Origin of the sequence: Novosphingobium sp. PC22D, assembly GCF_002556635.1 — a bacterium.
In the GTDB taxonomy this organism is placed as follows: Bacteria; Pseudomonadota; Alphaproteobacteria; order Sphingomonadales; family Sphingomonadaceae; genus Novosphingobium.
In genome coordinates, this window is the sequence record NZ_MWMO01000007.1 from 1 (window position 1) to 114957 (window position 114957).

Here is a 114957-nt window from a genome sequence, read left to right on the forward strand (position 1 = left end):
ATCAGCGCTGATCGTGATCGGCGCAACGAGACCTTCTGGCCGTTTTCCGCCGCTGCTTCCCGACCTAGGACGTTGTCCGAGCGGATGTGATCGGGCGGACCGTGCCGCTGGAACAGCTCAGTGAGCACCGCCAGCACGTCATCGCTCTTCAACTTGCGTTGGACATGGATCGCCAGGCACTGCCTCGTGTGCTCATCGATCACCGTCAGCATGCGGAACACCTTTCCGTCACGCGTGCGATCCATGACGAAGTCATAGCTCCAGACGTGACCAGGATCCTTCGCGAGCCGGCCCGTAAGTCTGCGGATCTATCCCGACCGTATTGTCATCGCCGCCGAAGGGCAGGTGCTATGCGAACATCGGCGGCTTATCACGCGGGCGCATCATCTGCGGGGCCAGACAGTCTATACTGGCGGCATTATCTCGCAGTAATCCAGCGCAAGCCCGGAGCCCTGCGCGACGGCGCCCCCTTTACCGGGATGCCCGATGCCTTCCGCCAGTTGCAGTCACACCTTCTCAGCACCCCGGCGGCGACAGGGAGATGGTCGATATCCTCTCGCTGTTTCTGCATCCCGATGAGCAGGCGGTGCTATGTGCGGTCGAGCTGGCGCTGGAAGCCGACGTTCCCACCAAGACCATATCGTCAACCTGCTGCATCGGCTGATCGATGATAAGCCGAGCAGTGTCGAGGTGATCGATGCCCCGCAGGCGCTCAGCCTGAACCGCGAGCCAAAGGCCAATGTGGCACGATACGATACCCTGCGCGGAAAGGATCTTCGCCTTGCGTCATGATCCTGCCAGCGCGGCTGTGGTGGTCATGCTGCGTGGCCTGAAGATGTACGGCATGGCGCAGGCTGCCGACGACCTGATCGAGCAGGGAGCCCCAGCCTTCGGTACGGCGGTTCCGATCCTTTCCCAGCTGCTCAAGGCCGAGGTAGCCGAACGCGAGGTTCGCTCGATCGCCTACCAGATGAAGGCCGCCCGCTTCCCGGCCTACGTGGATCTGGCCACCTTCGATTTTGCGTCCAGCGAAGCGAACGAGGCCATGATCCGCCAGCTCCATCGCGGCGAGTTTATCGATGGCGCCCACAACGTCGTTCTGATCGGTGGCCCGAGCACCGGCAAGACCCATATCGCCACTGCGCTGGGAGATTAGGCAGTCGAGCACCACCGCAAAAAGGTGCGCTTCTCTTCCACGGTCGATCTGGTAAACGCGCTGGAGCAGGAAAAAGTGATGAACAAGGCTGGCCAGCTTGCCGAGCGGCTTCTGCGGCTCGACCTCGTGATCCTCGACGAGCTTGGATATCTGCCGTTCAGCCCGTCAGGCGGGCATTGCTGTTCCACCTGCTCAGCAAACTCTACGAGCGCACCAGCGTCGTCATCACGACCAACCTGAGCTTCTCGGAATGGGCCAGCGTGTTCGGCGATGCCAAGATGACCACTGCATTGCTCGACCGACTGACCCCATCACTGCCACATCTTCGAAACCGGCAATAACAGCTTCCGCTTCAAGGCATCCGCTGTCAAGAGCAAACAGAAAAAGGAGACCACACAACACTAGACCAAATCCGAAGCCGGGAGAAAATAACCCTCCCGCAACCCGGGTCACATCTCAGCGAAAATCAACAGGCGCAGATCGAGGCCTTCGTTGAGCATTACAATCACCAGCGCTACCATGAGAGCCTGAGCAACGTGACGCCCGCAGGCGCCTACTTCGGCAGAGCTCCAGCCATCATCCAACAACGAGAAAGGATCAAACGCAAGACCATCGCACATCGGCGCTTGCAGCACCGCAAGCTTGCCGCCTAACATCAACCCCAGACAAGGCCGACGCTTCGCTAATTTACGCCGCGAATTGTGCCAGATGTTCTGACGACTGACTTGGTTGGGGTGTTTTGTTCACGCGAACCTCTGGGCGCAGCCGTAGATTTATGGCTGATTGAGCTTGCCTGATGGTATCATGAGTGCATTGCCGGTATGACATCCTTGCAATATCCCGCCTCTATCTCGCGAGCAATGGCGGTTTCCTGCTCCGCTCTGTTCGTCCGTTTCCGTGTCAAGACTGAAAAGACCACTAAATGATGCATCACCTAGACCAAAAAGCGATACGAAAGGCCGATAATGGCACGTCAAAATCTCGCCTGTGATAGTGAGCCCAACCTCCGCCGTGAACAGCTCTTACAGGCGGCGGCGCTGCTCTTCCAGAAAAATGGATATCAGGGCGCTACAGTGAGACAGATTGCAGATGCTACGGGCCTGACCTCCGGCAGCATCTTTTACTACTTTAAAAGTAAAGAAGACTTGCTCGAAGAAATAATTTCGCAGGCGATGAAGTCTGGACTGCAAATTGTTCACGAACATCTTTCAACCGCAACGGGCCCCTTGTCTAGATTCCAGGCTCTCGCCCTTGCGCACCTTACGGCTATAATGGGACCGTTGGGTTCAGCTCATGAGGTCTCCTTTCGAGATTGGAAATTGCTTTCTCCCGATGCAAGGGACCGATTGCGCACAGTCAACCAACAGTATCGCGAGGTGTGGATGCAGGTTCTGAACGAACTCAAATCAAATCAGTACCTGCTCAGCGATCCAGAGCGTTGTCGGCTTTACATGCTTGCTGCACTGAATTGGGGCCCCGCCCGAAAAAACCTCACAGAATCTTCTCAACTTGCAAGTGCCGCCAACCTCTTCTGTTCAATTGCGCTCAATCTAGATGAAGAAGAGTTTCATAAACTTTGTGCTGCGGAGAAGAGCGGCGACAAGCCGAAAGACGTAGATTGATGTAGAAATAAGAGGGTCTTACTGTTTTTGCGCTACAGATCTAGCGCGGACCCATGCATCCTTCAGCGAGGCTGACATGATCCGCAATTTTTCCAATCTGCATCCTTGCACAAGAGAATGACCCTGCCTGGAACCGGGCCCCACGCTCAAGCGCTGGTAGAGGGTCCAGGACCGGGCTGGCGCATTCATTCCATCTTGACCGTCGACGATTGAAGCCATCGCTTTCTATCCCGATCCGCGCTCAACAAGACGCTCGCCAATTTCTCACGCAAGAAATTCAAGAAAAGGGTGACAAGGCCTTCGCCTTCTCGCGAAGTTCGTATTTCTGGATCTTTCCTGTGGCTGTCTTGGGAAGCTCTTGAAGAGTGACGCGGGTCGGGCATTTGAAATGAGCGAGATGGTCTCGACAAAAGGCAATAATCTCGTCGGGGTCAGCGCTTTTGTTTGCGACAGTTTCGATGAAAGCGTGTGGCGTTTCCCCCCACTTTTCATGGGGGGCGGCCACTACCGCTGCTGCGGAAACAGCGGGATGTTTATATAGAACTTCTTCTATCTCAATGCTGGAGATATTCTCTCCGCCGGATATAATGATATCTTTGGAACGATCTTTGATCTCTACGTAGCCGCCGGGGTACCAGACGGCCAGATCGCCGCTGTGGAAATAGCCGCCAGAGAGCGCTTCCCGTGTTGCTTCGGGGTTTTTATAGTAACCAGTCATTACCACGTTACCTCGGAACATGACTTCCCCGATCGTCACGCCATCTTGTGGAACCGGCAGCATTGTCTCGGGATTTATTACAGCTATCTCTTCCACAACTGGGTAGCCGACGCCTTGACGCGCCATCAGCGTGGCCTGCTCGTCTTGAGATAACGCATCCCACTCCGGGTGCCATTCACAGACAGCACAGGGTCCGTAGACTTCAGTCAACCCGTATGTATGTGTGATATCGAAGCCGGTCGCACTGGCCTTGGCCAACAAGGACGAGGGGGGCGCAGCACCCGCCGTCATAATGGAGAGGGGTGCCCGCTCAGTGGTGATTGCGTTGGCGGCATCGACCAGCATTCTCACTACGATCGGCGCCCCGCACAAATGTGTAACCTTGTGCTTCTCAATCAAATCGAGAAGCGCGTTGGGATCGACCCCGCGAACGCAAACATTCACTCCCGCCTGCAATGCGATTGTCCAGGGAAAGCACCAGCCATTGCAATGAAACAGGGGAAGGGACCAGAGGTAAACGCAGAACCGTGGCAACCCCCACGAAAGCGAGTTGCCTATTGCGTTCAGATAAGCCCCGCGATGATGAAGTAAAACGCCTTTGGGATCACCGGTTGTGCCAGAGGTATAGTTAAGAGCGATCGGATCAAGTTCGTTCAGATTGGGCGCTGGAAGATCGGTGATCGCCTCGCTCAGGAATTCCTCGTAGGATAATTGCGCAAAAGTAGGTTTGCTGCCGCTCGCCGCGTCCTCAATGTCGATCACCAGAAGGTTGCGTGTGCAATTGGAAATCGCTTCACCGGCAACCTTTGCATAGTGCCGGTCGACGAGGAAGACTCGCGTTTCTGCATGCTCAAGAATGAAAGCAATTGCATCGGGGTCAAGACGCGTGTTGATCGCATTGATGACACCCCCCGCCATAGGAATTCCGAAACTGGCCTCCAGCGCAGCGGGAATATTATCTGCCAAAATCGAAACTTTCTCGCCGCTTTTAACGCCTCTTCCGGCCAGAGCTCCAGCCAGATTGTAGCAGCGGTTTGCGAATTGCGCCCAGGTCCAGCTACGCTCCTCAAAGATCACAGCCACATGATGACCAAAGACTTGTGCGGTGCGCTGTAGAAAGCTCAACGGCGTCAACGGTGAATAATTGGCCTGGTGACCGATATTCTCTGGATTCCCGCTACCCTTCGTCATTCCGATCTCCCTAAAAATCGAATATAGTGATATTTTTCGCAAAAATTGCCGATCTGAATATACAGATATATTCACTAATGGCTTCAGCCACGGTTGCTCTCTTTCCCTCGCTTATCTCCGACAAGTGACGGGCGGAGGCCCCTTGACGAGCTGTTAGGTGCGACCTAGCTTCTAATCAAGCGCTCGATTAGCGATTCGACATCCATCAGGCGGCGTGCAACAAAGGACAGGAGGCTCAAAGTGCTAGATAATTCCAGGCCATCCGAAGGAATTCGCTTCGAAGAACTGATTCTCGACGACCGCGTACATTCTACTCTCTACACCGACAGCGAGGTATTCGAGGCCGAGATGGACTCCATTTTTCGCAATGGATGGGTCTTCATTTGTCACGATTCGGAAATTCCCAAGGCGGGCGATTTCGTAAGGCGTAATGTGGGGCGCGACCCGGTTTTTGCCGTCCGCGGTCGTGATGGCGAGATCTCCGTCATCGTCAATCGCTGTGCGCATCGCGGCAATATCATCTGCCAAGAGGAACGTGGCAATGCCAAGGCGTTTGTCTGCCAGTATCATGGTTGGGCTTACGACACGAAGGGTGGACTTGTTGATGTGCCGTATCCAGCCGGTTTCAAGGGCGATTTTTCTTGTCACGGTCTGGAGCGTCTCGCGAAAGTGGACAGCTATCAGGGTTTCGTGTTCGCAAGCTTTAACCCCACTGTGCCATCGTTGGGCGACCATCTGGGTCGCGCGACAGAATTGATCGATCGTGCGGTCGAGATGTCGCCGGTAGGGAGGATCAATTTATCAGGCGGTTGGGTTCGCCATCAATTGAACTGCAATTGGAAGATGCTTCCAGAGAATGACACCGATGGCTACCATGTGAACTTCGTCCACCCTTCCTTCGCGCAGGCTATCAGATCCAATTATGACGAAGCGGTGCTGCAGGATGAGGAAAGTCTGAAATCCGAGGCAAAGGACTGGGGAAATGGTCACACTGAGCTGAACTTTTCGCCGTCATATTCCCGCCCGCTCGAATGGTTTGGCTGTGCAGAGGATAGGTATCCTTCTTATTCAAAAGCCCTCAGGGAAGCGTACGGTCAGGAAAAGGGTGATAAGATATTGCTCGATGGGCCGCCGCATGCGGTAATTTTCCCCAACCTGTTCCTCGGGGAAATGAACATCGTTCGGTTTGAGCCCGTCGCGCCGGGCGTATGCCTCCACATCCACACGCCGATGTATCTCGAAGGCGTGGATGACGATGTAAATCAGCGGATCTTGCGTCAATCAGAAGGGGCGTTGGGTCCGACGGCATTTTTGCTCGCTGATGACAGCGTGATCGCGGAGCGGACGCAGCTCGCCTTGGCCGGAAAGGGTGGCTGGCTTGATCTCAGCCGTGGCGCCGAAAGAGAGGTAACTGACGATAATGGTGTCGTAGTGGGCCATTTGACCGATGAGACATCCAATCGAGGGTTTTGGCGACACTACAAGCAAGTGATGCAGGGTCCAGATCAAAGTTCTCCGACCGCTGCTGCTGCCGCCGCTTGATATCGAAGCCTCAGGATTCTCTAGCGACTATTCAGGTCGACCTTGATTCCCAAAGTAAAAAGATTGCGAAAAATGGTTACAATAGAAGAGCGCCTGCGGGTTGAAGAATTCTTGTTCAAGGAGGCGCGTCTCGCAGACGAATCGCGCTATTCGGAATGGGAGGCTCTGGCAGAGGATGACATGCATTACTGGGTTCCTGCCGAGGCGGGACAGGATCCGGATGATGGTCGGATTTCTATCCTCAACGACAACCGCACCAGGCTGGCCACGCGTATCCGCCAGTTGAACACCGGTGTGCGGCATGCGCAGGTTCCACCTTCTCGTATGTGCAGGATCATATCGAACGTCGAAATCGAAACAATTGCTGATGGTGAGTATTTCGTTCGTTCGAATGTGGTTCTCTACGAATATCGCATTCAGGCAGACAAAAAGATGGAAGTTTGGCCTGCGCGTGTCGAGCATAAACTTCGAATGCGAGATGGCGAGATGAAAATGTTCAGCAAGCACATCCACCTGCTCAATTCTGAAGGACCGGTGCGGGGTCTTTCATTCATCATCTAGGGTCCGTCGACTAGTTTTTATGGAGCTTGGTTTGGGAAAAGTGAAGGCAGTCAGAAAATTCGTAGCGAAGGCCGCGATTACCGGGCTGGGGCAAAGCACTTTTTCCCGCGAACCGGGCTCTTCGCCTAGGGCGCTTGCTGCGCAAGCCTGTCTCGCAGCGCTTGCTGACAGGTCAGCGGGAGTGGACATAATTGATGGGCTGCTGTTGAACAGAAGCCCGATCGAGCCAAGTGAGGTTCTACCACTGCATCTTAAGCGCGATCTGGGTCTTGGCGATCTGTCATTGCTGGCGAGCATTGAGGCAGAAGGCAGTTCGGCAATACAGATGATCCAGTATGCGGCGCTCGCTATCGAAGCTGGTGGCGCAAGCAACGTCTTGTGCGTTTTCGCAGATGCTCCTGTCCGAAGCGCCGGGGCGGCCAAAACCTATTCTGGCTCGATGGATCTGACTGGCCTTCCTGGTTGGGATGCGAGCAGCGGTTTGCATGGCGCGGTCGGCGCATTCGCGATTTCTGCGCAGCGGTATTTTCATGTTTATGGAGCTGATGTCCGGGCTCTTTATGCTGCGGCCTCCGCCGACAGGGCGTGGGCATCGCTTAACCCGCAGGCGTTTATTAGAGGGCCATTGGGGGAGGATGATTACTTCAACTCTCGCTGGATTGTGGAGCCGCTAAGGCTCTTCGACTGTGCCTTTCCGGTCAACGGCGCGGTTGCCGTAATCGTCAGTTCGCTGGACGAAGCGGACAATTGCCCTAAGCAGCCAGCCTACCTCCATGCGTTCGGACAAGGTCATTCTGGAGCGCGCAACCTTGCCGGCAATAGTCCTGAGACGCAGACCGGTGCCGAAATTGCTTCAGCTAAATTGCTTGAGACACTTGGTGCGACACCGGCACTCTACGATTATTGTGAACTGTATAGCCCATTTACAATCACCTCGATACTTGCACTCGAAGGGTATGGCCTGTGCCAGCCTGGCGAAGCACCAGACCTTATTGCCAGCGGCACGACAAAACCGGGCGGGAAGCTTCCAGTAAATACCGGAGGAGGCCATCTTTCCTCCTACTATCTGCAAGGCATGACTCCGGTTCATGAGGCCGTGGTTCAAGCCCGTGGCGATGGCGGGGAGCGTCAGGTGCCCAAGAACGATATCGGACTTGTGACCGGCTTTGGCGGAAGGATGGAATATCATTCGGCGATGACCATCAGTCCGCACAGGGAGCTATAAAGATGTCGGGCGGCGGTAGCAGTATCCCGAATGCAGTCGACGATCCGTTCTCGGGCAAGATCCGCCAGCTTGCGGAGGCGGGGCGATTATGTTGCCTGCAATGCGCGGACGGTTGCGGCGTGGTCGATTATGCCGCGCGGATATGCCCGAAATGTGCCGGTCCACTTGAGGTCTCGGAAACAAAGGGCTTCGGGGAGATATATTCTTTCGTCATATATCACACAAAATACGATCCGGAACTCGATCCTCCCTATACTACCATTCTCGTCGAGCTTGATGAGGGGTGCAGGCTCACCGCGTTACTCGAAGATGACGGTTCGGGTGCGCCTACGATTGGGGATCCAGTAAGTTTCAAAGAGATTCAGAACGGCAGGGTTTGGTTCCAATCACGCCGATCAAATAACTAATAGAGCAAGTAGGTTGTTCACCAAAATTAAAACACGAGGTTGTCATGGGAAGAGTTTCAGAGGCAAGAGATCAGTTCCCCATGGACGTTGGATGCGATCGGGCGGAGCAAAATGCCACCGAAGACGTGAATGTCCAGATGTTGCCGCGTGAATTGATACGTCGAACCGGAAGCAATAATCCGAAAAAGGTCGCCTATGTCTGCGGGGACCATGAAGTGACATGGGGTCAAATGGATGCTCGCTCGGATCGCATTGCGGCCGTCCTGCTTTCGATGGGATGCCGTGTCGGAGACGCGGCTGCCATCATCGCTCCTGAATGCATTGAGGTTTATGAACATTTCTTCGCCTGCATGAAGGCGGGCGCAATCCGGGTGGGAATAAATCGCAGATTTACTCCTGCTGAAATGATTCATGTGCTTAGAGATTCCAACGCAAGGTATCTCTTTGTTCACGCGTCTTGTACTGATCAAATTGAAATTATCAGAGACGTTCTCGATGAGCTCGATATTGGGGTCATCGGTTTCGGCGGTGCTCATAATTTCGCGAGCGACCTTGATGCATTGACGGATGCCGTAGCCTCAGTGCCGGATATGCCCTCGCTCTCATCCGAAGATCCGTTGTTCTACAGCTATACTTCGGGAACTACCGGTGTGCCAAAGGGCGCTGTTTTAACCCACGGTGCGGTGACTGTCACAATACTTCATGCGCTGGCGGAATTCGGCTTCGTTCGCGATGATCGATTCTTCCTTCCAACCGGAAATGCCTGGGTTGCTGTGGTTCTCGCGTTTCTCGGTCTTGGCAATGGAATGACGCACATTATTGCTGATGGCGACTATGATCGGGGCACCTTCTTCGATACCGTGAAAGAGAAATCGGTCACGGCATTTCTTCTCGCTCCGACAATGCTCAAATGGGCACTTGAGGACAACAAGGCGACGCCGTTCGATCTCTCCTCCGTCCGCTTGATTGTCTATGGCTCCTCCCCCGCTTCTCCGCACCTCATCAGGAGCGTGCATGAGACTTTCGGTAAAGACATGATCAATGTCTATGCGCTCACCGAGACGACTTGGGGCGGGGTCTCCTTCCTCTCGCCGGAAGACCATCGGCGTGGTCTGAGCACAAAACCGAAGCTGCTTTCTTCAGTCGGGCGAGTTGCGTCTCATTTTGAAATTTCAATCCGAAGCGAAGACGGGCAACCAGTGGCCGTTGGGGAGCCCGGTGAAGTCTGGCTTCGCGGGCCCACGGTTATGGCCGAATACCTGAATCTGCCGGAGCAAACGCAAGAAGTGCAGAGTGAGGGTTGGCTCCGCACGAATGATATCGGCTCGCTAGATGAGGAAGGCTACCTATATCTTCTGGATCGACAGAAGTTTCTCATAATTTCCGGGGGAGTTAATGTTTATCCCGCTTCCGTCGAGGAAGTGATCGTTAAGCATCCGGGTGTCGCGGATATTTGCGTTGTGGGACTGCCTCACCCGGAATGGGGTGAAGCTGTTGTAGCGGTTGTTCATCGCGCTGATTCCCATCCCGAGCTGAGCCACACTGAATTGATCGAGTTCTGCAGGGACAAGCTCAACCGTCCCTCGGTTCCAAAGCACATTGTCTTCACACAAGAAGACTTTCCGCTGACGACAAACTTCAAAGTGCGAAAAAATGATGTTCGCAATCTGCTGATGTCGAGGCCGCAGGACATACCTTGGGATCTCGAAGGGTGAAATAGATCGGCAATCCGAAGGTTGGTGTTGTTGCCTTCCTGAACGGCTTGCACTGTCAGTAATAGAAAAGGATTGGCTTAAAATCATGGTAGATGCGAACCAAGAAGCCGCGCGCGCAGAAGTTGGCCAATCATTAGACGTTGGAGGATCCTCGACGAATTATCACGATGTCGGTGAAGGCCCGCCGGTTCTCCTTGTTCACGGTTCTGGCCCAGGGGTCACCGCCTGGGCAAACTGGCGTCTGAATATTCCGGTCCTTGCCGAGAGTTTTCGCGTCATCGCGCCCGACATGTTTGGTTTTGGCTATTCTGACAGCAAAGGCCGAATTCAGGACAAGCAGGTCTGGGTCGATCAATTGGCCTCCCTTCTCGATGCGTTGGGTATCGACAAGATTTCGATGGTTGGAAATTCGTTCGGTGGGGGGGTCACACTCGCTTTCATGATTGCGCATCCTGATCGGGTCGATCGTGCAGTTCTCATGGGGCCAGCAGGTCTGAATTTCCCCATCACCCCGGCGCTGGACAAGGTCTGGGGATACGAGCCATCGATTGAAGCGATGAGAGAGTCTCTCAAATATCTCGCCTGGGACCATTCTCGCCTGACGGACGATCTCATTCAATCACGTTACGAGGCCAGCATCCGTCCCGGAATGCTGGAACCCTATCGCGAAACCTTTGGTGGCGAAGATCGCCAGAGCAATGTCGCCATGCTTGCCAGTCGCGAAGAGGACATCGGCAATATCGAGCACGAGACGCTAATTCTTCATGGAATTGCCGATCAGGTAATACCGCTGGACTCAACCGTGCGTCTGGCCGGCCTGATGAAGCGAGCAGATCTTCATCTGTTCTCCGAATGTGGTCACTGGGTCCAGATTGAACGCCTGGCGAGCTTCAATCGGATGGTGACGGAATTCTTCAAACACGGCCTCAAGGCTTAATTAGAGAGGAGATCGATCATGGCAGTTACCGGAGTTATTCGTCCCGGATACGTACAGTTGAGGGTTCTGGATCTTGAGGAGGCGATTGAGCATTATCGCGATCGTATCGGCCTTAATCTCGTCTCACGCGAGGGCGACCGTGCGTTCTTCCAGGCTTTTGATGAATTCGACAGGCACAGCATCATCCTGCGCGAAGCCGACCATCCGGGCATGGACGTGATGGGTTTCAAGGTCGCTAAGGATACAGATCTCGATCATTTTGCCGAGCGTTTGCTCGATATGGGCGTTCATGTGGATGTGCTTCCGGAAGGTGAAGATCCTGGTGTTGGCCGCAAGATCCGGTTCAAACTTCCAACGCAACATGTTTTCGAACTCTATTCCGAGATGGAACTGTCGCAGACCGGCCCAGCAATCAGCGACCCGGATGTCTGGGTGGTTGAACCGCGAGGCATGCGTGTGACCCGGTTCGATCACTGCGCACTCAACGGGGTAGATATCGCTGCTTCAGCCAAGATCCTGGTCGATGCTCTCGATTTCTCGATCACTGAGGAACTGGTCGATGAGGCGAGCGGGGGACGCATGGCAATCTTCCTCAGCTGTAGCAACAAGGCGCACGATGTCGCGTTCCTCGGCGCTCCGGAAGACGGCAAGATACATCATACGTCTTTTAACCTGGAATCGTGGCACGATGTGGGCCACGCTGCGGACATCATCAGCCGCTACGATATTTCGCTAGATATCGGCCCGACGCGCCACGGCATCACCCGCGGTCAGACAATTTACTTCTTCGACCCGTCAGGCAATCGCAACGAAACCTTCAGTGGCGGGTACTTCTATTATCCCGACAACCCTCGACGCACGTGGAAGGCCGAAAATGCCGGTAAAGCGGTCTTTTACTACGAAAAGGCACTCAATGATCGCTTCATGACGGTCAATACCTGATCATGGAGGGTGTTATTTCGATCCAGACGGTCAGTCATGAACTGGCACTCACGGCCGTAGCAGCGGCTGTTGCCAGGGGGGCAGACATGGACTGTCCGGTGGCTGCAGCCGTCGTCGGTGCGGGAGGAGATCTGCTCGCTTTTCTGCGTGCCAACGGTTCGCCTGCACCCTCAAACAAGATCGCCCAGGACAAGGCCTGCACCGCAGCCAGCTTTCGGGTTCCTACGCCGGACTTTTACGTGATGGTCTCGGGCAATCCAGCGCTGCGAGACGGGATTGGAAGGCAGCCCGGGATTGCTATGTTTGCCGGTGGATTGCCGATCGAAATCAACGGAGAGTGTGTCGGCGCAATCGGGGTCTCGGGCGGATCAGAAGAACAGGATGTAGAATGCGCCAATGCTGGCCTCGCCGCGGTTGACGCCCGACAGTTTTAACAATCAGTCCGAATTGCAATTCTAGGATATTCCGTAGCAATGACATCCTATGCTTCCCCTGCAGTGACAGACACTGTTCTCAACTTTATCGACGGTACCTATCGCGAGGGAAGCGAGGGCAAGTCGTTCCCCAATTTTAATCCAGCCACTGGGGAGCAGATAGGTCTCGTTCAGGAGGCAAGCGCCGACGATGTCGCGGACGCGGTTGCCGCTGCGAGGAATGCGCTCAATGGGCGCTGGGGCAGCATGACTACTTCTGAGCGTGTCAAGCTGATCACCGCCGTGGCGGCAGAGATTGAGCGCCGATCCGACGATTTTCTGGCGGCGGAAGTGGCCGATACTGGCAAACCTCGCGCTGTCGCCGCCCATATCGACATACCTCGCGGCGCAGCGAATTTCAGGATGTTCGCCGATGTAATTTCGACCATGCCCGGCGAGAGCTTCATCACAGACACGCCCGATGGAGGGCAGGCCAACAATTACACGGTTCGCAAGCCAAAAGGGGTAATTGCGGTAATCTGCCCCTGGAACTTCCCGCTATTGCTGATGACTTGGAAGGTCGGCCCGGCACTGGCTTGTGGTAATACCGTAGTCGTCAAACCTTCGGAAGAAACACCCCGGACGGCCGCTTTGCTTGGTGAGGTGATGAACGCAGTCGGAATGCCAGATGGCGTCTATAATGTCGTTCATGGCTTCGGGCCTGGTTCGGCGGGTGAGTTTCTTACGTCAAATAGCGACGTCGACGCGATCACTTTCACCGGAGAGACCGGCACCGGCGAAGCTATTATGCAAAAGGCAGCAGTCGGCGTGCGGGACGTATCGTTCGAACTGGGAGGAAAAAACCCAGGAATTGTTTTCGCGGACGCTGATTTGAATAAGGCCGTAGAAGGGCTGTCGCGCGCGATTTTCATGAATACAGGACAAGTGTGTCTGGGGACGGAGCGTGTCTATGTTGAACGTCCTGTCTACGAGGAGTTCGTCGCGCGAATGAAGGAGGCCGCGGAAGGATTCAAGCCAGGTGCGATCGACGATCCCGCTTACCTTGGTCCGCTGATAAGCGCTGAGCACCGCGATAAAGTTCTGGGTTACTATCGCCGCGCCGTTGAAGAAGGCGCGACCGTGGTGACCGGCGGTGGCACTCCTGAGCTTTCCGGGCCAGAATGGGCAGGCTTTTTTGTTCAGCCCACCGTTTGGACCGGACTTTCACACGACAGCACAGTGATGCGCGAGGAGATCTTTGGTCCTTGCTGCGGGGTAATTCCCTTCGACGAGGAGGACGAAGTCATCGCGCTGGCGAATGATTCGCCCTACGGCCTATGTGCCTCAATCTGGACTGAGAACATGTCTCGCGGACACCGCGTCGCGGCAGCGATGGATGTCGGTGTCTGCTGGGTGAATTCCTGGTTCTTGCGGGATCTTCGCACGGCCTTTGGTGGCTCTGGCCATTCGGGAATTGGTCGCGAAGGTGGGGTGCACAGCCTCGAATTCTATACCGAACTTAACAACATTTGCGTGAAGCTGTAAGATCATGACTACCAACACGACTATTGACCCAGCCATCATTGATCGGGCCGCTTGTGCTTTGCGCGAGGCGGCTAAGAGCGGCAAGGAAATCGACCCTGTCAGGGATATGATCAGCGCAGGCGGTTTGGACGCGGCCTATGCTGTGCAAGAGAGCAATACCAGACATTATTTGGCCAAGGGGCGGCGTCTGGTTGGGCGCAAGATCGGCCTGACGTCGCTGGCTGTCCAGAATCAGCTCGGGGTAGACCAGCCCGATTACGGCATGCTGTTCGCAGATATGGACGTGGCAGAAGGCATGCCTGTTTCACTCGATCGGGTTATCCAGCCCAAGGTCGAGGCAGAAATCGCAATAGTCGTTGGCCGCGATCTTCCGCACCCTGACCTGACGACTGCTGAGCTGATCCGGGCAATCGAATACGTCGTGCCTGCGATCGAAATCGTCGATAGCCGGATTGCGAACTGGGACATCAAGATTTGGGATACGATTGCCGACAATGCTTCAAGCGGCCTGTTCGTCCTGGGCGCGGTACCGCGCAAGCTCGAAGGGATCGACCTGCGCAGCTGCGGCATGGTTATGGAATCAAAAGGCGAACCGATTTCGGTGGGTGCCGGAATTGCGTGCCTGCATAGCCCGATTACCGCTTCCTTGTGGCTGGCCCAAGTGATGGCCAAGGCCGGGCGCCCTTTGATGGAAGGTGACATCATTCTGTCAGGAGCGCTTGGGCCGATGGCCGGGGTTTCGCCAGGCGATATCGTAGAAGCGCGGATCAACGGCCTTGGAATAGTCCGGGCAGTATTTGCTGCAGACGCAAACTAAAACATGAAGTGGAGACTGGTCACATGACCAAAATGAAATGCGCGATTATCGGGTCTGGAAATATCGGAACTGATCTTATGATCAAGCTGCTCAAGGGTTCAGACACACTGGAATTGTCTGCGGTGGTAGGCATCGATGCGGCATCTGAAGGTCTGGCTATGGCACAAGAGCGAGGCGTTAAGACCACGCATGAGGGGATCGAGGGCCTGATGCGTATGCCGGAATATGCGGAAATCGGCATCGCCTTCGATGCTACTTCAGCCTATGCGCACAAGGCGCACGATGAAGCTTTCGCTCGCGAAGGAAAGCTAATGGTTGATCTTACGCCGGCGGCAATTGGACCAGCCACCATCCCTCCGGTCAACCCGGCAATCGACCCTTCAGTGCGAAACATCAACATGGTGACCTGCGGCGGCCAAGCAACGATCCCGATCGTGGCGGCGGTATCCCAGGTCGCGACGGTGCACTATGCCGAAATTGTGGCGTCGGTTTCTTCGCGTTCTGCTGGGCCAGGAACTCGCGCAAATATTGACGAATTCACTCGCACAACCGCCAGAGCGATCGAAACGGTAGGTGGCGCGGGCAAAGGCAGAGCGGTGATCATACTCAATCCCGCCGAACCGCCGATGATTATGCGCGATACCATATTCACGCTGTCCGAGATGGTCGATGAGGGCAAGGTCCGCGATTCTGTTCATGCGATGATTGCCAGGGTTCAGTCATATGTGCCGGGGTACCGACTCAAACAGGACGTCCAGTTTGAACGTTTCGGCTCGAACCGACCGCTCAAGATTCCGGGCTACGGTGAATTCGAAGGTCTCAAGACCAGCGTGTTTCTCGAAGTCGAGGGAGCAGGGGACTACCTCCCTAACTATTCGGGCAACCTCGACATCATGACAGCGGCTGCAAAGGCCGCGGGAGAAAGTCTGGCCAAAGCACACATGGAAAAGAGTGCAGCATGACGTTCAACCCCGAATCCGACCGCCTTTACATTCAAGATGTGACCTTGCGCGACGGGATGCACGCCATCCTTCACATGTATGGAACGGACAGCGTTCGGACGATTGCCAAAGCGCTGGATGATGCGGGAGTCGATGCGATCGAGGTATCGCACGGCGATGGCCTGAACGGATCGACCTTCAATTATGGCTTCGGTGCACATACCGACTGGGACTGGATAGAGGCGGCAGCCGAGGTTATCCAAAACGCTGTCCTGACAACGCTTCTTGTTCCTGGTATCGGCACGGTCGAGGAACTCAAACAGGCCTATTCGATGGGGGTTCGCTCGGTGCGTGTTGCGACGCATTGTACCGAGGCTGACGTTTCCAAACAGCACATTGGTATTGCCCGCGATTTGGGCATGGATGTCTCTGGCTTCCTGATGATGAGCCATATGATCGATGCAGAGGCATTGGCCCAACAAGCGCAACTGATGGAAAGTTATGGCGCGCAATGTGTCTATGTCACGGATAGTGGTGGCGCGCTTGATATGGATGGCGTTTCGGAGCGGCTTCAGGCTTATGAGCGGGTACTCAAGCCCGAAACCGAACGCGGTATTCACGCGCATCATAACCTGTCGCTCGGCGTGGCGAATTCGATCGTCGCGGCTCAGGCGGGGGCGGTGCGGATCGATGCGAGTCTTGCCGGAATGGGGGCGGGAGCAGGGAATGCGCCACTCGAAGTTTTCATCGCGGCCGCGAACCGCAAGGGTTGGAAGCATGGATGCGATGTAATGGCATTGATGGACGCTGCGGACGACCTGATCCGACCCCTGCAGGATCGACCGGTTCGAGTTGATCGGGAAACGCTTAGCCTTGGCTATGCTGGTGTCTATTCCAGTTTTCTGCGCCACGCGGAGAAGGCCTCAGAGCAATATGGAATCGATACTCGTGAGATCCTCGTCGAACTTGGCAACCGTCGCATGGTTGGTGGCCAGGAGGATATGATCACCGATGTTGCGCTTGATTTGATCAAGGCGAAGGCTAGCTGAAATGGATAGGCTCTTACGCTACGCCGAAACGCTCGACACAGCTGCACGAGAGGCGAAGGCGACTGCACAGGTAAAGCCTCAAGACCACGCTTTCACCGTAGCCGAAGCATATCAGGTCCAGAAATTATCTGTAGATCGCCGTTTGTCGCGCGGAGAGAAACGCATTGGTGTAAAAATGGGGCTGACCAGTCGGGCCAAGATGCAGCAAGTCGGGGTTGAAGAGGTCGCCTGGGGGCGCTTGACCGATGCCATGCTTGTAGAGGAAGGCTCAGCACTGTCGCGCAAACGCTTTGTCCATCCCCGCGTCGAACCGGAGATTGCCTTTCTGATGAAGGCACCTCTAGCCGGTGATGTGACGCCAGCAGCAGCAATGGCAGCGGTTGAAGCGATTGCTCCGGCAATGGAGATTATCGACAGCCGGTACGAGAACTTCAAATTTACGTTGGAGGATGTGATCGCCGATAATACCTCTTCGTCGGGCCTGGTCATCGGCTCATGGGGCGATCCTCGAATCGATTTTTCGAACCTCGGCGTCATTCTCGAGATTGATGGCAAAGTGGTCGAAGTGGGTTCAAGCGCAGCGATCCTGGGGAATCCAGTACGTTCGTTAGTCGCGGCGGCGCGGCTGGTCGCTGAAGCAGGCGAACGAATTGAAGCCGGCGATCTGGTGATGGCCGGAGGAATTACCGCTGCGCCTAACCTGGCACCAGGCCAGACTGTGCGAAGCACAGTGCAAAATCTTGGCGCGGTCATGTTCCAAGTGGAAGCGTGATATGCCGATAATTGAAGTCAATCTGCTCGAAGGACGTCCGCCTGAAGCCAAGGAACGCTTGATAAAGGCCCTGACCGAAGCGGCCATCCAGTCGCTCGGCGCTCCGCGCGAATCAGTTCGCATCATTCTGCGGGAGATGCCGCCCGCGCATTTCGCAGTCGGTGGGCAGAGCGTGGCGGCCAAAGCGGCCGAAAATATGAAGAAATGAGCGCTAAGCTTTATCAAATAGAGATCGTCGGCGGCAGCCAGTTCGCGTGCTCCGAAGAGGAACGCGTACTGTTCGCAATGGAACGCAGAGGGTTATCCGATATCGGCGTGGGTTGCCGCGGAGGAGGATGTGGGTTCTGTCGCGTTCGGGTGGTCGAAGGCGAATACAAGACGGGCAAGATGAGTGTCTCGAAAATATCTCCCGAGGACCAGGCCAAAGGTTTTGTGCTAGCTTGCAGGCTCTATCCGTTGGAAGACCTGAAGCTCGAAGTCGAGCAGAATTGAAAACGTGTTGTTTCGGATGTGTATTCGGAGAGCGTCGGCAACTGATGGATCAACCGATGCTGCAAGACTGCGGATAAATGCTCACTGACCGGGCTTTACGAAATCAGTTCGGATACGGGATCGCAGGCGGCAAGTGGATCCGGAGATGTTTTTCAGGAAACATGCTTGGATCCTCATTAGCCTTTTTCAGCTCTTGCACAGCGCTCATAAATACTGATGGCGACCGAGCAAAGTGGTCGTCGCACAAACACTTAAGAGGCAAGAGCAATCAATTTGCCCCAAGGAAGGATAGAAAATGGGTATCCGCTCGATTGCTGTCATCGGAGCAAATCTCGCCGGAGGCCGTGCCGTGGAGGCGTTACGGCAGTCTGGGTTCGATGGCCAGATCGTATTGATTGGTGAAGAACCGTGGAGGCCCTACGAAAGGCCGCCATTATCAAAGGAGATGCTTTGGGATCCTTCGAACACAGCAGACAATTTTTTTCTGCAAGATGACTCATGGTACGCTGACAACAAGATTGATCTGCATCTGGGAATGCGCGCCGAAGCGCTTGACCTGGCTTCCGGCGAGGTCAGCTTGTCGGATGGCAGGCTGATCCCGGCTGATCGGATCTTGCTGGCCACAGGTGGTTCAGCTCGCAAGCTGAACATCCGGGGAGCTGATGCTGCAAATGTACATTATCTCCGCACGCGCGATGACGCAGTCCGCATGGCGGCTGATTTGGTGGACGGAGCGCGAATAGTGGTCGTCGGAATGGGTGTAATCGGGGCGGAGGTGGCGGCGAGCGCAACAAAGCTCGGTTGCAAGGTGACTGCCATCGAGCCCTTGGCGGGACCGATGATTCGATCCCTTGGGCCGCAATTCAGCCAATGGTTGGGCGAGGAACATCGCAATCGCGGTGTCGACACCCGATTCGGCCGAGGTGTGAGTGGAATGAGGGTGGTTGACGGCCGGGTGAGTGAGGTCGAGCTAGACGATGGATCGCTTGTGGCTTGCGATGCTGTGGTGGTCGGCGTGGGCATCGCTCCGGAAGTTGGCTTGGCAAAAGGGGCGGGGATTGCAACCGATAATGGTATCGTCGTTAACCGTGAGTGCCGTACCAGTCACCCGAACGTCTTCGCGGCGGGTGATGTGGCTCAGCAAGAAAGTTTCTTTGGCGGCCGAATTCGTCACGAAACCTACCAGAACGCGGCAGAACAGGCGGATGCGGCCGCCTTGGCGATGCTTGGTCACGAAAGTGATTATTGCCGCCCCGCATGGTTCTGGAGCGACCAGTTCGATCTCAACATCCAGTTTTGCGGTCACATTCCGGTCGATGCGGAAGTAACCGTGCGAGGTCAAATCGAAAGCAACGCCTTCGCCGCTTTCTTCCGCTTCGATGACGTCATCGTAGGAGCGTTGACGGTCAACCGTCCGGCCGAGATGAGCATCGGTAAACGCCTGGTCGAACGCCGACACCACGCCTCGGCAGATCAACTTGGTGATCCAGATTTTTCTCTTCGCGAGCTGCTCAAACCGGCTCGATGAACGCAAATGGCTGTGCCCGGCCAGAGAAGGTGCCCTAGATCTGTCCCCCGTCAGCACCCATGGCACAGGTTTGAGGTTGTGATTTAAGGGGGGTTTGGGTCTCGTCGTAGTGACGAAGGAACGAATCTATGGACGCCTCCCGCGCAAGGTGGATTTTTGATCGTGCTGCGGCATTGGATGCGTGAATCTATCCGGCCTATCGATCGAAGCAAACTTGCTTCTGGCCATGATGCGAATCCGCGCGGTTCAGTGCCTTCTAAGATGAGCGGCCTCGAAGGCCATCGTTCCTCACAGGCTGTGAAGCGGCGGTCCGTGCCGTTACACCATCAAGTCTTCACCTCGCATTTAAAGCCATTCGTGATCCCGCTCAGCGCTGAGCCATGGTCACGCGACCTTGTAGCTCTCTCCGCTGCGCAATATCGCCCATGCCATGCGAGCCGTCTTATTCGCCATGGCGACGAGCGTCTTGTTGTGCCCAGCTCGGGTTAGCAGGTCCTGCGCCCATTTTGATCGCGGGTCTTCGTGCTTGCTGATCCTTAGCAATGCTGATCGAGCCCCGTGAATAAGTTGCCGTCTGAGATAATGGTTGGCCCTGCTTCCGATGCCGCCCAGCCTTGGTTTGTCGCCGGTCGTGTAATGTCGCGGTACCAGACCTATCCAGGCAGAGAGGGCTCCGGCTTGATTTGAAGTGTCGGCCATCGTCAATCGCGGCCACCAAGGAGGTCGCGACGATCGGTCCTACGCCAGGTAGCGTGGTCAGACGTTTGCAACGTTCGTCGGTGCGGCAGATCTTGACCAGCATGTCATCAAGAGCCGACACTCTGGCATCAAGGTCGCGATACTCCTCAACGAGTTGTCGAAACAGGGGCTCGGCCAAGTCCGAGAGTTCGGCGGTCTCAATGATTCTCTCGATCTGCAAGCGGAACCGGGACGCACCAGCGGGCATGACTATGCCATACTCAGCCAAAAGCCCACGCGTGTGGTTGATCAAAGCGGTCCGCTGGACGACCAGCCTGTCGCGCGTTCGATGCAGTGACTGAAGATCCTGCTGCTCGACACTCTTCAGTGGCACGAACCGCATGGTTGGTCTGGCAGCTGCTTCGAAAATGGCTTCGGCATCGACTGCGTCGTTCTTCGATCCCTTCACGAACGGCTTTGCAAAACGCGGATGGATGAGACGCACACCGTGCCCCAAAGACTCGAAGGTGCGACCCCAATGGTGCGAGCTAGCGCAAGCTTCCATCGCGACCAATTGTGGTCGTAATCTGGTCACCGCGTCGACAAGCTTGGCCCGCCCAACCTTGCGCGAAACCACTTCGCCATCGTCAGTTAGCCCATAGATGTGGAAGGACTGCTTGCCCAAATCGATCGCCAGCATGTGCATGTGACGAACTCCTCTGCCCAATTGTTGCTGCAATCTTCTTGGCCCGATTGCGGGAGGCGTCCATCCCATAAGATGAGACCCAAACCCTCCAATACAAAATCGCGCGCCAAGGCTCCTGCGGAAGCGGTGGTGAAGGACATCCGCCGTGCCACTCGGCGCCATTTCTCGGCCGAGGACAAGATCCGGATCGTGCTGGATGGGCTGCGCGGTGAAGACAGCATCGCCGAGTTGTGCCGCGAGGAAGGCATTGCCGAGAGCCTATATTACATCTGGTCGAAGAAGTTCATGGAAGCTGGCAAGCGCCGCCTGGCTGGCGACACTTCCCGTGCGGCGACGACAGACGAGATGAAGGATTTGCGCCGTGAGTCCCGCGATCTGAAGGAATGCGTCGCCGACCTGACGCTCGAGAACCGTCTGCTCAAAAAAAGCATGCTGGCGGATGGGGGAGGCCAAGAATGAGGTATCCCGCAACCGAAAAGCTCGAGATCACCAAGCTGGTCGAGCAATCGCACCTGCCAGCAAAGCGCACGCTGGATCAGCTCGGCATCCCGCGGCGGACCTTCTACCGCTGGAATGACCGATAACGGACAAGCGGGCCGGAAGGGCTTGCCGATCGGCCATCGGCGCCGAGCCGGGTGTGTAACCGTATCCCGTCCGGGATCCAGGGCCAGATCGTCGAACTGACGCTGGAGCAGTCGGAGCTGAGCCCCCGCGAACTGGCGGTGCGCTTCACCGACGAGCAGCGCTACTTCGTGTCGGAGGCCACGGTTTACCGGCTATTGAAGGCCCACGACCTGATAACCAGCCCGGCCTATGTGGTGATCAAGGCGGCCGATCGCTTCCAGACCACCCGGCCCAATGAGATGTGGCAGACCGACTTCGACTACTTCAAGATCATCGGCTGGGGCTGAATGTATCTGTCGACGGTGCTCGACGATTACTCGCGCTACATCATCGCCTGGCGACTGTGCAGCACGATGCGGGCCGAGGACGTCACCGACACGCTGGATATGGCTCTGGCCGCCTCGGCTGCGATAACGCGCATGTTCAGTACAGGCCGAGGCTGCTCTCGGACAATAGTCCGAGCTACATCGCGTGCGAACTGGCAGAATACATCGAAGCGCAAGCCATGAGCCACGTGCGCGGCGCTCCGTTCCATCCCCAGACTCAGGGCAAGATCGAGCGCTGGCACCAGACCCTGAAAAACCGCGTGCTGCTGGAGAACTACTTCCTACCTGGCGATCTGGAGGCGCAGATCGAGGCCTTCGTTGAGCATTACAATCACCAGCGCTACCATGAGAGCCTGAGCAACGTGACGCCCGCAGACGCGTACTTCGGCAGAGCTCCAGCCATCATCCAACAACGAGAAAGGATCAAACGCAAGACCATCGCACATCGGCGCTTGCAGCACCGCAAGCTTGCCGCCCAACATCAACCCCAAGATAAGGCCGACGCTGCTTCGCTAATTTACGCCGCGAGTGGTGCCAAATGTTCTGACGACTGACACCCAAGACCGGGATATGGTGGCGCGGACCAGCTAAAAGGTAGGAACCTTCGGCTCTCACGGATTACTCAATATCCAGGCCGTCAATACAGGCCATTGCTCCGATGAAGATGTTCGATCGAGCTAAGAGGTGAGCGAAATGACGGTCTTGCTTGATCGTGAATGGCCTCGTCCGCAATCGAATCACACCCCTCCCCAAAGAAATATGGATCGAATTCAAGGCGGTCTGATTGCATCATGACCAACGTCTTGCTGCCAAGAAACTCCACCTGCGATCCACCCTAGGACCTCGGTGCGACATCTCATGATGCATCGCGTGTATGCGACGAACGGGAATCTTGACATATCGCGAAGCCCGGCTAATTAAGCGCTTGCTTAGCAGAAATGCGCCTGATTGTTTTGGTCAGTCACACGGAGCACCGGGAGGGAAAATATGATAAAGAAACAGCCTGCGAAAAAGGTAATTGGACGCTACTGGTTGCTGGCGGCCTGCGCGCCACTCGCAATGTTTCCGGCAACTGTCTTTGCCCAAGATGATGGGACAACCGAGACGGACGCCCTGGAGGCCGAGGATTCGACAGGTCTCGGTGTAATCGTCGTGACTGCCCAGAAAAGGGAGGAGTCGCTCCAGAGCATCCCAGTGGCCATATCCGCTGTCGCGGGCGAAGCGCTGGAAGCCGGGAGCATTACCAGCGTGACCGATCTCGCTCAGATAACACCCGGTCTAGCATTCAACACTTTCCAGCCTGGCCAGCCGGAGATTTCAATCCGTGGAATCGGAACGAAGGAAGATGGTGCAGGCGCATCGGATTCCACTCTGGTGATGGTTGATGGTGTTTATTTCGCTGCACGTAGCGCATCGAATGTCGATATATTCGATCTGGAGCGGGTAGAGATTCTACGTGGTCCGCAGGGTACTCTCTTCGGCAAGAATTCGATTGGCGGCGTTATCAATTACGTCACGCGCAAGCCTGATAGCACTTTCCGGGCGCGCCTGCGGCAGACCATCGGCAATTACGGCCAGTTTGACACTGCCGGACTTATCAATGTTCCGCTGGCGGATAATCTATTCACCAAATTTTCCTTCAGTCGCCGAACGTTCGATGGATATGACGATTGGATCATTCCCGAACAGGTGGTGGAGCAGTCAAGGGTGCCGGGGACGGTTGAGAGAATAGGTGGGAACAACCAGTTTTCTTGGCGCTGGCAGACCCGCTGGGAGTCGTCTGATACACTGGATGTCCTGCTATCGCTGGACGGCGTGGACGAAGAGCTTGGCAACATCAACCGACAGCCGGTCGGTTCTGCAGGACCGCTCCATGACTGTGGGTGCGCGTCAGATCCTGTTGCCGTGGATATTGCGCTGGGAGGAGCGGACTCCGTTCGCACATATCTCGGTGAGGATGACAATGGCGGGAGCCGCGAGGCTTTCGGTGCGATGATTGAGGTCAACAAGCAGCTTTCCATCGGCACCTTGACCTTCAATGGAGCCTACCGGGAATCCGATTATTTCTTCGAGCACGACGATACTGGTCTGCCTCCTTCTCCGGTCGTAGACCTCACCGGCTCCAATGGAAATCCGAACGATCTCCTGCTTGGCGATCCTTCGATTGGATTCACATTCGACAATACGGATATCATTTGGGAAGATTCCCAACAGTTTACCGGTGAACTGCGCCTTGCGTCGAACGACGGGCCCTTCAACTGGGTAGTCGGTGTCTTTGCTACGTCCGAAGAAATAAACCGTGCAGAAGGAATTCTGTTTACAGCGCTTGCGGATGCATCGCTTGAACCGAATTATGCAATTGCAAACATGCTTTTCGATGGTTGGGCAGTCGCGGGCTTTGCGCAGGGTAGTTACGAGATTACGCCTCGTTTAACTCTAACGGCCGGGGGGCGGTTCTCCTACGAAGAAAAGGAGATTGTAGCGTTTAATGACATGCCGCAGTCCCCATCACTGCAACTTGTCCTCTCCCAGTTCGATCCGGCGAGTGCCAGCGACAATTGGGATAACTTCTCTTGGAAGCTCGCTGTCGATTACGACGTTGCAGACGACGTGATGCTGTATGGTACGGTGTCGACCGGTTTCAAGAGCGGTGGATATACTGGCTCTGCCACTACTGCCGCCGGGGCGACTACGCCGTTTGAGCCCGAAGAGGCCACAAATTATGAGATTGGTCTCAAGGGTGATTTCTTCGATAGGCATCTGCGCATCAATCTCTCCGGCTTTTATGTCGATTACAAGGACTTGCAGGTTACGCGCTTCTTTCAGCCTCCCACATCGGGCGCAGGCGAATTCATTACGGAAAACGCAGCTAATGCTGAAATCCTTGGCCTGGAGGCGGAGTTCACCGCATTGCCAGCTGATGGCTTGCAGATCGGCGGATTCTATTCTTACCTTGATGCTACATTCCAGGACTTCTTCGGAACCCCCGATATTTCCGGAGGAGGCGATTTCTCAGGGAATGTCCTGCGTCAGGCTCCTGAACATAGTGCGGGCGGGCACATTCAGTATGAATTCGATCTGGGAGGCAACAGCGGTTATCTCCTCGCAAACGCGAGTGCGCGATACCAGAGCATTTCTTATACGAACGTCGACAATAACCCGCTGGACGTGATTCCCGAGCACACTGTAGCAGATGCCTGGCTCGCCTGGCATTCCTCAGACGATAGGTGGATGGTTCAGGCATGGGTCAAGAATCTCACTGACGAGGTCTATCGCACGCATGTTTTCACGCAACGTGGTAATCGGATAGCCTTCGGCACTTTCGCGCCGCCACGGACTTATGGTTTGACGGTTCAATTCGACTACTAAGTTGAGAATTAGGATTGACTGGAGACTTGAAGAACAGGTTTCGCCGATAGGGGGGGCACCTTGTCCCCCCCGGCCTTTAGATCGAGGTCGGATCCCATAGTTTGTTCAGCTTCGTGTTGAAATGAGACCATGCGGCTTCCACTAGCAATGCGCTCACCGAGTTAAGATAAGGAAAAAACGTGTACGTTGACGTATGCAGAAGTGACGACTTAGCGGATGGCGAGGTTCTGCGCTTCGAGCCTGACGGTTTAGACGAAGCCCTGGCAGTCTGTAAGTCCGATGGTGAATTTTTCGCGGTTTCAGATAAATGCTCTCACGGAAACTGGAGTTTGTCGGAAGGTTTTCTGGAGAACTGTCATATTGAATGTGTGCTGCATGGTTCAGCATTCGATCTCAAAACTGGTTGGCCGGATAAGCTACCGGCGACAAAGCCGGTGAAAGTGTTCGACACTAGGGTCAGAGACGGCGTGGTATCGGTCGATATTTCCTCGGGCAAGGTACGGGAGAAACCAGGCTCCTGAGCAAAATTCCTTGCTCGCTGTCACATGATTTAGATATGCCGAGCTGGGCACTGGTAGAGTGCTCAATCTGATCATGCTTAATGATCGGCTGTCGGCAGCAGCATTGTGGAGATTTACAGCGCTACTCTGTCAATTCCGAAACGAACCTCGCAAGCTATTCGTTCATCAATGCCATGTCAGTCGTGACGTGCTCCCCTGAAATGTGACCGCAAATTGGTAGAGTCCGACGCGAAGGAGTCGGACGCAAATGAAGCGAAGCAGGTTTAGCGGAGAGCAGATCATCGCGGTTTTGAAGGAGCAGGAGGCGGGGATGCCGACGGCGGAGGTATGCCGCCGCCATGGGATCAGTTCGGCCACGTTCTACAAGTGGAAGTCTCATCCACTTACATTTGACCTAGGAACTCTGCCCACACAACCATCAAGTCGCGCCGCTTGTCGAAGAAGTCGGTGCGGCGATAGGCGGCTTCAACCTGGTTGCTAAGCTTGTGCGCCAGTGCCTTGTCCGCGACCTCCTTCGGGAAGTCGGTCTTCTCTGCTGCCCAATCGGTGAACGCGGAACGGAAGCCGTGGACGGTTGCACCCTTGATCCCGGCATCGCGCAGTAGCTTGGTCATTGTCATGTCGCTGATGGGTTTCTCGCCATTATTCGAGAACACGAGGCCAGCGTCGCTCGTCCGCAGTTTCCAGCGCCGACGCAGAATCGAAACCGCTGCCTTAGAGAGCGGCACGACATGCGTTTCCTTTGCCTTCATGCGCTCGCCGGGGATAGTCCAGGTTGCCTTGTCGAAATCGATCTCGGTCCAGACGGCCTTGCGCGTCTCGCTCGACCGCACGGCGTTGTAGATCGTGAAACGCAGGGCATCGCGGCCCGTGGTGGGTGATGCGGCCGCCAACTCCTTCATGAACGCTGGAATGTCGGCATAGGGCATGGCCTTGAAGTGCTCGACCTTGTCGGTCTGGCGCGGTAATCCTTTGCGGACTGAGCGCAGCGCAGCCTCTTCTTCACGCCATCCCTTGATATGCGCGAAGTCGAGCACGGCACCGATGCGCTGCAAGATCTTGCGAGCAGTATCGGGGATTTCGAGCCAGATCGGCGTGAGCACCTCGACGACGTGGGTGCTGTCCACCTGATCGACGGGCTTCCTGCCGATCAGCGGGAAGACGTGGTTTTCCATGCTGGAAATCCAGTTGCGGTAGTTCTGGTTCTTCCAGCCGTCCTTCAACGCCTCGTAGCATTCGCGCGCTGCGGTTTCGAAGCTCGGCACCACTTTGCGCGACTTGCGTCGCTCGGCAACCGGATCGATCCCAGAGCGAACCTGGCGGCGCAATGCGGCTGCGGCGTCCCGCGCCTCGGTCAGCGTCACATCGAGCGCCGATCCCAATCCGTAATCGCGCCGCCTGCCGTTATGCTGCATCCGCAAGACCCAACTGCGGGAGCCGCTTTCCTTCACGAAAAGACACAAGCCACGGCCATCAACGTAGCGACCGGGCTTGGCGTTCTTCACCTTCAATGCTGTCAGTGCCATAGGTTATACACACCATAAAAATTGTTCCAACTTTCGACCCCACATGATGATCGAAATGCAGGCAATCGGGGGCGATCAACCGTGAACACGGTAGAAGACAAATCCCTGATTTTACAGAGTAGTTATGGACGTCCCGACACTGTCTGCGACAGAAGTTTTAGCAATGTCGGGTGCGCCAATTTTCCGGCATTAGGTAGCAACGGCAGAAGGAAAGTCGGGCGCGGATTCCGGGGAGTTCCGGTAGTCTGCCGGGATGGGATCAACCAACCTTCGCCACGCTCTCGGCAAGAAATATTCCGCGCTCACCGGCGAACTGGCGCGGGTGCGGACCAGCATTGATCACATCCACCGCGAGCCACCCGCAGCGCAGCCGCGCAGGCTTTCTGCGCCTGCTACCTAATGCCGCAGTTTTTCGGCGATGAGAGCGGTTTAGGGGAAGGCGTTCTCCTATCATTGCCGATGACGCGGCGGGCTGGTGTGAGCGCGGAGCCGCATTTCGTCCGTTGCAGCAGGCGCATGCTGACCGTGCCTGCATCGCCATTGACCCGGGTCGCCAAGACTGGAATGGTTTGGAAATGAACCTGCCATCATTTCGGGCGATCGCCACGGCTCTTCTCGGCGTCTCCCTTCTCCATGCGGCAGCCGGCCGGGCCGAGCCTCCTGTCCAACAAGCCATCTATTCCAACGCCACGGTCATCGACGGAACGGGCGCGGCGGCGCGGCATCACCAGGATATCGTCGTCGCGGACGAGCGCATCGTCGCGATCGTTCCGCACGGCTCGTCGGCTGCGCAAGACGACGTTCGCACGCGGCACATCGATCTTTCGGGCCGCTTCGTCATTCCCGGACTGATCGACAGCCACGTCCACATGGCCACGCCGCCCGACCCGGCGAAGGCGCGCGCGCAGCTTCGGCGCGACCTCTACGGCGGCGTGACCGCGGTGCGCGACATGGCCGACGACACGCGCTTTGTCGCAGAACTGGCGCGCGAAGCCCGCTACGCGGAAATCCCCGCGCCCGATATCGCCCTTGTCGCGCTGTTCGCGGGACGGCCCTTCTTCGCCGATCCCCGCGTCGGGGCGGCAAGCAAGGGATATGCGCCCGGAACGGCGCCATGGATGCAGGCCATCGACGCGCAGACCGATCTGTCCGAGGCCGTCACGCTCGCGCGCGGCACGGGAGCCACGGCGATAAAGATCTATGCCGACCTGCCCCGCGATCTCATCGCGGCGATCACGCGCGAAGCGCACCGCCAGCACATGCTGGTATGGGCCCACAGCGCGGTGTTCCCCACCCGTCCGGCCGACGTGATCGACGCAGGCGTCGATACCGTGAGCCATGTCTGCTATCTCGCCTACCAGGTCGAGCCGGTCATGCTGTCCTCGTACGAGGATCACACGCCCGTCCATGAAGACCTGCTCGAGCAACCCGAAGACCCGGTCATGGCGGGGCTGTTCGCCGATATGGTGCGCCGAGGAACCATCCTCGATGCGACCGGCAGCCTGTTCGTGCGCCGGGATGCCGAGCGTGCCGCCCATCCCGAACGCAAACCGCTGCGGTGCACCGGGCCGGCGACGACCCGCCTGACGCGGCAGGCGTGGCGCGCCGGGGTGCCGATTTCCACCGGCACCGATTCCGTCGCCGGGGCGGAGAGCCAGTGGCCCGATGTCTTCGCCGAGATCGAGTTCCTCGTGCGCGAGGTCGGCATGCCGCCGCTTGCCGCGATCCATTCCGCCACCGAGGTCGGCGCGCGTGCGATGGGGCGGGAAAGCGACATGGGCACTCTCGAGCCCGCCAAGCTCGCGAACTTCGTCGTGCTCTCGGCCGATCCCGTCGCGGATATCGGCCATATCCGCAGCGTGGAGCTGACGGTGAAGCGCGGACACGAATATCGCCGCGCCGACTATCGCCCGGTCACCGCAGAAGAAATGGGTGGCGACGATGAAGACTGACCGGCGAGCCTTTCTCGGTGCCGCCACGGGCGCCACGGCGGCGGCCGCGCTCGGGTTTTCCGCCGAGGTCGAAGCGAGCGACGGACGCGGGATGATCGTCGTCAACGCGCTGGGCGGGCTGGGAGATCCGAACGATCCGCGCGACGGCCTCGTCCCCAACCTCTCTCCGCGCGTGCTGGCAGAAGCGCACGCATCGGGCGTGACCGCGATCAACGTCACGCTCGGCTACGTTTCAGGCGAGGCCGATCCCTTCGAATCTTCCGTGCGCGACATCGCGGCCAGCGATGCGCTGGTGCGCGAGCACGCGCGCGACGTGCTGAAGGTCTTTGCTGCCGCCGATATCCGCCGCGCCCGCCAGGAAGGCCGCATCGGGCTGATCTACGGCTTCCAGAACGGCGCGATGATGGGCGAAGACCCGTCGCGCGTGGACATTTTCGCGGGGCTCGGCGTGCGTGTGTTCCAACTCACCTACAATCCGGCCAACCTGCTGGGTGACGGCTCCATGGCGCCCGGCAACCGCGGGATTACGCCACTCGGCCGCGACGTCATCGCGCGCTGCAACGCGAACCGGGTCATGGTCGACCTGTCGCACAGCGGCGAACAGACCTGCCTCGAGGCGGCCCGCGCCTCCGCGCAGCCGATCTCCGTCAATCACACCGGCTGCCGCGCGCTGACCGACCTGCCGCGCAACAAGACCGACGAAGAGCTTCGCCTCGTGGCCGAGCGCGGCGGTTTCGTCGGCATATACTTCATGCCGTTCCTCAATCCCACGGGACACGCCCGCGCGGCCGATGTCGTCGCCCACCTCGAACACGCGGTCAATGTCTGCGGCGAAGACCACGTGGGTATCGGCACGGACGGATCGGTGACGCAGATCGACGATCTGGACGCCTATCGGGCCGTGCTCGCCAAGGAGATCGCGGACCGGCGCGCCGCCGGCATCAGCGCCGCCGGAGAGCGGCCCGACACCTTTCCGTTCGTCGCCGACCTGCGCGGGCCCGACCAGTTCCACAAGCTTGCCGCGCTGCTCAAGGGCAGGGGCTGGAGCGAAGCGCGGATCGCAAAGGTCATGGGGCTGAATTTCCTGCGCTATGCCGAAGCCGTATGGGGCGCATGACCCGATGATCGTGATCGACCGGGAAGAAGTCGTGCGGCGGCTCGACCATGCCACGTGCATCGGGCTTGTCCGCGAGGCGATGATCGCGCTCGCCGAAGGGCGAACGCAGCAGCTCCTGCGCGGAATCATCGACCTGGGCGGCGGCGACCTTTTCGGCGTAATGCCCGGCGCGATCGACGGCGCAGGCTTCGGCGTGAAGGTCGTGAGCGTGTTTCCCGGCGCCCCCGGCGGCCGCTCGCATCAGGGTGTGATCGTGGTGTTCAATCGCGAAACCGGCGCTCCGGCGGCCGTGATCGAAGGCGGTGAAGTGACCGCCATCCGCACCGGCTGCGCATCGGCCGTCGCGACCGGCGTCCTGGCGAACGAGGACGCGCACCGGCTGGCCGTGCTCGGAACCGGCGAGCAGGCATGGCAGCATATCGCCGCGATCCGCCATGTTCGCGCGCTTTCGCAAGTGACGGTCTGGGGGCGCGACACGGCCAAGGCGGCGGCGCTCGCCGGCCGTGTGGAACGCGAACTGCAACTGGCGGCGAGAACTTCGCCGGACGTACCGGGCGCGGTCGCCGAGGCCGACATCATCTGCACGGTCACGGCGGCCGACAAGCCCGTCCTGTTCTCGCGCGACGTTCCTGATGGCGCGCATGTCAACGTGGTGGGCTCCAGCCGCCCCGGCCCGGCCGAGATCGATACCGCGCTGGTCGCCCGCGCGCGGTTCTTCCCCGATCACCGCGAAGGCGTGCTGGCGCAGGGCGCCGAATTCCTGAAAGCCCGCGAAGCCGGCCTGGTGACGGACGATCACGTCCTGCCGGAACTCGGGCATGTTCTCAACGGCGGCACGCCCGGCCGCCTCAGCCGAACCGATGTCACGATCTATAAATCGCTCGGCTCGATCGTGCAGGACCTTGCCTGCGCCGCCTATCTCGCCGGCGTATGAGCATCGGCACGATAGAGGCGGAGAATCAATAGAGATCCTCGATCATGCCTTTGGCGTAAGCCTGATCCAGCTCCTGCGCCGGCACCTCGTCGAGCTCGGCCAGGGCTTTCATGACCTGACCGACAGATGGCACCGATTGCCGGTCTATGTGCGATTCGGGCTTCCAAAGTGCGGCGCGGTTGATCGCGCGGCCGCAATGAAACAAGATCTCACTGATCGAAACGACGACGGCGAGCTTGGGAATGCGGGCGCCTTCTTTCAGAAGTTCGAGCACTTCGCTGTCGGCCGTCAGTCCCGCGCGTCCGTTTATCCGCATGAACACGTCGAGCCCGGGAAACAGGAACAGCATACCGACATCGGGATGTTGCACGATATTGCGCAAGGATTCGATCTTGTTGTTTCCCGGCCAATCGGCGAAGCACACCGTCTTGTCGTCGATGACCTGCACGACCCCCGGCGAGCCGCCGCGGGGAGAGGCGTCGAGGCCCGTCTCGCTGCCGCTCGCCAGTACGAAGAACGAGGCCTGCTCGAGATAGGCGAGATGATACTCGGTCAGATGCGTCTTGATCGCACGCATGACCTGGCTTCCCGGCGGGCTGTACATCCGGTCCAGATCATCATTGGTCAGGAAGGTAATTTCCTTCGTCATATCGGATCTCCACTCTGGCGCGCCCACGGCCCTCGGCTCCGGCGTCCGGCAAGCCGGCGAAGATCGCCAGGCGCTCCTGCGAACCGCGTTTTCCGGGCATAGGCCTAGGGCGATCCCCGGAAGTCATCAACGCGCGCACGCCGCCTGCGGGTCGCGTCGCGCGGTCCCCGTGGCGTAGCAGGCTTCGACATTTTGATTAATAACAACGGCTTGCTGCTCCCGGCGTGCATCGCATTTTGCTGATGCGCGCATCCCGCCACCCAAATAAGTCGGTCTCGCCACCCTTCGCCGCGATGGAGGGCGCGCAAGCATGTCGTCACAACCGGTCCGGTTAAGGGTGCGCAGCCAAGACAGGGGAATGCGATGAACAGCTTCAAGGTGACGCTATCGATCGGCACGGCGATCGCCGCCTTATCGTCCATGGCGGGATCGGCGCAGGCGCAAGTCGGGGCGGCGCCCGCGACCGCCAGCGACGTCGGACCGGGCGAGATCATCGTCACCGCGCAGCGGCGCGAAGAGCGCCTGCAGGACATCCCGATCCAGATCGACGCCTTCGGCACCGAAGCGATCGAGGATGCAGGCATCAAGTCGACCGCCGACGTCGTCGCGCAGATCCCCAACATGACCTTCGACCGGGGCGATACCTACCGTTCCAACTTCATCACCATGCGCGGCCTCACGCAGATCAACAATGCCGATCCGCCGATCGCCTTCGTGCTCGACGGCGTTCCGCAGACCAACCAGCAGCAGCTCAGCGCGACTCTGTTCGATCTCGAGCGTGTCGAAGTGGTCAAGGGGCCGCAGGGCGCGCTCTACGGGCGCAACGCCGTGGGCGGCGCGATCAACGTCATCACCACGCCGCCGACCAACGACTTCCAGGGCGTGGCGTCGGTGAGCTACGGCCGCGGCGATACGCTCGACCTCGCCGGGGGCGTTTCCGGGCCGATCGTCCGGGATGTTCTGATGGTCCGCCTCTCGGCCACGCACAAGGAGTCCGACGGGCTCATCAAGAACGACTTCCGCGGCGACAAGGTCGACTTCGTGGACCATGACGACGCCGTGCGCGGACGCCTGCTGTTCACGCCGAACGAGGCCCTGACCGTCGACCTGCGCGGCGAATATGCCGACTTCAAGGGCGGCTCGAACAGCTATGCGGCCGTGTTCTCGGGCGATCCGAACGACTTCGTGAACCCGCAGTTCAACTTCCCGGCCTTCGCCGAGGGGCGCAACTACGGCGGCACGCTGAAGATCGACTACGACTTCGGCGGCGCGACGCTGACCTCGATCACCGACGTGGCCGACTACCGGCAGACTAACCGCGCCGATCTCGACTTCCGCAACCCGGTGGACTCGCCCTCGGGCATCTTCGGACAGGGGTTCCAGGCCGGGCAGGGTCAGAACCAGACCATCGAGACGTTCAGCCAGGAAGTGCGCCTCGTTTCCGACGGCAACCAGCCGCTGCGCTGGCTCGTGGGTGTCAACTACCTGTCCACGAACCGCAATCTGCGGACGCGGGCCTTCGTCGACGTCACCAGCACCCCCGACCAGATCGACAACCCCGCGTTGATCTTCGCCGACAACTGGGAAGACAACAACAACGACGCCTACGGCGTCTTCGCCCAGGTCGACTACGATCTGGGTCCGAGCCTGACGCTGACCGGCGGCATCCGCTACGACAAGGACAAGCGCAAGCAGGAAGACGTCAACTCGGGCGCGGTGCGCAAGACCTCGTTCGACCGCGTGCAGCCCAAGGCGACGCTGACCTGGAAGCCCACGGACGATGCCCTCGTCTACGCGACGTTCAGCACCGGCTTCCGTTCGGGCGGATACAACGCGCCGCAAGTCGGCGTGCCGGTGTTCAAGGCCGAGACGCTTGAAAACTACGAGATCGGGTTCAAGTCGGCCTGGGCCGACGACCGGATCACGCTCAACGGCGCGATTTTCCAGATGAACGTGAAGAACTACCAGTTCTTCTATGTCGAGGCGGCGACGGCCTCGCAGATCATCGACAATATCGACAAGGTCCGCATTCGCGGCGCCGAACTGGAACTTCAGGCGCGGCCCGCCGAGGGGCTCGACGTTTCGGCCGCGATCGGTCTGATCGACAGCAATATCCGCAACAGCCTGCAGTTCCCGTCCGACGAGGGCAACAAGGCGCCGCGCACCGTCCCGTTCTCGTCGACCGTCTCCGCGCAGTATCGCAAGCCGCTGATGGACGGGATCGGCCTGTTCATGCGCGCCGAATGGCAGCACTTCGGCAAGAAGTACTGGAACACCGACAATGTCGCGGTGCAGGACCCCTACAACCTCGTCAACGTGCGCCTCGGCGTGGAATACGACGACATGGGCGTCTATTTCTTCGGGCGGAACATCTTCGGCGACGAGTATTACTCGGAATTCTTCCAACCGGCCTATTCCGGCCTCGACGTGGCCATCGGCTACCCCTCGCAGCCTTCATCCTATGGCATCGAAGCACGCATCAAGTTCTAGAAATGAAGGCGGGCCGGGGGCGTGCGCCGTTCCGGCCGCCCCCATCGCCGCAAGGGTGGTTTGAATTATGACGGGATACAGGATCGGCATCGATGTCGGCGGCACCAATACCGACGCAGTGCTGATGCGGGGCAACGATGTCGTGGCTGCGGTCAAGCGCTTCACGACCCAGGACGTCGGCTCGGGCGTGGTCGATGCGGTCACGGGGCTGCTTGACGAGGCCGGTGATCTCGATGCCCCGGTGCGCGCGGTAATGATCGGCACGACGCAGTTCGTGAACGCCTTCGTCCAGCGCCGCAATCTGGAGCGCGTGGCGATCATCCGCGTCGCCCTGCCCAAGGGCGACGGCGTTCCGCCGCTGGCCGGCTGGCCGGACGACATCGCCGATGGCTACGGCTCGCGCATCTACATGGTCGGCGGCGGCGCATTCTATGACGGCCGCGACTATGCGCCGCTCGACGAGGAGGCGATCGCCGAGGCGGCGCGCGACGCCAAGGCGGCGGGAATCGAGGCGTTTGTCATCTCCGCCAATTTCGCGCCGATCCGCCCCGATCTCGAGCAGCGCGCCGAAGAGATCGTCAAGGCCATCGTGCCGGGTGCGCGGATCACCCTGTCCGGCGAGGTCGGAGGGCTGGGCCTGATCGACCGCGAGAACGCCGCCATCATCAACGCCATGCTCTCGGGCTTTGCGATCGACGTCGTACGCTCGATGGCAGCGGCCATCGCGCACCTGGGGATCGAGGCGCCGCTCTACATCAGCCAGAACGACGGCACGCTCATCACGACCGAGGTCGCCGCGGCCTATCCGATCTTCACCTGCGCGGCCGGCCCCACCAACAGCCTGCGTGGCGCCGCGTTCCTGACCGGCGTGCGGGACGCGATCGTCGCCGATATCGGCGGCACCACGACCGATGTCGGCTTCCTTGCGAAGGGCTTCCCGCGTGAAACCGCCACGGCCAACATGATCGGCGGGGTGCGCACGAACTTCCGCATTCCCGACACCTTGTCCATCGGCGTCGGCGGGGGCAGCCTCGTGCGGCAAGCGCAGGACGGCCGCTGGACCGTCGGCCCCCGGTCGGTGGGCTTTCGCCTGCGCGAGGAGGGCATGGTCTTCGGCGGAACGATCCTGACGGCGACGGACATCGCCGTCGCTGCCGGTCACGCCGATATCGGCGATGCCTCGCGGCTTGCCGATCTGGCCGAAGCCACCGTGTCTTCGGCGCTTGATTCCATTCACGGGCAGATCGCGGATGCCATCGACCAGATGAAGACCAGCGCCGCGCCGATGCCGCTCATCCTGGTCGGCGGCGGCCATGTCCTGGTCGGCGGCTCGCTTCCCGGCGTTCGCGAGATCCTGCGGCCCGAACATGCCGATGTCGCCAATGCCGTGGGCGCGGCGATCGCGCTCGTCAGCGGGCGGGTCGACGCGATGTTCGACACCACCGAGCACGGGCGCGAGAGCGCCCTAGCGCAGGCCAAGCAGCAGGCGATCGATGCCGCCGTCGCGCAGGGGGCGCACGCCGCCGAGGTGGAAATCGTCGAGATCGTCGAATTGCCGATGACGCACATGAAGACCGGCGCGACCCAGATAAAGGTCAGAGCCGTGGGGCCGATTGCAGAGCTCGCATAGAGGAGAGATTTTCCGTGTATCGTGTCGAAACCATGGAAGATATCCGCGACATGTCGCGCGGAGCGGTGCTCCTGGGCACCGGAGGCGGGGGCGATCCCTACATCGGCGAACTGTTCGTGCGCGCGCAGATCCGCAAGGGCCGCTACCCCACCATCATCGGCTGCGACGAGATTGCGGACGACGCATTCGTGGTATCGATCGCCGGCGTCGGCGCGCCGAGCGTCATCGTCGAGCATCTCGTGTCCGAAAACACGCTGCATCGGCTGCTCGCCCGCGCCGAGAGCTTTTACGGCAGGCGGATCGACGCGCTCATCTCGGCCGAGATCGGCGGCGCGAATTCGATGTTTCCTCTCGCGCTCTCGTCGATAAGCGGGTTGCCGGTGCTCGACGCCGACGGCATCGGCCGCGCCGTGCCGCAGATCGAGATGACGGCTTTCAGCATCTTCGGGGTTCGTGCTACCCCGGCGCTGGTGATGGACGACAGCGGCAACATCGTGACCTTCGACGCGGTGAGCGATCGCATGGCCGAAGACCTGATCCGGGTCGTCACAGGCGCGATGGGCGCCATGGCGTTCGGCGCCTTCTATCCCATGACCGGCAAGCAGGCGCGCGAGACGGCGATCCAGAACACGCTCACCCAGACACTCGAGATCGGCAGGACGATCCGGCAGGCGCGGTTGAGCGGAACCGATATTTTCGCGGACCTGCTCGCCTATTTCGCCGGTTGGGAGGGGCGTGCCGCGCGCGTCCTGTTCGATGGCAAGATCGTGGATGTGCGCCACGAGACGCGCGACGGCTGGCACTGGGGAGAGGCGGTGATCGCGGCGCTAGACGATCCGGAGGACCAGTGCACGGTCGAGATCCGCAACGAGTTCCTGGTCGCGCGGCGGAACGGCAGGACCCTGGCGATCGTTCCCGACCTCATCACGATCATGGACCGCGAGACGGGCGAGCCGCTGACGGGCGAAATGCTCAGTTACGGCCAGCGCGTGAAGGTCCTCGGGCTGAGCGCGGACCCGGCGTTGCGCAAGCCGGAAAGCATGGAAGTCCTGGCTCCGCGTCTTTTCGGCCTGGACGAGGATTTCGTGCCGCTCGAAGGGCTGATGGCTGCCGCGACGCCGTGAGCCGTCGTCCGCTCCTTGCCCGGCAACGCCCCTTGCGCGCGAGGAGAGCCGCGAGAGCGTGAGCCATGCGAAGATGATGGGGCCTTCCGAAAGCACATCGTCGCGCATGCGGGCGGCCCGGCGCCGCCTTCAGCCGCCCCGACCGCCGGCGGACACCGAAAACCAGGCTTCCGTCCTGCGCTCGCTGAACGCCGCCCGGCATACCCCGCTGACGCTCGTCATCGCTCCGGCCGGGTTCGGCAAGACCACGGCGCTGGCGCATTGGTGCGAGGCGCTCGCCGGGCAGAATGTCGCCACCGCCTGGTACAGCGTGGCGACGCCCGAGCAGGACCCCGTCGCCTTTCTGGCCATGGTGTCGCGTTCGCTCGCCAGGGCCGGGCTCGATTGCCCGGCCGAGACCGACGTATTGGGCGGCATGTCGGCACCGGCCCTGCTGGACGCGGTCATTCTCGCGCTCGATCGCTGGCGCAAGCCGCTCGTGCTCATCATCGACGAGTACGAGCGCGTCGATTGCGCGCCGGTCGCCGAACTCGTCGAGACGATCGTCGAGAACCTCCCGCCCGATCTGCACATCCTCATTTCGGGACGCACCAAGCCGAGACTGCCGTTCGCGACCTGGCGACTGCAGGGATTGACGCGCATCATCGAGGCCGCCGATCTCGCCCTGTCGCAGGAGGATGTCGCGCGCGCGCTGAGCATCGAGGCCGATCCGGCCGAGGTGGAGCGGCTCTACACGCTGACCCGAGGCTGGCCGGTCGCCGTCCAGCTCTACAAGCTGTGGCGCGCGCAGGTCGGCCTGGAGGCGAATACGCGCAACTTCACCGGCAAGGTGGAAGAGGTCGCGAACTACTTCGCGCAGCGCGTGTTCGATACGCTCTCCGAGGAATGCCGCGGCCTGCTGATCGAACTCGCGATTCTCGAAGAGATCGAAGTGGCCGCGGCGGACCAGGTCCGCGCGAAGACCGACAGCGCCCCGCTGCTGGCCGAGATCGAAAGACATCTCGGGCCCCTGCTGTCGCGCACGGACGCGGCCGACGTGGTCGCCTACAGGCTGCATCCGCTGCTGCGATCCTATGCCCATGCGGAGCTGGAGAAGCAGCCGACCCTGTTCTCGGCCGTACGCCTGGCCGCGGCCGAGTGGCTCTGGGAAAACCAGCACTATCCCGAATCCGTGCGGCTCTATGTGCAGGCGGGCGCGCAGGACCGTTTCCTGGCGCGCCTCACCGGTCTCCAATTGATCAAGCTCTTCCTCAACTACGGCAATGCCGAACTCCGGCTCATCGTTCGCGAGGTTCCGCAGGCGGTGATCGACCGCTCGCCCCGCCTGCGGATGATGCTCTGCCTCATCCATTTCAAGGAAGGCCTTTTCGCCGAATCGCGCCGCCTGCTTGCGGCGCTGAGGGCCGAAACGGAGGATTACCGCCGCGATCCGGACGGCGATGCGCGAAGTCTTGAGATCGAGGGAAACGCGCTCGAACTGCTGTTCGACACCTATATGCGAGGCATGCCCGAGCAGCCGGAGGCGACCTGCGAGCGGACCATGGAGCTGGCGCGAGACGTTCCCCTGGTCTGGGCATGGTGCCACAACGTGATGCTCGTGGTCTTTCAGTTCAGGGGAGAGATGGATGCCGCCGAGCAGGAACTGAACGCCGCTGCCGCCGTCTACGAATCGATCAGCATGACGAGCTTCGCCAGCCAGCATCTGGAAATGCACCGCATCCTGATCGCGCTGGCGAAAGGCGTCCTGCATCAGGCGGCAAGGATCGCCGGCGGGCTCGTCCGGCATCCGCACCAGATCCCCGCCGGGGTCAAGGACCCGGGGCTTCAGACCATGGGGCGCCTGACCCTGGCGATTGTCGACTATTACCAGAACCACCGTCTCGGCGCGGCCGACATGGTGGCTTTCGCGATCAAGCAGTTCGGCGTTGGCGAGGCATGGTCCGATCACCGTGCCTTTGCCTGGCCCGTCATGCTCGACGGCGCCTGGCGGCGTCATGGCCTGGACGAAGTGATCGACCAGATCGAAAGTCATCGCGCCCAGATGCGCCAGCGCGACGTTACGGCCTCCACCGCGCTGCTCGATGCCCTGGAGGTCGGATACCTGGCGCGTTCGGGGAAACTGGATCGCGCGAAGGCGCGGATCGTCGAAGCGGGGCTCGAGCAGATCGCCAAGGGCGAGGTGCCGGCGGCGGGATGGCACGCGTGCGAGCAGTCGCGACTGGCGCTTGGGCGGGTCGCGCTGATCGAGGAGAACTGGCCCCGGCTCCGCGAGATCGGCGAGACGATGGTCGCGACCGGCGCGAACCTTGGGCGCGTGGCCGGCGAGATTCACGGTCATCTGCTGCTGGCGCTGGGCCATGACCGGCAAGGTGACGGGCCAAGCGCGTCGGTCAGCCTGCGTTCCGCGCTGCGGCTGGCCTTGCCCGAGCAGTGGCTGATGCCCTTCGCCCAATACGGCGAGGCGCTCAAGCCGCTCCTGTTGCGCGTGCCGTCAACCGGCCTCGGCGGCGCCGAGCAGGTGCTCGTCGAGCGGATCGTCGGTGCCTTGCAGGAGGAGCAGAAATCCGCCGATCCCAATGCGCTCAGCGAGCGCGAGGCGGAAATCGTCGCGCACATCGCGGAAGGCGCCTCCAACAAGCTGGTGGCGCGCCGCCTGGGCATCAGCGACAATACGGTGAAGTTCCATCTGAAGAAGATCTACGCCAAGCTGGGCGTCTCGAGCCGCCAGGCCGCTGTGGCCCGAGTGATGGAACAGCATCTCTTGTGAATTCCGGTTCCTGGGCCGGTCCCGGCGCCCGCGGACGTGCCCGGCCCGAACCCTGGTTCCGGGCCCCACATCCTTCCGCTGTCGGGCGGCGCGGGCTCAGGCGACGACTTTGATCTCCTCGTTCGAACACTCCCAGAACGGTTTGCGACCCGGCAGGGGCTCTTCGGAAATGATCCATTTCACGATGCGGCGCATCGGCTCGATCCCGTCCTGCGGACCGACGAGGCCGGGGCCGTTGAAGGCGTAGCCCAGCGAGACGAAGCGCTGTCCGCCGTGCAGCGCGCCCTTGTGGCGCACGATCTCGCGCAGGCTTTCGGGGTAGACGCCGACCGTCTGCGTATAGGCGTCGACGACGTCGAGAACCTCGTCGATCGTGTCGACAGGGATGAGATTGACGGTGCGGTCGGCCAGGTACTCCCAGAACTCGACCCGGTCGGGCGTGTGCGAGACCAGCACCGCTCCCTCGCCGTCCTCGCCGCCGATCACGGTGTAGAAATCGTCCGATAGCCGCAGCATGTCGACTTGCGACTTGAGCTCGGGATCGTAGCGCTTGGGCTTGGTGGTCAGCGCCTCGGGCAGCCGCATCATCGCGTCGTAGGTCTTCTGGCCGAGCTGCCTGAGTTTCGCGACGCCCTCGTCGTCGGTCCCGCAGGTGACGTAGACCATGCGGCAGGCCGCGCAGGCGGTCTGGTTGCCGGTGGCGACGTCGGTCGCGATGCGGTTCGCAGCTTCGTTCATCATCGCGTCGTCGTCGAGCGCCTCGCCGCCCACGATCGAGGCAGAGCGCTTGGGATCGAGGCTGATCAGCTCGATGCCGGGCTGGATGTACTTGGTGACATGCTTGACCGAGGCGAAGCCGCCCCAGGCGCAGATCTTCTCGATGTTGTGCGGCTGGTAGAGGCGGCTTTCGAGCGCTTCGTCGCCGCCGCGCCAGTAGGCGACCGCAAGGTGTTTGGTGACCGGATGATCGGGCGCCATGTCGACCATGGTGCGCGCGATCGCACCCGTGGTGAAGGGATCGTTCGAAGGCACCTTGATGATCGTGTCGCCGCGCGTGACCGCGCCGCGGATCACCGTGAGTGCGCCGAGCACCGGCCCGTTGCCCGCGACGATGTGCAGCGTGCGCGCGCCGTAGGCGCGGATTCCCACGCGCGACCCGTTGATGTCGGTGGTCTTCCAGCCTTCGAGGTAGTCGATGCCGATGTTGAAATCGACCATGCCGCGAATGCGGTCCTTGTCGAACATGAACGGCATGTCGTGGAAGAAGCCGTCCATGATCGGCTTGGTCGTGGGCGCGGTGGCGTAGGAGTATTCGAGCGCTTCCTGCAGATAGGGATTGTCCTTCAGGTGGAGGCGCTCGCCCAGTTCCGCCAGATAGTCGAGAATGTCCTCGAGGCTGATCTCGTAGAGGTCCTCCATCAGCCTCGGGCTGGCGATGGGGATCTGGTCGGCGATCGCGTGCGGATCGGGTGCGAGGAACGTGATGTCCCCGCCGCGCCCGCCGAATTCGACGAGGTCGGTCTCGATCACCTTGCCGCGCAGCACGGCGTAGGAAATGGGTCGCTTGGCCATCATCGCATCAGCCTCCGAAGTTGGTGAGGAAATCCATTGCGTCGGCCTGGGCCTGCGGCGTGGCGGCGCACGAGATCTTGTCGTCGCCGCCCTGGATCTCGCTGACGCGGTTGATCTGCTTTTCCATCGCGTAAGAGGTGCGCCCGCATTCGCACGGCGTGTCCCAGTCGATGGTGACAACGTCGCCGGTGACAAGCCCGCCCCAGCACGATTCGGCGGTCATGTCGAAGAAGGCGGCGCGCCCGGTCTGCTTGCCGGCGCGCGGCAGCGGCTGGCCGCTGTCGAGATCGAGCAGGTAGGGGGTGACCCAGGGCAGCATGTGATAGCGGTCGTGCTCGCACAGCACCGAGAAGCTGTTCATTTCGGTCATGCCGTAGGCGCTGATCATGCGCGGCGTGTTGAAGAAGGTCTGGATCACGTCCTCGAGATCGTCGGGCAGCGGCACCCCCTTGGCGCCGCCCCCGCCCATGAACACCGAATCGGGCGCGAAGACGCCCGAGACGCCTTCCTCGAGCCCGCGCTTGGCGACCTGGTAGAGCAGGTTCGACGTGCTCATCACGAAGACGCGTTCGCCCGCCAGTTCCTTGACCATGCGGTTGACGAAAGCGAGCTGCTGGGCGGGCATGTCCTTCTGCTGCTGCTCCCACTCCGCCTTGCGCGCGAGCAGCGCGGGCGGCACGTCGACCTTGCCGACGTCGCCCTTGGCCTGCGCGGCGCGCAGCCGGGCGGCGAGCCACATGAGGTCGCTCGAAAGCTTGAAGTCGAAGCAGTAGTGCCAGTAGTCGGGGTCGCCCTTGGCGAAGACCTCGCACGAATACTTCCCGAAGGCGCCCATCGAGGCGTGCCCGTCCTTGTAGAGTGGGATGATCGCGTGGATCTTGTCCTCGATGTCGCCGGGCCTGGGGTCCTCGCCGAAGGTCTGCGCAAGCTGGACGCGCATTCCGGTCATCGAGATGCGGTAGTCGCGCTTGGACTTGGGATAGAACGATGCCGTTCCCGACGAACCCGACGAGGCGCCGACGTCGAGCGGGGTCTCCTCACGCAGCCTGGTCAGCCAGGAATCGATCGAATCGCAGTCCGAAACGTCGACCTCCTCGGGGTGATGGCGCGTCAGCTTGGAAAGCCAGGTGTTGAGCTTGCCGTACTGCTGCTTCGCCAGCAGCGAGACCGGATAGGACTTGTAGATATCGTGCGGCAGCAGCAGCGGGGCGAGCGCCACGAGGCTGTCGACCTGCTCGATCCCCTGCGCGTCGGCGAGCTTGCCCAGCATCGCCACCTGCTCGCGCCGCTCGGCCAGCCGCATGTTCATCGCGGCGAGCTGCACCGCCTCGACATGCTCGCGCTCGAGCGAGTGGATCCTGGTGTTGTGATACCCGAAGTGCTCGTAGGGATCGTTGGCCCAGGCTTGCGCCTCGCGCTCGATCGTCAGGTCCTTGGGCGCTGCTGCGGTCGCCATCGGCTCTCTCCCATGCCGCACCGGCCTTGATTCGCCGGTCATCGATTCGCAGCCTGCGCCTCCGATCGCGCAAAATCAACCAAGTGGTTGGTTGTTTCCTTGCCGGGCAAGAGCTAGACGCTTTCAGGCAACCGATGCGAAGGAGCGGCGATTGGCGAGCAGATCGGACGACAAGGCGGCGCGGGGCGCCGAACCGGGCGCACCGCAGCGGCGCAAACGCGCCTATCTGCCCGCGGCAGAGCGGCGCCGGCAGATCATCGCCGCCGCCCAGCAGGTCTTCGCCCGCAGCAATCTCAAGGGCGCGCGCACGCGCGACATCGCGGCGGCCGCCGCCGTCAACCAGGCCACGATCTTCGAGCACTTCGCGAGCAAGGAGGCCTTGTTCGAGGCCGCGGTGATCGAACCGCTGGTCGAGGCGATGCAGGGCATGCACGCGCGGCGTCGACGCTATGAGGATGCGTCCGGGCCCGAGGAACTCGCCGAACTCGCGGCCGAATCGGCACGGCGCCATGTCGAGGACACGGTCGAGGTGTTCCCGCTGCTGGTCGCCGCGCTGTTCAGCGACCCGGACATGGGCCGCGCCTTCTACCGCGAGCACCTCGATCCGCTGATCCGCGCGCGCGGCGAGATTCTGGAAGGTCTCGAACGCGACGGGCTCGATCCCGAATTCGTCGGGCTGGCGATCTTCGGTATGCAGATCGCCATCGGGCTCGACCGCCATTTCGAGGGCGGCATCACCGGCGGCCGCGGCGAGGACATGTCCCGCGCCGCGAGCCAGTTCGTGCGCATGGCCACCGGCGGCTTCGCTCGCAGCAGGCAGGCCCGCCCCAAGCGAAATTAAAGCGGCCAGCGACGTGATGGCCTCGTTTTGCGTCGGGGGAGGAGCGCCTGAACCCGAAATCGCGGGGAATTGCGGGCCGTGTCTATGCGTATTCGATCCTAAAGCCGGCGCTAGTCATGCCGGGTGTATCGCTGCGCCCCTAGAGTTCTTCCAAGGGACAACCGACCAGCATGTCTGCAAACCAGAGCCAAACCCAGATCGACCGCGTCGAACGCCTTCGCCATTTCGGCCTTGAGGACAGCGACATCGCCCGGCTGCCGCGCATTGCTGCGGCGATGCGGCGTTTCGCGCCCGCCGCGCTCGACCGCCTCTACGCCAAGGTCGAGCGCAACCCGCGGCTGTTCAAGCTGTTCGGCAACAACCGGTCGCAGATGACCCATGCCCGCGAGGCGCAGATCGCGCACTGGCAGTCGATGTTCGCGGGCGAGCCGGGCGAAGCCTACCTCGGCAATGCCGAGAAGATCGGGCGCACCCACGCCCGAGTCGGGCTCGATACCACCTGGTACATCGGCGGCTATGCCACCGTGCTCGACGAGATGATCGTGCGGATGCTGCGCAACGCTCCGCCGAGCCGGCTCGACGGCGGTCGCACCGCGAAGTCGGTGGCTACTCTCGTCAAGATGGCGTTGCTCGACATGGACCTGGCTGTCCTCGCCTATTTCGCGGCCGAAGAGGAAAAGCGGGCCGAGATCATCGATCGCCTCAACGACACGCTTGCGCAAGTCGAGGCCGATCGCGTTGCGCGCGAAGACGCGGTGCACCGCATAGGCGAGGCGCTCGCCTCGCTCGCCGCCAACGACTTCACCGCCCGACTCGAAGAGCTGCCCGGCGACTTCGCGAAGCTTGGCACCGACTTCGAGGAAATGCGCGCCAACGTCAGCAAGGCGCTGACCGCCGTTGCCCAGTCGGTGAGCGGCATCAATACCGGCTCGTCCGAGATCCGCGCGGCGGCGGACGACCTGGCGATGCGCACCCAGCAGCAGGCCGCCTCGCTCGAGGAGACCGCGGCGACGATGGAACAGCTCACCGCCGGTATCGCGGCGGCGGCGACCGGCGCCGAGGAAGTCAACGTCAAGGTCGTCGAGGCCAACGAGGAAGCCCGGACCGGCGAGGAAGTCGCGCGCCAGGCGGTATCGGCGATGGAGACGATCCAGCGCTCGGCGCACGAGATCAGAAAGATCATCGAAATGATCGACGGCATCGCCTTCCAGACCAACCTCGTCGCGCTCAACGCGGGCGTCGAGGCGGTTCGGGCGGGCGAGGCGGGCAAGGGCTTCGCGGTCGTCGCCAACGAAGTGCGCGCGCTGGCGCAGCGCTCGGCCGAGGCGGCGCGCGAGATCAAGGAACTCGTCACCGGCAGCGTCAACCAGGTCGAGAAGGGTGTCGAACTCGTGCGTCATTCGGGCGACGCCTTCACCCGCATTACCGGGCGCGTCGGCGAGATCGCCGAGCGGGTGAGCCACATGAGCGAAAACTCGCGGGAGCAGTCGACCAGCCTGCAGCACGTCAACGTGGCGGTGCGCGAGATGGACCAGATGACGCAGCAGAACGCGGCCATGGTCGAGCAGACGACCGCCGCCTCGCGCAGTCTCGCGGGCGAGGCGCAGGATCTCGACGCGATGGTCTCGCGCTTCCGGCTGTCGAACGACGAGGGCGTGGTGCAGCTTCCCTCGTTCCGGCCCAAGAAGATCTCGCGTCCGCCTGCGGCAGCGGCCCCGGCCCCTGCGCCGCGCCGGATCGCGGCCGCGGGCGGCGGTGCGCAGGCGGCCGTGTCGACCAAGGCCGAGGACTGGAGCGAGTTCTAGGCGCGCCTCGCGCTCAGGCGCCGAGCCAGGTTCTCAGGACCCAGGCAACGGCGCCGAGCGCGAGGACGCTCGCCGCCCAGATCGCGGCCATCCAGCCCAGCCGCTTCCACAAGGGCGCCGCATCGGCCTCGACCGGCTTGCCGCGCATCAGTGGTAGCCTTCGGCGCCGACCTTGCCGCGAAACACCCAGTAGGCCCAGCCGGTATAGGCGATGATCAGCGGCATCGTGATCGCGACGCCCACCAGCATGAACACCTGGCTGCGCTCGGGCGCGGCGGCGTCCCAGATCGTGAGCGCGTCGGGAACGACGTAGGGCCACATGCTCACGCCGAGCCCGGCCATGCCAAGCAGGAACAGCCCGAGCGCGAGCCAGAAGGGCGCGACGTCCCTGCGCTTCGCTAGGCTGCGGAACAGCAGCACGGCGATGATCAGCGTCAGGAGCGGCACCTGGCTTGCGAAGTAGATCCCGGGGGCCTCGAACCAGCGCCGCCAGTACGTCTCGTCGAGCAGCGGGGTGTAGAGGCTCACCGCGCCGAGCATCGCCAGCGTCGCCACGGCGGCGCGTTTCGCCACCTTGAAGGCATGGTCCTGCGCGCTGCCGTCGAGCTTCCACACCAGCCAGCAGGCGCCGAGCAGGGCGTAGCCGGCGACCACGCCGAGGCCGGTCAGCAGGGTATAGGGCGTGAGCCAGTCCCACCACGAGCCGGCATAGGCGCGGTCGGCGACCTCGATCCCCTGAAGAATCGCGCCGAGCGTCATGCCCTGCGCCAGCGCCGCGACCAGCGAGCCGGCGAAGAAGGCGAAGTCCCAGTACTTGCGGTGCGCCGGATCGCGCCAGCGGAACTCGAAGGCGACGCCGCGAAACACGAGGCCGAGCAGCATCGCGATGATCAGCGGATAGGTCGCGGGCAGGATCACCGCGTAAGCGAGCGGGAAGGCGGCGAAGAGGCCGCCGCCGCCGAGCACCAGCCAGGTCTCGTTGCCGTCCCACACCGGCGCGATCGCGTTCATCGCGCGGTTGCGCCCTTCGCCGACGCGGAAGGTGGGAAACAGGATGCCGATGCCGAGATCGAAGCCGTCCATCACGACGTAGGCGAAGACGCCGAAGGCGATGATGAAGGCCCAGATCGTCGTGAGGTCGAAATTGACGGTCATGGCCGGTCGGTCCCTTCGCCGCGCCGGGCCTCGTGCCGCGCAGGGCCGGGCGTCACGCCGGCCGTGCGCACCGGGCCGCTCTCGGACTGCTCGACGCCGCCTTCATGCGGTTGCGGCGCCTTCTTCATCAGGCGCAGGATGTACCAGGTGCCGATCGAGAAACAGACGAAGTAGACGATCACGAAGCCGAGCAGCGAGGCGCCGACCGCCGGCGCGGCGAGCGGGCTCGCGGCATCGGCGGTGCGCAGCAGGCCGTAGACCGCCCATGGCTGGCGGCCGACCTCGGTCGTCACCCATCCGGCGATCACCGCGACGAAGCCCGAGGGCGCCATGACCAGCGCGGCGCGATGCAGCCAGGGCCAGGCGTAGAGCTTGCCGCGCGCCCGCGCGAGCAGGCTCCACAGCCCGATTCCCAGCATCCCGAAGCCGAGCGCGACCATGATGCGGAAGGCCCAGAACACGATCCCGACCGGCGGCTGGTCGGCGGGCGCGATGGTGTCGAGCCCGGCGAGCGGCGCATCGAGCGCGTGCTTGAGGATCAGCGAGGACAGCTTGGGAACCTCGATCGCGAGATGGACCTTCTGCGCCTCCTGATCGGGAATGCCGAACAGGATCAGCGGTGCGCCGTCGGGGTGGCTCTGGAAATGGCCCTCCATCGCCATGACCTTTGCGGGCTGGTGCTCGAGCGTGTTGAGCCCGTGCGCGTCGCCCATGAAGATCTGCACCGGCGCGACGAGCGCGGCCATCCACATCGCCATCGAGAACATCTTGCGCGCGTGAAGGTTGCCGCGGTCGCGCAGCAGGTGCCACGCGCCGACGCCGCCCACCGCGAAGGCCGTCGTCAGGTAGGCGGCGATCACGGTATGGACGAGCCGGTAGGGAAAGCTCGGGTTGAAGATGATCTCGATCCACGAATCGCCCGGCAGGAACTGGCCGTTGGCGCCGGTCTCGAAGCCTTGCGGAGTCTGCATCCACGAGTTGACCGACAGAATCCAGAAGGCCGAAACGAAGGTGCCGGCGGCGACCATGAGAGTCGCGGTGAAGTGCAGCTTGCGCCCCACGCGCTCCATGCCGAACAGCATCACGCCGAGGAAGCCCGCCTCGAGGAAGAAGGCGGTCAGCACCTCGTAGGCCATCAGCGGCCCGATCACCGGGCCCGCCTTGTCCGAGAAGACTGCCCAGTTGGTCCCGAACTGGTAGCTCATGACGAGGCCCGAGACGACACCCATCGCGAAGGCGACCGCGAAGATCTTCAGCCAGTAGCGGAACAGGTCGAGGTAGAGGTCTCTGCCCGTGCGCAGCCACAGCCCCTCGAGCACCGCGAGATAGCTCGCGAGGCCGATCGAGAAGGCGGGAAAGATGAAGTGGAAGCTCACCGTGAAGGCGAACTGGATGCGAGCCAGAAGCAGGGCGTCGGCACCGTCAAACATGGCCGCGACGAATACCGGGAGAGTCGAGTCCGGCCAAGGGCTATTCGCGCACGTGCCATGCCGCGCGCTGCAACCTCGGTCCGGCGGCGCCGCCGGACCGGCCACCCGCTGCGCGCGCGGACCTCACAGGAGGGGAGCGAAAAGAAAAGGCGGCCTCACGACCGCCTTTCCTCCTCTCCAAATCGCAAGGACCGGGCGTGCGGCCCGGTCCCTAACTCGTCTATCTCCGGTGGTTCAGCCGCCCTTCGCGTCGCCTTCGGACGCGGCAAGCTCGGTCGCCTGCATGTAGGGAATGGGATTGACCGCCTCGCCCTTCACGCGGACCTCGTAGTGGAGGTGCGGGCCGGTCGAGCGACCGGTCGAGCCGACGAAGCCGATGATCTCGCCCTTGCGCACGCGCTGGCCCTCGGCGACGTTGAGCCGCGACATGTGGCCGTAGCGGGTCTGCAGTTCGCCGCCGTGCTCGATCGAAATGAACAGGCCATAGCCGCCGAACCAGGACGCCTTGCTGATGACGCCGTCGGCGGTCGCGTAGATCGGCGTGCCGATCGGCGCGCCGAGATCGATGCCCTTGTGGCCGCGAAGACCGCCCGTGACCGGGTGGACGCGCATGCCGAACGAGCTGGTCAGGTGGTAGCCTTCGAGCGGGGTGCGCGAGGGGATCGAAACCGCGGGCGTGATCGCCGAGCGGCCAAGCGCGCCTGCCTGCCCGGCGGCTTCGGCGACAGCGGCGAGCGCGGGCACGCCGGTCTTCTCGAAGGTCTGCCAGGAGTTGAAGATCTTGCGGAACTGCTCGTCCTCGGCGCCGGTGGCCGACTGGTTCGCGGCCTGGGCGGCGCGAAGCGGAGCGGCGATGTCGGCATTGGCGCTGCTGTTGGCCTGGGCCGGTGAGGCGGCGATGAAGACTGCCGCGGCAGCAAAGGTGCCCGTAACGATGCGCACCTGGGTAAGAAACTTTTCTACGACCACTCGCAATACCTTGTTTTTCGGCAGCACGTAAATTTCACGCGCCGCTTGAGTTCAAGTGTCTTGCGGCTCCGTTCGTCGGAACCTGCCTAATTTTCATGGAGATGGTCGGAACCCCCCGCCGTCTCGCGAGTTGGACCTATCCCGCACCCCGGTTAACAAGCAAGGGCGGCATAGTAATCAAGCGATAAACCGGCCCGTCGACGCGCTGAGTCGTTGAATGGCGGTTTGAGCCGCCCGCGAAAGTTAAGCGAAACCAACTCGCGCCATAAGGAAACCGGCGCAGTTCCGCGGGTTTGCGCGACCGCGGCGAAATGGCTTGTCCCGAAACGCACGTGGCGGATTTCGTCGTCAAGGATTCGCTCGAGAATGCGCGCGCCCCGTTCGTCGCCGTTCGCCGCGACGCGATCGCGGGTCGCCGGCGTGACGTCGAGCCCGCGCGCTTCGAGCACCATCGGCACCACCGCGAGTCGCGCCGCGACGTCGTGGCGGGTGTCGTGCGCCGCCTGCCACAGCCCGCCGTGGGCGGGCAGGTCGCCGTAGCGTGCGCCCATCGTCGCGAGATGGCGGTCTAGCAGCGCGAAGTGCAGTGCCTCGTCGGCAGCGACCGAAAGGAAATCGCCGACGAATCGTTCGCCCATCGCCGCGCCGAACCGCCCGGCCATGTCGAGCGCGAGGTCGATCGCGACGAACTCGATATGCGCGAGCGAATGGAACAGCGCGATCCGCCCGCGCTCCGATCCGGCCTTGCCGCGCTTGGGCATCTTGCCCGGCGCGAGCAGTTCGGGCCGCGCCGGCCGGCCGGGAGTGTCCGGCATCTCGGTGTCGAACGCGAAGCCGAGGCGTCCGAGCCGCCAGTCGCGCGCGACCCGCCGCGTCGCCATCACCTTGGCACGCGCGTCGCTCTCGAGCAGCGCCGCGCGAATCGCCGCCGTGACCGAGGGCCTGGAGGGGCCAGCTCCGCTCAAAGTGCCCTGGCCGCCTCGAGCACGGCCTCGGCGTGGCCCTTGACCTTCACCTTGTCCCACACCCGCGCGATCGTGCCCGCGGCATCGATGAGATAGGTCGTGCGCACCATGCCCATGTAGGTGCGGCCGTAGTTCTTCTTCTCGGTCCAGATGCCGAGCGCGTCGGACAGGCCGTTTTCCTCGGCATCGCTCGCGAGCGGGGCCTTGAGGTCGTACTTCGCGATGAAGTTCTGGTGCTTCTTCGCCGAATCCTTGCTGACGCCGAGCAGAGCGACGCCGGCTTCGTCGAACGCGGGCTTGAGCGCGGTGAAATCCTGGTTCTCGGTGGTGCAGCCGGGTGTGCTGTCCTTGGGATAGAAGAACACCACGAGCTTGCGGCCCCTGAAATCCGAGGCCTTCACGCTGCCGCCCTCGGGCGTTTCCAGCGCGATGTCGGGGAAGGCGTCGCCGACGCCGGGACGAGTGCTCATGGTCAGACCTCCAGTTGCTGATCGAACAGGCCGGCCCATACGCCCGCGATCGTCGCGCGCGCCTCGGCCAGCCTCGCCAGAAGCTCGTCCCAATCGCCGCATCCGCAGGCCTTGGCAAGCGCCGCGCGGGGACCGGGCAGCGGTTCGAGCGCGTCGGGCGCGAGCAGCCGCGCCGCGACGAGGAACCGCGTCAGCTCGTCGTGCGCGGCGAGGAGCGAGGCAGGCAGCGTACCGCGCGCGGCGAGGTCACCGATCGCGCCGCGCAAGTCAGGGCGAAGTCCGGCCCGGTCGCGAAGCTGGACGAAGTGGACGAGGAATTCGAGGTCGACCAGCCCGCCGCGCGACAGCTTGACGTCGAGCGGCCCCTTGCCCGGCTTGTGCTCGGCCATGGTCGCGCGCATCTCGAGCACGTCCTTGCGCAAGCGCGCCGGATCCCGCGGCATGGTGAGCACTTCGCGCACGATCGCGTCCAGCGCCGCGCGCGCGGCGGGAGAGCCGTAGATCGGCCGCGCCCGGCACAGCGCCATGTGTTCCCAGGTCCAGGCCTGCTCGCACTGGTAGCGCGCGAAGCTGTCGAAGCTGGCGGCGGGCGGGCCCTGGTTGCCCGAGGGCCGCAGCCGCGTGTCGATCTCGTAGAGCGCGCCCTCGGCGGTCGGCACCGACAGCGCGGCGATCACCCGCTGGCTGAGCCGGTTGTAGTACATCGTCGCCCCGAGCGGGCGCGCGCCGTCTGATTCGCGGTCTGTCCCGCCGGTGAAGAGGAACACCAGATCGAGGTCGGAGGCATGGGTGAGCACGCCCCCGCCCATCCGGCCCAGTCCGAGCACCACCAGCTCGCTGTCCGTGATCGCGCCGTGGGTCTCGCGAAATTCGGCCACCGCCGCGTCGGTGAGCACCCGCGTCGCGGCTTCGGCGATGCGCGCCAGGCCTTCGCCCACCGCGATCGGATCGTTGGCGCCGTCGATCAGTTGCACACCGAGTGCGAAGCGTTCCTCGCCCACTTCGCGGCGCACCCGGTCGAGCTTGATCTCGTAGTCGTCGCCCGCCTCGAACCGCGCGAAACCGGCGGCGAGCGCGTCGACATCGCCCGGCAGTTCGAAGGCGGTCGCGTCGATCAGCGGATCGAGCAGGTCCGCGCGGCGCGCGAGGGCGTCGGCGAGCGGCGGCGCCAGCGAAAGAATCCGCGCGAGCTGATCGAGCAGGCCCGGGCGCGCCTCGAGCAGGCGGAACAGGTTGATCGCGCTCGGCAGGTTGTTGAGCAACTGCTCCCAGCGCGCCAGGGCCCGCTCGGGTTCGGGCGCGGCGGCGATCGCGGCGAGCAGGTCACCGCGAATCGCGTCGAACGCGGCGCGTGCCGCGTCCGAGCGCAGCGCGCGCATGCGGCCGCTCTCCCACGAGGCGATGCGCTCGCCCAGCGCTTCGGGATCGGCGAAGCCCAATGCCTCGAGCTGTTCGGACAAGCGCGCCGGGGAGGGCGCGGCGGGCTTGTTCGCGGGCGCGCTCGCCGCGAGCAGCGCATCGTAGCGCTCGCCCACTGCTTCGGTGATCTCGCGCAGTTCGGCGATCAGCGCGGCGCCATCGGACAAACCGTCGAGCCGGGCGACGCCATCGAGCGCTTCGGCGGTCTGGGGCAGGGCGTGGGTCTGCTGATCGAGGACCATCTGCAGGCGGTGTTCGACTTGGCGCAGGCGGTCGTAGCTCTCGCCCAGCAGCCGCGCCTCGTCGGCGCCGATGAGGTCCGCCGCCGCCAGCGCGTCGAGCGTCGCGCGGGTGCCGCGCAGCCGCAGCGAGGGATCGCGGCCGCCGTGGATGAGCTGGTGGGTCTGCGCGTAGAACTCGATCTCGCGAATGCCGCCCCGGCCCTTCTTGAGATCGAATCCGGGGCCGACGAGTGGCCCGCCCTTGGCGTTGGCGCGGATCTGCGCGGTCAGCCGCCCGACTTCGGCGATCGCGCCGAAATCGAGGCTCTTGCGCCACACGAAGGGCCGGATCGCGGCGAGGAAGGCCTCGCCTCCGGCGATGTCTCCGGCCGCCGCGCGCGCACGGATGAAGGCGGCGCGCTCCCAGGCGAGCGCCGAGGATTCGTAATGGGTCAGCGCCGCGTCGACCGAAATGGCCAGCGGGCTCACTTCGGAGGCCGGGCGCAGCCTGAGGTCGACGCGAAAGACGTAGCCCTCGCTGTTCACCGTGCCGAGGATCTCGACCAGCGAGCGCGCGACCCGCTGCGCGGCCTCGCCCGGATCGTCGCGCTCGCGGCGCGGCAGCGTGGCGGGATCGTAAAGCAGGATCGGGTCGATGTCCGAGCTGTAGTTCAGCTCGCGCGCGCCGTGCTTGCCGAGCGCCAGCGCGAAGAATCCGGCGGGCTCGCGCTCGGCGTCGTGGGCGGGTACGCGGCGGCGGATCGCCTCGCCGATCGCCGCATCGAGCGCCTCGTCGGCGAAGTCGGACAATTCGCCGGTGACGCGCAGCAGCGGAAAGGCCCCGGCGAGGTCGCCGATCGCCAGAGCGAGGGCCAGGGCCTGCTTTCTCCGGCGCAGCGCCGAGGCGACATCGGGTGCCTGCGCGCCGGCGGCATGGGCGAGCGCCAGCGCGGCGTCCCCCTCGCCCGCTTCGAGCCGTTCGACCAGCGCGGGATGCCGGTCGAGCAGCCCGGCGAGATAGGGCGCGTGGGCGCGGGCGCGGGCGATCGCCCCGGTCCAGTCGGCTTGGTGCCTCTCCGTCATGGTCCTCCCCTGCCGCCGTCGGTCCCGCGAGGCAAGTGGGGCCGCCTCGCCAGCCGTTCGCGGCCGTGCCCTTGTGCGCTTCGGTGCCGCCGCCTAGGCTGCGCCGCCTGGCACCAGTTACCTAGCACGAGGTCGCAACCCCATGAGATTCACCGCAGCAGCCCTCGCCGCAATGGCGCTCGCAGGATGTGCGGCGACGCCGTCGTCCGACATGGCGTCCGCGCCCGCCGCAACGGCACCCCAGATCGATGTGGCAATGATGAAGCAGATGGTCGAGCGTCTTTCCGCCGACGACTTCGAAGGCCGCGCGCCCAGCACCGCGACCGAGCCCAGAGTGCTCGACTACATCATCGCCAAGTTCAAGGAAGCCGGGCTCGAGCCGGGCAACAAGGGCTCGTGGCTGCAGGAAGTGCCGACGGTCGAAATCGCGGGCAGCAACCAGACGCCGCTCTCGGTCACCGGCGGGAGCCAACCGCTATCGTTCTCGTTCGGCGACGAGTATGTCGCGGCGAGCTATCGCGTAACCCCCAGGGCGACGGTCAAGGACAGCCCGCTGGTCTTCGTCGGCTACGGGATCAACGCGCCCGAGCTGGGCTGGAACGACTATGCCGGGCTCGACATGAAGGGGAAGACCGCGGTCATCCTCGTCAACGACCCCGACTACGCCGACGAGACCGAGGACGGCCTCTTCAAGGGCCGGCGCATGACCTACTACGGCCGCTGGACCTACAAGTTCGAGGAAGCCGCCCGGCAAGGCGCGACGGCGGCGCTGATCGTGCATGACACCTTCCCCGCCGCCTACGGCTGGAACGTCGTTAACTCGAGCTGGACCGGCGCGCAGTACTACGTCCAGACGCCCAACGACGGCGCGGACCAGACCGCCGCCAACGGCTGGATACAGAAGGACGTCGCCGCGAAAATCCTCGCCGCCGCCGGGCAGGATCTCGAGGCGCTGACCGCCGCCGCCAAGCGCAAGGGCTTCAAGCCGGTGCCGCTCAAGGGGCTCAAAGCGAGCTTCGGCTTCGACAACGCGATCCGCAAGTCGGTCTCGAACAATGTCGTCGGCGTCCTGCCCGGCGCCTCGCGGCCCGACGAATACGTGCTCTATTCGGGGCACTGGGACCACCTCGGCCGCTGCACCGCCGACGCGACCGGCGACGACATCTGCAACGGCGCGGTCGATAATGCCACCGGCATCGCCGCGCTCGCCGCGATCGCCAAGGCCAACAGCACCGCCGGGCCGGTCGCGCGCAGCCAGGTGTTCCTGGCGGTCACGCTCGAGGAATCGGGGCTGCTCGGCTCGGAGTTCTACGCGCAGAACCCGGTCTTCCCGCTCGATCACACAGTCGGCGGGGTCAATCTCGACGCGCTGCCGCCGGGCGGACGCACGCGCAACTATGCCTCGACCGGCGGTGACAAGTCCGACCTTACCGACATTCTCAAGGCCGCGCTCGACGAGGGCGGCTTCGCGCTCACGCCCGAGGAGCATCCCGAGCGGGGCTACTACTACCGCTCGGATCACTTCAGCTTCGCCAAGCGCGGCGTGCCGATGTTCGATGTCGGGCGCGGCAGCGACTGGGTCGAGGGCGGCACCGCGGCGGGCGAAGCCGCTGGCAAGGAATACACCGACAACCACTACCACGCGCCGAGCGACGAATATTCGGACGCCTGGGACTGGTCTGGGATCGTTCAGGACGTGACGCTGTTCTACAAGCTGGGTCGCGGTCTTGCCGACAGCGATGTCTGGCCGAACTGGCGCGAGGGCGACGAGTTCCGCGCGATCCGCGACAAGGCTTGCGCCGCCTCGCCCGAAGGCTGCTGAGAACGGCCCAAGCGTGCCGCACTTCCCGCCCGAATGGGCGCCGCAGGACTGGATCTGGATCGGCTTTCCGCACGATCCGGTCGAATGGCCGGGCTTTCTCGAAGCCGCGCAGGTCCAGATCGCGGCGTTCGCCAGCGCCGTCGCCGAGAGCGGGCAGGAAGCCCGGCTGATCGTGCGCGATGCGGCCAATGCCGCGCGCGCCCGGTCGCTGGCGAGCGCCAAGGTCGTGATCGAGGAGCGTCGCTACGGCGACGTCTGGCTGCGCGATACCGGGCCGCTCGTGCTCTTGGACGACGATGGCGCGCGCCATGCGCAGCGCTTCGGCTTCAACGGCTGGGGCGGCAAGTACCTGATGGACGGCGACCAGGAGATCGGCGCCGAACTCGCGGCGAGCGCGGGGCTTTCCTGCGCGACGAGCGACTGGATTCTCGAGGGCGGGGCGATCGACAACGACGGCGCCGGTCTCGTCGTGACGACCGAGCAGTGCCTGCTCAACCCGAACCGCAATCCCGAACTGTCGCGCGGCGAGATCGAGGCGCGGCTGATGCGCGACCTCGGCTTCGCGCGCGTGCTCTGGCTGGGCGACGGCCTGATCAACGACCACACCGACGGGCACGTCGACAACCTTGCGCGCTTCGTCGCGCCCGGCACGCTCGCGCTGCCGAGGGCGACCGGGGCCGACGATCCCAACGCGGCGATCTACGCCGATGCTTCGGCGCGCGCGCGCGCGGCCGGGATCACGGTGCGCGAGGTGCCCTCACCGGGGCGCGTCGAGACAGGGGGGCGGATCGAGCCTGCGAGCTACATGAATTTCGCTGTGACCACGCATCTGGTGGTCGTTCCGACCTACGGCACGCCGCATGACGCGGATGGCGTCGCCGCGATCGCCGGGCTGTTTCCCGATCGCGAGACCATCGGACTGCGCGCCGATGCCGTGCTCGCGGGCGGCGGCTCGTTCCATTGCGCCAGCCAGCAGATGCCCTCGCGGCCCGGCCGGAGCGGTGATTAACCGAATCGCAACGGTGGCGGCGCATGCTGCGCGGCATGGCTCGAGTCGTCGCCCTTGCTCACACCCGGCCGCGCGATCTTCGCGCGCAGGAGGATTTCCTGCGGCGGGCGATCGTGTGCACTTGCGCCTTAGCGCTGATCCTGGCGGACCTCGCCCTCCTTCTGTAAGCCCCCTTCTGTAAGCCCGGTGCGCCCGGCGCTCAGCGCTTGGCCGCGAACCAGATCACGTGCTTCGGGCCCTTGCCGTTCGAGCGCGAGGCGACGCGCACCTCGTCGACGGCGAAGCCGCATTTCGTCAGGCGGCGACTGAAAGCCGGATCGGGAGCCGCCGACCAGATCGCCAGCACGCCGCCGGGGGTCAGCGCGCGTTTCGCCTCGCGCAGCCCCGAGGGCGTATAGAGTCCGTCGTTGTCGGCGCGGACGAGCCCGTCCGGACCGTTGTCGACGTCGAGCAGGATCGCGTCGTATTCCCGCTCCGCGCCCGCGATGAACACCGCGACATCGGCCATCACCAGCTCGACTCGCGGATCTTCGAGGCAACCGCCGGCGAGATCGGCCATCGGTCCGCGCGCCCATTCGATGATCTTGGGGACGAGTTCGACCACGGTGACGCACGCGTCCTCGGGCAGGACCCTGAGCGCCGCGCGCAGGGTGAAGCCCATGCCGTAGCCGCCGATCAGCAGGTGCGGCCGCTTCACCCCCTTGATGCGCTCGAGGCTCATCGCCGCGAGCGCCTCTTCCGAGCCCCACTTGCGCGTCGACATCAGCTCGTTGTTGCCGATCACGATCATGTGGTCGCGATCGTGGCGATAGAGCTCGAGCGTCGCGCCCCCGGGCACCTGCGCCGTGTCGAGGCGCTCGCGCTGTATCACGCGCGCAGGTCCGGCGGCGTCGCCTCGGCCCTGAGCATCGCGATCGCCTCGTCGAGCCCGACCACCTTCTGCTGCTGCTCGCCAAGCGTACGGACAGCGACGGTGCCTTCCTCCGCCTCGCGCTTGCCGACCACCAGCAGGTGCGGGACCTTCTTGAGCGAGTGTTCGCGTACCTTGTAGTTGATCTTCTCGTTGCGCAGGTCGGTCTCGGCGCGGATGCCCGCCGCCTTGAGCCGCGCCAGCGCCTCTCCGGCATAGCCGTCGGCGTCCGAGACGATCGTCGCCACCACCGCCTGCACCGGCGCGAGCCAGACCGGCAGCCGGCCCGCGAAGTGCTCGATCAGGATGCCGACGAAGCGCTCGTACGAGCCGAAGATCGCGCGGTGCAGCATGACCGGGCGGTGCTTCTCGCCGTCCTCGCCGATGTAGCTGGCGTCGAGCCGGTCGGGCAGCACCCGGTCCGACTGGATCGTGCCGACCTGCCAGGTCCGCCCGATCGCGTCGGTCAGGTGCCATTCGAGCTTGGGGGCGTAGAACGCGCCTTCGCCGGGCAGTTCCTCCCAGCCGTACTCCTCGGTCGCGAGGCCCGCGCGTTCCACCGCGTCACGCAGTTCCTGCTCGGCCTGGTCCCACTGCGCGTCGGTGCCGAAGCGGTTTTCCGGGCGAAGCGCCAGCTTGATCGCGTACCGGAAGCCGAAATCCTTGTAGACGCGGTCGGCCAGCTCGCAGAACGCCTGCACTTCGTCGACGATCTGGTCCTCGCGGCAGAAGATATGCGCGTCGTCCTGCGTGAACTGGCGCACGCGCATCAGTCCGTGCAGCGCGCCGTGCGGCTCGTTGCGGTGGCAGCAGCCGTTCTCGTAGATCCGCAGCGGCAAGTCGCGGTACGACTTGATGCCCTGGCGGAAAATGAGCACGTGCGCGGGGCAGTTCATCGGCTTCAGGGCCATCCAGTCGGCCTCGCCCGAGATGATCGGCCCTTCGTCCTCGGTGTTGGGGACCTCGTCGGGGATGACGAACATGTTCTCGCGATACTTGCCCCAGTGGCCCGACTGCTCCCACTGGCGCGCGTCCATCACTTGCGGGGTCTTGACCTCGCGGTAGCCCGCGCCGTCGATCGCGCGGCGCATGTAGGCTTCCAGCTCGCGCCAGATGATATAGCCCTTGGGATGCCAGAACACCGAGCCGTGCGCCTCGGCCTGGAGGTGGAACAAGTCCATCTCCTGCCCCAGCTTGCGATGATCGCGCTTGGCGGCTTCCTCGAGCCGGGTGAGGTGCTCGTTCAATTGCTTCTTGTTGAGCCAGCCGGTGCCGTAGATGCGCGTGAGCTGCGCGTTGTTCTGGTCGCCGCGCCAGTAGGCGCCCGCGACGCGCATCAGCTTGAACGCCTGCGGATCGAGCTTGCCGGTCGAAGGCAGGTGCGGCCCCCGGCACATGTCGAGCCAGCCGTTCTCGGGATCGGGCTCGCCCGACCAGTAGACGGTGAGGTCCTCGCCTTCGGGCAGTTCTGCGGCCCATTCGGCCTTGAAGGTCTCGCCCTGCGCCTTCCAGCGGTCGATGAGCTGCTGGCGCGACCAGACCTCGCGAACCAGCGGCTTGTCGGCCTTGATGATCTCGCGCATCTTTTCCTCGATCGCGGGCAGGTCGTCCATGCCGAACGGCTCGCGCGAGGCGGGGGCCATGACGTCGTAGTAGAAGCCGTCCTCGGTCGCCGGACCGAAGGTGATCTGCGTGCCCGGCCACAGCGCCTGCACCGCCTCGGCGAGCACGTGGGCATAGTCGTGGCGCGCCAGTTCCAGCGCCTCGGCCTCGTCGCGCCCGGTGACGAGCGCGAGCGCGGCGTCGCCCGCGAAGGGCCGCGTCAGGTCGACCAGCTCGCCCCCCTCGCCATAGTCGACTTTCGCCGCGAGCGCGGCCTTGGCGAGACCCGGCCCGATCGCGGCGGCGACGTCGGCCGGGGTCGAGCCTTCCGGCATCTCGCGCACGGAACCGTCGGGCAGGCTGATCTTGAACATCTCGGACATCGTCGTTCGCTCGTCTCTTCTCGTTGCGGCCCGGCACGGGCCCGATACCGGCAAGCGCGCCATGGCACAGGAGCGCGCGCACCGGAAGGCTCGGCGCCGTGGGGTCTGCTCGGTTCCGGGAAGGAGGCGCCGTCCTGCCCGGAACCCCGGGCGACGGCAGGCCCGCTCAGCGCGCGACCGACCGTCCCCGGGCGAGCCCGGTGGTAGTCGTCGAGGTCGTCGTGATGCGAAGCGTCGCCATGCCGGCTCATGTAGGGCCTCCCGTCCGCGCTGTCACGCCGCAATTGAGCAGAGGGTTCGGGTGGGGAAGGTGTGTCAATGGCGCTTGACAAACGATCCGTCTATGTCAACTATACTTGACATTGAATCAAGGGAGCTTGACCATGACGACCTTGCGAGGGGCGCTGATCTGGGCGTTCGTTCTCGTGCTTTTCGCCGCCGGCGTGCGGTTCGGGCTGATCGCGGCGGAGGCGGGGCGGGTGCTGTTGCTGGCTTTGCCCGTGCTGGCCGTCACGACCACGGCAGCGGCGCGTCGCGAGGGTGCGGGCCGGGACGGTTCGCGGTGACGGCATCGGGCCGGAGCGCGCGCGGACCCGCGTTCTGGGGCGGGCTGTTCTGCGTCTCGATGGTGCTGATCGGCGCGGCGCGGATCTTCGACGCGATCGATGCGACCACCGGCTTCGTGGCGATGGCGGTGGTCGCGGGGGTCTGCATGCCGCAAGCCTACCGCGCGGCCACGTCCGCCGCCCGCCGCGCGGGCGATTCGAGCGACGCGCTGCAGGCTTACAACAAGCGCATGCTCGCCGCCTCGCTCGGCTATGTCGTCGGCCTCGGTATGGCGACGCTGGTCTACGAACGGGTCCGGCTGGACACGCCGGGGCTGGCGTTGCTCGCGCTGCTGCCGGCGGCGCCGACGCTGGCGATGATCCGCGCCATGGCCCGCTACCTGCTCGACGAAACCGACGAATACCTGCGCTACCGCACGCTGCTGTCCTCGGTCATCGGGCTGGGATTCGTGCTGACGCTCGGTTCGTTCTGGGGCTTTCTCGAGACCTTCGGCGTCGTTCCGCACGTCTGGGCCTGGTGGGTCGTGCCGGTCTTCGGCGTCGGCATGGGCCTGGGTCAGTGCGGGATCGCGGCAAGGGGCCGATGAACAACCGGCTCAAGGTGCTGCGCGCCGAGCGCGGCTGGAGCCAGCAGGACCTGGCGGGCCGCATCGGAGTCAGCCGGCAGAGCGTCAACGCGATCGAGACCGGCAAGTACGACCCCTCGCTGCCGCTCGCCTTCCGCATCGCCGACGTGTTCGAAATGCCGATCGAGGCGATCTTCCTGCGCGACTGACGAAGCCCCGGCGGCGAGCCTACGAGAGCTCGGAGCGGACGAGCGCGGAGAGCAGTGCGGGCAATCGGTCCTGCCCGACGAGATCGGCGAGTTCGGCGGCATCGCCGCCAAGCTCCATCCGCTTTGCGACGGCGAGCGCCTTTTGGTCGGCGAAGGGCGCCAGTTCGTCCCACACGGTCTGTGCCTCGCGCGCGAAGATCTGCGCGCCGAGCGGACCGATGCCGTTGAACTCCTCCAGCAGGTCGAGGATACGGTCGCGATCACCGTTCGCGGCCTTGCGCAGCTCGCGCAAGTCGCCGCCGTAGCGCTCTTTCAGCAAGGCGGCCGTCTTCGCGAGCTTGGTCGAGGTGCTCTCGTCGAAACGCGCGTAGCCGTTCGCGTTGAGCACATCGACGCGCTCCTGCCACGCGGCGTCGCACATATGATCGACCGTGGTGAGGCCCGCCTCGTTGAGCGCTTTTGCCGCCTCCACCGCCTGCGCGGCGCCGATGCGCGCACTGAACAGCAGGCAGGCGACGAGCCACTGGAACAGCGGCATCGGCTCGTCGCGCTCCAGCCGGATTCCGATCTCCGCGGCGTAGGTTTCGCCATGCTTTTCGATGAGCGCGTCGGCTTTCTTGCGTTTCGAGGTCATGCTGGTCCAACCGAAAACCGGCGACGATCGTTCCCGGTTCGCGCCCTTGCCGACGCGGCGGGCCGTCGCCACTAAGGGGGCATGAGCGACACCCGCTTCCACGAAATGCCCGACGGGCGCCGCATCGCCCATCGCTTCCACTCCGGCAACGGTCCCGCGATCGTCTTCCTGCCCGGCTACATGTCGGACATGGCGGGCGGCAAGGCGACCGCCGTTCTCGACTGGGCCCGCGAAGCGGGGCGGGCCTGCCTGTTGCTCGACTATTCGGGCTGCGGCGAGAGTTCGGGCGACTTCGCCGACGGCACGCTCTCGCGCTGGCGCGACGAGGTGCTCGCGCTGATCGAGGCGCGGTGCCCGGGGCCGGTGCTGCTGATCGGCTCGTCGATGGGCGGCTGGCTGATGCTGCTGGCCGCGCTGGCCCTGCCCGCCGATCGCCGCGCGGGCCTGATCGGCATCGCCCCCGCGCCCGACTTCACCGACTGGGGGACGCCGGACGAGGACAAGGCCAGGCTCGCCGCGGGCGAGACCGTGCTGAAGGACAACCCCTACGGCCCCGAGCCGACGCCGACGCATCCCGGCTTCTGGGCGGACGGCGAGGCTCACCGCCTGCTCGGCGGCGGGATCGCGCTCGCCTGCCCGGTGCGGCTGCTCCACGGACAGCGCGACCCCGACGTGCCCTGGACGGTATCGCTGCAACTCGCCGAGGCGCTCGGTTCACCCGACGTGCAGGTGACGCTGATCAAGGACGGCGACCATCGCCTTTCGCGCGAGGGCGACATCGCGCTGCTGCTCAATACGCTCGAGCGCTTTCCCGGCCTCGGCTGACCGTCTTTCGGAGTTGCCCATGTCCCCGCTGTTCCTCGTCCTTCTCGCGCAAGTCGGCGCCGCGCCGGCGGTGGGGACCAGCCCGCTCGAAACGCCGCCCGAAGTGCGCGAGCGCCGCGCCCGCCAGCAGCAGCAGGCGCCGTCCGCCGCCATGCCCGGCACCGTGCCCGGGCCCAATCGCGGCGGTTGCATCGCCGAGGTCGAGGCCGATCCGAAGCGCGGCGCCGAAGTGGCGCGCGATGCGCTTGCCGAGGCGATCGGCGACGAACGCGCTCGCGCCGGCCTGTGCCTGGGCATGGCGCTGCTCGATCTGGAACGCTTCGACGAGGCGCAGAAGGCCTTCCTCGACGCGCGCAACGCGACCACAACCGGCCAGTACGGCAGTCGCGCGCGGCTCGGCGCGATGGCGGGCAACGCCGCGCTCGCGGCGGGCAAGCCAGACAGCGCGCTGGCGATGCTCGATGCCGCGCAAGGCGATGCCGTGGCGGGCGGCGACAAGGCGCTGGCGGGAACGATCGCGGTGAGCCGCGCCCGCGCGCTCGTCGCGCTCGGCCGCACGGAGGATGCGGGCAAGGCGCTCGAACAGGCGCGCATGTCGGCGCCCGGCGATGCCGAAGCCTGGCTGCTCTCGGCCACGCTCGCGCGCCGCGAGAACCGGCTCGACGAGGCGCAGCGGCAAATCGAGCAGGCCGCGCGGCTCGCGCCCGAAGACCCGCAGATCGGCCTTGAGGCGGGGGTCATCGCGGTGCTCTCCGGCCATGACGATGCGGCGCGCAAGAGCTGGCGTTCGGTCGTCGCGACCGCGCCGCAGAGCCCTGCGGCCGAGACCGCGAGAGGCTATCTCGCGCAGCTCGATCCGGTACAAGGACCCCAGCCATGATCCCCCTGAACGTTCTCGATCTCATCCCCGTGCGCGAAGGCGGCACCGTTGCCGAAGGGCTCGCCGAAGCGGCGCGCACCGCCAGGGCGGCGGAGGAGGCGGGCTACGGGCGATACTGGGTGGCCGAGCACCACGGCATGGCCGGCATCGCCGGCGGCGCGACCTCGGTGGTGCTCGCGCATCTCGGCCACGCGACCTCGACCATCCGCATCGGCGCGGGCGGGATCATGCTGCCCAATCACACGCCCTACGTGATCGCCGAGCAGTTCGGCACGCTCGCGGCGCTGTTCCCCGACCGGGTCGATCTCGGGCTGGGCCGCGCGCCGGGCGCGGACGGGCGGCTCGCCCAGGCGCTGCGCAAGGACATCCGCAATGCGGCCGACCACTTTCCGCAGGACGTCGTCGAATTGCGAGCGCGGTTCGAGGGCGACCAGCGCGTCACGTTCGATTCGCCGCAGGCGAGCGGCGCGAACGTCGAGATGTGGATTCTGGGATCGAGCCTGTTCGGCGCGCAGCTCGCGGCGATGCTCGGCCTGCCCTATGCCTTCGCCTCGCATTTCGCGCCCGCGCAGCTCGATCAGGCGGCGCAGGTCTATCGCGAGCGGTTCGAGCCCTCGGCCGCGCTCGACAAGCCGCGCTTCATGGCGGGGATCAACGTGCTGTGCGCCGAGACCGACGAGGAGGCGCGCTATCTCGCCTCGAGCAACGAGCAGGGCTTCGTCGCGCTGCGCGGCGGCAGCCCGGGCAAGCTCCAGCCGCCGATCCGGGGTTACCGCGATACGCTCGACCGCGCCTCGCTGGCGCTGCTCGAGCAGATGCGCGCGGTCAGCGCGATCGGCGCCCCGGCGACGGTGCGCGCCGGTATCGAGGAATTCGCGCAGCGCACCGGAGCGGACGAACTCATCGTTTCGGGCTCGACCTTCGATCCCGAGGCCTGGCGGCGCTCGCTCGTGCTGACGATGGAGGCTTTGCGCTGAGGGTCAACGCCACTAAGGGGCGAGTTGATCCAGATCAGATCGTGCGGCATGTGGCCGACCTAGCCTGCAAGGGTGGCCTGTCGCGACTTGGGGAACGGCAACAACAACGGACGGGATATGGATAAGGCAGACGTCGTCATTGTCGGGGCAGGGCACGCGGGCGCGCAATGCGCCATTGCCCTGCGGCAGAACGGGTTCGAAGGTACGATCACGGTCATTGGCCGCGAACCGGAATATCCCTATGAGCGCCCGCCGCTGTCGAAGGAATATTTCGCGCGCGAGAAGACCTTCGACCGGCTCTATATCCGTCCGCCGACCTTCTGGGCCGAAAAGGACGTCCATTTCGAACTCGGCGTCGAGGTGAGCAAGGTCGATCCCGCCGCGCGCGAGGTCACGCTCTCCGACGACCGCACGCTCGGCTACGGCAAGCTCGTCTGGGCGGCGGGCGGCGATCCGCGCCGGCTTTCGTGCACGGGCGCCGATCTCGCGGGCGTGCACACCGTGCGCACCCGGCAGGACTGCGACACGCTGATGTCCGAGATCGACGAAGGCACGCGCAACGTCGTCGTGATCGGCGGCGGCTACATCGGGCTCGAGGCGGCCGCGGTGCTGACCAAGCTCGGCTGCAACGTGATCCTGCTCGAAGCGCTCGAGCGCGTGCTCGCGCGGGTCGCGGGCGAGGAGCTTTCGGCCTTCTACGAGAAGGAGCACCGCGATCACGGCGTCGACTTGCGCACCGGCGTCGCGGTCGATTGCATCGTCGGCAAGGACGGCAAGGTCTCGGCGGTCAAGCTGGCCGACGGCGAGGAGCTGCCCTGCGAGGCGGTGATCGTCGGGATCGGCATCGTTCCCGCGGTGGGCCCGCTGATCCTCGCGGGCGCGGCGGGCGCCAACGGCGTCGACGTCGACGAGTTCTGCATGACCTCGCTGCCCGATGTCTTCGCGATCGGCGACTGCGCCGCGTTCGCCTGCGACTATGCGGGCGGTACGGTGATGCGCGTCGAATCGGTGCAGAACGCCAACGACATGGCCACCTGCGTCGCCAAGCAGATCTGCGGAGAGGAAGCCAGGTACCACGCTTTTCCGTGGTTCTGGTCGAACCAGTTCGACCTCAGGCTCCAGACCGCCGGGATCAACGCCGGCTACGACAAGACCGTCATTCGCGGCAGCCCGGAAGACCGCGCCTTCAGCGTCGTGTACCTGCGCGAGGGCCGGGTTGTCGCGCTCGACTGCGTCAACATGGTCAAGGATTACGTCCAGGGCCGCAAGCTGGTCGAGGCGCGCAGCACGCCCGATCTCAAGCAGCTCGCCGACAAGGACAAGCCGCTCAAGGAACTGCTCTGAGCCGAGCCGAGGCCCAGTCGGCCGCTTCGGCGACGACCGGGTCCGGGTCGGCGCGCAGCGGCTCGATCGCGCCAAGCAGCGCCGCATTGCCGCTGTTGCCGGCGGCGTAGAGGCAATTGCGCACGAAGCGGTTGCGCCCGATCCGCTTGATCGGCGAGCCCGCGAAGAGCTTGCGAAAGCCCGCGTCGTCGAGCGCGAGCAGCGCGTCGAGCGGCGGCGCCGTCAGTTCCGCGCGCGGCAGGAACGCGCGCATGGTGTGCGCGGTTTCGGCGAACTTGTTCCAGGGACACACAGCGAGGCAATCGTCGCAGCCGTAGATGCGGTTGCCGAGCGCCGGGCGCAGATCCTCGGGAACCGCGGCCTTGTGCTCGATCGTGAGATAGCTGATGCAGCGCCGCGCATCGAGCCGGTAGGGCGCGGGAAACGCATCGGTCGGGCAGGCGTCCTGGCAGGCGCGGCACGATCCGCAGCGGTCGCGCCCCTCGCGCGCGGGCGGCGGATCGAGCGTCGTGTAGATCTCGCCGAGGAACAGCCACGAGCCGTGCTCGCGGCTGACGAGATTGGTGTGCTTGCCCTGCCAGCCCAGCCCGGCCGCCTGCGCCAGGGGCTTTTCCATGACCGGAGCGGTATCGGTGAAGACCTTGATCTCCACGCGCTCGCCATGGCGCCGCTCGGCCTCGGCGATCAGCCAGCGGGCGAGCGCCTTGAGCGCCTTCTTCACGGTGTCGTGATAGTCCGCGCCTTGCGCATAGGCCGAGATGCGCGCGATCTCGCCGTGCGCCGCGAGCGCCAGCGGATCGGCGGCGGGCGCATAGCTCATGCCGAGCACGATGACCGAGCGCGCTTCGCTCCACAGGTCCTGCGGCGAGCGGCGCTGGTGCGCGCGCGCGGCCATCCATTCCATCGAGCCGTGCATGCCCGCCGCGAGCCACTGGTCGAGCCGCTCGCCCCGGCGCGGCTCGGGCGCGGCGGGCGCGACGCCGAAGGCGCAGAAGCCCAGCCTCCTCGCCTCGCGTTCGATCTCGTCGAAAAATTCGTGGCTTAGCGCTGATTTAACCAAACTTGCGGATGCTCGGCTTGCTATGGCAGGTCCCAGGGGCGGCTGATGAAGATCGATGTAGGAGAATGGACAGTGGCGAGCAATGAAGGCGCGCCGCCGTCCGGCGAACGCTCCGGCCCGCCGCTCGCGATCGAGGCGCGCGGCCTGGTCAAGCGCTTCGACGGCTTCGCCGCGGTCGACGGCATCGACCTGCTCGTGCCCGAAGGCGCTGTCTACGGAATTCTCGGCCCCAACGGCGCGGGCAAGACCACCACGTTGCGCATGCTGCTGGGCATCATCGATCCCGACGAAGGCCTGCGCCGGATTCTCGGCGCCGACCGCCCGCACGACGTCGCCACGCGCATCGGCTACCTGCCCGAGGAGCGCGGGCTCTATCCCTCGATGAAGGCGGTCGATGCCATCGCCTTCGTCGGCGCGCTGCGCGGGCTGCCGCGCAAGGAAGGCCGCCGCCGCGCCTACGAACTGCTCGAGGAGCATGGCCTCGGCTATGCCGCCGACCGGCAGATCCGCCAGCTTTCCAAGGGCATGGCGCAGCAGGTCCAGATCCTGGGCACGCTCGTCCACCGCCCGCGCCTGGTCATCTTCGACGAACCCTTCTCGGGGCTCGACGCGCTCAACCAGGGCCGGCTCGAGCGGATGATGCGCGGCCTCGCCGAGGACGGGACCACCGTGATCTTTTCGACCCACGTCATCGCTCATGCCGAGCGCCTGTGCGACGAAGTGGCGATCATCGCCGGCGGCAAGGTGCCCTTCGCGGGGCCGGTCGACGTCGCGCGCGACCGCATTCCCGCGCAAGTCCGGCTCGAGACGCGCCGCCACGAAGGCGCCTGGCGCGCGGCATTGCCCTGCGACGCGCGGCGCGAGGGCGACATCTGGTATTTCTCGCTGCCCGAAGGCGGCATCGAGCCGCTGCTGCGCGCGCTGATCGAAGGCGAGGCGGGCATCCTCTCGCTCTCGATCGAGCGCGCCGGGCTGCACGACGCCTTCGTGGCGATCGCGGGCGAGGCGGCGGCGCGCGCGCTCGCGCAGGACAGTCCGGTGGAGCAGAAGCAATGAAGCCGCGCACCGACCCCGGCCGGCTCTCCACCTTCGCCGCCGCGCTGGTCGTCGCGCGGCGCGATTTCGTGGCGATCCTGTTCAGCCGCAGCTTCCTGTTCTTCCTGCTCGGCCCGCTGTTCCCGATCGTCGTCGCGGGCTTTGCCGGCGGCGTCGGCCAGCGCGTTCAGGCAAGCGCCGACAGCCCGCGCCTCGGCGTGGCGATGCGCGTCGCGGACGTCGAGCGGATCGCCGAGGCCCGCGCGACGCTGAGCGATGTGGCGGGCGTGCGGCTGCCCGAGCTGCGCGTGGTCGCCCGACTCGCGCCGGATGAGCCTTACGATCCGAAAGCGCGCTTCGCCGAGGCGGGCGTCAGCGCGATCCTCTCGGGTACGCCGGAACATCCAAGGCTGACCGGGCCGCAGCGCTGGCTAGACGCCTGGCGCGGGCCGGTCTCGCTGATTGCCGCACAGGCGCAGGGAAGCGGGCCGAGCGCCTATCCCCCCGTCGCGATGACTCGCCTCGCCACCGATCAGGGCGCGAACCGTTCGGCCCGGCTCAAGACCGCGCAGGGTGCACAAACGCTGCTGTTCCTGCTGACGATGCTGCTCGCGGGCATGGTCCTGTCGAACCTCGTCGAGGAAAAGGGCAACAAGATCATCGAGATCCTCGCCGCCGCGATCCCGATGGACGCGGTGTTCTTCGGCAAGCTGTTCGCCATGCTCGGCGTCTCGTTTGTCGGCATCGCGGTCTGGGGCTCGGTCGTCGGCGCGATCGTGGCGTCGGCCGGATCGGCGCTGCCGTCGCTTCCCGCGCCGGCGGTCGGCTGGCCGATGCTGTTCGTGCTCGGCGTGATCTATTTCGCGATGGCCTATCTGCTGCTCGGCTCGCTGTTCCTCGCGATCGGCTCGATGGCCTCGACCGTGCGCGAGGTGCAGACGCTCTCGATGCCTGTGACGATGCTCCAGCTCATCAACTTCTTCCTCGCCAGCTTCGCTATGACCCAGCCGGGCAGCGCGATCGAATGGATCGCGATCCTCATACCCTTCAGCTCGCCCTTCGCGATGCTGGCCCGCGCGGCGCAGGACCCGGCGCTGCTGCCGCACCTGCTGGCGCTCGGCTGGCAGGTCCTGTGCGTGGTGATCTTCGTGCGCATGGGCGCGCGGCTCTTCCGCAAGCGGGTGATGAAGTCGGGCCCGGCGCCGGTGAAGAAGCGCCGCCGGCTGTTCGGCGGCAGCAGCGCCGCGCGCGCCTGAGCGCCGCAATCGCGCGTTCAGGCATGGCCTGCTAGCTTGCGTCGAAGCAGAGGAGCTTGGTCATGGCGCAATCCGGAACGATCGACAGACGCCGCTTCATCGCCTGGATGGGCCTTGGCGCCGCGCTGCCGGCGATAGCCGCCTGCGGCTCGGGGGATGCCGAGGCGAAGGCCTATCCGGTCAGCTACAGCGATGCCGAGTGGCGCAAACGGCTCACGCCGGCGCAATACCGCATCCTGCGCGAAGAAGGGACCGAGCGGCCCTACAGCTCGCCGCTCAACGCCGAAAAGCGCAAGGGGACGTTCCATTGCGCCGCCGACGGCCATCCGCTGTTCTCCTCGGCGACGAAGTACGACAGCGGCACCGGCTGGCCGAGCTTCTGGAAGCCGCTGCCGGGCGCGATCGGCACCTCGCGCGACTTCAAGCTCGGCTATCCGCGCACCGAAGTGCATTGCGCCAAGTGCGGCGGGCACCTGGGCCACGTCTTCGACGACGGCCCGCGCCCCACGGGCAAGCGCTATTGCATGAACGGCGATGCGATGACCTTCCGCCCGGCCTGATCCGCCGGGCGGCCAGTCCCGTCAGGCGACCGCGCGGTCGTCGGGATGGCTGCCGGTCTGGATCGCCGCGACGCGCTGGGCGAGTTCGCCCATCTGCAGGATGTTGGTGAAGACCAGTCCGTACTCCGGACTGCGGCGCCAGCACACCGTCGCCTGGAGTTGCGGCAGGTGCGGCCCCACGACGTGGATCGTCTGGCCCAGCGCCAGCTTCTCGCTCGATTCGATCCGCGCGCCCTGGCGCGAAAGATCGCGCAGCCTGGCGGTGATCTGGCGGCCCCCGATCGAGATGAACGCTTCGGCCTCGACACGCAGCCGGATCGGACGCTTGGGAAACGGACTCGCCTCGGCGACGAACGTGTCCACATCGACCGTATCGGCGAACTGGAAGCCCGCTTCGTCGCCTTCGATCCAGACGAGGTCCACCGCGAACTGGTCGCCGCTGGCGAGTTCGAGGTGATAGCGTTCGCTGCCGGCGGGCAGACCGTGGAACAGCCGCAGCTTCACGCCGCCTTCGGAGACGTCGCGCACGATGCACAGGAATTCGCCGTGCGGCGAAACCAGCTTGGCGGTGCGCAGCAAGAGAGCGAAGCGCGGTGCCCCGCGCTGCTCCTCGCCGGATACCGTCTCGTGCGTCTCATCCGCGGCATTCGTATTTTCGGAAAATTCCTTCACTGTCTCGTGACCCCCCTTGTTGGCGAGAGTATCCGAATTCACAGGCGCGACCCTAGGAATTCAATCGGCACGCTATCCGACGAGTCTTGCCGAATCGTAAACCGGCCCGACGGCCTTTTTGCTGAACCTGTCGATTTCGCGGGTATCAGGCGGCTAAAATCGCAAAACTTAAGTGTTAATGCGTATATTTTCGATGAGATCGACGCGCCGATTTGTCAGAAATCCCGACAGCATCGGGCCAGGGCAAGACCAGCCCTTGCCGGGCCTTGTCGGCGATGCCGGTCCTGTCTTGTACGATGGTGCGGACGGCGGGACTCGAACCCGCACTGGGAACCCCAAGCGGATTTTAAGTCCGCTGCGTCTACCATTCCGCCACGTCCGCGAGGCCCGGAATTTCTAAAGGTTCTGGCGTCTAGCCCGCGATCTTCCGCAGTGCAACGCGCACGCGATGCCGCGAAAGCCGACAGGTCGAGACGCTTCGCGGCATCCCCGGCCGGCGTCAGTCGACGTTGAGCCGCTGGCGCATTTCCTTGCCGGGCTTGAAATAGGGCACGCGCTTCTCGGGGACGTCCACGGTCTCGCCGGTGCGCGGATTGCGGCCCTTGCGGCTGTCGCGATGGCGGGTCGAGAAGGCGCCGAAGCCGCGCAGCTCGACACGTCCGCCGTCGGTGAGGCGCTGGGCGATTTCCTCGAAGAACGCATCGACCGCGCGTTCGACGTCCTCGCCGCGCAATTCCGGGTTTTCCCTGGCGAGCGCCTGAATGAGTTCTGAGCGGATCATGCGATGTTACCCCCTGCCCGGTGCCGCAACTATCAGCACCTTTGCCCTTCGCAAACGTTGCGAAGTTGCCATCTCCAAGCAATCGGCGCAATCCCTTCGGCGCTCGGGCGAAACCCTTTTACAACCAAGATTTGCGCGCTACCGTTAGCCGCTTTCAGGCCTTGCGGACAAGGTCGGGACACTCGAGGTCGCATGAAAGACATTGCCAGTTGGAACGAGGGTGACTGGATCGCGGCGGTCGGGGTCGCCGCCTTGCTGGTCTTTCTGGCGATCGGCGGCTACGCCGTCACCCGCAGCAAGCCGGAATTCGCGGGCCACCCCAAGGGCCTGTACATCCTGTTCTTCGCCGAGATGTGGGAGCGCTTCTCCTATTACGGGATGCGCGCCCTGCTGACGCTCTACCTGGTCAAGCACTGGCTCTACAGCGACGGCAGCGCCAATCTGATCTACGGGTCCTATACCGCGCTCGTCTATATCACTCCGGTGCTCGGCGGCTGGCTTGCGGACCGCTTTCTCGGCCAGCGCAAGGCGGTGATGTTCGGCGCGGTGCTGCTGACCATCGGCCACTTGTGCATGGCCTTCGAGGGCGACGGTTCGGGCTACCAGAACGATCCGACGCTCAACGTGTTCTGGCTGGCGCTCAGCTTCATCATCGTCGGCGCCGGCTTTCTGAAAGCCAACATTTCGGTGATCGTCGGGCAACTCTACCGGCGGACCGACACGCGCCGCGACAGCGCCTATACGATCTTCTACATCGGCATCAACGTCGGCGCGGCGATCGGCACCATCATCGCCGGCTACCTCGGCGAGACGCTGGGCTGGGCCTATGGCTTCGGCGCGGCCGGCATCGGCATGCTGCTGGGCCTGATCGTGTTCGTCGTGGGCAAGCCCCTCCTGCTGGGGCGCGGCGAGGCGCCGGACCCCGCGCGTCTCGCGGCACCGGTCGCCGGAATCAAGCTGGAATGGCTGCTCTATCTGCTGGGCGTCGGCGGCGTCGCGGTGATCTGGGTCCTGATCCAGCTCCAGAGCATCGTGGGCTGGCTGATGCTCCTCGCGGGGGCTGCGCTCATCGTCTATGTCGTCAAGGAAGCGCTGAAGCTCGAGCCGGACGCGCGCGACCGGATCTTCGCCGCTGTCTTCCTGATCCTGCTGCAGCCCGTTTTCTGGGGCCTGTTCGAACAGGCGGGCGGGTCGATCAACCTCTTCACCGACCGCTTCGTCGATCGGCAGGGCGTGCCGGCCTCGCTGTTCCAGTCGATCAATCCCATCTACATCATCCTGCTGGGCCCAATCTTCGGCCTGCTCTGGCCGCTGCTGGCGAGCCGGGGGCTGGAGCCTTCCACGCCCGCGAAGATGGGGCTTGGCATCGTTCAGCTCGGCTTCGCCTTCGTGGTCCTGGTCTGGGGCGCGAACGCCGCCGGGCCGGACGCGCTCGTCCCGGTCGTGTTCATCTTCCTACTCTACCTGTTCCAGACCACCGGCGAGCTTTGCCTGTCCCCGGTGGGGCTGTCCGCGATGAACCGCCTTTCGCCGCTGCACATGGCGAGCCTGATCATGGCCGCCTGGTTCTTCGGTACGGCGGGCGGCAACTTCGTCGCCGGTCTGATCGGCTCGATCATGGGCGAGGGCGAGGGCGGCGAGATCACCCGCGAGGCCGCGTTGCACGTCTACTGGACGATCGGCCTCGTCGCGATGGGCATCGGTGCCGCCGTGGTCGTGGTATCGCCGCTGGTGAAGCGGCTGATGCATCTCGACACGCTGCGCGACGACGATGTCGGCGACGACCTTCTGGGGCAGTCGGAAATGGGGATCGAGAATCAGGAAGCCGGAATGCGTCCGGCCGTTCGGCCGCAGTAAGAGCGGTCGTCGAGACGTGCGGAGCGGCCTTCGCGGCGCCTCTTCGCGGCAGATACGGGGGTAAGAGTATGAGTGGAAGGATACGCGTCGCGAAATGGGGCTGCGCCTTGCTGGCGGGTCTGGCGCTCAGCGCCTGCGCGAGCGACGGGGGGAGCGGCAAGGCCAAGTCGGCCTCGGGCGCGCCCGCCGAGGCGCCCTACCCCTCGACCTATCAGCCCTATCCGGGCACGCCCACCGCGCTGGTCGGCGCGACCGTCTTCGACGGCGCGGGCGGCCGGATCGACAACGGCACGGTCCTGTTCGAGAACGGCAGGATCGCCGCCGTCGGCGGTCCCGATCTGGCGGTTCCCGCGGGCTTCACTCGGATCGACGGCAGCGGCAAGTTTGTCACGCCCGGGGTGATCGACATCCATTCGCACCTCGGCGACTATCCCACTCCGTCGGTCGCCGCGCATTCCGACGGCAACGAGGCGACCGACCCGGCCACGCCCGACGTCTGGGCCGAGCATTCGGTCTGGCCGCAGGACCCCGGCTTCACCCGCGCGCTCGCCAACGGCGGGATCACCAGCCTGCAGATCCTGCCCGGCTCGGCGAACCTCATGGGCGGCCGCTCGGTCACGCTCAAGAACGTGCCCAGCCGCACGGTGCAGGGGATGAAGTTTCCCGGCGCGCCCTATTCGCTCAAGATGGCCTGCGGCGAGAATCCCAAGCGGGTCTACGGCTCCAAGGGCCGCAAACCCTCGACGCGGATGGGCAATTTCGCGGTCAACCGCCAGACCTGGATCGACGCGCAGGCCTACATGGACGGCGACCATGCCAAGCGCGATCTCGGTAACGAGACGCTCGAAGGCGTGCTCAAGGGCGAGATCCTCGTCCAGAACCACTGCTACCGCGCCGACGAGATGGCGCTCGTACTCGATATGGCGAAGGAGTTCGGCTACAAGGTCGCCGCCTTCCACCACGCGGTCGAAAGCTACAAGATCGCCGACCTGCTGCGCGAGGCGGGGGTCTGCTCGGCGGTATGGGCCGACTGGTACGGCTTCAAGATGGAAGCCTACGACGCCATCCCCGAAAACGCCGCGCTGATCGCCAAGGAAGGGGCCTGCGTCGTGATCCACTCGGACGACGAGAACGGTATCCAGCGGCTCAACCAGGAAGCGGCCAAGGCGCAGGCCGACGGCCGGCGCATGGGGATCGACATCCCCGACGAAGTCGTCGTCGGCTGGTTCACGCTCAACGCGGCGAAGGCGATGGGCATCGGCGACCGGACCGGAAGTCTCGAATCGGGCAAGATGGCCGACGTGGTGCTGTGGAACGGCGATCCGCTCTCGGTCTATTCGCGGCCCGAGAAGGTCTGGATCGACGGCGCGCTGATGTACGACGCGCTCGACCGCAAGCGGCGGCCGGTGAGCGATTTCGAGCTTGGCCAGCCCGGTGAGGGAGACGTGAAATGAAGCGCTTCACTCTCGCGGCGATCGCCGCGCTCGCGTTGATCCTTCCCGCCGCCGCGCAGGCGCAGGACTTCGCCGTGACCGGCGCGACCGTCGGCACCGGCGACGGCGGCGAGCCGATCGAGAACGCCACGGTCGTGGTGCGCGGCGGCCGCATCGTCGCGGTCGGCACCGGCGTGGCCGTCCCCGCAGGTGTGCAGGTGATCGACGGCACGGGAACCTGGGTGACGCCCGGCCTCTTCGCCGCCGTCACCGACCTCGGTCTCTACGACGTCATGGCCGTGTCCGACAGCAACGACACCGAGGCGGGCGATTCGCCCTTCAACGCCGCGCTCGACGCGGCTCCGGCGATCAACTCGGCCTCGCAGGACATCGCGGTCAGCCGCGAGGGCGGCGTGACGCGCGCGACGGTCGCGCCCGATGCGGGCTCCTCGATCTTCGCGGGGCAGGGCGCGGTGATCGATCTTGGCGCCGACCGCGAAGCGGTTGTGCGCCCCCGCGCCTTCCAGTTCGTCGAACTGGGCGAATACGGCGCGCGGCGCGCCGGCGGCAGCCGCACCGCGGCGCACGCGCTGTTCCGCAACGCGCTGCGCGAAGCCCGCGCCTACGGTGCGCGCGCTGCAATTCCGGGCCGGGCCTCGCGCCCCGATCCGCTGCGCACCGGCGACGACCTTCCGGTCGATCCGCGCCTGGCCGGCTCCGACAGCGCCGAGCGCAGCGCCGACGTGCTGCTCACCCGCTTCGACGCCGCCGCGCTGGTGCCGGTGATCGAAGGCCGCCAACCGCTCTACGTCCATGTCGAGCGGGCCTCTGACATCCTCTCGGTGATCGATCTCAAGCGCGAGTTTCCCAAGCTCGACCTCGTGATCGTGGGCGCGAGCGAGGGCTGGGAAGTCGCGCCGCAGATCGCCGCCTCGGGGATTCCCGTGATCGCCGCCGCGCTCAACGACCTTCCCGCCAAGTTCGAGCAGCTCGCCTCGACCCAGTCGAACGTGGGCCGGATGAAGCAGGCGGGCGTCAAGGTCGCGATCGGGCCGTTCGACGGCGACAACCACCCACGCTACGCACCGCAATACGCGGGCAACCTGGTGGCGCTCTCGAAGCTGCCGGGCGCGGCGGGGCTCACCTGGGGCGAGGCGCTCGCGGCGATCACCTCGATTCCGGCCGAGATCAGCGGCATGGGCGGCCGCAACGGCGTGCTCAAGGCCGGCGCGGCGGGCGATGTGGTGATCTGGGACGGCGATCCGCTCGAAGTTTCCTCGGCGCCCGTGAAGGTCTTCATCGACGGCGTGGAGCAGCCGCTCGCGAACCACCAGAGCCGCCTCAGGCAACGCTACCGCGATCTCGACGAGAGCGACCAGCCCAAGGCCTACGACTGGTAGGCGCCGGCCGCGCGCATTCGAGACCCCGTCGTTCCCCGACAGGTCGGAACGGCGAGGCTTGAATTGCCGAGCGCAATGCCGGCAACGCGCATCAATTCAGAGACAGCGGACCGTCCGGATACGGCTACATAGCAGTCGGACGAGGTGCGGGCCGGGCGTTCGCTCCCCACGACTTTCCGGCCATCGGCTCTGATCCCGCCATATCCCCATAGGGGCCATACCTCGAGTCGGTATGGCTTATACTGGCGTGTCGAAATTCCCCTTCAGCCACGCGACCAGCGCGGCGAGGCCGTCTCCCTCCAGCGCGACCGCGTGGCCGAGATCGGGGACCTTGGGCCAGCCCACGTCGACGAACTCGCGGCCCTGCCATTCGCGCGCGCCCTCGTAGCGCGGGATGACGTGGAAGTGGACCTCGCGGTCGACCATCATCAGCATCAGGTAGTTGAGCTTGGCATAGCCGACCGCCTTGCCGAGCGCGGCCTCGATCGCGGTGGTGGCCTGCTTGAGCCCGGCATGCGCCTCGATCGGCAAGTCCGAGAAGGCCGTCGCGTCGGACTTCGCGGCGAGCACCAGCGACCCCAGCGTCGGCTGAGCGGGTCGCGCCAGCACCACCCAGTGGTCGAACTCGGCGACCAGCGTGGCCGGATAGCCGAATTTCTCGATCGTCGGGTTCATCGCCGTGTCTCCCTCAAGCGTCGGACAGCCATGAGGTGATCGTACCGCCTCGCGCGCGAACGATCCATGCCTGGACCAGCCGCACGGCATGGACGAGGCACGAGATCGCCGTCCACCATGCCACCGCGATCAGGCCGAGGTCGGGCCGGGCGAACAGCATCGCGACGAACAGTATCACCATGTTCGGGTTGCGCCGCGCGGTGATCAGCCGGAAGCGGCTGTCGAAGCGCCGCCACACGTGGATGTGCATTCCCCCGTTCTGGCGGATGAACACGCCTTCGATCGCGCGCTGGACGAGATAGCCGCCCTGGATCGCGCCCTGCACCCACCAGAAGGTCACAGGGTCGTACGCGAGGCCCCAGGCCGCGAGCCCCGTCGCCCAGAACCACCACCAGAACGGCGGGTGAACGAGGTCGATGCCGTGGTCAAACACGTTGCCCCAGCTCGATGAGGTGATCGTGCACCGCGCCAGCTTGCCGTCGACGGTGTCGAGCACCATGAACACCAGCCCCAGCGCCATGCCCGGCCAGTAATGCCCATAGGCGAAGCACACGGTCGCGGCGACGCACAGGAACGCCCCGATCGCGGTCACCATGTTCGGCGTCATCCCGATCCGCGCCGCCAGGCGGGTGAGCACCAGCGCCCATTCGGGCCACAGGTACTTGGTGAGCACGTCGGTGACGCCCTTGTAGGCGCCGAAATAGCTGGCCCGCTCGATCCGGCGCACCGTGTCCGGGCGCAGCTCGGTAAGGAACGGGGTCTCGCGCTTCCTGAGCTGCTTGTTCTCGATCGTCGGACCCTGCTCGTAGGCGAGCACGTCGAAGCCGTCCGCCGCGAGCGGGCATCCTTCGCGCATGGCCGCTGCGATCCGCGCCGCCTGCGCGCCGTCGCGCGCATGGGCGAGCGCCGGAACACCGTGCGCGGCGAGCACGGTGCCGGGATGCGCGGCGACATGGCGGAACCAGGCGGGGTCGAACGCGAAGGCGGCATTGGCGAGCAGGCGCGGTCCGCTCGCGGCGCCCTCGGCCATGGCGAGGCCGGAGGCTTTCGCGAGCCGTCGCGTGCGCTCGTGCATCGTCAGGCCCCAAAGCCGCGTCGGATTGTCCCCGACCGTCTCGACGTCCGGCATGCTGATAGGCTCTCCCATGGCGCGCCGCCCTTAGGCGAGCGCGGGGTTTCTGGCAATCGCGTGACGCATGGGCATCCCCGTTCAGGCCCGTTCAGGCCCGTTCAGGCAAGGTAAGTTCGTAGCCGGATAACAGGGAAGGCGAGCAATAATTTTGTAACAAAGTTGGGGCTGTAGCCGTTTTCTTGATGATTTTCGCCGACCCCGCGACTAAATGAGCCCCGAAGTGCACGGAACGATCTACGAACTCGACACGCTGCGTCTGTTCGAGCAGCCCTCGTCGCGAACGCTCGCGCGCCCCTCGCGCTATGTGCCGCGCGGCCGTGCGGTGCCGCTCGTGGGCATCGTGCGCAATCCGCGCAGCCACCGCAACAAGGGCCACGAGCCCGAGCTGGCCGATTGTTCGAACATCCTCACCGAAACGCCGCGCACGCGCGAGGCGCTGCATGCGTGCCTCGCAGAATTCGCCGAGCGCGGCATCGATTATCTCGTGGTGGATGGCGGCGACGGCACCGTGCGCGACGTGCTGAGCTGCGGGGCCGAGATCTTCGGCGCGGTCTGGCCGCGCCTGATCGTGCTGCCCAAGGGCAAGACCAACGCGCTCACCGTCGATCTCGGGTTGCCCAACCGCTGGTCGCTGGCCGACGCGCTTGCCGCCGCGCAGCGCGGCAAGGTCGTGCGGCGCAGCCCGCTGCGGATCACCTCCGCCCAGGGCGGCGGCGGCTGCGCGCAGGGCTTCGTGATGGGCGCGGGCGTGTTCACGCTCGCCACCGAGGCCGGTCAGGAAGCACACCGGCGCGGTGCGTTCAACAGCTTCGCGGTGGCGCTCACCGTGCTCTGGGCGATCGTCCAGTCCTTCGCGGGGCGCGCGGGCAACGTCTGGCGTTCGTGCACGCCGATGCGGATCTTCGATCGATCCGCCGGCAGCGAGATTCCGCACGGCGGGCGCGGCGATCCGGGCGAGCGGTTCCTTGCCGTGGCCACCACCTTCGAGCGCTTTCCGCTCGGCGCAAGGCCCTTCGGCCGCCATCCGGGCGCGGGCATCAAGCTCGCGGTGATGGACTATCCCGTCCGGCGCCTGCTCGCGCGGCTTCCTGCGATCCTGTTCGGCGGCGGCATGGGCAGGACCGGCCAGAGTGCCGGGCGCCGCGTCACCGGCGGTCCCTTCGAGTTCGATCTCGGCGGCGCCTTCATCCTGGACGGCGAGGCGTTTCCCGCGGGGCGCTATCTCGTCGACGAAGGCCCGCAGCTCTCTTTCGTCGTTCCATGACCGATGGTCTCGAGGCGCGCGTCGCCACCGCGCTTGCGCGGCCCGTCGATCCGGCGGTCCGCGCCTTTGCCGCTGAACTGGCGGACGGGGGGCAGGCGCTCGCCGTGCTGTTCTACGGGTCGAATTTGCGGACCGGCTCGCTCGAGGGCGTTCTCGACTTCTACGTCTTGCTGTCGGGGCCGGTCGAAAGCGGCATCTGGCCGCGCGTCAGCTATCACGAACGAGAGATCGGTGGCACGGTCCTGCGCGCGAAAGTCGCGACGATGACGCTGGCGACTTTCCGCGCGGCGGCGGCGGGCGAGACGCTCGACACCACCATCTGGGCCCGCTTCGTGCAGCCCAGCGCGCTCGCCTGGAGCCGCGACGCGGCGGCCGCGGCCGGAGTCGCCGAGGCGGTCAGCGCCGCCGCCTGCACCGCCGCCCGGCTCGCGGTCGCGCTCGGTCCCGCCAACGCCGCGCCCGACGCCTTCTGGCGGGCGCTGTTCCGCGCGACGTACGCCGCCGAGTTCCGGTTCGAGAAGGTCGGTCGCGAGGAATCTATCCTCGCCGCCAATCGCGAGCACTTCGACGGCCTGCTGCCGCTCGCGCTGATCGCGCAGGGGATCGACTACGGGCGCGGCCCGCAAGGTACCATCGCCCCGCGGCTCGCGCCCGCCCGCAAGGCGCAGGTCCTGCGCTGGTGGCGCCGTCGCCGCCGCTTCGGCAGGCCCTACAACCTCGTGCGGCTGGTGCGCGCCTCGACGACGTTCGACGGCGCGGCGCGCTACGCGGCGTGGAAAATCGAGCGCCATACCGGCGTGGCGGTGCCGCTCACGCCCTGGCGCGAGCGGCATCCCGTGCTCGCCGCGCCGGGCGTGCTGTGGAAGGTGTGGCGGGCGAAGCGGTCGCGGGCATGATGCCGGCGGCGCTGGTCCTGGCGGGATCGCGGCCCGGCGCGCCCGACGGTGTCGCGCTGGCCGAGGGATTGTCGCACAAGGCACTGGCGCGGATCGGCGGCGAAACGATGCTGGCGCGGGTGATCGCCGCGCTGCGCGGGGCGGGGATCGAGCGGCTTGCCGTCGCCACCAACGACGAGGAGGTCGCTGCCCTGGCGCGCGCGCGCGAATGCGAGGTGATCGCCTCGGGCACGGGGCCGAGCGCGAGCGTCGCGGCGGGCTTCGCGCATTTCGGCGCGCCGATGCTGGTCACGACTTCCGATCACGCGCTGCTCGAGGCCGAGTGGGTGCGCGAATTCGTCGCGGCGGCGCCCGGGGACGCCGACGTCGCGGTGCTGCTGGCGCGCGGCGAAGCGGTGCGCGCGGCGCTGCCGGGCTCTTCGCGCACATTCCTGACCTTCGCCGACGGGGCCTGGTCGGGCTGCAACCTGTTCCTGCTGGCGACGCCGCGCGCGCGCGCCGCGATCGAGACCTGGTCGATGGTCGAGGCCGACCGCAAGCGGCCCTGGCGCATCGCCGCGCGGCTCGGCATCGGCACGCTGTGGCGCTACTGGCGCGGGCGGCTGACGCTCGCCGCCGCGCTTGCGCGGCTCGGCGCGCGCATCGGCGTGGTCGCGGTGCCGGTCGCCGCGCGCGACGGTCTCGCCGCGGTCGATGTCGACAAGCCGCGCGATCTCGCCGACGTGCGCCGCATCGTCGCGGCGCGCGAGGCGGACGGCGGCGCGGCCGCTACATGTACTTCATCTGGATCCGGATCGACTTGACCCCGTCGCCCACGGGGAAGGCGGTCTTGGTGTAACTTGGCTTGCCGAGGTTGAAGATGGTGATGCTCGGATTGTTGGACATGCCGCCGCCGTCGATGGTGATGTCGGTGTCGCCGTTGTCGTTGGCGTCGTGACGCACCGCGATGGCATAGTTGCCCGGACCCGGAACGGGCAGGCAGAACGTCATCGTCCCGGCCTTCGCCGGAACCTCGATGCGCTTGAGCCACTTGCCCTTCTTGAGCCACTCGCCGGACGTGGCGTTATAGGCCTGGACGCGCACCGGACCGATCGAGTTCTTGATACCGTCGACGGTGACCATCACCGCCGAGGACGACCCGCGCGTGCACTTGCTCATGTCGTTGCGGATTTCCTGCCGGTATTGCGCGGCGGCCGGCGCGCTTGTCGCGAGGCCCAGCGCCACGATGGCCGCGGCCGGGGCCGCAAGGTACTTGTTCATCGCTTTCGAAACCCTCCTTGAAGGTCGAAGTTGCTTGTAGGCCGGTCTCTCGGATGGATTACGGGCCGGGTTGGGCAGGGCGAAACGCTTGCGCCCGCCGCAGGTTGCATGCTCGAAATAGCGGTACGGCGCTGAATAGCGAGTGAATTGGCCCGCCGGCGCCGGTTCAGGCGCGATTCGTCGCAGATCGCGTGAAAAACGGCGGACAACTGCGCGCAGGGCAAGATAGCGTGTGGAAAACGCATCCGCACTTATTGTGAGCGCAAGATGTGGTGTTTTATTCGCCTTGGAAAGGAGCACCGATCCGCCCATGGCATCCCCGCTCATATCACCGTCCATCCTGTCCGCCGACTTCGCCCGGCTCGGCGAGGAAGTGCGCGCCATCGACGCGGCCGGCGCCGACTGGATTCACGTCGACGTAATGGACGGACATTTTGTCCCCAATATTACGATCGGCCCCGGCGTGGTGAAGGCGTTGCGCCCGCACACCGCCAAGCCCTTCGACGTCCATCTGATGATCTCGCCGGTCGATTCCTACCTCGAGGCTTTCGCCGAGGCGGGCGCGGACATCATCACCGTCCATCCCGAGGCGGGGCCGCATGTGCATCGCACCGTGCAGGCGATCCGCGGGCTCGGCAAGAAGGCGGGCATCTCGCTCAATCCGGCGACGCCCGCCAAGATGCTCGACTATCTGATCGAGGAAATCGACCTGGTGCTGGTGATGAGCGTCAATCCCGGGTTCGGCGGCCAGAGCTTCATCGAGAGCCAGCTTCGCAAGATCGAGGCGGTGCGCAAGATGATCGACAAGACCGGCAAGGACATCAGGCTCGAGGTCGACGGCGGCGTCGACGCGCGCACCGCGCCGCGCTGCGTCGATGCCGGGGCCGACGTGCTGGTCGCCGGAACCGCCACCTTCAAGGGCGGGGCCGCGCACTACCGCGACAATATCGCCGCGCTCAAGGGACTGGTTCCGCATGGGTGAGGCGGTGCGCATGCCGCGGCCCGAAAGCGAGGTCCTGATGAGCGATGATCTGCGCGCCGTGCCGCTGGGGGACAAGTTCGAGGAAGGCGTGGCCGAGGGTCCGGACGAGCCGGGCGCTCTCACCGAGAACCCGGCTCCGTCCGAAGTGATCCGTCCCGGCCGCGCGCTGGCGCTCGCCGATTTCGCGCCGCCCTCGATCAGCGGCGGCGAGCGGCTGATCCGCATGGCCTATCGGATGGGCGTGCCCGCCTCGATGCTGACCACCCGGCTCGGCCGCAAGGTCAAGCTGCGGCTGCTCTCGACGGTCGAGAACCCGGTGCCGGGCAATCGGGTCGCGGGCACGGCCCTGCGCGCCGGGCATTTCCTCGTCCACGGCGCCAAGACGCCGATCGCGCAAGTCGATTTCCAGGGCGCGGCGCGCGTCACGCCGCCGCTCGAGCGCGTGGTCCACGGGTTTACCTGGCTCGCCGATCTCGAGGCGAGCGCGCCGCGCGAACAGACCGCCTCGGTTGCCGAGCGGATCGCGCGCGAATGGCTCGATGCCAATCGCAAGCCGCCCTCGAAGCCCGGCAAGGGGCCGGCCTGGACGGTGGGCAACACCGGGACGCGGCTGTTCAACTGGTTCGTCCACGCGCCGCTGGTGCTCGGCGGTGACGCGGCGCTGCGCAAGGATTTGCTGCGCGCGATGGACGACACCGCGCGCTGGCTCGACCATAACGTCTCCAAGGCCGAGGACGGGCTCGCCGAAGTCGCCGGATGGTGCGCGATCGTCGCGGCGGGCTTGCTGCTGCCGAGCGGCAAGCCCCGGCTGCTCTACGGCGAGGCGGGCCTCGCCAAGGCGCTGGGCGAGCTGGTCGGCGAGGACGGCGGCGTTCTCGCGCGCAACCCGCTGATGCAGATGGAGGCGATCGCCTTCCTGTCGCGGTTGCGCGCCTGCTATTTCTGCACTTATCGCGACATGCCCGAGGCCTTCGAGCAGATGCTCGCCTTCCTCGTGCCGCCCCTGCTCGCGCTGACCAATGGCGACGGCGCGCTGGGAAGCTGGCAGGGCGCCTGGGGCGTGAGCGCGGACGAGATCGCGACGCTGATCGCCGCCAGCGGCGTGCGCACGCGGCCGCTGCGCGACGTGCGGCAATGGGGCTACCAGCGCGTCGCCGCGCGCAAGTCGATCCTCGTGTTCGACGTGGCGCCGCCGCCGCTGCCGCGCCACGCGCGCTACGGCTGCGCCTCGACACTGGCGTTCGAGCTGTCGCACGCGGGCCAGCGCATCGTCGTCAACTGCGGCGGCGCCGCGAGCGCGGGGGGGCTGCTCCCGGTACGGCTGGAGCAGGCGCTGCGCGCCACCGCCGCCCACTCGACGCTGACGCTCGACGACGCCAATTCGACCGCGATCCTGATCAACGGCGCGATCGGTTCGGGCGTTTCGCAAGTCGATGTCGACCGCCGGACACTGACGCTCGACGGCGGCGGGACGGCGACCCGCATCGAGGCGAGCCACAACGGCTATGCCACGCGCTACAACCTCGATCACCGCCGCATCCTGATCATGCGCGACGACGGCGGCGAGCTGCGCGGCGAGGACCTGCTGGTGCCGACCGGGCGCAAGGGCAAGCGCGGCAAGGTCGGCTTCGCGATCCGGTTCCATCTCGGCCCCGGCGTCGAAGTCGGCCTGACCGATGACCGGATGGGCGCGGGGCTCGCCCTGCCAGACGGCAGCTACTGGCAGTTCCGCTCGACCTCGGGCGAAGTCGAGATCGAGGACAGCCTCTGGGTCGACGCGAGCGGCCGGCCGGTGGCGACGCAGCAACTGGTCGTGCAAGGACTGGTGTCGCGCGGCGGCGGCAACTTCGGCTGGCTCTTCAAGAAGATGGCCTGAACGCGCGCGGTTCCGCCGCGCGCCGGACGAACGCGGCTGCGGATCAGGCGAGACCCGGGATTTTACAAAGCCGTCGCAGGCTCCTAACAGGCGCGCCGATTGCCCCCCGCGAATTCAGAGGTTTTTTCCGATGGCCGAATCGATCCCGATCAAGCGCGCGCTGCTTTCCGTTTCCGACAAGACGGGCATCGTCGAACTGGGACAGGCGTTGGCGCAACGCGGCGTCGAGCTGGTCTCGACCGGCGGGACGGCCAAGGCGCTGCGCGAGGCCGGGCTTGCGGTCAAGGACATCTCGCAGATCACCGGCTTTCCCGAGATGATGGACGGCCGCGTCAAGACGCTGCACCCGATGGTGCACGGCGGCCTGCTGGCGGTGCGCGACAATCCCGAGCACGCCTCGGCCATGGCCGAGCACGGCATCGGCGCGATCGACCTGGTCGTGGTTAACCTCTATCCCTTCGAGGCGACCGTCGCCAAGGGCGCGGACCGCGAGACGGTGATCGAGAACATCGACATCGGCGGCCCCTCGATGGTGCGCTCGGCGGCGAAGAACCACGCCTATGTCGCGATCGTAACCGATCCGGCGGACTATCCCGAGCTGCTCTCGCAGATGGACGAGACCGGCGGCGGCACCGGGCTCGATTTCCGCAAGCGCCTCGCCGCGAGGGCCTTCGCCGCGACCGCGGCCTACGATTCGGCGATCTCGCAGTGGTTCGCCCATGCCGACCAGCAGGAGAAGTTCCCGCCGAAGGTGAGCATGACGCGGGTCCTGTCGGGCACCTTGCGCTATGGCGAGAACCCGCACCAGGACGCAGCGCTCTACCTGCCCGCCGGTCCGCACGCGCGGGGGCTGCCGCAGGCCGAGCAGGTGCAGGGCAAGGAGCTGTCGTACAACAATTACAACGATGCGAACGCGGCCTTCGAACTGGCCGCGGAGTTTCGCGGACAGGATCCGGCCGTGGTGATCGTCAAGCACGCCAACCCCTGCGGCGTCGCCCAGGGCGAGAGCCTGCTGACGGCCTGGGAAGGCGCGCTCGCCTGCGACGACGTTTCGGCGTTCGGCGGGATCGTCGCGACCAACGTGCCGCTCGACGGTCAGACCGCCGAAGCGATCTGCAAGATCTTCACCGAGGTGGTGGTCGCGCCGGGTGCCGACGAGGAAGCCAGGGCGTTCTTCGCCAGGAAGAAGAACCTGCGCCTGCTCCTGACCGACGGGCTGCCCGATCCGCGCCGCCCCGGCCAGACGCTCGCGATCATCGCCGGCGGCATCCTCGTGCAGGACCGCGACAGCGCCGCGATCACGCGCGAGGATCTCAAGGTCGTGACCAAGCGCGCGCCGAGCGAGCAGGAGCTTGCCGACTGCCTCTTCGCCTGGACCGTCGCGCGCCACGTCAAGTCGAACGCGATCGTCTATGCGAAGGACGGCGTGACCGCGGGGATCGGCGCGGGCCAGATGAACCGGCGCGATTCCTCGCGTATCGCGGCGATGAAGGCCAGGGAAGCCGCCGAGAAGTTCGGCTGGGCCGAGCCGCGCACCGTCGGCAGCGCGGTCGCCTCGGACGCCTTCTTCCCCTTCGCCGACGGCCTGCTCGCCGCCGCCGAGGCGGGCGCCACCGCGGTGATCCAGCCGGGCGGATCGATTCGCGACGAGGAAGTGATCGCCGCGGCCGACGAGGCGGGGCTGGCCATGGTCTTCACCGGAATGCGCCACTTCCGCCACTGATCGCGTCGGTTCGTCGACAATCCGGCGCGGTTCGTCGCCGAAATTCGCGCGATGTGGCGATGTTCACATCACCTAAAGCGCGCGTGCGGCATTACCGACGCAGACAGATCGAACCCAACCAGTGATACGACCATGATCAAGCTTCTCAAGTCCGACATCACCCGCCTTTTCGCGCTTGGCTTCGCCGGCGGCGCGGTGCTCGTCTTCACCGTCATGTCGAGCGAGCCGATCGACACCATGGCCGGCGGCATCGTCCCGGTCGCCGAGGCCGCCGCCACGCGATGAACCGGCCCGGCGCCATCCTGCTTGCCGGCGCCGCCCTCCTTTCCGCCTGCCAGGCTCCGGTCGCAGCCGAGAGCATCGTGCGCGCGCCGATCGCCGAGGTGAAGGCGTCCGAAACGGGCAAGCAGACCGCGATCTTCGCGGGCGGCTGCTTCTGGGGCATCGAAGGCGTGTTCAGCCACGTGAAGGGCGTCTCCAGCGCGGTCTCGGGCTATCACGGCGATACCAGCCGCGTCGCCGACTATCAGAGCGTGAGCAGCGGCAAGACCCGCCACGCCGAGGCGGTGCGTGTCCGGTACGATCCCTCGGTCATCCGCTACGACCAGCTTCTGCGCATCTTCTTCTCGGTGGGCGCCGATCCGACGCAGCTCGACCGGCAGGGGCCTGACCACGGCTCGCAATACCGCTCCGCGCTGGTGCCGACCACGGCGGAGCAGGCGAAAGTCGCCAAGGCCTATCTCGATCAGATCGGCAAGTCCGGCCTCTGGAAAGCGCCGATCGTCACCCGGATCGAGAGCTATCGCGGCTTCTTCCCGGCCGAGACGTATCATCAGGACTTCATGCTCAACAATCCGCGCAACGCCTATATCGAGCGCTGGGACGCGCCGAAGGTGGCCGGGCTCAAGGCGCTCTACCCGGTGGTCTACAAGGCCGAGTTCACCAGGGACTGAATCGCCTGTCGCGCTCCCCGAACGATTGCGGAGCGCGGCGGGCGAGGTCATATACGGTTCATGGCATCGCACAGTCATCAGGAACACTCGGGCGAAAAGCTCATGCAGGCCGCGCGCTCCGCGCTGACCGGCGCGGGTGAGCAGTGGACCGATATGCGCGCCGACGTCTTCACCGCGCTGGTCGAGCAGAAGCGCCCCGCCTCGGCCTACGATCTCGCCGAAAGCGTCTCCGCGCAGCGCGGCAAGCGGGTCGCCCCCAACAGCGTCTACCGGATTCTCGACCTGTTCGTGCGCACCAACCTCGCCCGGCGGGTGGAAAGCGCCAATGCCTACATCGCCAACAGCCACCCCGGCTGCCGCCATGACTGCATCTTCCTGATCTGCGACCAGTGCGGCCGGGCCGTCCACCTCGACGACGACCGGCTGACCGGCGCCATCGTCGACGCCGCCCGTTCCGCCGGTTTCGCCGATGTCCGCCCGGTCGTCGAAGTGCGCGGGCTGTGCGCGCAGTGCAGCTAGGCCGCGCGGCGCGAACGCGCCGGCGCCGCTAGGCGAACTGCGTCAGGCTCAGGACATTGCCGTCGGGATCGACGAACCAAGCCACTTTCGCGCCGCCGCCCGGCGTGATCCAGATGCCGTTGGCGTCCTGACCGAAGCCTTCGAATATCCGGAAGGTCACCCCCTTGGCGCGCAAGTCGCGCACCGTCGCGGTGATGTCGGGCACCGACCAGCCGAGCACGGTGTGATCGGCGGCGACGTGGCCGGGCAGGTCGGTGAGGCGGACCGTCGCGCCGCCGGCAAGCGCGAGCGTTACGGCGAAATCGTCCTCGCCGAGGATCGCCAGCCCGAGCGCGCCCGCATAGAACGGCTTCGAGCGCGTGCGGTCGGCGGTGAGGATGAAAGTGACCGGATGGGCCCCGGCAAGCGCGTTCATAGACCAATCTCCCTGAATCGGGGCTGTGCATCTCGCCCCGCTCGTCATATGGGTGACAATTCGACACCAGAAACAGGCTTGTGTAAAACCGGAACATGACAGGCGAACCCGCCACCCCGCTCCTCGACACGACTCCCACTCCGGACGAGCTGCGCAAGCTCAAGCCGGCGCAATTGCGTCAGCTTGCCGACGAGTTGCGTCAGGAGACGATCTCGGCGGTCGGCCAGACCGGCGGGCACCTCGGATCGGGCCTCGGCGTGGTCGAGCTGACGGTGGCGCTGCACTATGTGTTCGATACGCCCAACGACCGGCTGGTGTGGGACGTCGGCCACCAGGCCTATCCGCACAAGATCCTCACCGGGCGCCGCGACCGCATCCGCACACTGCGCCAGGGCGGCGGGCTTTCGGGCTTCACCAAGCGCACCGAGAGCGAATACGACCCGTTCGGCGCGGCGCACAGTTCGACCTCGATCTCGGCCGCGCTCGGCTTCGCCATCGCCAACAAGCTCAGCGGCACGCCGGGCCGCGGCATCGCCGTGATCGGCGACGGCGCGATGAGCGCGGGCATGGCCTACGAGGCGATGAACAACGCGCGCGAAGCGGGCAATCGGCTGGTCGTGATCCTCAACGACAACGACATGTCGATCGCGCCGCCGGTCGGCGGGCTCTCGGCCTATCTCGCCAAGCTCGTTTCCTCGCAGCAGTTCCTCTCGATGCGCGAGCTCGCCCGCAAGATCTCGCGCCGGCTGCCCGAGCCGCTGCATCGCGCGGCCAAGCTCACCGACGAATACGCGCGCGGCATGGCGATGGGCGGCACGCTGTTCGAGGAACTGGGTTTCTACTACGTCGGCCCGATCGACGGCCACAACCTCGACCAGCTCGTGCCGGTGTTCGAGAACGTGCGCGACGCGGCGAGTGGACCCTGCCTGATCCACGTCGTGACGCAGAAGGGCAAGGGCTACGCGCCCGCCGAGGAAAGCGCGGACAAGTACCATGGCGTCCAGAAGTTCGACGTCATCACCGGCAAGCAGGTCAAGAGCGCGGGCGGTCCGCCCAGCTACACCGGCGTTTTCGCCAAGGCGCTGATCGCCGAGGCCGAGCGCGACAAGCGCGTCTGCGCGATCACCGCGGCGATGCCCTCGGGCACGGGGCTCGACAAGTTCGCGCAACGGTTCCCCGATCGCGCCTTCGACGTCGGCATCGCCGAACAGCACGCGGTGACGTTCGCCGCCGGGCTCGCCGCGCAGGGCATGCGACCGTTCTGCGCGATCTATTCCACCTTCTTGCAGCGCGCTTTCGACCAGGTGGTGCACGACGTTGCGATCCAGAACCTGCCGGTGCGCTTCGCCATCGACCGCGCCGGGCTGGTCGGCGCCGACGGGGCGACGCACGCCGGTTCGTTCGACGTGACCTATCTGGCCACGCTGCCCAACTTCGTGGTGATGGCCGCCGCCGACGAGGCCGAACTGGTCCACATGGTCCACACCGCGGTCGAATACGACGCGGGCCCGATCGCGTTCCGCTATCCGCGCGGCAGCGGCGTCGGCGTGGAACTGCCCGAGACGCCAGAGAAGCTCGAAATCGGCAAGGGCCGGATCGTCAGGGAGGGCGGCAAGGTGGCGCTGCTCTCGCTCGGCACGCGTCTCGCCGAGGCGCTCAAGGCGGCCGACACGCTCGAGGCCAAGGGCCTGTCGACGACGGTGGCCGACCTGCGCTTCGCCAAGCCGCTGGACACCGAGCTGATCCGCAAGCTGATGCTCGAACACGAAGTCGTCGTCACGGTCGAGGAAGGCTCGATCGGCGGCCTCGGCGCCCACGTGCTGACGATGGCTAGCGACGAGGGCCTGACCGACAACGGCCTGCGCATCCGCACCATGCGCCTGCCCGACCTGTTCCAGGACCAGGATAAGCCGGAGGCGCAATACGACGCCGCCGGTCTCAACGCGCCGCAGATCGTCGATACCGTGTTAAAGGCGCTGCGCCACAACAGCGCGGGCGTGAGCGAGGCGCGGGCTTGAGGCATTCGGCCGTGTCCGCACTTGGTTAACCCGCCGGCAGAAGCGGACTTACCGGACACGCCGATATTGCGGTCGGAGCCTAGTCCCAACCTCCGCTCAGGCTGAGCGGATGGAGGCGCTTGCTGCGTGCCCGCCCTTCATGACAGACGCTTCATCGGACAAGGCGGCGCATGAAGCCGAAAGCCGACATCCACGTTCTTTCTTCCCGTCACTCCCGACCTGTTTCGGTGGAAAGGCGCTCACTTCCGGACACGTGCGCAAGCAAGCGGGTCCTGGCTCGGGGCCGGGATGACGGGACCGGGAGCGGCTTGTTACCCCCAGCCATCCGTCAGCGCGGTCGCGATTTCGATGTCGTTGAGGAAGTCGACTTCGGCCCAGTCCAGCCCTTCGATCGAGACGGTGCCGACCTTGCCGGTGGGCGCGAGGCTGTCGATCACCTTCAGGTACCAGTGCTGCACGCCCTCGGGCGTGCGCATCGCCTTGCGCACGGCTTCGCGGAACAGCGCCGCGCCCTCGCCGCGAAAGGCGAGGAAGCCGATCGATTCGGCGTTGGTTTCCTCGGCGGTGAGCGTCTTGCCGATGTGCGCGAGGCGGCCATCGGGACCGCGGGTGACTTTCATGTCGTCGCTGTCGTAGGCGTCCTTGACGTCGACCGTCACCGCGATCGGCCAGTCGGAGCCCGCCTGCACCTTGGCGACGATCTGTTCGGAGACGAGCGTGTCGCCGTTGAGGATGAGGAAGTCGCCTTCCATCGCCTCGCGCGCGATCCAGCACGAGCCCAGGTTGTCGGCGACCTTGTAGAACGGATTGAACCGGGTGGTGATCGTGACGCGCGGATCGTCGATGCCGGCGATCACCTCGTCGACCATGTCGGTCATGAAGCCGGTGACGACGTCGATCCGCTTCACCCCGCCGCGTGCCAGCATCTCGACCTGCCATTCGAGCAGCGACCGGCCCGAGAAGTCGATCAGGCACTTGGGCCGCTCGGCGGTGAGCGGCAGCATGCGCGAGCCCTGCCCGGCGCTGAGAAGAATGGCGTGTTCGATCATCGCGAGTGTCACGTAATTGCAGAAGAGCCGGGGCATCTAGCCTTTGCCGCCGCAAAGGGGAAGGGGACGGCCCGCGCGATCGGCTTGCAACCCGCCCCGCGCTGGTTCAAATGCGGCCGGATATGGCCGCGGCGAGCGAAAACCACGACAACAACACAAGCGCGATCCGGCGGATTCTCCAGAACACCGCGTGGCTGCTGGGCGGCAAGGGTTTCGGCGCGCTGTGCTCGATCGTCTATCTCGCGATCCTCACCCGCACGCTGGGGCTCAAGGACTTCGGCCACTTCTCGCTGATCTTCGGCACCGCGCAGACGCTCATCGCGCTCGCCGGGTTTCAGACCTGGCGCGTGGTCGTGCGCTACGGCAGCGAACATGTCCATGCGAAGGACTGGGACCGGTTCGGGCGGCTCGGCATGCTGTGCGGCCTGCTCGACGCGGCGGGCGCGGTGATGGGCTGCGGGCTCGCGGCGATCCTCATCTACGGCTTTTCGAGCACTTTCGAACTCAATCCCCGGTATATCGATATCGCCTTCTACTTCGCCTGCGCCTCGCTGTGGGCGCTGGTCTCGGCCCCCACCGGGATCGTGCGGGCGCTGCATCGCTTCGACAGCGCGGTCTACGTCGAGGCGATCGTACCGGCGGGACGGCTGCTCGCGGCGCTGTGGATCTGGTTTTCGGGCCCGACGGTCGGCCGCTTCCTGTTCGCATGGGCGGCGATCGACCTGCTGGAAGCAGTGCTCTACTGGGCCATGGCGCGGCGGCTGTGCCCTCAGGCGATCCGTCTGCGCAACCTGCGCGACTGGCGCATGGCGCTTCGCGAGAACGAGGGAATCGGGCGATTCTTCCTCGTCACTTATGCCAGCGAATCGCTCGATGCGACGATGCGCAACGGCCCGCTGCTCGCGGTCGGCGCCTTCATCTCGACGCGCGCGGCGGGTCTCTACCGGCTCGCGGCGCAAGTCACCCAGGCGCTCGGCAAGCTGTCGACGCTGCTGACGCGGGCGGTCTATGCCGAAGTGGCGCGCGCCCGCGTCGCCTCGCGCTCCGACGAGTTCCGCAAGCTGGCGCTGCAGACCAGCCTGCTTTCCGGCGCGACCGGGGTGGTGGTGATCGCGATCGCGCTGCTGATCGGCGAGCAGCTCCTCGGCCTGATCGGCGGCGAGGCTTTCGAGGGCGGCGCGAGCATCCTCGTGCCGCTCGCCATTGCCGCAAGCTTCGAGCTTGCGAGCGTCGCGTTCGAGCCGGTGCTGCATGCGACCGGGCGCGCGCATCTCTCGCTGTTCGCGCGGCTTGCCGCGGTCTGCGCCCTGGCCTTCGGGCTCTACCTGTTCGTTCCGCTCGGGCCGAGCGGCGTCGCCTGGGGCGTCGCGCTGGGGGCAGCCACCGCTTACGTCGTGATGGGCGCGCTCGCATGGATCACCTTGCGCGGCCTCGATCGGGGCACCTTCACGACGATCGGCGACGAGGCCGGCTCGACACCCGCCTGAAGCGCGGCCAAGATGCCGCGATGACGAGTGATATTCTCCACGCCGAGGCCGAGAGCCTCGCGCCGAAGATCTCGGCGCTGCGACGCGCCATCCACGCCGATCCCGAACTGGGCCTGATGACCCCGCGCACGCGCGACAAGGTTCGCGAAGCGCTGGCGCACCTGCCGCTCGAATGGCGCGAGGGCCCGTCCACCACCGGCCTCGTCGCGACGCTCGAGGGCGAGGCGGGCGCGGGCGGCTCGGTGCTGCTGCGCGGCGACATGGACGCGCTGCCGATGCCCGAGGAGACCGGGCTCGCCTTCGCCTCGGCCAATCCCGGGGTGATGCACGCGTGCGGCCACGACGCGCATACCGCCATGCTCGCAGGCGCGGCCGAGATCCTGTGCCGGCGGCGCGCCTCGCTCGAGGGCGAGGTCCGCTTCATGTTCCAGCCGGGCGAGGAGGGCCACCATGGCGCGCGCTTCATGCTCGAGGACGGTCTGCTCGGCGGCGAGGGGACCGGGCTCGCGCTGCCCGACGCGGCCTTCGCGCTGCATGTCATGCCAAATGCGCCGCATGGCCTGATCGGCGGCCGGGCCGGGCCGCTGCTGGCCGCGGCCGACCAGATCGAGATCACCGTCACCGGTCGCGGCGGCCATGCCTCGATGCCGCACGACACGCGCGATCCGGTGCCGATCGCCTGCGAGATCGTAAGCGCGATCCAGACCATGGTCGCGCGCCGCTTCTCGGTGTTCGATCCGGTCGTGGTCACGATTTCGAAAATCGACGGGGGCACCGCGCACAACGTCATCGCCGACGACGCGCGGATGCTCGGCACGATGCGCACGCTCTCGGCCGCCAACCGCGCGCGGCTGCGCGAGGAACTGCCGCTGCTCGCGGCCGGGATCGCCGGCGCGCACGGGCTGACCGCCGAGGTCACCATCATCGAGGGCTTCCCGGTCACCTTGTGCGACGCGCGCGCGGTCGATTTCGGCGAGAGTGTGGCGCGCGCGATGTTCGGCGCGGATGCCTTCCGGCGGCTCGCCGATCCGATCATGGGCGCCGAGGATTTCGCCTATGTGCTCGAAAAGGTGCCGGGCGCGATGTTCTTCCTCGGCGTCAGCCACGAAGGCGAGGATTGGCGGCACTGCTGCGGTATTCACTCGACCCGGATGATGGTCGACGAGACGGTGATGCCGCAAGGCGCGGCCTATCTCGCCGGCCTCGCCGAGCGGTTCCTCGCCGGCGGCTTCGCCTGAGCGGTAATTCGCGCGAGGTTGCCGACATGTCGTGCAGCCGCGCTTGCATCGCCGCGCGGTGCGTGCTGCCGTCTCCCGAAACAGACCGGGAGCAGGCATGGACGGGCTCAAGCGGCTCGAGGCGATCGAGGCGATCCGCAACCTCAAGGCGCGCTATTTCCGCCTGATCGACACCAAGTGCTGGGTCGAGCTTGCCGGCCTGTTCGCGCGTGACCTCGAAGTGCGCACGCCCGAGGGCGCGGTCTACGTATCGGGCGGCCAGGCCTACGCCGAGAGCCTGCGGCAGTCGCTCGAGCGCGCGGTCTCGTGCCACCAGGGCCTGACCGGCGAGGTCGAGATTACCGGCGACGCCACGGCACGCGGCATCTGGGCGATGCAGGACGTCATCGAATGGGCCGAGGCCCATCCGCGGATGGGCTGGAAGTCGATCCTCGGCCGCGGCCACTACCACGAGACCTATCGCATCGAAAACGGCGCCTGGCGCATCGCGACGCTGACGCTCACGCGGCTGCGGCTCGACGTGACATGGCCCGACGGAAGGAAGCCGGCATGACCGACCTCGCATTCGCCGACCACTTCGGCGCGGGCCGCGACGACAATCCGTACTGGAACGAGAGCGTGTGGTTCTCGGTCTCGATTCCCGAGCGGCACATCCACGGGATGATCCAGTACTATTTCCGCCCGAACATGGGGATGCTCAACGGCGGGCCGTGCCTGTGGGACCGCGACCGGCGCTTCCAGTGGGATTGCCTCCATTACAACTGGAGCCATCTCCAGGCGATGCCCCCGGTAGAGGGCAAGTTCGACATGAAGGCGCGCAATTCGCTCTCGTGCCGGATGATCGAGCCGATGACGCGCTACAAGATCGATTACGACAAGGACGGCCTCGTGCTCGACCTCGAATGGGAGGCGATCGGTCCGCCGCACGAACTGAAGACGGGCGACGGCGGCCAGCAGGCCACGGCCAAGTTCCATATCGAGCAGCCCGGCCGGATGACCGGCACGATCGCGCGCCACGGCGAGGTCTTCGCGGTCGACTGCTATTCGATGCGCGATACCTCGTATGGCGCGCGCGAGTACGAATCGCTCGCCTGCGGCGGCTACTTCTGGGGCATTGCCGAGGGCCGCAGCTTTCACGCGCTGTGCATGGGCGAGGGCCGCGAGGCGACCTGTATCGGCGGCTACGTGATGCGGGACGGCAAGATGGCGAGCCTCGTTTCCGGGCGTCGTGACGTGTTCGAGTGGAGCGCGTTCGGCCCCGCGCGCTTCCGCTTCGAGGGCACCGACGAACTGGGGCGCGCGATCAGCGTGATGGGCAAGATCGATCCCGGCCTCGTCTTCACAGGCTATACCGACCACACCGTCCACTGGTCGCTCGCGCAGTGGGACTGGGACGGGGTCGAGCTGTGGGGCGACAACCAGGAGTTCTCGCCCGCCGAGCGGTTTCGCCTGATCGCGCGCGGCGAGCGCTCGCTGGAGGACGTCGGCTGATGGCGGCGGGACCGGCCGGGGTGCTGGGGCGGATCGTCGTCGTCAACGGCACCTCGGGATCGGGCAAGTCGACCGCCTGCGAACTCTTCCAGAAGCGCCAGGAGGACTACTGGCTGCTTTACGGCATCGACCATTTCACCGCGAACACGCTGCCCGCCAAGTACGGGCACCACGGCCCGCTCGCCAGCCGGGGCATCATGGCGGTGCCGCGCGATCCCGCCGATCCCGACGGGCCGCTCAAGTGGGTCTTCGCCGAGAATGCGAGGCGCGCCTTCGCCGCGATGCACGAATGGATGGCCTCGGTCTCGCGGCAGGGGCTCAATGTCGTGTTCGACCACTTGCTGATGATGGACCCGCCGGTACTGCAGGACCTAATCTGGCGGACCGAGGGGCTTCCGGTGCTGATGGTCACGCTCAAACCGCCGTTCGACGTGCTCGAACAGCGCGTGGCGGAACGGCGGATGGACAAGAAGATCCCGGTCGACCTGCTCGGCGAGGACGCGGCGCGCAAGATCGTCGACCGGCTGACCCGGCTGCGGCCGTTCTTCTACGACGAGATCTACCGCAATCCGGTGGCCGACCTCACCATCGACACGGCCGAGCATGATCCCGAAGCGGTCTGCGCGATGATCGAGGCGCGGCTCGCGCAAGGGCCGGGGACCGCTTTCGAAGAGCTGCGGGCGATGCACCCGCGCCCTTGATCGCCGCACCGGGCGCAACGCACTGAGCCTTGGACTGGCGGGCAAGAACCGTCATAGGCAAGGCATGGATGCACAATCGCGCTGGCAGTTCTGGGTCGATCGCGGCGGCACCTTCACCGATGTCGTCGCGCGCCGACCCGATGGATCGATCGAACGGCTCAAACTGCTCTCCGAAGACCCCGAACGCTATCGGGACGCGGCGGTCGAGGCGATGCGCCGGCTGACGGGGGCGGACGAGGGCGCGCTGCCGCCGTCCGAGCTGCGGCTCGGCACCACCGTCGCCACCAACGCCCTGCTCGAACGCAAGGGCGAGCCGGTGCTGCTGGCGATCACCCGCGGGTTCGGCGACGCGCTGCGCATCGGCACGCAGGAGCGGCCCGACATCTTCGCGCGCGAAATCGTCCTGCCCGAACCGCTGGCGCGCGCGGTCGCCGAGATCAATGAGCGAGTCGGCGCCGACGGCACGGTCTATCGTCCGCTCGACGAAGAGGCCGCGCGCACCGCACTGCGCAAGCACCACGCGGCGGGGCTGCGCGCCGTCGCGATCGTGCTGATGCACGGCTACCGCTATCCCGCGCACGAGGCGGCGCTGGCGCGGATCGCGCGCGAGGAAGGCTTCGAGCAGGTTTCGGTGAGCCACGAGGTCGCGCCGCTGATCAAGCTGATCGCGCGTGGCGACACCAGCGTGATCGACGCCTATCTCTCGCCGGTGCTGCGGCGCTATGTCGCGGGTCTGGAAGCGGGGCTCGGCGAGGCGGTGGAAGCGCTGTTCATGCAGTCTGGCGGGGGCCTTGCCGCCGGCGCGGCGTTCCACGGCAAGGACGCGATCCTCTCGGGCCCGGCGGGCGGCATCGTCGGCATGGCCGCAGTGGCGCGAGAGGCGGGCTTCGACCACGTCGTCGGCTTCGACATGGGCGGCACCTCGACCGACGTCTCGCACTACGCGGGCGAATACGAGCGTGACAGCGAGGCGCGGCTTGCCGGCGTGCGCGTGCGTGCGCCGATGATGCGGATCGAGACCGTCGCCGCGGGCGGCGGCTCGATCTGCGCCTTCGACGGCGCGCGCTTTCTCGTCGGCCCCGGCTCGGCGGGCGCGGTGCCGGGTCCGGCCTGCTACCGGCGCGGCGGCCCGCTCGCGGTGACCGACTGCAACCTCCTGCTCGGCAAGCTGCGGCCCGGGCACTTTCCGCACGTCTTCGGGCCCCAGGGCGACGAGCCGCTCTCGCTCGCGGCGGCGCGCGCGCGGATGGACGAGCTGCTCGGCGAGGTCGAGGCCGCGACCGGCAAGCGCCCGACGCGCGAGGAGGCGGCGGAAGGGTTCCTTTCCATCGCCGTCGCCAACATGGCCAATGCGATCAAGACGGTCTCGCTGCGGCGCGGCCATGACGTCACGCGCGCGGCGATGGTCTGCTTCGGCGGCGCGGCGGGCCAGCACGCCTGCGCCGTCGCCGATGCGCTGGGGGTGACGCAGGTCCTGTGTCACCCGCTCGCGAGCGTGCTTTCGGCCTACGGCATGGGGCTCGCCGACCGCTCGGTGCTGCGCGAGGCGAGCCTTGGCCTGCCGCTCGACGCGGACGCTTGCGCGGCGATCGACGACGCCGTCGCCGACATCGCCGAAAAGGCGGCCGACGAACTCGCCGCGCAGGGCCTCGCGCGCGCGACGATCCGCACCCGCCCTCTGCTGGCGCTGCGCCCGGCGGGCAGCGAGAACACCGTCGAAGTGCCGCACGGCGCGTTCGAGGCGATGCGCGAGGCGTTCGACGCGGCCTGGCGCGCGCGCTTCGGCTTCGGCGCGAGTGGCGCGATCGTCGCCGAAGCGGTGCGCGCCGAAGCGGTGTCGGCGAGCGAACACGCGGGCGGGCGCACGCTCGTCCTGCCCGAGCGCTCGGCGCCGCCGCTCGAGCAGGTCGCGGTATTTCTGGGAGGGCGCACGCGCGAGGTTCCCCTCCGCCGGCGCGAGGACCTTGCGGCGGGCTTCGAAGCGGCGGGACCGTTGCTGGTGGTCGACGATGTTTCGACGATCGTCGTCGAGCCGGGCTGGAGCATGCGGGTCGACGCTTTCGGCAACATCGTGCTCACGCGCATCGCGCCGGTCTCGCGCGCGCTGGGCGGCGGCACCGAATGCGATCCGGTGCGGCTCGAGATCATGAGCGCGCTGTTCATGGCCGTGGCCGAGGAAATGGGCGCGGCGCTCCAGTTCAGCGCCAGCTCGGTCAACATCCGCGAGCGGCTCGACTTCTCCTGCGCGGTGTTCGATCGCGAGGGGCGGCTTGTCGCCAACGCGCCGCACATGCCGGTGCACCTCGGCTCGATGGGCGAGAGCGTGCGCACGATCCTGGCGAGGCGCGGCGACGCGGGCGACGGAGCCGCCGACGGGCGCGGCATGCTGCCGGGCGACGTCTACGTGCTCAACGCGCCCTATGACGGCGGCACCCATCTGCCCGACATAACCGTGATCATGCCCGTCTTCGCCGAAGAGGGCGACGCGGTGCCCGCCTGGTTCGTCGCGGCGCGCGGTCACCATGCCGATGTCGGCGGAATCAGCCCCGGCTCGATGCCGCCGGGCAGCCGGACCATCGCCGAGGAAGGCGTGCTGCTCGACAACGAACTGCTCGTCGATCGCGGCGAGATGCGCGAGGACGCGATGCGCGCGCTTCTCGCCTCGGGCGAGTGGCCGGCGCGCAACGTGGACCAGAACATCGCCGACCTGCGCGCGCAAGTCGCGGCCTGCGCGCGCGGCGCGGCCGAGCTGCGCCGCATCGCCGGCGAGCAGGGCCGCGACGTCGTCGATGCCTACATGGCCTACGCGCAGGACCATGCCGAAAGCGCGGTGCGCGCGCTGATCGACCGGCTTGCCGACGGCCGCTTCCGCGTGCCGATGGACAACGGCGCGACGATCGCGGTCTCGGTCACGATCGACCGCGATGCGCGCGGCGCGACGATCGACTTCGCCGGCACCAGCGCGCAGCTCGGCGACAACTTCAACGCGCCGCTGCCGGTGGTGCGCGCGGCGGTGCTCTATGTCGTGCGCACGCTGCTCGACGACTCGGTGCCGATGAACGAAGGCTGCCTCGCGCCGCTCACGATCCGCGTGCCCGAAGGCTCGATGCTGCACCCGCGTCCCCCCGCCGCGGTGGTCGCCGGCAATGTCGAGACCAGCCAGGCGATCACCGACGCGCTGTTCGGCGCGCTCGGCGCGATGGCGGCGGCGCAGGGCACGATGAACAATTTCACCTTCGGCGATGCCACGCGCCAGTACTACGAGACGATCGCGGGCGGCGCGGGCGCGGGGCCCGGGTTCGACGGTGCCGACGTGGTGCAGACGCACATGACCAACAGCCGCCTGACCGATCCCGAAGTGCTCGAGAGCAAGTTCCCGGTCGTGCTCGAGGAATTCTCGATCCGGCGCGGCTCGGGCGGCGCGGGCGCGCACAAGGGCGGCGATGGGGCCTTGCGGCGGATGCGCTTTCTCGAGCCGATGACGGCGGGAATCCTCGCCAACCGCCGCGAGACCGCGCCTTTCGGGCTGGCGGGCGGGGGCGACGGCGCCCCCGGCGCGAACCGCGTCGAACGCGCCGACGGCCGCGTCGAGACCCTGCCCGCGACCGCGTCGGTGGCGATGGCGCCGGGCGATGTCTTCGTGATCGAGACTCCGGGCGGCGGCGGCTACGGCGAGCCGGACTAGCGCCGGCCCGCCGCGGCGCGCGCCTACCAGGCGGTGGGCTTGAGCGTCAGGCGCAGGAACACCTGGCGGCCGCGATCGGGAATGCAGGCGAGTTCGTCCACCCCCGAGGCGTTCTGGATCGGCGTGCCGAACACGGGCGATGCGAAGACCTGCCCGGTCGCGCCGCTGTAGGTGGTGCAATTGCCCGCCGTGTACTTGTTGGTGAGGTTGTTGCCCACCAGCGAGACTTCCCAGCCCCCGTCCTCGGCGCCGATGCGCACGTTGGCGTTGAGCTTGGCATAGGCCGGCTGGACGAGGTCTTCGCGCGACTTGCGCCCGAGGCCGCGCAGGAAGCTGGATGAGTACTGTCCGCTCACGCCCAGGCCCAGCATGAGGTTGCTTCCGAACGGCGTCTCGTAATCGATCGAGGCCGTGCCGGTCCAGTCGGCGGCCTTGGGCAGCGGGGCGCCCGCGAGGTTCTGCCCGTTGTACTTCACCGGGTTGCCGCTCTCGTCGAGCACGAAGAAGCCGGCGGCGAGCTGGCCCGGGTCGGTGACGGGCGTGGGGAACTGGTCGCAGCCCAGCGCGATCGTCTGACCGCCATAGCATGGAGCGCCGTCGAACTCGGTAAAGCGCGCGTGGTTCCAGTTGACCGCGAGGAAGGCGGTCAGCCCGTCGATCGCGGCGGGCCGGTAGGTCACGTCGAAGTCGAGGCCGTAGACCTTCGACTTGCCCGCGTTGATCGTGCGGATCACCGGGATGCCGCCCTGCGCCACTTCGTTCGCGCCGACCTGAAGGTCGGAATACTTGTAGTAGTAAAATGCGCCGTTGAGCGTGAGCGCCCGGTCGGCCACGCGCGCCTTCACGCCCACTTCGCCGCCCTGCACCTTTTCGTCGCCGAACGAATTGTCGACGCCGGGGGCGGGGGGCGCGGTGAGGATGTAGGAACCCGACTTGTAGCCCTGCTTGAGCGCGCCGAAGACGGTGAAGTCGTCGGTCGGCGTGTACGTGATGGTCAGTTCGGGCGACCAGTTCTTCGAGCGGATGCTCGGCTTGCCGACGGTGATCGGCGTGGGTTCGTCGTAAAGGCCGGTAAGACGCGCCGCGTCATCCGAGCGCTTTTCGTCGGTGTAGCGCACACCGGCCGCGATCTCGAGCGAATCGAGCGCTTGCCAGCGGGCCTGCCCGAAGGCCGACCAGACCTCGATCGAGACGTCGTTGATGCCGGCGGTCAGCACGGTCGGCAGGCCGAGGAAGCGGTTGCCGCCCACGTAGACGCGGTTGCGCACATAGGCGTCCTGATAGAATCCGCCGACCAGGAAATTGAGCGGGCTCGACCAGTCGGACTGGAGCCGCAGTTCCTGGGTGAAGTCGCGGCGGTCGAAGTCGTTGTCCGCGATTAGCGTGGGGCCCGAATAGCCCGAGTTCACGCCGTTGAGCAGGCCGTCGACCGCGTTGCGGTAATAGCCCGAGGTCGAGGTCAGCGTGAGCTGGCTCGCCACGTCGGCGTTCAGTTCGAGCGTGCCGAAGGTCGTGGCGTAGCTGAGGCCGGGCACACCGGCGCGTCGCACGTTCGGGAAGGCCGCGGGATCGAGATCGACGATGTAGACCGTGCGATCGATCTTGCAGTCCTCGTTCGGGTTGACGAACTGCGGGATCGGGAAGACGAACGGCGGCGGGACGATCCCGTCGGGGCAAGAGCCGTAGGGCGCGCCGCCGCCGACCACTTCCTTCTCGGTGCGGTTGATCTTGAGCCGGGCGCTGAAGCCCGGGGCGGGCTCCCACACCACCGTGCCGCGCACGATGTATTCGTCGCCGCCGTTGTAGCGGTCGCTCGAGGGCGTCACCGCGCCGGTGCCCGGCAGTGCCGTCGCCTTGTTGAAGAAGTAGCCGTCGTCCTTCGCGTACATCGCCGCGACACGCACGCCCAGCGTGTCGCCGAGCGGACCCGACATGATCAGCTCGCCGCGCTTCTCGCGTGCCTCGAAGCCGTAGATGGCGCGGGCGATCAGCTCGGGTTCGAGACCCGGGTCGGCGGTGCGGATCGCGATCACGCCGCCGGGGCTGTTCTTGCCGAAGAACAGCGCCTGCGGTCCCTTGAGCACTTCGATCTGGGCCATGTCGAACACGCCGACCGAATAGGAAGCGCCTTGCGTGAGCTGGAGGCCGTCGATGTTGAGCGAGACCGACTGGTCGACGCCCGCGTCGAGCGTCGAGGTGCCGACGCCGCGCAGCGAGATCTGCGTGCCGACGGTGAGCACGTTGCCGCCCACCTGAAGGCCCGCGACCTTCTCGGTCAGCGCGTTGATGTCGTTGACCTGCGATTGCTGCAGTTCCTCGCCCGAGATCACGGTCTCGATGACAGGCACCTGCAGCACCGATTCCTGCCGCTTGCGCGCCGTGACGATGATGTCGCCCTTTTCGACCCGCGCGCTTTGCGGTGCGTCCTGCGCCGCGGCCGGCGCGGTCCATGCGATGACGCCGCCGGCAGCGGCGGCAAGCAAAAATGCCTTACCCATTTGCCCTCCCCTCGAACCTTCGAACGGGACGGGCCTGCGCCGACGGCGCAAGAAACGCTCATCCCGTGTCGCGCCGGCGGTAATCGGTGTCGTGTTCCCGTCCGGCGTGGCGGTTCATGCACCGAATCATGGGGCGGGCAGCGGCAGATGATGCGAAAAGCGTCGATTTGAGGCGCGACGCGGCGCCGTTTTCCAGCGTGATCTCGCGCTATTGCGGCCTTGGACAAGAGCAGCGCCGGCGCGGGCATGGCGGGATCTGGCCCGCCTCGCGCGCCGAAGCCGCCCGCGCCAGCCTCGGCGGCGCGTGCGACCCGCGCCCGTTCAGGCCTTCACGTCGTCCCACTCGGGGTGCTTCTTGAAGGCGGCGACAACGTAGCTGCACAAGGGCTTTACCTTGAAGTCGTTCTCCCGCGCGTCGGCGATGAGCGCCTCGACCAGACGCGCAGCGACGCCGCGTCCGCCGATCTCCGGCGGGACGAGCGTATGGTCGGCGACATGCACGCCGTCGCGCTCGACCCAGGTCAGGCGGCCGATGTGTTCGCTGTCGGCAAGGTGCGCCTGGTATTCGCCCGCGTCGCCGCGGTCTTGCTTGGTGATGGTCAGGCCGGTCATGACAATGCTCCTGTTACCGGTCGGCGCGCTTGACGACAGCGCGATCCGCTCGCAGGCGATATGGCCATGAAGTTCATGTCCGACAATGCCGCCGCCGTTCATCCCGATGTCTGGAGCGCGATGCTCGCCGCGGACTCCGCCGATTCGCCCTACGACAACGACGCGCTCAGCCGCGAGCTGGATGCCGCGTTCACGCAGCTTTTCGGGCGCGAGTGCGCCGCGCTCTGGGTCGCGACCGGAACCGCGGCGAACTGCCTCGCGCTCGCCGCGATGTGCGCGCCGCACGGAGCGGTCGTGTGCCATCGCGAGGCGCATATCGAGGTCGACGAAGCCGGCGCGCCGGGGTTCTTCATGCACGGCGCCAAGCTGATCCTTGCCGAGGGCGCGCATGCCAAGCTGACCCCCGAAGCGGTGGCCGCGGTGGTCGAACCGATCCGCGACGACGTCCACCAGGTGCAGCCCTACGCGGTCTCGATCACCCAGGCGAGCGAGTACGGCTGCGTCTACCGGCCCGGCGAACTCGCCGCGCTCTCGGGCTATGTAAAGGAACGCGGGCTCGGCCTCCACGTTGACGGCGCGCGCTTCGCCAATGCCGTCGCCCACCTCGGCTGCGCGCCCGCCGAAGCCTGCGCCGGGGCCGATGCGCTCAGCTTCGGGTTCGTCAAGAACGGCGGCCTCGGCGCCGAGGCGATCGTCTTCTTCGACCCCGAGATGGCGCATGTCGTGCGCTATCGCCGCAAGCGCGCGGGACACCTCCAGTCGAAGGGCCGGTTCATGGCCGCGCAGATCCTGGCGATGCTCGACGACGGGCTCTGGCTCACGAACGCCCGCGCGGCGAACGCCGCCGCGAGCGAGATCGCGGCCGCCGCCGGCGCGCGCCTGCTTCACCCGGTCGAGGCCAACGAGGTCTTTCTCAGCGTGACGGCGGCCGAGCGCGCGGCGCTGCGCGCGCAAGGCTTCGAATTCTACGACTGGGGCGCGGATGCTGCGCGCCTCGTCACCGCCTGGGACGCCGACGGCGACCATGTCGCCGCGCTGGCCGGGGCGATCGAGGCGCTATGACGGCGGACGCGCCGCACACCTTGCTCCAGCCGAAGATCGCCCTTCCGTTCCTGCTGGTCTGCCTGATCTGGGGTTCGACCTGGCTGGTCATCACCGATCAGATCGGCGACGTCCCGGCGAGCTGGTCGGTCGCCTACCGCTTCGCCCTGGCGACGCCGGCGATGTTCGCGGTCGCGCTGGCGATGAAGCGCAGCCTGCGGGTCGGCCGGGCCGGGCACGGGCTCGCCGCGGTGGTCGGAGCGACGCAGTTCTTCGGCAACTACACCTTCGTCTATCGCGCCGAACTCTACCTCACCTCGGGGATCGTGGCGCTGATGATCGGCCTGATGCTCGTGCCCAACGCGATCCTGGGCCGTATCCTGCTGCGCCAGCCCATCACGCGCGGCTTCGTTCTGGGCAGCGCGATCGCGATCGCGGGGCTCGCGTTGATGCTCGTGCACGAGGCGCGCGCCGCGCCGGTCGCGGGCAACGTTGCCCTTGGTATCCTCTTCGCGGTGATCGCGATGCTCTGCGCATCGGTCTCCAACGTGGTGCAGGCCAACGAGACCGGGCGCGCGCTGCCGATGGTCAGCCTGCTCGCCTGGGCGATGCTCTACGGCACCGCGATCGACATCGCCGTCGCCTGGGCGAGCGCCGGACCGCCGGTCTTGCCCGACCGGCCGCGCTACTGGGCGGGGACGGCCTACCTCGCGCTGTTCGGCTCGGTGGTCACTTTCCCCCTCTACTACACGCTGATTCGCCAGCTCGGCGCGGGCCGCGCGGCCTACAACGGCGTGGTCGTGGTGGTGATCGCGATGCTGCTCTCGACGGCGTTCGAGGGCTATCGCTGGACGGCGCTGGCAACGTCGGGCGCGGTGCTGGCGATGGCGGGGCTGGTCGTGGCCTTGAGGGCGCGCAACCCGGCGGCGAAGTCGGGATAGGCCGGACGCCAGCCGAGCACGCGCTTGGCCTTGCCGTTGGCGACGCGGCGGTTCTCGGCATAGAAGCCGCGCGCCATCGGTGAAAGCCCTGCCTCGTCGATCGACTGCAGCGGCGGCGGCGCCACGCCGAGCAGCGCGCAGGCCGCTTCCACCAGCCGGTTCTGGCTGCACGGCAGGTCGTCGGCGAGGTTGTAGGCGCCGCCCGGCGCTTCGAGCCCGCGCAGGACCGCTGCGGCGATATCGGCGACATGGATGCGGCTGAAGACTTGTCCAGGCAGGTCGATGCGATGCGCGCGGCCCTCGCGGATGCGATCGAACACGCTGCGCCCCGGCCCGTAGATGCCGGGAAGGCGATAGACCCGCGCGCCGAGATCGCACCAGGCGGCATCGGCCTCGGCGCGCGCCACGCGCCGGCCGGTTCCGGTCGGCGAACTTTCGTCGACCCAGGCGCCGCCGGCATCGCCGTAGACGCCCGTCGAGGAGAGGTAGGACAACGGCTTGCCGGCCAGCGCCGCGCCATAGCGGTCGAGCACGGGGTCGAGCCCCTGGCCGCCCGGCGGCACGGAGGACAGCACGTGATCGGCATCGGCGAGCGCCATGCGCACCGTGCCTTCGTCGTCGAACCCGATGTCTCCCTCGCGTCCGGTCGCGACGACTTCCCAGCCTTGCGTGGGAAGAAGGCGGGCGACATGGCCGGCGGCGTAGCCGAGGCCGAAAATGAACATGCGCGGCATCGTCCCATTCCTAGCGTCAATCGCCGCGCGGACGAAAGACGCCTTACATTCCGCGCGCGAAGGCCTACGTAGCGCGGATGGATATCGCCAGCAGACCTTCAGAGCCCGCAGCCAATCCCGAAATCGCCGACGCCGCGCCGCCGCCGACCGCGCCGCCGGTGATTCGCCGCGAAGACTATCTCGCGCCGCCCTGGCTGGTCCCGGACATCGCGCTCGACTTCGCGCTCGGCCTCGATTCGACGCGAATCGCCTCCAAGCTTTCGGTTCGCCGCAATCCCGAGGGCAACGGCGAGGCGACGCTGCGGCTCAACGGCGACGGCCTCGCTCCGGCCTCGGTCAAGGTCGACGGCGAAGCGATCGACGACTGGCGCCTCGACGGCCCCGACCTGCTTCTCGACCTTGCCGGCGACGCGCACACGGTCGAGATCGAGACCGTGGTGAATCCGGCGGCGAACAGCCAGCTCATGGGCCTTTATGCCTCGAGCGGCATGCTGTGCACGCAATGCGAGGCCGAGGGCTTCCGCCGCATCACCTTCTTTCCCGACCGGCCCGACGTCCTGTCGGTCTACCGGGTGCGCATGGAGGGCGACAAGGCCGCCTTCCCGATTCTGCTTTCGAACGGCAATTGCGAGGGCCGGGGCGAGACCGCCGAGGGCCGCCACTGGGCCGAGTGGCACGATCCCTGGCCCAAGCCGAGCTACCTCTTCGCGCTGGTCGCAGGCGCGCTCGTCGCCAATTCGGACAGCTTCACCACTCGCTCGGGCCGCGAGGTCGCGCTCAACATCTGGGTCCGCCCCGGCGACGAGGCGCGCACCGATCACGCGATGGCCTCGCTCAAGGCGGCGATGAAGTGGGACGAGGAGGCTTTCGGCCGCGAATACGACCTCGACCTCTTCAACATCGTCGCGGTCTCCGACTTCAACATGGGGGCGATGGAGAACAAGGGGCTCAACGTCTTCAACACGCGCTACGTCCTCGCCGACCCCGAGACCGCGACCGACGCCGACTACGACGGCATCGAGGGCGTGATCGGCCACGAATACTTCCACAACTGGTCGGGCAACCGCGTCACTTGCCGCGACTGGTTCCAACTCAGCCTCAAGGAAGGCTTCACCGTGCTGCGCGACCAGATGTTCAGCGCCGCCATGGGATCGGAGGCGGTCAAGCGCATCGAGGACGTACGCGTGCTCCGCGCGGCGCAGTTCCCGGAGGATTCGGGCCCGCTGGCGCATTCGATCCGGCCCGACTCGTACCAGGAGATCTCGAACTTCTACACCGCGACGGTCTACAACAAGGGCGCCGAGGTGATCCGCATGATGCGCACCATGGCAGGCCCTGAGCGGTTCCGCGCGGGCACCGACCTCTATTTCGAGCGTCACGACGGCGAGGCCGCGACCTGCGAGGACTTCGTCAAGGCGATCGAGGACGGCGCCGAACTGGATCTCGAGCAGTTCCGCCTGTGGTACGCGCAGGCGGGCACGCCGCAGGTCCACGCCAAGCTGATCCACGAAAACGGCTTCGCCACGCTCAAGCTCACCCAGACCGTTCCCGCGACGCCGGGCCAGCCGAACAAGCAGCCGATGCCGATTCCGCTCAAGATCGCGTTGTTCGACCGCGAGACCGGCAAGCACCACGGCGAGGAACTGGTCGTGCTCGAGAAGGAGAGCCAGGACTTTGCCTTCAAGGGCTACCTGCGCCCGCCGGTGCTCTCCATCAACCGCGGCTTTTCCGCGCCGGTCTCGATCGAGGACGATCGGCCCGCCGAGGATCTGGTGTTCCTCGCCGCGCGCGACGATGATCCCTTCGCGCGCTACGAGGCGATGCAGAGCCTCGTCGTCCAGCACCTGATCAAGGCGGTCGGCGGTGAACTCGAGGAGCGCGCGCGCGACGTCGAGCGCGACGCGGTGAGCCAGGCGTTCGAATCGGTGCTCGACGACGATTCGCTCGAGGATCTCATGCGCGGCGAGCTGATGATCCTGCCCGCCGAGGGCTATCTCGCCGAACAGCTTCCCGTCGCCGATCCCAGCGCCATCCATGCCGAGCGCGAGGCGCTCAAGGCTTGGCTCGGCGAGGAACTGCAGGACGACTTTTGCGACCTGCACGACCGCGTCTCGGCCGTGCCCTACAGCCGCGACGCGACCGCGCGGGGCGCGCGCAAGGTCAAGTCGGTCTCGCTGCAATACATCGCCGCCGGCGACCCCGAGGAAGGCGCGGCGCGCGCCCTTGCGCAATATCGCGGCGCCGACAACATGACCGACCGGCAGGGCGCATTGCTGGTGCTCGCCAGCCTCGACGCGCCCGAGCGCGACGAGGCCCTGGCCGACTTCTACAAGCGCTATCAGGGCAATGCGCTCGTCATCGACAAGTGGTTCTCGCTGCAGGCGGGCTCGTTCCATCCCCAGGTGATCGAGCACGTCCAGGCGCTGGCCGGGCACCCCGATTTCACCATGAGCAACCCCAACCGGGTGCGCGCGCTGTACATGGCCTTCGCGGTCAATCCGCATGGCTTCCACGCGGCGAGCGGCGAGGGCTACCGCATCATCGGCGATCTCATTCGCCGGCTCGATCCGATCAACCCGCAGACCGCGGCGCGCTTCGTGCCCTCGCTCGGCCGCTGGCGCCGCATCGAGCCGCGCCGTTCGGCGCTGATGCGCGCCGAGCTGGAGCGAATCGCGGCCTCGCCCTCGCTCTCGCGTGATGTCGTCGAGCAGGTGAGCAAGAGCCTGGCCTCGTCTCCGGAATGACCGATACGGTTGCCGCCGCGGTCGACGTTTTGCGGGCGCGGGCACTGGAGGGTGTCGCCCACGGCTTTCTCGGGCGGGGCGGCGGCGTGTCGACGGGCGCCATGGCCGGCCTCAATGTCGGCCACGGTTCGGGCGACGATCCGGCGCTCATTGCCGAGAACCGGCGCCGCGCGCGCGAGGCGGTCATGCCCGGCGCCCCGCTGCTGACGGTCTATCAGGTCCATTCGCCCGACTGCGTCGTCGTCGCGGCGCCCTGGCACGATGAGGCGCGTCCGCGGGCCGATGCGCTCGTGACCGACCGGCCCGGGCTCCTGCTCGGCATTCTCACCGCCGACTGCGCGCCGGTGCTGCTCGCAGACCGCGAGGCGGGCGTCGTCGGCGCGGCTCATGCCGGCTGGAAAGGCGCGCTCGGCGGCGTGACCGATGCCACGATCGCGCGGATGTGCGAACTCGGCGCGCGGCCCGAGCGGATCGCGGCCGCCGTTGGCCCCTGCATCGCCCAGCCGAGCTACGAAGTCGACGACGGCTTCCGTGCCCGGTTTCTCGAACGCGATGCCGCTTGCGGCGCCCACTTCGCCGCCGGGGCTGCAGGCCACTGGCAGTTCGATCTCGAGGGTTTCGTGGCCGACCGCCTGGCGGCCGCCGGGATCGCCCGTGTCGAGCGCCTCGCGCGCGACACTTATGCCGATCCGGCGCGCTTCTATTCGTACCGCCGCGCCACGCATCGGGGCGAACCGTCGTACGGTCGCCAGATCTCTCTCATCGGTCTCGCCGCAGCCTCCTGAGGACAGAGCCAAAAAGGCGGTTGGCAGGTGCGTTTTTCGCGTCTATCAGCCCCCCAAGTCGGCATGCGACCGGGCCCGTGCCCATGCGCAAGTCGGTTTCGGGGGGTTACCAAGCGTACCACGTTTCACGTTTCCAGCCTGCATGCGGGGATCGGCAGCGGGCGTTGAGGCAAGGCAAGGTCGAACATGGCACAAGAAGCGGTCACTGACACTCCGGATGACGTCACCGGAGAAGGAGTGCGGCGTCGCGACTTTATCAACATCGCCGCTGTCAGCGCGGCGGGTGTTGCGGGCGTTTCGCTCCTGGTTCCGTTGATCAGTCAGATGGCGCCGTCGGCCGACGTGCTCGCCGCCAGCTCGACCGAAGTCGATATCTCCGCGATCCAGCCCGGCCAGGCGATCAAGGCGGTGTTCCGCAAGCAGCCGGTCTTCATCCGCAATCTCACTCCCAAGGAAATCGCCGCGGCCAACGCGGTCAACATTTCCAGCCTGCGTGATCCGCAGACGCTCGCCGAGCGGACCAAGGAAGGCAAGGAGAACTGGCTGATCACCATGGGCGTGTGCACACACCTGGGCTGCGTGCCGCTCGGCGCCGGCGAGGGCGAGAACCGCGGCGAATTCGGCGGCTACTTCTGCCCCTGCCACGGCTCGTCCTACGATACCGCCGCGCGCATCCGCAAAGGTCCGGCCCCGAAGAACCTCGAGGTTCCGGAATACGAATTCACATCCGATACCGTCGTCAAGATCGGCTGAGCCAAGAGAGAGGATCACACACGATGAGCTTTCCCTGGGCCAAGGAATACACGCCGTCCCATCCCTTCATGAAGTGGGTGGACGAGAAGCTGCCGCTGCCGCGCCTCGTCTACAACTCGGTGGGCACGGGCTACCCGGTTCCGCGTAACCTCAACTATTTCTGGAACTTCGGGTTCCTCGCGATCGTGTGCCTCGCGCTGCAGATCGTGACCGGCATCGTGCTCGCCATGCACTACGCCGCGAACCAGACGGTGGCGTTCGATTCGGTCGAGCACATCATGCGCGACGTGAACTGGGGCTGGATGCTGCGCTACGCACACGCCAATGGCGCCTCGGCCTTCTTCGTGGTGATCTACATCCACATCTTCCGCGGCTTTTTCTACGGTTCCTACAAGGCGCCGCGCGAGATGGTGTGGCTGCTGGGCGTCGTCATCTTCCTGCTGATGATGGCCACCGCGTTCATGGGCTACGTGCTCCCCTGGGGCCAGATGAGCTTCTGGGGCGCCAAGGTCATCACCGGCCTGTTCTCCGCGATCCCGCTGGTCGGCGAGCCGCTGCAGCAGTGGCTGCTCGGCGGCTTCGCGCCCGATAATGCCGCGCTCAACCGCTTCTTCTCGCTGCACTACCTGCTGCCTTTCGTGATCGTCGGCGTGGTCGTGCTGCACATCTGGGCGCTGCACATCCCCGGGTCGAGCAATCCGACCGGCGTCGAGGTCAAGACCGAGAGCGACACCGTTCCGTTCTATCCCTACTACATCGCCAAGGACGGCTGGTTCATCGGCCTCGCCGCGCTGCTCTACTGCGTGATGCTGTTCTTCTTCCCGAACGCGCTCGGCCACCCGGACAACTACATTCCGGCCAACCCGATGAGCACGCCGGCGCACATCGTTCCCGAATGGTACTTCTGGCCGTTCTACGCGATCCTGCGCGCCTTCACCTCGGACTTCTTCTTCATTCCGGCCAAGCTGATGGGCGTGCTCGCCATGTTCGGCGCGATCCTCGTGTGGTTCGTCCTGCCCTGGCTCGACAAGTCGCCGGTGCGCTCGGGTTCGTATCGCCCGATGTTCAGGAAGTTCTTCTGGTTCGGTCTCATCCCGGCGATGGCGGTGCTGTTTTATTGCGGCGGCGCCCCGGCCGAGGAACCCTACGTGATGCTGAGCCAGATCGCGGCGCTCTACTACTTCGCGCACTTCCTCATCGTCCTGCCGGTTCTCTCGGCGATCGAGCGACCGAGCCCGCTGCCCTATTCGATCACCGAGGCCGTTCTCGGTCACGATGACAGCGCCACCCTGGCTCCGGCCGAGTAAGACACAGCAAGACGGAAAGACGTAGCCATGGCACGCATCATCTCCATCCTCGTCGGGCTGTTCTTCACGATCGCGCTGCTGTGGTCGTTCGGCAACGGCGCCTATATCGCGATCACCGAGCCCGCCCCGGCGACCGCGGAGCACGAGTTCCACCGCCATCCCAAGGCCGTGCATTTCGCCAGCGACGGCGCTTTCGGCAAGTTCGACCGCCAGCAGCTCCAGCGCGGCTTCCAGGTCTACAAGGAAGTTTGCTCCGCGTGCCACGGGCTGAGCCACGTCGCGTTCCGTGACCTCACCCAGATCGGCTACTCGGACGCCGAGGTGAAGGCCATCGCGGCGGGCTTCCAGGTTCCGGGGATCGATCCGGTCACCGGCGAGGACGCGCTGCGCCCCGGCATGCCGACCGACTACTTCCCCAAGCCTTTCGCCAACGACGTCGCCGCGCGCGCCGCGAACAACAACGCGGTCCCGCCCGATCTCTCGCTGATGACCAAGGCGCGGCACAACGGCGGCCCCTACGTCTACTCGCTGCTGACCGGCTTCCAGGACCAGCCCGTCGAGCTCCTGAAGGAGTTCCCCGAGGCCAAGACGCCGGCCGGGCTTCACTACAATCCCTACTTCGCGAACCTGAACCTCGCGATGGCCCCGCCGCTGACCGCCGAAGGCCAGGTCTCTTACAGTGACGGCACCAAGGCGACGGTCGACCAGATGGCCAAGGACGTGTCGGCCTTCCTGATCTGGACCGCCGAGCCCAAGCTCGAGAAGCGCAAGCAGACCGGCTGGCCGGTGCTCGGCTTCCTGCTCTTCGCGACGGTGCTGGGCTACATGTCCTACCGCACGATCTGGGCCGGCAAGAAAAAGAAGAAGGCCTGAACGATCCTTCGCACGAGCGACAATCGGCGCCCCTCCATCCCCGCGATGGCAGGGGCGCCTTGCATTTGGAGCCGGGGGTGACCGAGGACGAACTGAAGGCCCTCGTTCGGGCCGTTCCCGATTTTCCCAAGCCCGGGATCATGTTCCGCGACATCACTACGCTGATCGGCAACGGCCCTGGCCTCGCAGCCGCCGTGCGTCTGCTCGCCGATCGCGCCGAGGCGGCCGGGGCCGATCTCATCGCGGGGATCGAGGCGCGCGGCTTCATCTTCGGCGCCGCGGTCGCGAGCCGGCTGGGGCTCGGCTGCGTGCCGGTGCGCAAGCCGGGCAAGCTGCCCGTCCCGGTGCTCGCGATCGATTACGCGCTCGAATACGGCACCGACACGCTCGAGGTCGATCCCGACGCGGTCGGCGATGGCCGCAAGGTCGTCCTCATCGATGATCTCATCGCCACCGGCGGCACCGCCCACGCCGCCGCGCAGCTTTTGCGCCGCGCCGGCGGAGTGGTCGAGACCGCGCTCTTCGCCATCGACCTGCCCGACCTTGGCGGTGCCGACAAGCTGCGCGCCGATGGCGTTGCGGTCGATGCGCTCATGCGCTTCGCGGGAGACTGACGGCGCGCGAAGCGCCGCGAGGCGGCCGGGATGGGCTCGTCGAGCCGAAGTTCGGTCCGATCATGTCGATCGCCATTGCGTCAATCCGGGCCTTTTGGCTGCTGGTCATGATGACCAAACCCGCCTGCGATCGCGCGGCTGTCGGCGGTCACCGACGATCGAGCCGCCACCGCGAACCTCGCTCATCGCAAACCGCCGCTCATGCCGACCGTGGCCTTCGGGCGGGCGCTCAAGCCGCGACAGGGTCCTTCGCCGGGCTGTCCTTGCCCTTGCCCTTACCCTTGCCCTTGTCCGGCGCGTCGCCTTTCTTCGCCTCGGCCTCGTCGACCAGCGTTTGCACCGCCTTCGAGGTCGCCACGGTGCCGATTTCGTTCAGCGCGAAGTGGTTCGCCTCGATCTCGCCCAGGTCGTAGACGTAGTTGACCATGACCCCGTGCGCCTGACGCTGGCCGTTCTCGGACAAGTCGGCGTTGGCGTGGATCGCCTCGAGCCGCGCGCCGTTGCCGAGGTGGAAGCGCGCGACGGGGTCCTTCGGCTGGCCGCCTCGGCCCTTGGCGGTGACGAGGTACTGCGCGGCAAGCGCGCGCAGATCCTTGGCCCCGGGAACCCGAGCGGCGTCGCCCTGCTCCTTGGCGAGCCACTTGGCGAAACCGGGCACCGGCGAAAGCGTCGCGAAAGTCTTGAGGTGCGGCAACTCCTCGCGCAGCAGGCCGACCACGCGCTTGATCAGATAGTTGCCGAAGGGAATTCCGCGCAGGCCCGTGCGGCAGTTGTTGATCGAATAGAAGATCGCGCACGAGGCGTCGCGCGGCTCGGTCACGGTGCGTTCCTCGGCGATGATCTGGTGGATGCCGCTGGGCAGCGACTCGGTCAGCGCGACTTCGACGAAGATCAGCGGATCGTCCATCATCTGCGGATGAAAGAAGCCGTAGCAGCGCCGGTCGACCGGCTCCACCCGGCGGCGCAAGTCCCCCCAGCCGTGGATCTCGTGCACGGCTTCGTAGCGGATGATGCGCTCGAGCAGTGAGGCGGGCGAGTCCCAGCCGATTCGGCGAAGTTCGAGGAAGCCGGCGTTGAACCAGGTCGTGAACGCGCTTTCCATCTCGCGATCGAAGGCGCTGATGCCGGGCGAGCCCTTCGGCGCGGAGAGCAAGTCTTCGCGCATGTCGATCAGCCGCTGGGTGCCCTGCGGCGCGAGATTGAGCAGGCGGATCAGCTTCTGGCTGGGCGATTCGGTCGCTTCGTTGAGCGCGCGCGCGCCATCTTCGTCGCGCTTGGCCTGCCACTGGGCGATAGCCTTGTCGATCGCCTCGGCGTCGGCCGGGTGCAGATCGTGGATCTTGGCGAGAAATTCGTGCCGGGCGGCGGTGTCGCTGGCCTCGTAGAGGTCGAAGAAGGCCGAGGCGAGCGCCGGGCCCGAAGCGCGGCCGCGCAGCGACAGCAGCGCATCGGCGAGATCGAGCAGGCTCTCGCCGCTCGCCGGCCGCGGCGCGACGCCGATGCCGCGCAGCAGCTTGCCGAGCCCGGATGTCATGAGCAGGTCGAGCGCGCTTCTCCTGCGGGCGACCGGCTGGCTCGAATTGCGCACCTTGCCTTTTGTGCTGGCGTTCATGCTTGCTGGGTTCCTCGATCTGCGGCCTCTCGGGCCGATGCCACGAATCGCATCCTAGCATGATCCGAACGATTGCGCCTTGCCGTCTACCGGGCCACGGGCACGGATCGCCGGTGCGCGATGCAATTGAGCGATTGACGAGCGACCGGCGCTCGTGGCAAGCGCTACCGGCTCACGGCAAGCGGGTATAGCTTAGTGGTAAAGCCCTAGCCTTCCAAGCTAGTTATGCGGGTTCGATTCCCGCTACCCGCTCCATCTTCCCGTCCAGCCGCGTCCGTATCTGGCTGGACATCCCTCTAAAATCCACGGTATTCAGAGGCATATCAGGCCGCACTCGTTCACCCGCGTCCATATCTAGCCGCCCACCGATGGGGGTATGATGTGCGGCGCTGGGGGTATGCGAGGGCAAGCCATGGCGCTGAAAGACGTTGCAATTCGACAGGCGAAACCGGCGGCGAAGCAATACAAGCTCGCCGATGGGGCGGGCCTCTATCTGCTTGTGACGCCAGCGGGCGGAGAGCTCTGGCGGCTGAAATACCGCTTGGCTGGCAAGAAAAGCTGGCGGCCTTCGGTGCCTATCCCGAAGTGAGCCTTGCCGACGCCCGCAAGCGCCGGGACGAGGCGCGAGAGCAAATCGCCGCAAACAAAGAGCCGTCGCGGGAGAAACGGCGGGCGAAGGTCCGCCAGCGGGCAGAGGCGATGAACACCTTTGCCGTCATCTCTGCCGAGTATTGCGCCAAGCGGAAAAGGACGGGCAGGACGGCTGGGCACCTGCCACGGCCAAGCGGAGCGAATACCTGCTGTCCCGCTTGAATGCCGCCCTGGGCAGCCTGCCGATAGGCGAGATCGAACCTGCCGACATTCTGGCCGCCGTCCGCAAGATCGAAGCCAAGGGGACGCTGGAGAGCGCCCGCCGGACATTGCAGCTTGCGGGCATGGTGTTCCGCTATGCGGTGGCGACGGCGCGGCTGGCCTCCGATCCTACCCGCGATCTGCGCGGGGCACGGCAACGCCCAAGGTGACGCACTACGCGGCCATCCTTGAGCCGGTGAAGGGGGGGGAGCTGCTGCGCGCCACAGACGGCTATGAAAGCCTCGGGCTTACCCGGCTGGCACTGCAACTGGCTCCCCCATGTCTTTGTGCGGCCCGGTGAGCTGCGCCATGCCCGATGGGATGAAATCGACCTGGACGGGGCGCTCTGGACCATCCCAGCCGAGAAAACCAAGATGCGGAAGGATCACCGCGTTCCATTGTCCCGGCAGGCCGTGGCGATCCTGCGAGAGATTCACGCCCTCACCGGCCCGGCTGGCTATGTCTTTCCCTCTGTCCGCACCCGTGCCCGCCCCATGAGCGAGAACACGTTGAATGCCGGGCTGCGGCGGCTGGGCTACGCCAGCGACGAGATGACCGCCCACGGGTTCCGGGCCATGGCCGCAACGCTGCTGAACGAAAGCGGCAAGTGGCACCCGGATGCCATCGAGCGGGCACTTGCCCATGGCGATGCTGACAAGGTGCGGGCCGCCTACACGCGAGGTGCTTACTGGCAGGAACGGGTGGAAATAGCCCAATGGTGGAGCGACCATCTCGATACACTGCGCAAGGGCGCGGACGTTGTTCCGATCAATCGTGCGAAGGGGAAAGGGAAAAATGAACCTCGATGGCCGTGATCGAACAAGAGCAGGTCTGCCTCGGTTCCGTCAGAACGAACGCCGGTTGGGCGGCGGCTGATCGCAAAAGTCATTCCCGGCTGAGGATTTGTCGGGGCCGCGGAGTCTTGCGTCCACAGCAAGGAGCCGCGCACCAAATGGACCTCGATCGAAAGCTGGTTCGCGACCGATACGCCGGGATCTTCGGCGCCGCGGTCGAACCTCATTTCCGCGAATTTCTCAGCCGGAGCGGCAGCGAGGGCCCGACCGCCGTGCTCGG

At 65.4% G+C, this 114957-nt stretch carries 95 protein-coding genes, 2 tRNA genes and 8 pseudogenes (1 of these 105 only partly in view); 75 read left to right on the top strand and 30 right to left on the bottom strand.

All coding sequences use genetic code 11. The features are described 5' to 3' along the window. Window positions 1-71: 71 nt before the first annotated feature. Window positions 72-281 (bottom strand): annotated as a pseudogene (locus tag B2G71_RS11980) (DDE-type integrase/transposase/recombinase); the annotation flags it as partial. Between B2G71_RS11980 and B2G71_RS11985 the strand changes: the two are divergent. The 4 genes and pseudogenes from B2G71_RS11985 to B2G71_RS12000 form a co-directional block, all read left to right on the top strand. After that, window positions 277-792: pseudogene (locus B2G71_RS11985) on the top strand (IS21 family transposase); the annotation flags it as partial. The pseudogenes B2G71_RS11980 and B2G71_RS11985 sit on opposite strands and share 5 nt — an antisense overlap. Then, a pseudogene (gene istB, locus B2G71_RS11990) lies at window positions 782-1561 on the top strand (IS21-like element helper ATPase IstB). The pseudogenes B2G71_RS11985 and istB, both read left to right, overlap by 11 nt. A gap of 65 nt (window positions 1562-1626) precedes the next feature. Beyond that, a pseudogene (locus tag B2G71_RS23765) lies at window positions 1627-1809 on the top strand (integrase core domain-containing protein); the annotation flags it as partial. 312 nt (window positions 1810-2121) lie between these two features. Then, window positions 2122-2778: a TetR/AcrR family transcriptional regulator gene (locus tag B2G71_RS12000; RefSeq protein WP_098106014.1), complete on the top strand. Its 657-nt coding sequence runs from the start codon at window positions 2122-2124 to the stop codon at window positions 2776-2778. Between the two features lie 277 nt (window positions 2779-3055). Here B2G71_RS12000 and B2G71_RS12005 read toward each other — a convergent pair whose 3' ends face one another. Further along, complete coding sequence (locus B2G71_RS12005; protein ID WP_098106015.1) at window positions 3056-4687, bottom strand: AMP-binding protein; 1632 nt, start codon at window positions 4685-4687, stop codon at window positions 3056-3058. Window positions 4688-4927: 240 nt separating this feature from the next. On the opposite strand from B2G71_RS12005, the gene B2G71_RS12010 reads away from it, so the two are divergent. The 16 genes from B2G71_RS12010 (at window position 4928) to B2G71_RS12080 (ending at window position 19573) form a co-directional block, all read left to right on the top strand. Continuing rightward, window positions 4928-6229: an aromatic ring-hydroxylating dioxygenase subunit alpha gene (locus tag B2G71_RS12010; protein ID WP_199698818.1), complete on the top strand. Its 1302-nt coding sequence runs from the start codon at window positions 4928-4930 to the stop codon at window positions 6227-6229. A gap of 72 nt (window positions 6230-6301) precedes the next feature. Beyond that, window positions 6302-6790 (top strand): aromatic-ring-hydroxylating dioxygenase subunit beta, encoded by a 489-nt coding sequence (locus B2G71_RS12015; RefSeq protein WP_098106016.1) that lies wholly within the window; start codon window positions 6302-6304, stop codon window positions 6788-6790. A 31-nt stretch (window positions 6791-6821) separates the two neighbouring features. After that, window positions 6822-8015, top strand: a complete 1194-nt coding sequence (locus tag B2G71_RS23770) for a thiolase family protein (RefSeq protein ID WP_141521564.1) — start codon at window positions 6822-6824, stop codon at window positions 8013-8015. Window positions 8016-8017: 2 nt separating this feature from the next. Further along, window positions 8018-8422, top strand: a complete 405-nt coding sequence (locus B2G71_RS12020; protein ID WP_098106017.1) for an OB-fold domain-containing protein — start codon at window positions 8018-8020, stop codon at window positions 8420-8422. Between the two features lie 80 nt (window positions 8423-8502). After that, the gene (locus tag B2G71_RS12025; protein WP_168176350.1) at window positions 8503-10137 is read left to right on the top strand and encodes an AMP-binding protein; all 1635 of its coding nucleotides are present in this window, start codon (window positions 8503-8505) and stop codon (window positions 10135-10137) included. Between the two features lie 85 nt (window positions 10138-10222). Then, the gene (locus B2G71_RS12030; RefSeq protein WP_098106019.1) at window positions 10223-11074 is read left to right on the top strand and encodes an alpha/beta hydrolase; all 852 of its coding nucleotides are present in this window, start codon (window positions 10223-10225) and stop codon (window positions 11072-11074) included. Between the two features lie 18 nt (window positions 11075-11092). Then, on the top strand, window positions 11093-12016 hold the full coding sequence (locus B2G71_RS12035; protein WP_098106020.1) for a catechol 2,3-dioxygenase: 924 nt from the start codon (window positions 11093-11095) through the stop codon (window positions 12014-12016). A gap of 2 nt (window positions 12017-12018) precedes the next feature. Next, on the top strand, window positions 12019-12450 hold the full coding sequence (locus B2G71_RS12040; RefSeq protein WP_098106021.1) for a heme-binding protein: 432 nt from the start codon (window positions 12019-12021) through the stop codon (window positions 12448-12450). A 39-nt stretch (window positions 12451-12489) separates the two neighbouring features. Continuing rightward, entirely contained in the window at window positions 12490-13974 is a 1485-nt protein-coding gene (locus tag B2G71_RS12045) for a 2-hydroxymuconic semialdehyde dehydrogenase (protein ID WP_098106022.1), read from the top strand. Between the two features lie 4 nt (window positions 13975-13978). Beyond that, window positions 13979-14791 (top strand): fumarylacetoacetate hydrolase family protein, encoded by an 813-nt coding sequence (locus B2G71_RS12050; RefSeq protein ID WP_098106023.1) that lies wholly within the window; start codon window positions 13979-13981, stop codon window positions 14789-14791. Between the two features lie 23 nt (window positions 14792-14814). Continuing rightward, window positions 14815-15753 carry an acetaldehyde dehydrogenase (acetylating) gene (locus tag B2G71_RS12055; RefSeq protein WP_098106379.1) on the top strand — a complete coding sequence of 313 codons (939 nt, stop codon included), beginning with the start codon at window positions 14815-14817 and terminating at the stop codon, window positions 15751-15753. Then, complete coding sequence (dmpG, locus tag B2G71_RS12060) at window positions 15750-16781, top strand: 4-hydroxy-2-oxovalerate aldolase (protein WP_098106024.1); 1032 nt, start codon at window positions 15750-15752, stop codon at window positions 16779-16781. Before B2G71_RS12055 ends, dmpG begins: the two co-directional genes overlap by 4 nt. 1 nt (window position 16782) lies before the next feature. Then, window positions 16783-17553: a fumarylacetoacetate hydrolase family protein gene (locus tag B2G71_RS12065; protein ID WP_098106025.1), complete on the top strand. Its 771-nt coding sequence runs from the start codon at window positions 16783-16785 to the stop codon at window positions 17551-17553. A 1-nt stretch (window position 17554) separates the two neighbouring features. Then, complete coding sequence (locus B2G71_RS12070) at window positions 17555-17761, top strand: 2-hydroxymuconate tautomerase (protein ID WP_098106026.1); 207 nt, start codon at window positions 17555-17557, stop codon at window positions 17759-17761. Continuing rightward, on the top strand, window positions 17758-18045 hold the full coding sequence (locus B2G71_RS12075; protein WP_098106027.1) for a 2Fe-2S iron-sulfur cluster binding domain-containing protein: 288 nt from the start codon (window positions 17758-17760) through the stop codon (window positions 18043-18045). The genes B2G71_RS12070 and B2G71_RS12075 overlap by 4 nt, the downstream gene beginning before the upstream one ends. A gap of 295 nt (window positions 18046-18340) precedes the next feature. After that, the gene (locus B2G71_RS12080) at window positions 18341-19573 is read left to right on the top strand and encodes an FAD-dependent oxidoreductase (RefSeq protein ID WP_202389927.1); all 1233 of its coding nucleotides are present in this window, start codon (window positions 18341-18343) and stop codon (window positions 19571-19573) included. Window positions 19574-19957: 384 nt separating this feature from the next. Here the strand turns inward: B2G71_RS12080 and B2G71_RS12085 are convergent. After that, window positions 19958-20957 (bottom strand): annotated as a pseudogene (locus tag B2G71_RS12085) (IS110 family transposase). 72 nt (window positions 20958-21029) lie between these two features. Between B2G71_RS12085 and B2G71_RS12090 the strand changes: the two are divergent. From B2G71_RS12090 to B2G71_RS12105, 4 genes and pseudogenes are all read left to right on the top strand, one after another. Continuing rightward, window positions 21030-22383 (top strand): annotated as a pseudogene (locus B2G71_RS12090) (IS3 family transposase); the annotation flags it as partial. A gap of 511 nt (window positions 22384-22894) precedes the next feature. Then, window positions 22895-25276, top strand: coding sequence for a TonB-dependent receptor (locus B2G71_RS12095; protein ID WP_098106028.1), 2382 nt, complete (start codon window positions 22895-22897; stop codon window positions 25274-25276). A gap of 179 nt (window positions 25277-25455) precedes the next feature. After that, window positions 25456-25797, top strand: coding sequence for a non-heme iron oxygenase ferredoxin subunit (locus B2G71_RS12100; RefSeq protein ID WP_098106029.1), 342 nt, complete (start codon window positions 25456-25458; stop codon window positions 25795-25797). Between the two features lie 247 nt (window positions 25798-26044). Beyond that, window positions 26045-26173: pseudogene (locus tag B2G71_RS12105) on the top strand (transposase); the annotation flags it as partial. A 7-nt stretch (window positions 26174-26180) separates the two neighbouring features. Here the strand turns inward: B2G71_RS12105 and B2G71_RS12110 are convergent. Next, a complete protein-coding gene (locus B2G71_RS12110) occupies window positions 26181-27323 on the bottom strand; it encodes a site-specific integrase (RefSeq protein WP_098106031.1) in 1143 nt (380 codons plus the stop codon). A gap of 575 nt (window positions 27324-27898) precedes the next feature. Between B2G71_RS12110 and B2G71_RS12115 the strand changes: the two genes are divergently transcribed. From B2G71_RS12115 to B2G71_RS12125, 3 genes are read left to right on the top strand one after another with little or no spacing between them, the layout of a single operon-like run. Beyond that, window positions 27899-29275, top strand: coding sequence for an amidohydrolase family protein (locus tag B2G71_RS12115; protein ID WP_098106033.1), 1377 nt, complete (start codon window positions 27899-27901; stop codon window positions 29273-29275). Next, entirely contained in the window at window positions 29265-30392 is a 1128-nt protein-coding gene (locus B2G71_RS12120) for a membrane dipeptidase (RefSeq protein ID WP_098106034.1), read from the top strand. The genes B2G71_RS12115 and B2G71_RS12120 overlap by 11 nt, the downstream gene beginning before the upstream one ends. A 4-nt stretch (window positions 30393-30396) precedes the next feature. Next, on the top strand, window positions 30397-31326 hold the full coding sequence (locus tag B2G71_RS12125; protein WP_098106384.1) for an ornithine cyclodeaminase family protein: 930 nt from the start codon (window positions 30397-30399) through the stop codon (window positions 31324-31326). A 25-nt stretch (window positions 31327-31351) separates the two neighbouring features. On the opposite strand, the gene B2G71_RS12130 is transcribed toward B2G71_RS12125, so the two are convergent. After that, the gene (locus B2G71_RS12130; RefSeq protein ID WP_206049392.1) at window positions 31352-32002 is read right to left on the bottom strand and encodes an MSMEG_1061 family FMN-dependent PPOX-type flavoprotein; all 651 of its coding nucleotides are present in this window, start codon (window positions 32000-32002) and stop codon (window positions 31352-31354) included. A 336-nt stretch (window positions 32003-32338) separates the two neighbouring features. Between B2G71_RS12130 and B2G71_RS12135 the strand changes: the two genes are divergently transcribed. The 4 genes from B2G71_RS12135 to B2G71_RS12150 all read left to right on the top strand — a co-directional run bounded on the left by B2G71_RS12135 (window position 32339) and on the right by B2G71_RS12150 (window position 39986). Further along, window positions 32339-34465 carry a TonB-dependent receptor gene (locus tag B2G71_RS12135; protein WP_098106040.1) on the top strand — a complete coding sequence of 709 codons (2127 nt, stop codon included), beginning with the start codon at window positions 32339-32341 and terminating at the stop codon, window positions 34463-34465. Between the two features lie 67 nt (window positions 34466-34532). Next, on the top strand, window positions 34533-36095 hold the full coding sequence (locus tag B2G71_RS12140; protein WP_098106044.1) for a hydantoinase/oxoprolinase family protein: 1563 nt from the start codon (window positions 34533-34535) through the stop codon (window positions 36093-36095). A 14-nt stretch (window positions 36096-36109) separates the two neighbouring features. Continuing rightward, window positions 36110-37219, top strand: a complete 1110-nt coding sequence (locus tag B2G71_RS12145; RefSeq protein ID WP_098106047.1) for a DUF917 domain-containing protein — start codon at window positions 36110-36112, stop codon at window positions 37217-37219. A 58-nt stretch (window positions 37220-37277) separates the two neighbouring features. Beyond that, entirely contained in the window at window positions 37278-39986 is a 2709-nt protein-coding gene (locus B2G71_RS12150) for a LuxR C-terminal-related transcriptional regulator (protein WP_098106051.1), read from the top strand. 96 nt (window positions 39987-40082) lie between these two features. Here the strand turns inward: B2G71_RS12150 and B2G71_RS12155 are convergent, their stop codons facing one another. Together B2G71_RS12155 and B2G71_RS12160 are read right to left on the bottom strand one after the other, a co-directional pair. Next, window positions 40083-41558, bottom strand: a complete 1476-nt coding sequence (locus B2G71_RS12155; RefSeq protein ID WP_098106387.1) for an acyl-CoA reductase — start codon at window positions 41556-41558, stop codon at window positions 40083-40085. 7 nt (window positions 41559-41565) lie between these two features. Then, entirely contained in the window at window positions 41566-43014 is a 1449-nt protein-coding gene (locus B2G71_RS12160) for a long-chain fatty acid--CoA ligase (RefSeq protein WP_141521565.1), read from the bottom strand. Between the two features lie 151 nt (window positions 43015-43165). On the opposite strand from B2G71_RS12160, the gene B2G71_RS12165 reads away from it, so the two are divergent. Then, window positions 43166-43855, top strand: coding sequence for a TetR/AcrR family transcriptional regulator (locus B2G71_RS12165; protein ID WP_168176351.1), 690 nt, complete (start codon window positions 43166-43168; stop codon window positions 43853-43855). 170 nt (window positions 43856-44025) lie between these two features. Next, window positions 44026-45660 carry a globin-coupled sensor protein gene (locus B2G71_RS12170; protein ID WP_098106058.1) on the top strand — a complete coding sequence of 545 codons (1635 nt, stop codon included), beginning with the start codon at window positions 44026-44028 and terminating at the stop codon, window positions 45658-45660. A gap of 13 nt (window positions 45661-45673) precedes the next feature. Here B2G71_RS12170 and B2G71_RS12175 read toward each other — a convergent pair whose 3' ends face one another. From B2G71_RS12175 to B2G71_RS12205, 7 genes are all read right to left on the bottom strand, one after another. Continuing rightward, the gene (locus B2G71_RS12175; RefSeq protein ID WP_098106060.1) at window positions 45674-45808 is read right to left on the bottom strand and encodes a DUF2474 domain-containing protein; all 135 of its coding nucleotides are present in this window, start codon (window positions 45806-45808) and stop codon (window positions 45674-45676) included. Continuing rightward, window positions 45808-46815, bottom strand: a complete 1008-nt coding sequence (cydB, locus tag B2G71_RS12180) for a cytochrome d ubiquinol oxidase subunit II (protein ID WP_098106062.1) — start codon at window positions 46813-46815, stop codon at window positions 45808-45810. The genes B2G71_RS12175 and cydB overlap by 1 nt, the downstream gene beginning before the upstream one ends. Then, window positions 46812-48245: a cytochrome ubiquinol oxidase subunit I gene (locus B2G71_RS12185; RefSeq protein ID WP_098106065.1), complete on the bottom strand. Its 1434-nt coding sequence runs from the start codon at window positions 48243-48245 to the stop codon at window positions 46812-46814. Before B2G71_RS12185 ends, cydB begins: the two co-directional genes overlap by 4 nt. 234 nt (window positions 48246-48479) lie before the next feature. After that, entirely contained in the window at window positions 48480-49214 is a 735-nt protein-coding gene (locus tag B2G71_RS12190; protein WP_240530133.1) for a M23 family metallopeptidase, read from the bottom strand. 152 nt (window positions 49215-49366) lie between these two features. Beyond that, window positions 49367-50179 (bottom strand): ferritin-like domain-containing protein, encoded by an 813-nt coding sequence (locus B2G71_RS12195; protein ID WP_276306917.1) that lies wholly within the window; start codon window positions 50177-50179, stop codon window positions 49367-49369. Next, window positions 50176-50649, bottom strand: a complete 474-nt coding sequence (locus B2G71_RS12200; RefSeq protein WP_098106070.1) for a peroxiredoxin — start codon at window positions 50647-50649, stop codon at window positions 50176-50178. Before B2G71_RS12200 ends, B2G71_RS12195 begins: the two co-directional genes overlap by 4 nt. Before the next feature lie 2 nt (window positions 50650-50651). Continuing rightward, window positions 50652-53372, bottom strand: coding sequence for a bifunctional [glutamine synthetase] adenylyltransferase/[glutamine synthetase]-adenylyl-L-tyrosine phosphorylase (locus tag B2G71_RS12205; protein ID WP_098106072.1), 2721 nt, complete (start codon window positions 53370-53372; stop codon window positions 50652-50654). 142 nt (window positions 53373-53514) lie between these two features. Between B2G71_RS12205 and B2G71_RS12210 the strand changes: the two genes are divergently transcribed. Continuing rightward, entirely contained in the window at window positions 53515-55194 is a 1680-nt protein-coding gene (locus B2G71_RS12210) for a M28 family metallopeptidase (protein WP_098106075.1), read from the top strand. Window positions 55195-55207: 13 nt separating this feature from the next. Beyond that, the gene (locus B2G71_RS12215) at window positions 55208-56203 is read left to right on the top strand and encodes an agmatine deiminase family protein (protein ID WP_240530134.1); all 996 of its coding nucleotides are present in this window, start codon (window positions 55208-55210) and stop codon (window positions 56201-56203) included. A gap of 199 nt (window positions 56204-56402) precedes the next feature. Here B2G71_RS12215 and B2G71_RS12220 read toward each other — a convergent pair whose 3' ends face one another. Both B2G71_RS12220 and thrS read right to left on the bottom strand, forming a co-directional pair. Continuing rightward, window positions 56403-57074, bottom strand: coding sequence for a spermidine synthase (locus B2G71_RS12220; RefSeq protein ID WP_098106079.1), 672 nt, complete (start codon window positions 57072-57074; stop codon window positions 56403-56405). Next, window positions 57071-59098 carry a threonine--tRNA ligase gene (gene thrS / locus B2G71_RS12225; protein WP_098106081.1) on the bottom strand — a complete coding sequence of 676 codons (2028 nt, stop codon included), beginning with the start codon at window positions 59096-59098 and terminating at the stop codon, window positions 57071-57073. The genes B2G71_RS12220 and thrS overlap by 4 nt, the downstream gene beginning before the upstream one ends. 383 nt (window positions 59099-59481) lie before the next feature. Between thrS and B2G71_RS12230 the strand changes: the two genes are divergently transcribed. The 3 genes from B2G71_RS12230 to B2G71_RS12240 are packed head-to-tail and all read left to right on the top strand — an operon-like array spanning window position 59482 to window position 60439. After that, window positions 59482-59664: a hypothetical protein gene (locus B2G71_RS12230; RefSeq protein WP_098106083.1), complete on the top strand. Its 183-nt coding sequence runs from the start codon at window positions 59482-59484 to the stop codon at window positions 59662-59664. Further along, window positions 59661-60251, top strand: a complete 591-nt coding sequence (locus B2G71_RS12235; protein WP_098106086.1) for a hypothetical protein — start codon at window positions 59661-59663, stop codon at window positions 60249-60251. The genes B2G71_RS12230 and B2G71_RS12235 overlap by 4 nt, the downstream gene beginning before the upstream one ends. Next, entirely contained in the window at window positions 60248-60439 is a 192-nt protein-coding gene (locus B2G71_RS12240; protein WP_098106088.1) for a helix-turn-helix transcriptional regulator, read from the top strand. Before B2G71_RS12235 ends, B2G71_RS12240 begins: the two co-directional genes overlap by 4 nt. Before the next feature lie 19 nt (window positions 60440-60458). Here B2G71_RS12240 and B2G71_RS12245 read toward each other — a convergent pair whose 3' ends face one another. Further along, a complete protein-coding gene (locus tag B2G71_RS12245) occupies window positions 60459-61073 on the bottom strand; it encodes an endonuclease (protein ID WP_098106391.1) in 615 nt (204 codons plus the stop codon). 81 nt (window positions 61074-61154) lie between these two features. Between B2G71_RS12245 and B2G71_RS12250 the strand changes: the two genes are divergently transcribed. The 4 genes from B2G71_RS12250 (at window position 61155) to B2G71_RS12265 (ending at window position 65099) form a co-directional block, all read left to right on the top strand. Further along, the gene (locus tag B2G71_RS12250; RefSeq protein ID WP_098106090.1) at window positions 61155-61898 is read left to right on the top strand and encodes an alpha/beta hydrolase; all 744 of its coding nucleotides are present in this window, start codon (window positions 61155-61157) and stop codon (window positions 61896-61898) included. A gap of 19 nt (window positions 61899-61917) precedes the next feature. After that, window positions 61918-62778, top strand: coding sequence for a tetratricopeptide repeat protein (locus B2G71_RS12255; RefSeq protein WP_098106092.1), 861 nt, complete (start codon window positions 61918-61920; stop codon window positions 62776-62778). Next, window positions 62775-63755, top strand: a complete 981-nt coding sequence (locus B2G71_RS12260) for an LLM class flavin-dependent oxidoreductase (protein WP_098106096.1) — start codon at window positions 62775-62777, stop codon at window positions 63753-63755. Before B2G71_RS12255 ends, B2G71_RS12260 begins: the two co-directional genes overlap by 4 nt. 117 nt (window positions 63756-63872) lie before the next feature. Further along, on the top strand, window positions 63873-65099 hold the full coding sequence (locus B2G71_RS12265; protein WP_098106098.1) for an FAD-dependent oxidoreductase: 1227 nt from the start codon (window positions 63873-63875) through the stop codon (window positions 65097-65099). On the opposite strand, the gene queG is transcribed toward B2G71_RS12265, so the two are convergent. After that, window positions 65083-66159: a tRNA epoxyqueuosine(34) reductase QueG gene (gene queG, locus B2G71_RS12270; RefSeq protein ID WP_240530135.1), complete on the bottom strand. Its 1077-nt coding sequence runs from the start codon at window positions 66157-66159 to the stop codon at window positions 65083-65085. The two genes, B2G71_RS12265 and queG, sit on opposite strands and share 17 nt — an antisense overlap. 45 nt (window positions 66160-66204) lie before the next feature. On the opposite strand from queG, the gene B2G71_RS12275 reads away from it, so the two are divergent. The 3 genes from B2G71_RS12275 (at window position 66205) to msrB (ending at window position 69010) form a co-directional block, all read left to right on the top strand. Then, window positions 66205-67215, top strand: a complete 1011-nt coding sequence (locus B2G71_RS12275) for an ATP-binding cassette domain-containing protein (RefSeq protein ID WP_098106101.1) — start codon at window positions 66205-66207, stop codon at window positions 67213-67215. After that, window positions 67212-68450, top strand: a complete 1239-nt coding sequence (locus B2G71_RS12280) for an ABC transporter permease (protein WP_098106105.1) — start codon at window positions 67212-67214, stop codon at window positions 68448-68450. The genes B2G71_RS12275 and B2G71_RS12280 overlap by 4 nt, the downstream gene beginning before the upstream one ends. A 62-nt stretch (window positions 68451-68512) precedes the next feature. Next, window positions 68513-69010, top strand: a complete 498-nt coding sequence (msrB, locus tag B2G71_RS12285) for a peptide-methionine (R)-S-oxide reductase MsrB (protein ID WP_098106108.1) — start codon at window positions 68513-68515, stop codon at window positions 69008-69010. 21 nt (window positions 69011-69031) lie between these two features. On the opposite strand, the gene B2G71_RS12290 is transcribed toward msrB, so the two are convergent. From B2G71_RS12290 to B2G71_RS12300, 3 genes are all read right to left on the bottom strand, one after another. Then, window positions 69032-69724 (bottom strand): PilZ domain-containing protein, encoded by a 693-nt coding sequence (locus B2G71_RS12290; RefSeq protein ID WP_240530136.1) that lies wholly within the window; start codon window positions 69722-69724, stop codon window positions 69032-69034. Between the two features lie 255 nt (window positions 69725-69979). Next, window positions 69980-70064: transfer RNA gene (locus B2G71_RS12295), tRNA-Leu, on the bottom strand. Window positions 70065-70181: 117 nt separating this feature from the next. After that, window positions 70182-70463, bottom strand: a complete 282-nt coding sequence (locus tag B2G71_RS12300; protein ID WP_098106111.1) for an integration host factor subunit beta — start codon at window positions 70461-70463, stop codon at window positions 70182-70184. A 192-nt stretch (window positions 70464-70655) separates the two neighbouring features. Between B2G71_RS12300 and B2G71_RS12305 the strand changes: the two genes are divergently transcribed. The 3 genes from B2G71_RS12305 (at window position 70656) to B2G71_RS12315 (ending at window position 75153) form a co-directional block, all read left to right on the top strand. After that, window positions 70656-72320, top strand: a complete 1665-nt coding sequence (locus B2G71_RS12305; RefSeq protein WP_098106114.1) for a peptide MFS transporter — start codon at window positions 70656-70658, stop codon at window positions 72318-72320. Window positions 72321-72388: 68 nt separating this feature from the next. Then, window positions 72389-73774, top strand: coding sequence for an amidohydrolase (locus tag B2G71_RS12310; protein WP_098106117.1), 1386 nt, complete (start codon window positions 72389-72391; stop codon window positions 73772-73774). Further along, the gene (locus tag B2G71_RS12315) at window positions 73771-75153 is read left to right on the top strand and encodes an amidohydrolase family protein (protein WP_098106121.1); all 1383 of its coding nucleotides are present in this window, start codon (window positions 73771-73773) and stop codon (window positions 75151-75153) included. Before B2G71_RS12310 ends, B2G71_RS12315 begins: the two co-directional genes overlap by 4 nt. 237 nt (window positions 75154-75390) lie before the next feature. Here B2G71_RS12315 and B2G71_RS12320 read toward each other — a convergent pair whose 3' ends face one another. Further along, complete coding sequence (locus B2G71_RS12320) at window positions 75391-75828, bottom strand: HIT family protein (protein WP_098106124.1); 438 nt, start codon at window positions 75826-75828, stop codon at window positions 75391-75393. 13 nt (window positions 75829-75841) lie between these two features. Next, window positions 75842-76975, bottom strand: coding sequence for a CDP-alcohol phosphatidyltransferase family protein (locus B2G71_RS12325; RefSeq protein ID WP_098106128.1), 1134 nt, complete (start codon window positions 76973-76975; stop codon window positions 75842-75844). 205 nt (window positions 76976-77180) lie between these two features. Between B2G71_RS12325 and B2G71_RS12330 the strand changes: the two genes are divergently transcribed. Genes B2G71_RS12330 through B2G71_RS12340 form a run of 3 tightly spaced genes read left to right on the top strand, consistent with a single transcriptional unit; the run spans window position 77181 to window position 79923 of the window. Further along, entirely contained in the window at window positions 77181-78224 is a 1044-nt protein-coding gene (locus tag B2G71_RS12330) for an acylglycerol kinase family protein (protein ID WP_098106399.1), read from the top strand. Further along, complete coding sequence (locus B2G71_RS12335; protein ID WP_098106130.1) at window positions 78221-79120, top strand: hypothetical protein; 900 nt, start codon at window positions 78221-78223, stop codon at window positions 79118-79120. The genes B2G71_RS12330 and B2G71_RS12335 overlap by 4 nt, the downstream gene beginning before the upstream one ends. Then, on the top strand, window positions 79117-79923 hold the full coding sequence (locus tag B2G71_RS12340; RefSeq protein ID WP_098106402.1) for a nucleotidyltransferase family protein: 807 nt from the start codon (window positions 79117-79119) through the stop codon (window positions 79921-79923). The genes B2G71_RS12335 and B2G71_RS12340 overlap by 4 nt, the downstream gene beginning before the upstream one ends. Here B2G71_RS12340 and B2G71_RS24825 read toward each other — a convergent pair. Further along, a complete protein-coding gene (locus B2G71_RS24825; RefSeq protein WP_346426938.1) occupies window positions 79889-80692 on the bottom strand; it encodes a DUF2141 domain-containing protein in 804 nt (267 codons plus the stop codon). The genes B2G71_RS12340 and B2G71_RS24825 overlap by 35 nt on opposite strands. Between B2G71_RS24825 and rpe the strand changes: the two genes are divergently transcribed. The 6 genes from rpe (at window position 80691) to B2G71_RS12370 (ending at window position 86433) form a co-directional block, all read left to right on the top strand. Then, window positions 80691-81362, top strand: a complete 672-nt coding sequence (gene rpe, locus B2G71_RS12350) for a ribulose-phosphate 3-epimerase (RefSeq protein ID WP_098106136.1) — start codon at window positions 80691-80693, stop codon at window positions 81360-81362. The genes B2G71_RS24825 and rpe overlap by 2 nt on opposite strands. Further along, on the top strand, window positions 81355-83238 hold the full coding sequence (locus tag B2G71_RS12355; RefSeq protein ID WP_240530137.1) for a heparinase II/III family protein: 1884 nt from the start codon (window positions 81355-81357) through the stop codon (window positions 83236-83238). The genes rpe and B2G71_RS12355 overlap by 8 nt, the downstream gene beginning before the upstream one ends. A 130-nt stretch (window positions 83239-83368) precedes the next feature. Then, window positions 83369-84961, top strand: coding sequence for a bifunctional phosphoribosylaminoimidazolecarboxamide formyltransferase/IMP cyclohydrolase (purH, locus tag B2G71_RS12360; protein ID WP_098106139.1), 1593 nt, complete (start codon window positions 83369-83371; stop codon window positions 84959-84961). Window positions 84962-85093: 132 nt separating this feature from the next. Further along, window positions 85094-85246: a hypothetical protein gene (locus B2G71_RS24110; protein ID WP_168176352.1), complete on the top strand. Its 153-nt coding sequence runs from the start codon at window positions 85094-85096 to the stop codon at window positions 85244-85246. Continuing rightward, window positions 85243-85914 (top strand): peptide-methionine (S)-S-oxide reductase MsrA, encoded by a 672-nt coding sequence (msrA, locus tag B2G71_RS12365; RefSeq protein ID WP_098106142.1) that lies wholly within the window; start codon window positions 85243-85245, stop codon window positions 85912-85914. Before B2G71_RS24110 ends, msrA begins: the two co-directional genes overlap by 4 nt. 60 nt (window positions 85915-85974) lie before the next feature. Further along, on the top strand, window positions 85975-86433 hold the full coding sequence (locus B2G71_RS12370) for a transcriptional repressor (RefSeq protein ID WP_098106146.1): 459 nt from the start codon (window positions 85975-85977) through the stop codon (window positions 86431-86433). Window positions 86434-86461: 28 nt separating this feature from the next. On the opposite strand, the gene B2G71_RS12375 is transcribed toward B2G71_RS12370, so the two are convergent. Beyond that, window positions 86462-86848 carry a VOC family protein gene (locus B2G71_RS12375; protein ID WP_098106147.1) on the bottom strand — a complete coding sequence of 129 codons (387 nt, stop codon included), beginning with the start codon at window positions 86846-86848 and terminating at the stop codon, window positions 86462-86464. 95 nt (window positions 86849-86943) lie between these two features. Here B2G71_RS12375 and dxs point away from each other — a divergent pair, with 95 nt between their 5' ends. Next, window positions 86944-88866 carry a 1-deoxy-D-xylulose-5-phosphate synthase gene (gene dxs / locus B2G71_RS12380; protein WP_098106149.1) on the top strand — a complete coding sequence of 641 codons (1923 nt, stop codon included), beginning with the start codon at window positions 86944-86946 and terminating at the stop codon, window positions 88864-88866. A gap of 311 nt (window positions 88867-89177) precedes the next feature. Here the strand turns inward: dxs and B2G71_RS12385 are convergent, their stop codons facing one another. After that, window positions 89178-89915 carry a phosphocholine cytidylyltransferase family protein gene (locus B2G71_RS12385; RefSeq protein ID WP_098106407.1) on the bottom strand — a complete coding sequence of 246 codons (738 nt, stop codon included), beginning with the start codon at window positions 89913-89915 and terminating at the stop codon, window positions 89178-89180. Between the two features lie 122 nt (window positions 89916-90037). On the opposite strand from B2G71_RS12385, the gene B2G71_RS12390 reads away from it, so the two are divergent. The 6 genes from B2G71_RS12390 (at window position 90038) to B2G71_RS12415 (ending at window position 98517) form a co-directional block, all read left to right on the top strand. After that, window positions 90038-91402 carry an oligosaccharide flippase family protein gene (locus B2G71_RS12390; RefSeq protein WP_098106153.1) on the top strand — a complete coding sequence of 455 codons (1365 nt, stop codon included), beginning with the start codon at window positions 90038-90040 and terminating at the stop codon, window positions 91400-91402. 20 nt (window positions 91403-91422) lie between these two features. Next, a complete protein-coding gene (locus B2G71_RS12395) occupies window positions 91423-92640 on the top strand; it encodes a M20 family metallopeptidase (protein ID WP_098106156.1) in 1218 nt (405 codons plus the stop codon). 97 nt (window positions 92641-92737) lie between these two features. Then, a complete protein-coding gene (locus B2G71_RS12400; RefSeq protein WP_098106160.1) occupies window positions 92738-93193 on the top strand; it encodes a nuclear transport factor 2 family protein in 456 nt (151 codons plus the stop codon). Further along, complete coding sequence (locus B2G71_RS12405) at window positions 93190-94131, top strand: hypothetical protein (protein WP_240530138.1); 942 nt, start codon at window positions 93190-93192, stop codon at window positions 94129-94131. Before B2G71_RS12400 ends, B2G71_RS12405 begins: the two co-directional genes overlap by 4 nt. Next, window positions 94131-94832: an AAA family ATPase gene (locus B2G71_RS12410; RefSeq protein ID WP_098106167.1), complete on the top strand. Its 702-nt coding sequence runs from the start codon at window positions 94131-94133 to the stop codon at window positions 94830-94832. Before B2G71_RS12405 ends, B2G71_RS12410 begins: the two co-directional genes overlap by 1 nt. 64 nt (window positions 94833-94896) lie before the next feature. After that, window positions 94897-98517 carry a hydantoinase B/oxoprolinase family protein gene (locus B2G71_RS12415; RefSeq protein ID WP_098106171.1) on the top strand — a complete coding sequence of 1207 codons (3621 nt, stop codon included), beginning with the start codon at window positions 94897-94899 and terminating at the stop codon, window positions 98515-98517. A gap of 23 nt (window positions 98518-98540) precedes the next feature. Here the strand turns inward: B2G71_RS12415 and B2G71_RS12420 are convergent, their stop codons facing one another. Together B2G71_RS12420 and B2G71_RS12425 are read right to left on the bottom strand one after the other, a co-directional pair. Beyond that, the gene (locus B2G71_RS12420; protein WP_098106174.1) at window positions 98541-101015 is read right to left on the bottom strand and encodes a TonB-dependent receptor; all 2475 of its coding nucleotides are present in this window, start codon (window positions 101013-101015) and stop codon (window positions 98541-98543) included. Between the two features lie 321 nt (window positions 101016-101336). Further along, entirely contained in the window at window positions 101337-101627 is a 291-nt protein-coding gene (locus B2G71_RS12425; protein ID WP_098106178.1) for a GNAT family N-acetyltransferase, read from the bottom strand. A gap of 66 nt (window positions 101628-101693) precedes the next feature. Here B2G71_RS12425 and B2G71_RS12430 point away from each other — a divergent pair, with 66 nt between their 5' ends. Both B2G71_RS12430 and B2G71_RS12435 read left to right on the top strand, forming a co-directional pair. Beyond that, a complete protein-coding gene (locus B2G71_RS12430) occupies window positions 101694-102689 on the top strand; it encodes a beta-eliminating lyase-related protein (RefSeq protein WP_098106409.1) in 996 nt (331 codons plus the stop codon). Beyond that, entirely contained in the window at window positions 102686-103609 is a 924-nt protein-coding gene (locus tag B2G71_RS12435; protein WP_098106181.1) for a DMT family transporter, read from the top strand. The genes B2G71_RS12430 and B2G71_RS12435 overlap by 4 nt, the downstream gene beginning before the upstream one ends. Here B2G71_RS12435 and B2G71_RS12440 read toward each other — a convergent pair. Further along, complete coding sequence (locus B2G71_RS12440) at window positions 103510-104343, bottom strand: NAD(P)-dependent oxidoreductase (protein ID WP_098106184.1); 834 nt, start codon at window positions 104341-104343, stop codon at window positions 103510-103512. The two genes, B2G71_RS12435 and B2G71_RS12440, sit on opposite strands and share 100 nt — an antisense overlap. Window positions 104344-104420: 77 nt before the next feature. On the opposite strand from B2G71_RS12440, the gene pepN reads away from it, so the two are divergent. The 6 genes from pepN (at window position 104421) to B2G71_RS12470 (ending at window position 111419) form a co-directional block, all read left to right on the top strand. Next, window positions 104421-107087: an aminopeptidase N gene (gene pepN, locus B2G71_RS12445; protein ID WP_098106187.1), complete on the top strand. Its 2667-nt coding sequence runs from the start codon at window positions 104421-104423 to the stop codon at window positions 107085-107087. Further along, window positions 107084-107872 (top strand): peptidoglycan editing factor PgeF, encoded by a 789-nt coding sequence (pgeF, locus tag B2G71_RS12450; RefSeq protein ID WP_098106191.1) that lies wholly within the window; start codon window positions 107084-107086, stop codon window positions 107870-107872. The genes pepN and pgeF overlap by 4 nt, the downstream gene beginning before the upstream one ends. A 186-nt stretch (window positions 107873-108058) precedes the next feature. Then, window positions 108059-108625: a ubiquinol-cytochrome c reductase iron-sulfur subunit gene (gene petA / locus B2G71_RS12455; protein WP_098106194.1), complete on the top strand. Its 567-nt coding sequence runs from the start codon at window positions 108059-108061 to the stop codon at window positions 108623-108625. Between the two features lie 23 nt (window positions 108626-108648). Beyond that, complete coding sequence (locus B2G71_RS12460) at window positions 108649-109932, top strand: cytochrome b/b6 (RefSeq protein ID WP_098106199.1); 1284 nt, start codon at window positions 108649-108651, stop codon at window positions 109930-109932. A gap of 27 nt (window positions 109933-109959) precedes the next feature. Then, window positions 109960-110805 (top strand): cytochrome c1, encoded by an 846-nt coding sequence (locus tag B2G71_RS12465; protein WP_098106203.1) that lies wholly within the window; start codon window positions 109960-109962, stop codon window positions 110803-110805. A 77-nt stretch (window positions 110806-110882) separates the two neighbouring features. Then, entirely contained in the window at window positions 110883-111419 is a 537-nt protein-coding gene (locus B2G71_RS12470; RefSeq protein WP_098106207.1) for an adenine phosphoribosyltransferase, read from the top strand. Between the two features lie 229 nt (window positions 111420-111648). Here B2G71_RS12470 and B2G71_RS12475 read toward each other — a convergent pair whose 3' ends face one another. After that, window positions 111649-113031 (bottom strand): malonyl-CoA decarboxylase, encoded by a 1383-nt coding sequence (locus B2G71_RS12475; RefSeq protein WP_240530139.1) that lies wholly within the window; start codon window positions 113029-113031, stop codon window positions 111649-111651. Between the two features lie 181 nt (window positions 113032-113212). Between B2G71_RS12475 and B2G71_RS12480 the strand changes: the two genes are divergently transcribed. From B2G71_RS12480 to B2G71_RS12490, 3 genes and pseudogenes are all read left to right on the top strand, one after another. Next, window positions 113213-113286, top strand: a tRNA-Gly gene (locus B2G71_RS12480). Window positions 113287-113443: 157 nt separating this feature from the next. Continuing rightward, a pseudogene (locus tag B2G71_RS12485) lies at window positions 113444-114698 on the top strand (integrase arm-type DNA-binding domain-containing protein). Between the two features lie 137 nt (window positions 114699-114835). Then, on the top strand, window positions 114836-114957 hold the 5' end (the start) of the coding sequence (locus tag B2G71_RS12490) for a thermostable hemolysin (protein WP_098106210.1). Its footprint extends 418 nt past the window's final position; the window shows 122 of its 540 coding nt (coding positions 1-122); its start codon is at window positions 114836-114838; its stop codon lies beyond the right edge, outside the window.

Excerpts from the sequence above, each read along its gene's own strand:
- B2G71_RS12000 (WP_098106014.1), top strand. The coding sequence starts at position 2,122 with ATGGCACGTCAAAATCTCGCCTGTGATAGTGAGCCCAACCTCCGCCGT.
- B2G71_RS12005 (WP_098106015.1), bottom strand. The coding sequence starts at position 4,687 with ATGACGAAGGGTAGCGGGAATCCAGAGAATATCGGTCACCAGGCCAAT.
- B2G71_RS12015 (WP_098106016.1), top strand. The coding sequence starts at position 6,302 with ATGGTTACAATAGAAGAGCGCCTGCGGGTTGAAGAATTCTTGTTCAAG.
- B2G71_RS12020 (WP_098106017.1), top strand. The coding sequence starts at position 8,018 with ATGTCGGGCGGCGGTAGCAGTATCCCGAATGCAGTCGACGATCCGTTC.
- B2G71_RS12025 (WP_168176350.1), top strand. The coding sequence starts at position 8,503 with ATGGACGTTGGATGCGATCGGGCGGAGCAAAATGCCACCGAAGACGTG.
- B2G71_RS12030 (WP_098106019.1), top strand. The coding sequence starts at position 10,223 with ATGGTAGATGCGAACCAAGAAGCCGCGCGCGCAGAAGTTGGCCAATCA.
- B2G71_RS12035 (WP_098106020.1), top strand. The coding sequence starts at position 11,093 with ATGGCAGTTACCGGAGTTATTCGTCCCGGATACGTACAGTTGAGGGTT.
- B2G71_RS12040 (WP_098106021.1), top strand. The coding sequence starts at position 12,019 with ATGGAGGGTGTTATTTCGATCCAGACGGTCAGTCATGAACTGGCACTC.
- B2G71_RS12045 (WP_098106022.1), top strand. The coding sequence starts at position 12,490 with ATGACATCCTATGCTTCCCCTGCAGTGACAGACACTGTTCTCAACTTT.
- B2G71_RS12050 (WP_098106023.1), top strand. The coding sequence starts at position 13,979 with ATGACTACCAACACGACTATTGACCCAGCCATCATTGATCGGGCCGCT.
- B2G71_RS12055 (WP_098106379.1), top strand. The coding sequence starts at position 14,815 with ATGACCAAAATGAAATGCGCGATTATCGGGTCTGGAAATATCGGAACT.
- dmpG (WP_098106024.1), top strand. The coding sequence starts at position 15,750 with ATGACGTTCAACCCCGAATCCGACCGCCTTTACATTCAAGATGTGACC.
- B2G71_RS12065 (WP_098106025.1), top strand. The coding sequence starts at position 16,783 with ATGGATAGGCTCTTACGCTACGCCGAAACGCTCGACACAGCTGCACGA.
- B2G71_RS12070 (WP_098106026.1), top strand. The coding sequence starts at position 17,555 with ATGCCGATAATTGAAGTCAATCTGCTCGAAGGACGTCCGCCTGAAGCC.
- B2G71_RS12075 (WP_098106027.1), top strand. The coding sequence starts at position 17,758 with ATGAGCGCTAAGCTTTATCAAATAGAGATCGTCGGCGGCAGCCAGTTC.
- B2G71_RS12080 (WP_202389927.1), top strand. The coding sequence starts at position 18,341 with ATGGGTATCCGCTCGATTGCTGTCATCGGAGCAAATCTCGCCGGAGGC.
- B2G71_RS12095 (WP_098106028.1), top strand. The coding sequence starts at position 22,895 with ATGATAAAGAAACAGCCTGCGAAAAAGGTAATTGGACGCTACTGGTTG.
- B2G71_RS12110 (WP_098106031.1), bottom strand. The coding sequence starts at position 27,323 with ATGGCACTGACAGCATTGAAGGTGAAGAACGCCAAGCCCGGTCGCTAC.
- B2G71_RS12115 (WP_098106033.1), top strand. The coding sequence starts at position 27,899 with ATGAACCTGCCATCATTTCGGGCGATCGCCACGGCTCTTCTCGGCGTC.
- B2G71_RS12120 (WP_098106034.1), top strand. The coding sequence starts at position 29,265 with ATGAAGACTGACCGGCGAGCCTTTCTCGGTGCCGCCACGGGCGCCACG.
- B2G71_RS12125 (WP_098106384.1), top strand. The coding sequence starts at position 30,397 with ATGATCGTGATCGACCGGGAAGAAGTCGTGCGGCGGCTCGACCATGCC.
- B2G71_RS12135 (WP_098106040.1), top strand. The coding sequence starts at position 32,339 with ATGAACAGCTTCAAGGTGACGCTATCGATCGGCACGGCGATCGCCGCC.
- B2G71_RS12140 (WP_098106044.1), top strand. The coding sequence starts at position 34,533 with ATGACGGGATACAGGATCGGCATCGATGTCGGCGGCACCAATACCGAC.
- B2G71_RS12155 (WP_098106387.1), bottom strand. The coding sequence starts at position 41,558 with ATGGCCAAGCGACCCATTTCCTACGCCGTGCTGCGCGGCAAGGTGATC.
- B2G71_RS12160 (WP_141521565.1), bottom strand. The coding sequence starts at position 43,014 with ATGGCGACCGCAGCAGCGCCCAAGGACCTGACGATCGAGCGCGAGGCG.
- B2G71_RS12170 (WP_098106058.1), top strand. The coding sequence starts at position 44,026 with ATGTCTGCAAACCAGAGCCAAACCCAGATCGACCGCGTCGAACGCCTT.
- B2G71_RS12175 (WP_098106060.1), bottom strand. The coding sequence starts at position 45,808 with ATGCGCGGCAAGCCGGTCGAGGCCGATGCGGCGCCCTTGTGGAAGCGG.
- cydB (WP_098106062.1), bottom strand. The coding sequence starts at position 46,815 with ATGACCGTCAATTTCGACCTCACGACGATCTGGGCCTTCATCATCGCC.
- B2G71_RS12185 (WP_098106065.1), bottom strand. The coding sequence starts at position 48,245 with ATGTTTGACGGTGCCGACGCCCTGCTTCTGGCTCGCATCCAGTTCGCC.
- B2G71_RS12200 (WP_098106070.1), bottom strand. The coding sequence starts at position 50,649 with ATGAGCACTCGTCCCGGCGTCGGCGACGCCTTCCCCGACATCGCGCTG.
- B2G71_RS12205 (WP_098106072.1), bottom strand. The coding sequence starts at position 53,372 with ATGACGGAGAGGCACCAAGCCGACTGGACCGGGGCGATCGCCCGCGCC.
- B2G71_RS12210 (WP_098106075.1), top strand. The coding sequence starts at position 53,515 with ATGAGATTCACCGCAGCAGCCCTCGCCGCAATGGCGCTCGCAGGATGT.
- thrS (WP_098106081.1), bottom strand. The coding sequence starts at position 59,098 with ATGTCCGAGATGTTCAAGATCAGCCTGCCCGACGGTTCCGTGCGCGAG.
- B2G71_RS12230 (WP_098106083.1), top strand. The coding sequence starts at position 59,482 with ATGACGACCTTGCGAGGGGCGCTGATCTGGGCGTTCGTTCTCGTGCTT.
- B2G71_RS12240 (WP_098106088.1), top strand. The coding sequence starts at position 60,248 with ATGAACAACCGGCTCAAGGTGCTGCGCGCCGAGCGCGGCTGGAGCCAG.
- B2G71_RS12245 (WP_098106391.1), bottom strand. The coding sequence starts at position 61,073 with ATGACCTCGAAACGCAAGAAAGCCGACGCGCTCATCGAAAAGCATGGC.
- B2G71_RS12250 (WP_098106090.1), top strand. The coding sequence starts at position 61,155 with ATGAGCGACACCCGCTTCCACGAAATGCCCGACGGGCGCCGCATCGCC.
- B2G71_RS12255 (WP_098106092.1), top strand. The coding sequence starts at position 61,918 with ATGTCCCCGCTGTTCCTCGTCCTTCTCGCGCAAGTCGGCGCCGCGCCG.
- B2G71_RS12260 (WP_098106096.1), top strand. The coding sequence starts at position 62,775 with ATGATCCCCCTGAACGTTCTCGATCTCATCCCCGTGCGCGAAGGCGGC.
- B2G71_RS12265 (WP_098106098.1), top strand. The coding sequence starts at position 63,873 with ATGGATAAGGCAGACGTCGTCATTGTCGGGGCAGGGCACGCGGGCGCG.
- B2G71_RS12275 (WP_098106101.1), top strand. The coding sequence starts at position 66,205 with ATGAAGATCGATGTAGGAGAATGGACAGTGGCGAGCAATGAAGGCGCG.
- B2G71_RS12280 (WP_098106105.1), top strand. The coding sequence starts at position 67,212 with ATGAAGCCGCGCACCGACCCCGGCCGGCTCTCCACCTTCGCCGCCGCG.
- msrB (WP_098106108.1), top strand. The coding sequence starts at position 68,513 with ATGGCGCAATCCGGAACGATCGACAGACGCCGCTTCATCGCCTGGATG.
- B2G71_RS12300 (WP_098106111.1), bottom strand. The coding sequence starts at position 70,463 with ATGATCCGCTCAGAACTCATTCAGGCGCTCGCCAGGGAAAACCCGGAA.
- B2G71_RS12305 (WP_098106114.1), top strand. The coding sequence starts at position 70,656 with ATGAAAGACATTGCCAGTTGGAACGAGGGTGACTGGATCGCGGCGGTC.
- B2G71_RS12310 (WP_098106117.1), top strand. The coding sequence starts at position 72,389 with ATGAGTGGAAGGATACGCGTCGCGAAATGGGGCTGCGCCTTGCTGGCG.
- B2G71_RS12315 (WP_098106121.1), top strand. The coding sequence starts at position 73,771 with ATGAAGCGCTTCACTCTCGCGGCGATCGCCGCGCTCGCGTTGATCCTT.
- B2G71_RS12320 (WP_098106124.1), bottom strand. The coding sequence starts at position 75,828 with ATGAACCCGACGATCGAGAAATTCGGCTATCCGGCCACGCTGGTCGCC.
- B2G71_RS12325 (WP_098106128.1), bottom strand. The coding sequence starts at position 76,975 with ATGGGAGAGCCTATCAGCATGCCGGACGTCGAGACGGTCGGGGACAAT.
- B2G71_RS12335 (WP_098106130.1), top strand. The coding sequence starts at position 78,221 with ATGACCGATGGTCTCGAGGCGCGCGTCGCCACCGCGCTTGCGCGGCCC.
- B2G71_RS12340 (WP_098106402.1), top strand. The coding sequence starts at position 79,117 with ATGATGCCGGCGGCGCTGGTCCTGGCGGGATCGCGGCCCGGCGCGCCC.
- rpe (WP_098106136.1), top strand. The coding sequence starts at position 80,691 with ATGGCATCCCCGCTCATATCACCGTCCATCCTGTCCGCCGACTTCGCC.
- B2G71_RS24825 (WP_346426938.1), bottom strand. The coding sequence starts at position 80,692 with ATGGGCGGATCGGTGCTCCTTTCCAAGGCGAATAAAACACCACATCTT.
- B2G71_RS12355 (WP_240530137.1), top strand. The coding sequence starts at position 81,355 with ATGGGTGAGGCGGTGCGCATGCCGCGGCCCGAAAGCGAGGTCCTGATG.
- purH (WP_098106139.1), top strand. The coding sequence starts at position 83,369 with ATGGCCGAATCGATCCCGATCAAGCGCGCGCTGCTTTCCGTTTCCGAC.
- B2G71_RS24110 (WP_168176352.1), top strand. The coding sequence starts at position 85,094 with ATGATCAAGCTTCTCAAGTCCGACATCACCCGCCTTTTCGCGCTTGGC.
- msrA (WP_098106142.1), top strand. The coding sequence starts at position 85,243 with ATGAACCGGCCCGGCGCCATCCTGCTTGCCGGCGCCGCCCTCCTTTCC.
- B2G71_RS12370 (WP_098106146.1), top strand. The coding sequence starts at position 85,975 with ATGGCATCGCACAGTCATCAGGAACACTCGGGCGAAAAGCTCATGCAG.
- B2G71_RS12375 (WP_098106147.1), bottom strand. The coding sequence starts at position 86,848 with ATGAACGCGCTTGCCGGGGCCCATCCGGTCACTTTCATCCTCACCGCC.
- dxs (WP_098106149.1), top strand. The coding sequence starts at position 86,944 with ATGACAGGCGAACCCGCCACCCCGCTCCTCGACACGACTCCCACTCCG.
- B2G71_RS12385 (WP_098106407.1), bottom strand. The coding sequence starts at position 89,915 with ATGATCGAACACGCCATTCTTCTCAGCGCCGGGCAGGGCTCGCGCATG.
- B2G71_RS12390 (WP_098106153.1), top strand. The coding sequence starts at position 90,038 with ATGGCCGCGGCGAGCGAAAACCACGACAACAACACAAGCGCGATCCGG.
- B2G71_RS12395 (WP_098106156.1), top strand. The coding sequence starts at position 91,423 with ATGACGAGTGATATTCTCCACGCCGAGGCCGAGAGCCTCGCGCCGAAG.
- B2G71_RS12400 (WP_098106160.1), top strand. The coding sequence starts at position 92,738 with ATGGACGGGCTCAAGCGGCTCGAGGCGATCGAGGCGATCCGCAACCTC.
- B2G71_RS12405 (WP_240530138.1), top strand. The coding sequence starts at position 93,190 with ATGACCGACCTCGCATTCGCCGACCACTTCGGCGCGGGCCGCGACGAC.
- B2G71_RS12410 (WP_098106167.1), top strand. The coding sequence starts at position 94,131 with ATGGCGGCGGGACCGGCCGGGGTGCTGGGGCGGATCGTCGTCGTCAAC.
- B2G71_RS12415 (WP_098106171.1), top strand. The coding sequence starts at position 94,897 with ATGGATGCACAATCGCGCTGGCAGTTCTGGGTCGATCGCGGCGGCACC.
- B2G71_RS12420 (WP_098106174.1), bottom strand. The coding sequence starts at position 101,015 with ATGGGTAAGGCATTTTTGCTTGCCGCCGCTGCCGGCGGCGTCATCGCA.
- B2G71_RS12425 (WP_098106178.1), bottom strand. The coding sequence starts at position 101,627 with ATGACCGGCCTGACCATCACCAAGCAAGACCGCGGCGACGCGGGCGAA.
- B2G71_RS12430 (WP_098106409.1), top strand. The coding sequence starts at position 101,694 with ATGAAGTTCATGTCCGACAATGCCGCCGCCGTTCATCCCGATGTCTGG.
- B2G71_RS12435 (WP_098106181.1), top strand. The coding sequence starts at position 102,686 with ATGACGGCGGACGCGCCGCACACCTTGCTCCAGCCGAAGATCGCCCTT.
- B2G71_RS12440 (WP_098106184.1), bottom strand. The coding sequence starts at position 104,343 with ATGCCGCGCATGTTCATTTTCGGCCTCGGCTACGCCGCCGGCCATGTC.
- pepN (WP_098106187.1), top strand. The coding sequence starts at position 104,421 with ATGGATATCGCCAGCAGACCTTCAGAGCCCGCAGCCAATCCCGAAATC.
- pgeF (WP_098106191.1), top strand. The coding sequence starts at position 107,084 with ATGACCGATACGGTTGCCGCCGCGGTCGACGTTTTGCGGGCGCGGGCA.
- petA (WP_098106194.1), top strand. The coding sequence starts at position 108,059 with ATGGCACAAGAAGCGGTCACTGACACTCCGGATGACGTCACCGGAGAA.
- B2G71_RS12460 (WP_098106199.1), top strand. The coding sequence starts at position 108,649 with ATGAGCTTTCCCTGGGCCAAGGAATACACGCCGTCCCATCCCTTCATG.
- B2G71_RS12465 (WP_098106203.1), top strand. The coding sequence starts at position 109,960 with ATGGCACGCATCATCTCCATCCTCGTCGGGCTGTTCTTCACGATCGCG.
- B2G71_RS12475 (WP_240530139.1), bottom strand. The coding sequence starts at position 113,031 with ATGAACGCCAGCACAAAAGGCAAGGTGCGCAATTCGAGCCAGCCGGTC.